Origin of the sequence: Streptomyces sp. ATexAB-D23 (assembly GCF_000373645.1) — a bacterium.
Classification (GTDB): Bacteria; Actinomycetota; Actinomycetes; order Streptomycetales; family Streptomycetaceae; genus Streptomyces; species Streptomyces castrisilvae.
This window is the reverse complement of the sequence record NZ_KB892004.1, coordinates 1-115,343: the sequence shown is the minus strand read 5'-3', so window position 1 is coordinate 115,343 and position 115,343 is coordinate 1. Positions and strand designations below refer to the sequence as shown.

87 protein-coding genes, 1 pseudogene and 3 riboswitches (1 of these 91 running past the window's edge) are annotated in these 115,343 nt (G+C 74.0%); of the genes and pseudogenes, 43 read left to right on the top strand and 45 right to left on the bottom strand.

Features of this window, described 5'->3' with window-relative positions; translation table 11 throughout:
* Nucleotides 1-1,266, bottom strand: partial view of a lysine N(6)-hydroxylase/L-ornithine N(5)-oxygenase family protein gene (locus B082_RS0106370; protein WP_026249486.1) — the 5' portion only. The gene continues 87 nt to the left of window position 1, outside the view; the window shows 1,266 of its 1,353 coding nt (coding positions 1-1,266); the start codon lies at nucleotides 1,264-1,266; its stop codon lies off the left edge, out of view.
* 248 nt (nucleotides 1,267-1,514) lie between these two features.
* Here B082_RS0106370 and B082_RS0106365 point away from each other — a divergent pair, with 248 nt between their 5' ends.
* Nucleotides 1,515-2,462 carry a methionyl-tRNA formyltransferase gene (locus B082_RS0106365; protein ID WP_018550974.1) on the top strand — a complete coding sequence of 316 codons (948 nt, stop codon included), beginning with the start codon at nucleotides 1,515-1,517 and terminating at the stop codon, nucleotides 2,460-2,462.
* A gap of 72 nt (nucleotides 2,463-2,534) precedes the next feature.
* Here the strand turns inward: B082_RS0106365 and B082_RS35740 are convergent, their stop codons facing one another.
* Nucleotides 2,535-3,977, bottom strand: a complete 1,443-nt coding sequence (locus tag B082_RS35740; RefSeq protein ID WP_051094588.1) for an MFS transporter — start codon at nucleotides 3,975-3,977, stop codon at nucleotides 2,535-2,537.
* A gap of 162 nt (nucleotides 3,978-4,139) precedes the next feature.
* Here B082_RS35740 and B082_RS0106355 point away from each other — a divergent pair, with 162 nt between their 5' ends.
* On the top strand, nucleotides 4,140-4,835 hold the full coding sequence (locus B082_RS0106355) for a TetR/AcrR family transcriptional regulator (protein WP_018550972.1): 696 nt from the start codon (nucleotides 4,140-4,142) through the stop codon (nucleotides 4,833-4,835).
* Between the two features lie 52 nt (nucleotides 4,836-4,887).
* Here B082_RS0106355 and B082_RS0106350 read toward each other — a convergent pair whose 3' ends face one another.
* The 8 genes from B082_RS0106350 to B082_RS0106315 all read right to left on the bottom strand — a co-directional run bounded on the left by B082_RS0106350 (nucleotide 4,888) and on the right by B082_RS0106315 (nucleotide 21,253).
* Nucleotides 4,888-6,288, bottom strand: coding sequence for an MDR family MFS transporter (locus tag B082_RS0106350; protein ID WP_018550971.1), 1,401 nt, complete (start codon nucleotides 6,286-6,288; stop codon nucleotides 4,888-4,890).
* Entirely contained in the window at nucleotides 6,285-16,253 is a 9,969-nt protein-coding gene (locus B082_RS0106345) for a non-ribosomal peptide synthetase (protein ID WP_018550970.1), read from the bottom strand. Before B082_RS0106345 ends, B082_RS0106350 begins: the two co-directional genes overlap by 4 nt.
* A gap of 1 nt (nucleotide 16,254) precedes the next feature.
* The gene (locus B082_RS0106340; RefSeq protein WP_018550969.1) at nucleotides 16,255-17,040 is read right to left on the bottom strand and encodes an ABC transporter ATP-binding protein; all 786 of its coding nucleotides are present in this window, start codon (nucleotides 17,038-17,040) and stop codon (nucleotides 16,255-16,257) included.
* Nucleotides 17,037-18,032, bottom strand: coding sequence for a FecCD family ABC transporter permease (locus tag B082_RS0106335; protein ID WP_018550968.1), 996 nt, complete (start codon nucleotides 18,030-18,032; stop codon nucleotides 17,037-17,039). The genes B082_RS0106340 and B082_RS0106335 overlap by 4 nt, the downstream gene beginning before the upstream one ends.
* Nucleotides 18,029-19,051 (bottom strand): FecCD family ABC transporter permease, encoded by a 1,023-nt coding sequence (locus tag B082_RS0106330; protein WP_018550967.1) that lies wholly within the window; start codon nucleotides 19,049-19,051, stop codon nucleotides 18,029-18,031. The genes B082_RS0106335 and B082_RS0106330 overlap by 4 nt, the downstream gene beginning before the upstream one ends.
* Complete coding sequence (locus B082_RS0106325; protein ID WP_018550966.1) at nucleotides 19,048-20,049, bottom strand: ABC transporter substrate-binding protein; 1,002 nt, start codon at nucleotides 20,047-20,049, stop codon at nucleotides 19,048-19,050. The genes B082_RS0106330 and B082_RS0106325 overlap by 4 nt, the downstream gene beginning before the upstream one ends.
* Nucleotides 20,050-20,147: 98 nt before the next feature.
* Entirely contained in the window at nucleotides 20,148-21,017 is an 870-nt protein-coding gene (locus tag B082_RS0106320) for a siderophore-interacting protein (RefSeq protein ID WP_018550965.1), read from the bottom strand.
* Nucleotides 21,014-21,253: a phosphopantetheine-binding protein gene (locus B082_RS0106315; protein ID WP_018550964.1), complete on the bottom strand. Its 240-nt coding sequence runs from the start codon at nucleotides 21,251-21,253 to the stop codon at nucleotides 21,014-21,016. Before B082_RS0106315 ends, B082_RS0106320 begins: the two co-directional genes overlap by 4 nt.
* Before the next feature lie 564 nt (nucleotides 21,254-21,817).
* A riboswitch (cobalamin riboswitch) is annotated at nucleotides 21,818-22,034 on the top strand.
* 160 nt (nucleotides 22,035-22,194) lie between these two features.
* On the opposite strand from B082_RS0106315, the gene metE reads away from it, so the two are divergent.
* The gene (gene metE, locus B082_RS0106305) at nucleotides 22,195-24,513 is read left to right on the top strand and encodes a 5-methyltetrahydropteroyltriglutamate--homocysteine S-methyltransferase (protein WP_018550962.1); all 2,319 of its coding nucleotides are present in this window, start codon (nucleotides 22,195-22,197) and stop codon (nucleotides 24,511-24,513) included.
* A 45-nt stretch (nucleotides 24,514-24,558) separates the two neighbouring features.
* On the opposite strand, the gene B082_RS35735 is transcribed toward metE, so the two are convergent.
* The 5 genes from B082_RS35735 to B082_RS0106280 are packed head-to-tail and all read right to left on the bottom strand — an operon-like array spanning nucleotide 24,559 to nucleotide 31,916.
* Nucleotides 24,559-25,389 carry an ECF transporter S component gene (locus tag B082_RS35735; protein ID WP_018550961.1) on the bottom strand — a complete coding sequence of 277 codons (831 nt, stop codon included), beginning with the start codon at nucleotides 25,387-25,389 and terminating at the stop codon, nucleotides 24,559-24,561.
* On the bottom strand, nucleotides 25,386-27,035 hold the full coding sequence (locus tag B082_RS0106295; RefSeq protein WP_018550960.1) for an ABC transporter ATP-binding protein: 1,650 nt from the start codon (nucleotides 27,033-27,035) through the stop codon (nucleotides 25,386-25,388). The genes B082_RS35735 and B082_RS0106295 overlap by 4 nt, the downstream gene beginning before the upstream one ends.
* Nucleotides 27,032-28,216 (bottom strand): energy-coupling factor transporter transmembrane component T, encoded by a 1,185-nt coding sequence (locus B082_RS0106290; protein ID WP_018550959.1) that lies wholly within the window; start codon nucleotides 28,214-28,216, stop codon nucleotides 27,032-27,034. The genes B082_RS0106295 and B082_RS0106290 overlap by 4 nt, the downstream gene beginning before the upstream one ends.
* A gap of 5 nt (nucleotides 28,217-28,221) precedes the next feature.
* Entirely contained in the window at nucleotides 28,222-29,133 is a 912-nt protein-coding gene (locus tag B082_RS0106285; protein WP_026249485.1) for a hypothetical protein, read from the bottom strand.
* Nucleotides 29,130-31,916, bottom strand: coding sequence for a prenyltransferase/squalene oxidase repeat-containing protein (locus tag B082_RS0106280; RefSeq protein WP_018550957.1), 2,787 nt, complete (start codon nucleotides 31,914-31,916; stop codon nucleotides 29,130-29,132). The genes B082_RS0106285 and B082_RS0106280 overlap by 4 nt, the downstream gene beginning before the upstream one ends.
* Before the next feature lie 120 nt (nucleotides 31,917-32,036).
* Nucleotides 32,037-32,165, bottom strand: a riboswitch (cobalamin riboswitch).
* Between the two features lie 100 nt (nucleotides 32,166-32,265).
* A riboswitch (cobalamin riboswitch) is annotated at nucleotides 32,266-32,340 on the top strand.
* 124 nt (nucleotides 32,341-32,464) lie between these two features.
* On the opposite strand from B082_RS0106280, the gene B082_RS0106275 reads away from it, so the two are divergent.
* Nucleotides 32,465-33,877 (top strand): hypothetical protein, encoded by a 1,413-nt coding sequence (locus B082_RS0106275; protein WP_018550956.1) that lies wholly within the window; start codon nucleotides 32,465-32,467, stop codon nucleotides 33,875-33,877.
* Here the strand turns inward: B082_RS0106275 and B082_RS35730 are convergent.
* On the bottom strand, nucleotides 33,837-35,138 hold the full coding sequence (locus B082_RS35730) for a cytochrome P450 (RefSeq protein WP_086023902.1): 1,302 nt from the start codon (nucleotides 35,136-35,138) through the stop codon (nucleotides 33,837-33,839). The genes B082_RS0106275 and B082_RS35730 overlap by 41 nt on opposite strands.
* Before the next feature lie 255 nt (nucleotides 35,139-35,393).
* Here B082_RS35730 and B082_RS0106265 point away from each other — a divergent pair, with 255 nt between their 5' ends.
* The 5 genes from B082_RS0106265 (at nucleotide 35,394) to B082_RS35720 (ending at nucleotide 41,571) form a co-directional block, all read left to right on the top strand.
* A complete protein-coding gene (locus tag B082_RS0106265; protein ID WP_018550954.1) occupies nucleotides 35,394-35,651 on the top strand; it encodes a hypothetical protein in 258 nt (85 codons plus the stop codon).
* Nucleotides 35,652-35,757: 106 nt separating this feature from the next.
* On the top strand, nucleotides 35,758-36,954 hold the full coding sequence (locus B082_RS0106260; protein ID WP_018550953.1) for a radical SAM protein: 1,197 nt from the start codon (nucleotides 35,758-35,760) through the stop codon (nucleotides 36,952-36,954).
* 8 nt (nucleotides 36,955-36,962) lie between these two features.
* Nucleotides 36,963-38,297: an MFS transporter gene (locus tag B082_RS37415; protein ID WP_018550952.1), complete on the top strand. Its 1,335-nt coding sequence runs from the start codon at nucleotides 36,963-36,965 to the stop codon at nucleotides 38,295-38,297.
* Between the two features lie 53 nt (nucleotides 38,298-38,350).
* Entirely contained in the window at nucleotides 38,351-40,462 is a 2,112-nt protein-coding gene (locus tag B082_RS0106250; protein ID WP_018550951.1) for a prolyl oligopeptidase family serine peptidase, read from the top strand.
* Entirely contained in the window at nucleotides 40,459-41,571 is a 1,113-nt protein-coding gene (locus B082_RS35720) for a glycosyltransferase (RefSeq protein ID WP_018550950.1), read from the top strand. Before B082_RS0106250 ends, B082_RS35720 begins: the two co-directional genes overlap by 4 nt.
* 10 nt (nucleotides 41,572-41,581) lie before the next feature.
* Here the strand turns inward: B082_RS35720 and B082_RS0106240 are convergent, their stop codons facing one another.
* The 6 genes from B082_RS0106240 to B082_RS0106215 are packed head-to-tail and all read right to left on the bottom strand — an operon-like array spanning nucleotide 41,582 to nucleotide 48,154.
* Complete coding sequence (locus B082_RS0106240; RefSeq protein ID WP_018550949.1) at nucleotides 41,582-42,193, bottom strand: GAF domain-containing protein; 612 nt, start codon at nucleotides 42,191-42,193, stop codon at nucleotides 41,582-41,584.
* Complete coding sequence (locus tag B082_RS0106235; RefSeq protein ID WP_018550948.1) at nucleotides 42,190-43,050, bottom strand: S8 family peptidase; 861 nt, start codon at nucleotides 43,048-43,050, stop codon at nucleotides 42,190-42,192. Before B082_RS0106235 ends, B082_RS0106240 begins: the two co-directional genes overlap by 4 nt.
* On the bottom strand, nucleotides 43,047-46,205 hold the full coding sequence (locus B082_RS0106230) for an AAA family ATPase (RefSeq protein WP_018550947.1): 3,159 nt from the start codon (nucleotides 46,203-46,205) through the stop codon (nucleotides 43,047-43,049). Before B082_RS0106230 ends, B082_RS0106235 begins: the two co-directional genes overlap by 4 nt.
* Complete coding sequence (locus B082_RS0106225) at nucleotides 46,205-46,414, bottom strand: aroma-sacti cluster domain-containing protein (RefSeq protein WP_018550946.1); 210 nt, start codon at nucleotides 46,412-46,414, stop codon at nucleotides 46,205-46,207. The genes B082_RS0106230 and B082_RS0106225 overlap by 1 nt, the downstream gene beginning before the upstream one ends.
* The gene (locus B082_RS35715; RefSeq protein WP_018550945.1) at nucleotides 46,407-47,114 is read right to left on the bottom strand and encodes an iron-containing redox enzyme family protein; all 708 of its coding nucleotides are present in this window, start codon (nucleotides 47,112-47,114) and stop codon (nucleotides 46,407-46,409) included. Before B082_RS35715 ends, B082_RS0106225 begins: the two co-directional genes overlap by 8 nt.
* Nucleotides 47,111-48,154, bottom strand: a complete 1,044-nt coding sequence (locus B082_RS0106215) for a radical SAM/SPASM domain-containing protein (protein WP_018550944.1) — start codon at nucleotides 48,152-48,154, stop codon at nucleotides 47,111-47,113. Before B082_RS0106215 ends, B082_RS35715 begins: the two co-directional genes overlap by 4 nt.
* Nucleotides 48,155-48,549: 395 nt before the next feature.
* Here B082_RS0106215 and B082_RS0106210 point away from each other — a divergent pair, with 395 nt between their 5' ends.
* Entirely contained in the window at nucleotides 48,550-50,418 is a 1,869-nt protein-coding gene (locus tag B082_RS0106210) for an AfsR/SARP family transcriptional regulator (RefSeq protein WP_018550943.1), read from the top strand.
* 230 nt (nucleotides 50,419-50,648) lie between these two features.
* Here the strand turns inward: B082_RS0106210 and B082_RS35710 are convergent, their stop codons facing one another.
* Complete coding sequence (locus B082_RS35710; protein ID WP_018550942.1) at nucleotides 50,649-51,713, bottom strand: LuxR C-terminal-related transcriptional regulator; 1,065 nt, start codon at nucleotides 51,711-51,713, stop codon at nucleotides 50,649-50,651.
* A gap of 101 nt (nucleotides 51,714-51,814) precedes the next feature.
* Here B082_RS35710 and B082_RS0106200 point away from each other — a divergent pair, with 101 nt between their 5' ends.
* Nucleotides 51,815-52,003, top strand: coding sequence for a hypothetical protein (locus B082_RS0106200; RefSeq protein ID WP_018550941.1), 189 nt, complete (start codon nucleotides 51,815-51,817; stop codon nucleotides 52,001-52,003).
* 29 nt (nucleotides 52,004-52,032) lie between these two features.
* Here the strand turns inward: B082_RS0106200 and B082_RS0106195 are convergent, their stop codons facing one another.
* Together B082_RS0106195 and B082_RS0106190 are read right to left on the bottom strand one after the other, a co-directional pair.
* On the bottom strand, nucleotides 52,033-53,994 hold the full coding sequence (locus B082_RS0106195; protein WP_018550940.1) for an acyl-CoA dehydrogenase: 1,962 nt from the start codon (nucleotides 53,992-53,994) through the stop codon (nucleotides 52,033-52,035).
* A 76-nt stretch (nucleotides 53,995-54,070) separates the two neighbouring features.
* The gene (locus B082_RS0106190) at nucleotides 54,071-54,802 is read right to left on the bottom strand and encodes an SDR family oxidoreductase (protein ID WP_026249483.1); all 732 of its coding nucleotides are present in this window, start codon (nucleotides 54,800-54,802) and stop codon (nucleotides 54,071-54,073) included.
* A gap of 95 nt (nucleotides 54,803-54,897) precedes the next feature.
* On the opposite strand from B082_RS0106190, the gene B082_RS0106185 reads away from it, so the two are divergent.
* On the top strand, nucleotides 54,898-55,746 hold the full coding sequence (locus B082_RS0106185) for a LysR family transcriptional regulator (protein WP_018550938.1): 849 nt from the start codon (nucleotides 54,898-54,900) through the stop codon (nucleotides 55,744-55,746).
* A 311-nt stretch (nucleotides 55,747-56,057) separates the two neighbouring features.
* Here the strand turns inward: B082_RS0106185 and B082_RS0106180 are convergent, their stop codons facing one another.
* Together B082_RS0106180 and lnt are read right to left on the bottom strand one after the other, a co-directional pair.
* Nucleotides 56,058-56,537 carry an NUDIX hydrolase gene (locus tag B082_RS0106180; RefSeq protein ID WP_018550937.1) on the bottom strand — a complete coding sequence of 160 codons (480 nt, stop codon included), beginning with the start codon at nucleotides 56,535-56,537 and terminating at the stop codon, nucleotides 56,058-56,060.
* Nucleotides 56,538-56,566: 29 nt separating this feature from the next.
* The gene (gene lnt, locus B082_RS0106175) at nucleotides 56,567-58,162 is read right to left on the bottom strand and encodes an apolipoprotein N-acyltransferase (RefSeq protein ID WP_018550936.1); all 1,596 of its coding nucleotides are present in this window, start codon (nucleotides 58,160-58,162) and stop codon (nucleotides 56,567-56,569) included.
* Between the two features lie 194 nt (nucleotides 58,163-58,356).
* Here lnt and B082_RS0106170 point away from each other — a divergent pair, with 194 nt between their 5' ends.
* Nucleotides 58,357-59,463: an O-antigen ligase family protein gene (locus B082_RS0106170; protein ID WP_018550935.1), complete on the top strand. Its 1,107-nt coding sequence runs from the start codon at nucleotides 58,357-58,359 to the stop codon at nucleotides 59,461-59,463.
* On the opposite strand, the gene B082_RS0106165 is transcribed toward B082_RS0106170, so the two are convergent.
* Complete coding sequence (locus tag B082_RS0106165; protein WP_018550934.1) at nucleotides 59,411-59,974, bottom strand: hypothetical protein; 564 nt, start codon at nucleotides 59,972-59,974, stop codon at nucleotides 59,411-59,413. The two genes, B082_RS0106170 and B082_RS0106165, sit on opposite strands and share 53 nt — an antisense overlap.
* A 68-nt stretch (nucleotides 59,975-60,042) precedes the next feature.
* A complete protein-coding gene (locus tag B082_RS0106160; RefSeq protein WP_018550933.1) occupies nucleotides 60,043-60,828 on the bottom strand; it encodes a glutamate racemase in 786 nt (261 codons plus the stop codon).
* Nucleotides 60,829-60,886: 58 nt separating this feature from the next.
* Between B082_RS0106160 and B082_RS0106155 the strand changes: the two genes are divergently transcribed.
* The gene (locus tag B082_RS0106155) at nucleotides 60,887-62,059 is read left to right on the top strand and encodes a glycosyltransferase (RefSeq protein ID WP_026249482.1); all 1,173 of its coding nucleotides are present in this window, start codon (nucleotides 60,887-60,889) and stop codon (nucleotides 62,057-62,059) included.
* Between the two features lie 22 nt (nucleotides 62,060-62,081).
* On the opposite strand, the gene B082_RS0106150 is transcribed toward B082_RS0106155, so the two are convergent.
* A complete protein-coding gene (locus tag B082_RS0106150; RefSeq protein WP_078622507.1) occupies nucleotides 62,082-63,416 on the bottom strand; it encodes a TerD family protein in 1,335 nt (444 codons plus the stop codon).
* A gap of 538 nt (nucleotides 63,417-63,954) precedes the next feature.
* On the opposite strand from B082_RS0106150, the gene B082_RS0106145 reads away from it, so the two are divergent.
* The 9 genes from B082_RS0106145 to B082_RS35705 all read left to right on the top strand — a co-directional run bounded on the left by B082_RS0106145 (nucleotide 63,955) and on the right by B082_RS35705 (nucleotide 82,057).
* Entirely contained in the window at nucleotides 63,955-67,215 is a 3,261-nt protein-coding gene (locus B082_RS0106145; RefSeq protein WP_018550930.1) for a non-ribosomal peptide synthetase, read from the top strand.
* Complete coding sequence (locus tag B082_RS0106140) at nucleotides 67,212-72,779, top strand: non-ribosomal peptide synthetase/MFS transporter (RefSeq protein ID WP_018550929.1); 5,568 nt, start codon at nucleotides 67,212-67,214, stop codon at nucleotides 72,777-72,779. The genes B082_RS0106145 and B082_RS0106140 overlap by 4 nt, the downstream gene beginning before the upstream one ends.
* Nucleotides 72,776-74,281: a class I adenylate-forming enzyme family protein gene (locus B082_RS0106135; RefSeq protein WP_018550928.1), complete on the top strand. Its 1,506-nt coding sequence runs from the start codon at nucleotides 72,776-72,778 to the stop codon at nucleotides 74,279-74,281. Before B082_RS0106140 ends, B082_RS0106135 begins: the two co-directional genes overlap by 4 nt.
* On the top strand, nucleotides 74,278-77,298 hold the full coding sequence (locus B082_RS0106130) for a non-ribosomal peptide synthetase (RefSeq protein ID WP_018550927.1): 3,021 nt from the start codon (nucleotides 74,278-74,280) through the stop codon (nucleotides 77,296-77,298). Before B082_RS0106135 ends, B082_RS0106130 begins: the two co-directional genes overlap by 4 nt.
* A 4-nt stretch (nucleotides 77,299-77,302) precedes the next feature.
* The gene (locus B082_RS0106125; protein WP_018550926.1) at nucleotides 77,303-77,527 is read left to right on the top strand and encodes an MbtH family protein; all 225 of its coding nucleotides are present in this window, start codon (nucleotides 77,303-77,305) and stop codon (nucleotides 77,525-77,527) included.
* On the top strand, nucleotides 77,524-77,790 hold the full coding sequence (locus tag B082_RS0106120) for an acyl carrier protein (protein WP_018550925.1): 267 nt from the start codon (nucleotides 77,524-77,526) through the stop codon (nucleotides 77,788-77,790). The genes B082_RS0106125 and B082_RS0106120 overlap by 4 nt, the downstream gene beginning before the upstream one ends.
* A complete protein-coding gene (locus B082_RS0106115) occupies nucleotides 77,787-79,232 on the top strand; it encodes a condensation domain-containing protein (protein ID WP_018550924.1) in 1,446 nt (481 codons plus the stop codon). Before B082_RS0106120 ends, B082_RS0106115 begins: the two co-directional genes overlap by 4 nt.
* 65 nt (nucleotides 79,233-79,297) lie before the next feature.
* Complete coding sequence (locus B082_RS0106110) at nucleotides 79,298-81,142, top strand: N,N-dimethylformamidase beta subunit family domain-containing protein (protein WP_026249480.1); 1,845 nt, start codon at nucleotides 79,298-79,300, stop codon at nucleotides 81,140-81,142.
* A 54-nt stretch (nucleotides 81,143-81,196) separates the two neighbouring features.
* Nucleotides 81,197-82,057 (top strand): hypothetical protein, encoded by an 861-nt coding sequence (locus B082_RS35705; protein ID WP_018550922.1) that lies wholly within the window; start codon nucleotides 81,197-81,199, stop codon nucleotides 82,055-82,057.
* On the opposite strand, the gene B082_RS0106100 is transcribed toward B082_RS35705, so the two are convergent.
* The gene (locus tag B082_RS0106100) at nucleotides 82,032-82,685 is read right to left on the bottom strand and encodes a hypothetical protein (protein WP_026249479.1); all 654 of its coding nucleotides are present in this window, start codon (nucleotides 82,683-82,685) and stop codon (nucleotides 82,032-82,034) included. The two genes, B082_RS35705 and B082_RS0106100, sit on opposite strands and share 26 nt — an antisense overlap.
* 271 nt (nucleotides 82,686-82,956) lie before the next feature.
* Between B082_RS0106100 and B082_RS0106095 the strand changes: the two genes are divergently transcribed.
* Entirely contained in the window at nucleotides 82,957-83,433 is a 477-nt protein-coding gene (locus tag B082_RS0106095; protein WP_018550920.1) for a DUF6643 family protein, read from the top strand.
* Nucleotides 83,434-83,449: 16 nt separating this feature from the next.
* On the opposite strand, the gene B082_RS0106090 is transcribed toward B082_RS0106095, so the two are convergent.
* Nucleotides 83,450-83,635, bottom strand: a complete 186-nt coding sequence (locus tag B082_RS0106090) for a hypothetical protein (RefSeq protein WP_018550919.1) — start codon at nucleotides 83,633-83,635, stop codon at nucleotides 83,450-83,452.
* Between the two features lie 237 nt (nucleotides 83,636-83,872).
* Between B082_RS0106090 and B082_RS0106085 the strand changes: the two genes are divergently transcribed.
* Together B082_RS0106085 and B082_RS0106080 are read left to right on the top strand one after the other, a co-directional pair.
* Complete coding sequence (locus B082_RS0106085; protein WP_018550918.1) at nucleotides 83,873-84,469, top strand: hypothetical protein; 597 nt, start codon at nucleotides 83,873-83,875, stop codon at nucleotides 84,467-84,469.
* Between the two features lie 187 nt (nucleotides 84,470-84,656).
* Complete coding sequence (locus B082_RS0106080) at nucleotides 84,657-87,077, top strand: right-handed parallel beta-helix repeat-containing protein (RefSeq protein ID WP_018550917.1); 2,421 nt, start codon at nucleotides 84,657-84,659, stop codon at nucleotides 87,075-87,077.
* On the opposite strand, the pseudogene B082_RS35700 reads toward B082_RS0106080, so the two are convergent.
* Nucleotides 87,050-89,316 (bottom strand): annotated as a pseudogene (locus B082_RS35700) (hypothetical protein); the annotation flags it as partial. The gene B082_RS0106080 and the pseudogene B082_RS35700 sit on opposite strands and share 28 nt — an antisense overlap.
* A 268-nt stretch (nucleotides 89,317-89,584) precedes the next feature.
* Here B082_RS35700 and B082_RS0106070 point away from each other — a divergent pair.
* The 3 genes from B082_RS0106070 to B082_RS0106060 all read left to right on the top strand — a co-directional run bounded on the left by B082_RS0106070 (nucleotide 89,585) and on the right by B082_RS0106060 (nucleotide 91,536).
* Nucleotides 89,585-90,427 carry a DeoR/GlpR family DNA-binding transcription regulator gene (locus B082_RS0106070; RefSeq protein WP_018550916.1) on the top strand — a complete coding sequence of 281 codons (843 nt, stop codon included), beginning with the start codon at nucleotides 89,585-89,587 and terminating at the stop codon, nucleotides 90,425-90,427.
* Nucleotides 90,428-90,482: 55 nt separating this feature from the next.
* Entirely contained in the window at nucleotides 90,483-90,935 is a 453-nt protein-coding gene (locus tag B082_RS0106065; RefSeq protein ID WP_018550915.1) for a hypothetical protein, read from the top strand.
* Nucleotides 90,936-91,056: 121 nt separating this feature from the next.
* Entirely contained in the window at nucleotides 91,057-91,536 is a 480-nt protein-coding gene (locus tag B082_RS0106060) for an SRPBCC family protein (RefSeq protein WP_018550914.1), read from the top strand.
* Nucleotides 91,537-91,546: 10 nt separating this feature from the next.
* Here B082_RS0106060 and B082_RS0106055 read toward each other — a convergent pair whose 3' ends face one another.
* A complete protein-coding gene (locus B082_RS0106055) occupies nucleotides 91,547-92,683 on the bottom strand; it encodes a PLP-dependent cysteine synthase family protein (RefSeq protein ID WP_018550913.1) in 1,137 nt (378 codons plus the stop codon).
* 228 nt (nucleotides 92,684-92,911) lie between these two features.
* Here B082_RS0106055 and B082_RS0106050 point away from each other — a divergent pair, with 228 nt between their 5' ends.
* Nucleotides 92,912-93,229 (top strand): hypothetical protein, encoded by a 318-nt coding sequence (locus B082_RS0106050; protein WP_018550912.1) that lies wholly within the window; start codon nucleotides 92,912-92,914, stop codon nucleotides 93,227-93,229.
* 219 nt (nucleotides 93,230-93,448) lie between these two features.
* On the top strand, nucleotides 93,449-93,967 hold the full coding sequence (locus B082_RS0106045; protein ID WP_199783763.1) for an ATP-binding protein: 519 nt from the start codon (nucleotides 93,449-93,451) through the stop codon (nucleotides 93,965-93,967).
* Nucleotides 93,968-94,027: 60 nt separating this feature from the next.
* On the opposite strand, the gene B082_RS0106040 is transcribed toward B082_RS0106045, so the two are convergent.
* Complete coding sequence (locus B082_RS0106040; protein WP_018550910.1) at nucleotides 94,028-94,315, bottom strand: SHOCT domain-containing protein; 288 nt, start codon at nucleotides 94,313-94,315, stop codon at nucleotides 94,028-94,030.
* Between the two features lie 167 nt (nucleotides 94,316-94,482).
* Between B082_RS0106040 and B082_RS0106035 the strand changes: the two genes are divergently transcribed.
* Nucleotides 94,483-95,061: a TetR/AcrR family transcriptional regulator gene (locus tag B082_RS0106035; RefSeq protein WP_018550909.1), complete on the top strand. Its 579-nt coding sequence runs from the start codon at nucleotides 94,483-94,485 to the stop codon at nucleotides 95,059-95,061.
* 10 nt (nucleotides 95,062-95,071) lie between these two features.
* Nucleotides 95,072-95,653: a DUF4865 family protein gene (locus B082_RS0106030; RefSeq protein WP_018550908.1), complete on the top strand. Its 582-nt coding sequence runs from the start codon at nucleotides 95,072-95,074 to the stop codon at nucleotides 95,651-95,653.
* A 3-nt stretch (nucleotides 95,654-95,656) separates the two neighbouring features.
* On the opposite strand, the gene B082_RS0106025 is transcribed toward B082_RS0106030, so the two are convergent.
* Nucleotides 95,657-96,871, bottom strand: coding sequence for an ROK family protein (locus B082_RS0106025; RefSeq protein WP_018550907.1), 1,215 nt, complete (start codon nucleotides 96,869-96,871; stop codon nucleotides 95,657-95,659).
* 155 nt (nucleotides 96,872-97,026) lie between these two features.
* On the opposite strand from B082_RS0106025, the gene B082_RS0106020 reads away from it, so the two are divergent.
* The 3 genes from B082_RS0106020 (at nucleotide 97,027) to B082_RS0106010 (ending at nucleotide 99,473) form a co-directional block, all read left to right on the top strand.
* Nucleotides 97,027-98,244 carry an MFS transporter gene (locus tag B082_RS0106020; protein WP_234018119.1) on the top strand — a complete coding sequence of 406 codons (1,218 nt, stop codon included), beginning with the start codon at nucleotides 97,027-97,029 and terminating at the stop codon, nucleotides 98,242-98,244.
* Between the two features lie 79 nt (nucleotides 98,245-98,323).
* Nucleotides 98,324-98,695: an SCO4225 family membrane protein gene (locus tag B082_RS0106015; protein ID WP_026249478.1), complete on the top strand. Its 372-nt coding sequence runs from the start codon at nucleotides 98,324-98,326 to the stop codon at nucleotides 98,693-98,695.
* Nucleotides 98,696-98,717: 22 nt separating this feature from the next.
* Nucleotides 98,718-99,473: a maleylpyruvate isomerase family mycothiol-dependent enzyme gene (locus B082_RS0106010; protein ID WP_018550904.1), complete on the top strand. Its 756-nt coding sequence runs from the start codon at nucleotides 98,718-98,720 to the stop codon at nucleotides 99,471-99,473.
* A 17-nt stretch (nucleotides 99,474-99,490) separates the two neighbouring features.
* On the opposite strand, the gene B082_RS0106005 is transcribed toward B082_RS0106010, so the two are convergent.
* The 3 genes from B082_RS0106005 to B082_RS0105995 form a co-directional block, all read right to left on the bottom strand.
* On the bottom strand, nucleotides 99,491-100,156 hold the full coding sequence (locus B082_RS0106005; RefSeq protein ID WP_026249477.1) for a response regulator: 666 nt from the start codon (nucleotides 100,154-100,156) through the stop codon (nucleotides 99,491-99,493).
* Nucleotides 100,153-101,442, bottom strand: a complete 1,290-nt coding sequence (locus tag B082_RS0106000; protein WP_018550902.1) for a sensor histidine kinase — start codon at nucleotides 101,440-101,442, stop codon at nucleotides 100,153-100,155. Before B082_RS0106000 ends, B082_RS0106005 begins: the two co-directional genes overlap by 4 nt.
* 110 nt (nucleotides 101,443-101,552) lie before the next feature.
* Entirely contained in the window at nucleotides 101,553-102,299 is a 747-nt protein-coding gene (locus tag B082_RS0105995) for a TetR/AcrR family transcriptional regulator (RefSeq protein ID WP_018550901.1), read from the bottom strand.
* 130 nt (nucleotides 102,300-102,429) lie between these two features.
* On the opposite strand from B082_RS0105995, the gene B082_RS0105990 reads away from it, so the two are divergent.
* A complete protein-coding gene (locus B082_RS0105990; RefSeq protein ID WP_026249475.1) occupies nucleotides 102,430-102,888 on the top strand; it encodes a nitroreductase/quinone reductase family protein in 459 nt (152 codons plus the stop codon).
* A gap of 33 nt (nucleotides 102,889-102,921) precedes the next feature.
* Here B082_RS0105990 and B082_RS0105985 read toward each other — a convergent pair whose 3' ends face one another.
* A complete protein-coding gene (locus tag B082_RS0105985) occupies nucleotides 102,922-104,136 on the bottom strand; it encodes a geranylgeranyl reductase family protein (protein WP_026249474.1) in 1,215 nt (404 codons plus the stop codon).
* Between the two features lie 184 nt (nucleotides 104,137-104,320).
* Between B082_RS0105985 and B082_RS0105980 the strand changes: the two genes are divergently transcribed.
* Together B082_RS0105980 and B082_RS0105975 are read left to right on the top strand one after the other, a co-directional pair.
* Complete coding sequence (locus tag B082_RS0105980) at nucleotides 104,321-105,685, top strand: dipeptidase (RefSeq protein ID WP_018550898.1); 1,365 nt, start codon at nucleotides 104,321-104,323, stop codon at nucleotides 105,683-105,685.
* An 87-nt stretch (nucleotides 105,686-105,772) separates the two neighbouring features.
* On the top strand, nucleotides 105,773-106,483 hold the full coding sequence (locus B082_RS0105975; protein WP_026249473.1) for an MBL fold metallo-hydrolase: 711 nt from the start codon (nucleotides 105,773-105,775) through the stop codon (nucleotides 106,481-106,483).
* Here the strand turns inward: B082_RS0105975 and B082_RS0105970 are convergent.
* Nucleotides 106,442-107,479, bottom strand: coding sequence for an NUDIX hydrolase (locus B082_RS0105970; protein WP_018550896.1), 1,038 nt, complete (start codon nucleotides 107,477-107,479; stop codon nucleotides 106,442-106,444). The two genes, B082_RS0105975 and B082_RS0105970, sit on opposite strands and share 42 nt — an antisense overlap.
* A gap of 183 nt (nucleotides 107,480-107,662) precedes the next feature.
* On the opposite strand from B082_RS0105970, the gene B082_RS39420 reads away from it, so the two are divergent.
* The gene (locus B082_RS39420; protein ID WP_018550895.1) at nucleotides 107,663-107,839 is read left to right on the top strand and encodes a hypothetical protein; all 177 of its coding nucleotides are present in this window, start codon (nucleotides 107,663-107,665) and stop codon (nucleotides 107,837-107,839) included.
* A 75-nt stretch (nucleotides 107,840-107,914) separates the two neighbouring features.
* On the opposite strand, the gene B082_RS0105960 is transcribed toward B082_RS39420, so the two are convergent.
* Nucleotides 107,915-108,181 carry a hypothetical protein gene (locus B082_RS0105960; RefSeq protein ID WP_018550894.1) on the bottom strand — a complete coding sequence of 89 codons (267 nt, stop codon included), beginning with the start codon at nucleotides 108,179-108,181 and terminating at the stop codon, nucleotides 107,915-107,917.
* A 319-nt stretch (nucleotides 108,182-108,500) separates the two neighbouring features.
* Here B082_RS0105960 and B082_RS0105955 point away from each other — a divergent pair, with 319 nt between their 5' ends.
* Both B082_RS0105955 and B082_RS0105950 read left to right on the top strand, forming a co-directional pair.
* On the top strand, nucleotides 108,501-108,875 hold the full coding sequence (locus B082_RS0105955; RefSeq protein ID WP_018550893.1) for an excalibur calcium-binding domain-containing protein: 375 nt from the start codon (nucleotides 108,501-108,503) through the stop codon (nucleotides 108,873-108,875).
* 374 nt (nucleotides 108,876-109,249) lie between these two features.
* Nucleotides 109,250-111,286 (top strand): NPCBM/NEW2 domain-containing protein, encoded by a 2,037-nt coding sequence (locus B082_RS0105950; RefSeq protein WP_199783762.1) that lies wholly within the window; start codon nucleotides 109,250-109,252, stop codon nucleotides 111,284-111,286.
* An 87-nt stretch (nucleotides 111,287-111,373) separates the two neighbouring features.
* Here the strand turns inward: B082_RS0105950 and B082_RS0105945 are convergent, their stop codons facing one another.
* Nucleotides 111,374-112,333 carry an ROK family protein gene (locus tag B082_RS0105945; protein ID WP_018550891.1) on the bottom strand — a complete coding sequence of 320 codons (960 nt, stop codon included), beginning with the start codon at nucleotides 112,331-112,333 and terminating at the stop codon, nucleotides 111,374-111,376.
* A 167-nt stretch (nucleotides 112,334-112,500) separates the two neighbouring features.
* On the opposite strand from B082_RS0105945, the gene B082_RS0105940 reads away from it, so the two are divergent.
* A complete protein-coding gene (locus tag B082_RS0105940; RefSeq protein WP_018550890.1) occupies nucleotides 112,501-113,529 on the top strand; it encodes a LacI family DNA-binding transcriptional regulator in 1,029 nt (342 codons plus the stop codon).
* 11 nt (nucleotides 113,530-113,540) lie between these two features.
* Here B082_RS0105940 and B082_RS0105935 read toward each other — a convergent pair whose 3' ends face one another.
* Together B082_RS0105935 and B082_RS0105930 are read right to left on the bottom strand one after the other, a co-directional pair.
* Complete coding sequence (locus tag B082_RS0105935; protein ID WP_026249470.1) at nucleotides 113,541-114,839, bottom strand: DUF6986 family protein; 1,299 nt, start codon at nucleotides 114,837-114,839, stop codon at nucleotides 113,541-113,543.
* A gap of 165 nt (nucleotides 114,840-115,004) precedes the next feature.
* The coding region (locus tag B082_RS0105930; protein WP_018550888.1) for an electron transfer flavoprotein subunit alpha/FixB family protein at nucleotides 115,005-115,343 on the bottom strand (339 nt) is incomplete at its 5' end.

Genomic DNA, 115,343 nt, shown 5'->3' with positions numbered 1-115,343 from the left:
CTCGCCGACCCTGATCGCGGTGTTGGACAGCAGGGCGGAGGTGATGCCGTGGGTGTGCTCCGTGCCGCCCTGGAGGTAGATCCCGCAGTCCAGCCCGGCATCGGTGGCGATGCGGTAGTCCCGTTCGACGCGGACCCGGCCCTCCTCGTCACGCAGGCAGTGCTCCCCGACCTCGCCCAGGAGGCCGAGGGGGTCGGCGGGGCTGTAGCCGGTGGCGAACACCACGACGTCGGCGTCCAGCAGGGTCTCCTCGTCCGTGACGAGGGACTTCACCGTGGCGCGGACCTTGTCCGGTGTCTCCTTGACCTCGGTGAGGCGGGACACGTTGAGGAAGCGCAGCCGCTCGGTGCCGAGCACCTTCTCCTGGTACATCTGCCGGTACAGGTCGTCGATCAGGTCGATGTCGACCACCGAGTAGTTGGTGTTGCCGTGGTAGTCCATCAGCTTGCGCTTGACGGGCTCCGGCGCCGCGTAGAACTCGTCCACCGCGTCCGGGTCGAAGATCTTGTTGGCGAAGCTGCTGTCGTCGGCGGGGCTGTAGCCGTAGCGGGAGAAGACCGCGCATATCTCGGCGCCGGGGAAACGGCGGTGCAGATAGGCGACGTTCTCGGCGGCGCTCTGCCCGGCGCCCACGACGACGAAGCGGGAGGGCGAGGTGCCGTCCAGTTCTCCGACCCGGGCGAGGAGTTCGGAGTTGTGCCAGACGCGGTCGCCGCGCTCCACACCCTCCGGGACGCGGGGGCGCAGCCCGGTGCCGATGACGAGGTTGCGGGCGCGGTGGACGGTGAGCCCCTCCCCCGAGCGGACCGTGACGTCCAGGAACTCCACGGCTCCGTCCCGGACGACCTGGGTGACGCCGACGACCTCGTGGTCGTAGGAGACCATGCCGGCGACCTGTGCGGCGGCCCACTCGAAGTACTCGTGGAACTCGACCCGCAGCGGGAAGAGGTTCTTGTGGTTGATGAAGTCGATCAGGCGTCCCTTGCTCTTCAGATAGCAGAGGAAGCTGAACTCACTGGAGGGGTTGCGGAGCGTCACCAGGTCCTTGAGGAAGGAAACCTGCATGGTGGCGTCGTCGATGAGCATGCCGCGGTGCCAGCCGAAGCGGGGCTGCTGCTCGAAGAATTGGGCGGTCACCGGCCTCTGCGTCCCGGAGCGCGCGTTGTGCTCACTGATCGCGATCGCCATGGCCACATTGGACGGGCCGAAGCCGATACCAATGAGGTCGTGGACCGCTGGTGCGTCGCCAGGACGAGCCTGTGACATGTCACTCCCATCGTGCGGGGAAGCCGCCTGTCGGATGTGGGGAACGGGCGTAGATACGGGCACGCCGACGGAGCGACCCGATGAACTTAGGTGAGCCTAAGCTAATCCGTCAACGCTGTCGACAGGCCGGATTCGGACAGCCCCGTCACCGAATCGCCCCAACTGGGGCACCTTATGCGCCTGTTGCGAGATAAGGTAAGCCTTGCTTTACTGGGCCCGCTCTGTTTCTACCTTGAGGAGGAACCCCCATGCGGGTCGTCATGTTCGGTTACCAGACCTGGGGGCACCGCACCCTGCAAGCCCTCCTGGACTCCGAGCACGACGTGGCGCTGGTCGTCACTCATCCCAGGAGTGAGCACGCCTACGAGAAGATCTGGAGCGACTCCGTAGCGGACCTCGCCGAGGAGCACGGCGTTCCGGTGCTCATCCGCAACCGGCCGGACGACGACGAGCTGTACGAGCGGCTCAAGGAGGCCGACCCGGACGTCATCGTGGCCAACAACTGGCGCACCTGGATTCCGCCGCGCATCTTCGCGCTGCCCCGCCGTGGCACCCTGAACGTCCACGACTCGCTGCTGCCGAAGTACGCCGGCTTCTCGCCGCTGATCTGGGCACTCATCAACGGCGAGACCGAGGTGGGCGTCACCGCGCACATGATGAACGACGAGCTGGACGCGGGCGACATCGTCCGCCAGGAGTCCGTCCCGGTCGGACCGGCGGACACCGCGACGGACCTGTTCCACAAGACCGTCGACCTGATCGCCCCGGTCACCACCAAGGCGCTCGCCAGGATCGCCGACGGGCAGACGGAGTTCACCCCGCAGGACCGCTCGCAGGCGACCTTCTTCCACAAGCGGTCCGAGGAGGACATCCGGATCGACTGGACCTGGCCCGCCGAGGACCTGGAACGCCTGGTGCGCGCCCAGTCGGCGCCGTACCCCAGCGCCTTCGCCTTCCACCGGGGCAAGCGGATCGAGGTCACCGCCGCGGTCGTGTCCGAGGGCCGCTACGGCGGCACACCCGGCCGGATCTTCTACCGCGAGGGCGAGGGCGTGGTGATCGTGGCCGGCGCCGACGCCCGCACCGGCCGCAACCACGGTCTGGCCATCACGCGGGTGAGGACCGAGGACGGCCGGGAGTTGCCCGCGACGGAGTACTTCACGTCCATGGGCGGCTATCTGACCAGCCGTCCCTGACCCGGGAGCGGTCACCACGCCTGCCGGGTCGGCCGCTCGTGCGGCCGACCCGGCGGTTTCGCGCGCGGGCCCTCAGTCCGCCGCGGGAACCAGTTCGCGGTCTTCCGTCCGCCCCTCCCCGGCCGGCGGGGCGGAGCGCCGCAGGACGGTGAGGGCGACGACGACCGCGACGAGCAGGAGCCCGGAACCGAGCGTCAGGCCCAGCCCGAACCCGTCGTTGAGGCTCCCCGGCGTGACGTCCCGGCCGGTGCGGTGGCCGGCGGCGGCGCCGAGCGCGGCGAGCCCGAGCGAGGCGCCGATCTGGCGTGAGCTGCTGAGCAGGCCGGACGCCGTTCCCGCCTCGTGCGGCGCGACGCCCGCCGTGGCGAGGGAGACGACCGGGCCGAGGCAGAGCCCGAAGCCGGTCCCGGTGACGAGCGACGGACCGAGGATGTCGGTGGCGAAGGCCCCGTCGACGCTGATCAGCCCGAACCAGGCGAGCCCGGTGGCGGTGACAAGCCCCCCGGCGGCCAGGAGGGTGCGGCCGGCGAACCGGTAGCCCAGCTTCACGGCGAGCACCGAACCGGCGACGATCGCGAGGGCGAACGGCAGGAACATGACGCCGGTCGCGGCGGGACCCTTGCCGAGGACCCGCTGGAGGTACAGCGAGGCGAAGTAGAAGGCCGAGGTCATGGCCGCGCCCGCCAGCAGGTTGTAGAGGTTCGCGCCGGCGACCGAGCGGTTGGCGAACAGGCCGAGCCGGACCAGCGGTTCGCGCGAGGTGGTCCGCTCGACCTGCACGAAGGCGGCCAGCAGGGCGACGGCCGCCGCCAGCGTGGTCAGGGTGGCCGCCGAGGTCCACGCGTACCGGTCGGTGCGGACCACGCCGAACACCAGCAGCGTCATGCCCGCCGTGACCAGGAGGCCGCCGAGCACGTCCGGCCGGCCTCCGCGAGCGGCGGGCGCACCCGCGGCGACGCCGCGCCACGCCAGTGCCAGGGCGCACGCGGCCATCGGCACGTTCACGAACATCACCCAGCGCCAGTTGGCGTACTCGGTGAGCAGGCCGCCGATCAGGACGCCGAGGGCGCCGCCCGCCGCGTTCGCCGCGCTCCACACCCCGAACGCCCGTATCCGGCCCCGCCCCGAGGGAAAGGAACGGGTGAGCAGGGCCAGCGCGGCCGGCGCCAGGGCCGCGGCCCCGATGCCCTGGGCGGCGCGGGCGGCGACGAGCTGGCCCGACTCCTGGGCGAAGCCGCCGGCGAGCGAGGCGAGGCCGAAGAGGGCGAGGCCGAGCAGCAGGACCCGCTTGCGGCCGTACCGGTCGGCCGCCTTGCCGCCCAGCAGGAGCAGCCCGCCGAAGGTGAGCGCGTAGGCGTGGATCACCCAGGTCAGACCGGCATCGCCGAAGCCGAGCCCGGTGGCGATCTGCGGGAGTCCGACGTTCACGACGGACAGGTCCAGCGACACCATGAACTGCACGACGGCCACCGCCGCGAGGGTCATCCCCGGCCGGACAGTGGGTTGTTGCGTCATCACGTACCCCGTTCCCCGATGTTTCCGCGCATGCTCGCGCCTGCCCCGGAAGGACTTTCCGAACGTGTTCCTAAAGTAGCACCGCGCGGCCCGGGGGAAGCGGGAGTGGCTGGAAACGTGCCCGTCGCGTGAGGGGCGGGGACGGGGCGGCATGATGGGGCGATGCCCCGAACGACCTCAGCCAACGGCCGCACCGGCCGGCCCCCCGTGACCTCGCGCGCGCAGATCCTGGCCGCCACCCGCACGCTCATCGACCAGGACGGGTGGGAGAAGCTGACCATCCGCGGGCTGGCCGCCGAACTCGGCGTCGGGGCGACGACCCTCTACCACCACATCCGCAACAAGGACGACCTGCTGATCCTGCTGCTCAACGACCACATCGACCGCATCGAGCGCCCGGAGCTGCCCGCCGGCCCGCGCGAGCGGATCCTCACGGCGGCCCTCGCGATGCACGAGGCGCTCAGCGCCTGGCCGTGGGCGGCCGAGGTCCTGACCGAGGACGGTTTCGTCGGACTCCTCGACGAGGGGGCGCTGTGGATGGTGGAGGCCATCGTGGCGGGGGCCGACGACCACGGATGCACACCGGAGCAGACCGTCGATCTCTTCCGGGGCGTCTGGTACTTCACCGTCGGCGAGGTCCTGGTCCGGGCACGCTCCGCGCACCGCCGGGCGGAGGCCGAGGCGGGGCGCGTGGTCTTCCGGGAGTCCTTCGACGCCTCCCGCGTCCCTCATCTGGCCGCCATCGGCGGCCGCTGGGCGGAGCTGGCCGCACGGGACGCCTACCCCGAGGGGCTGCGCATCCTCGTGGACGGGCTGCTCGCCCGTGCCGTGCCGGCGGCGGGAGGCACAACCGGCTGAGCGGGGGTGACCGCGTGGCCGCCCCCGCTCAACTCGACGACCGCAAGGGGCGTTACGCCTTCCTGGGCCGGGTGCGGGGCAGTCTCGTCGCCGCCACGGCGGCGAACAGGCAGAAGCCGAGCACCCACCAGAAGGTGGCTCCGAAGGCCGAGGACACGTCCGTACCATGGGCGGCGAGCCGGTTCTGGAGGATCACCGCCAGGGCCGCCGTCCCGAGCGAACCGCCCACGGTGTTCAGCAGATTGAGCGCCCCGGCCGCCCGCGGCAGGTGTTCGGGCTCGATGCGGCTGTAGACGATGTTCATCACGGGCGCGCCGACCATCGACATCCCGAAGCCGCGGACCACCAGAGCCGCGGCGATCACCGCGTCCGGGACCCCGTGGCCGAGCCAGGTGAACGGAGCCGTCCCGAGGAGGATCAGGACGATGCCGGACACCACCAGGCTCCTCGGCGCGACCTTGCTGATCGTCCGGTTGACGAGCACCGAACCGGCCGCCGCGCCCAGCCCCTGGGGAGCGAGCAGCAGCCCGGCCTCCCACGCCGACATGCCCCGGCCCGACTGGAAGTACAGCGGCAGCAGGAACATCGTGCCGAACACCGAGGCCCCGAGCACCACCAGCGCCAGGGCGGCGGCGCCGAAGGGCGGCCGGGTGAACAGCCGGGGGTCGACCAGCGGGGTGCCCCGGGTCCGCAGCCCGTGGACGGTGAACGCGGCGAGCATCACCAGGCCGGCCGCCACACCGATGGCGGCCGGCAGCGGGCGGCTGTGGGCGACCTCGGTCAGCCCGTACACCAGCACCGCGAGACCGGGTGAGAGCAGCAGGGCGCCGCGCAGGTCGAACGCCGTCCGGCGGGCGGCCGGCGCCACCACCGGCACGTAGCGGCGCGCGAGAAGCGCCGCCGCGCCGCCGATCGGCAGGTTGATCAGGAACAGCCAGGGCCACGGCGCCACGGCGAGGACGGAACCCCCGGCCAGTGGCCCGAACACCGGTGAGAGCAGCGGGACGACGGCGACGACGCTGATCACCCGCCCGGTGCGCCCCGGGCCCGCGACGCGGGCCAGCAGCGCCTGGCCGGTCGCGGGCAGCAGTCCCCCGCCCAGGCCCTGGACCACGCGGAACACGATGAGGCCGGTCACCGACCAGGCCGAGGCGCACAGCACCGAGCCGAGCAGGAACACGCCCACCGCCGCGAGCCAGGTCCGCCGGCCGCCGAACCGGTCGGCCAGCCATCCGGACGCGGGTACGGCGGCGACGATCGCCAGCAGGTAGGCGGTGGAGACCCACTGGATCTCGGCGACGGACGCGTCGAACTCCTCGGTCAGGCGGTCGAGTCCGACGCTGACGATGGTGGCGTCCAGCGAGGCCATGAACGTGCCGAGGACCAGGATGAACGCGATCCGCAGCAGGTCCTTGTCGACGCGGTCGGCGGGCGGGGCGCTCTGCTCGCTCATCGGTTCTCCAGCAGGCCGCGCACGTCGGCGTCGAGGTGCTCCTCCAGGGAGCGGAGCAGGTCGAGCAGTTGCCCGGCGAGTCCGTCGACGTCCGTGCCGGCCCGGTGGGCGAGCACGCCGGTCCAGCCGTCGCCGTCCGGCATGACGGTCAGGGTGGCGGGGTGGTGGGTGGACTCGCGGAAGCGGGTGGCGGTCACGGTCAGGCCGGGGGCGGGTTCGCGCAGGCGGTCCGGGTCGACGGGGTAGTTCTCGAACACCACCATGCTGTCGAACAGCCTGCGCCGTCCGGTGATCCGCTCCAGGTCGGACAGGGCCACGTGGTGGTGCTCGACCAGCGCCCGCTGGCGGCTCTGGAGGCCGGCGAGCACCTCGGCGAGCGTGCCCTCGAGCCTCGCCCGCACCGGCACGGTGTTGGCCAGCAGCCCGATGATCTCCTCGACGCCCTCCAGCTCCGGGGGACGGCTGGAGACCATGGCGCCGAAGCACACGTCCCGGTGGCCGGACCGCCGGGCGAGCAGCACCGACCACGCGCCCTGCACCAGGGTGTTCGGGGTCAGTCCGCGCCCGGCGGCGAGCCGGGTGAGCCGGTCCACGAGTGCCGCGTCGAAGGTGATGACCTCGGGCTCCTGCCAGGCGGGGCCGCTCTCGCCGCCGCCCAGGTAGTCGCCCTCGGGCAGGCCTTCGAGTTCGGCCGCCCAGGCGTCGAGGTCCGGCTCGTGCCCGGCCGACCAGCTCAGGTAGTCGGCGAAGGGGACGGGGGCCGGCAGCTCCGGTGCCGCGTTCCGCGTCCTCGCCGTGTACAGGGCGAAGAGTTCGCCGAGGATGCGCGGGGCCGACCAGCCGTCGGAGAGCGCGTGATGGCTGGTCAGGACAAGGTCGGCGCGCTCGGGGCCCAGCCGGATCACGGTGATCCGGTAGAGCGGGCCCCGCGCCAGGTCGAAGGGTTCGGCGAGGTCGGCGGCCAGCACCTCGTCGGCCGGTGCGCCGGTGACCCGGAACTCCGGCCGGGGCGCTTGCGGGATCACCGCGAGCGAGGCGGGGAACACCGCGCCCAGGTTCGGGTGCCGGGCCAGCAGGTCGTCGCCCGCCGCCCGCAGCGCGTCCGTGTCGAGCCGGCCCGCGAGCGAGAACACCGACTGCACGGTGTACGGGTCGGGGCGCTCGGTGCGCGAGTGCCGCAGCATCACCTCCTGCAAGGGGCTGAGCGGCTGGACGGCGGCGACCGGCCGGTCCCCGAGCGCACTGATCTCGGGGGCGGCGGCGACCCGCAGCAGCGCGGTCCGCAGCCGCTGGGCCAGGTCCTCGATCTCCGCTCCGGTGAACAGCGCGGCCGGCCAGGTGATCCGCACCCCGAGCGCGTCGTCGCGCACCAGGGCGTTGACCATCAGGCTGTACGGCAGGGGCATCGCTCCGGAGCCGTTGGAACCGAGCGGGTCGGCGTCCGGGGCCGGCTGCCAGGGCGTCTCGCCGTCCGGGGCGCCGGGGTACTGGCCGAGGTAGTTCCAGGCGATCTCCGGCCGGACCGGGTCGAGCAGTCCGGCCGCGGTGAGGATGCCGTGTCCGAGGCCGTCGCCCTGGGCGCGCAGCCGATCCCGGACCGCCGGCACGTCGTCGTCCGCGTCGAGGCGCACGGGGTGGATCGCGGTGAACCAGCCTACGGTCTGGGAGAGGTCGACCTCGCGCGGCCGGCCGTGGCTCTCCAGGGCGACCAGGAGTTGCGGTGTGCCGCGCCAGTCCCGTACCGCCTGGGCGAGCGCGGTCAGGAGCACGGCGTCCGGGGTGGTGCGGTGGGCGGCCGGCAGGGTCGTGATCAGGGCGCGGGTGGCGTCGGAGTCGAGCCGGATCTCGTGGTGCGCGGCGGTGTCCACGGTGTCCCGGGCGGGGTCGAGCGGGCGGGTGAGCGGCGCGGTGGCCGTCATCCGCCGCCAGTGCGGGAGTTCGTCCCGCCGGTCGGCGTCGCGCAGGGTCCGGGCCCAGCCGAGGAACGACTGGCCGTGCCGGGTCAGTTCGCCGCCGCCGTGGGCGTGTTCCAGGTCGTCCAGGACGATGCGCCAGGACACCCCGTCGACGGCCAGGTGGTGGGCGACCAGGACGAGGCGGCCCGGCCGGCCGGGGCCCGCGTCCACCCACACGGCGCGCAGCAGCGGTCCGGTGCGCGGGTCCATCGCCAGGCGGGCCGCGTCGATCGCGGCGTCGGCGGCGGCGCGCGGGTCGCCGCCGGCCGGGACGCGGGTCAGGACGTCCGCGCCGGTCACCTCGCCGGCCGGCGGGATGTGCAGCGTGTCGTCGCCGAGGCGGGCGCGCAGCACGTCGTGCCGGGCGAGCAGGGCGTCGAGGACGGTCCGCCAGGACGTCTCGTCGCCGCCGGGGGGTACGCAGACCTCCACCCACTGGCAGAAGCCGTCGGCGGCCTGCCCGGAGCGGCGCAGCAGGTCCCGCATGACCGGGGTCAGCGGGGCGTCCCCGACGGCCGGGGCGGCCTCGCCGGCCAGGGTGCGGGCGCGGGCCGCGATGCCCGCGACCGTCTCGCCGTCGAACACGTCCTTCGGGGTCAGTCCGAGCCCCTGACGGCGGACGCGGGAGACCAGCTGGAGGGAGACGATGCTGTCGCCGCCGATGTCGAAGAAGTTGTCGTCGGGGCCGATGTCGTCGCGCCCGAGGACGTCGCGGAACACCGCGAGCAGCAGCGCCTCGGCCTCGGTGGCCGGTTCGCGCCGGGTGGCGGACGCGACGGCCGGGGCGGGCAGCGCCGAGGCGTCGAGCTTGCCGCTGGGGCTCAGCGGCAGCCGGTCGAGCGGGACGAGCGCCGTCGGGACCATGTGATCGGGCAGCTGTCCGGCGAGGTACGCGCGGACCGCAGCGGTGTCCAGGTCGGCGTCGTCGGTCGGGATGACGTAGCCGACGAGCCGGCCCTCGCGCATGACGACGGCACTGGCCCGGACGTCGGGGTGGCCGGTGAGGGCGGTCTCGATCTCGCCCAGCTCGACGCGGAAGCCGCGCACCTTGATCTGGTGGTCGGCGCGGCCGAGGAACACCAGCTGTCCGTCCTGCCGCCACCGCACGAGGTCGCCCGTGCGGTACATGCGGGTGCCGGGCGGGCCGTACGGGTCGGCGACGAACGCGCCGGCGGTCAGGCCGGGGCGGCCGAGGTAGCCGCGGGCCAGGCTCCGCCCGCCGAGGTACAGCTCGCCGGTGACGCCGACGCCGACGGGCTGGAGTCCGGCGTCGAGCACGTAGGCGCGGACGTTGGGGTCGGGGCGGCCGATGGGCAGCGGTCCCTCGTCGTCCTGGTCGTAGTGCCAGGTGGTGGAGTTGATGGTGACCTCGGTGGGCCCGTAGGCGTTGAACAGCGCCCTGCGGCCCCGGCCCCAGCGGTGGGCGAGTTCCGGGTCGAGCCGTTCGGCTCCGACGACGAAGAAGACGTCGGGGTCGACGGTGCGGTCGTCGGGCATCGCGGCCAGGAACGACGGGAGCAGGTTCACCCCGGTCACCCGGTGCTCCACGATGTAGTCGAGGAGTTCGTCGCCGGGTACGCGCACCTCCTCGGGCGCGATGACGGACGTACCGCCGGACAGCAGCGGCACCATGGTCTGCCAGAACGCGACGTCGAATCCGGTCGAGGCGAAGTGCAGGTAGCGGTCGTGCTCGGTGACGCCGACGACCTCCTCCTGGAGGGCGATCAGGTCGGGCACGCCCCGGTGGGTGACGCCGACCCCCTTGGGCCGGCCGGTGGTTCCCGAGGTGTAGATGACGTAGGCGAGCGCGTCGTCGGTGAGCCGGGCCCTGGCGCCGGACGGGTCGGTGTCGGGCACGGAGGCGAGGGTGGCGGGGTCGTCGAGGCGCAGGACGGGGATGTCGCGGTCGACGGGGAGTTCGGCGCCGGTCGTGACGGCCGCCGCCGGGGCGATGTCGTCGAACATGTACGCCAGCCGCTCGCGCGGGTAGCTCGCGTCCATCGGGACGTACACCGCGCCCGCCTTGGCCACGCCGAACAGGGCCACGGTCATCTCGACGTCCCGGCCGATGAGGACCGCGACGGGGTCCTGCGGGCGTACGCCGTGCGCGATGAGGGCGTGGGCGAGCCGGTTGGCCCGCCGGTCCAGTTCGGCGTAGGAGAGGCTGCGGTCGCGGCAGACCAGGGCCTCGGCGTCGGGCTTGCGCCGCACCCAGGCGGCGAACTCCTCCAGCCAGTGGCCGCGTTCCCGGGCGGCGACGATCTCGGTGCCGGTGCGCAGCATCCGGGCGCGCTCGTCGGCGTCGAGTGCGGGCAGCGCGAGTGCGGGCCGGGCCGGGTCCTCGGTGATCTCGCGCAGCAGGTTGCGCAGCCAGCGGCCGTAGTCGCGTACGGTCTCCCGTTCGAAGGCGCGCGGCTGGTAGCCGAGGCCGATGGTGATCTCGTCGCCCGGGATCACGATGACGGTCAGCGCGTAGTGCGTGGCGTCGGTGATGTCGACGCCGGTGAGGTCGAGCCCGGGGGCGAGGGGGGTGCGGGTGCGGCTGGAGAGCGGGAAGTTCTCCATGACGAGCATGGTGTCGAAGAGTTCGCCGATGCCGGCCGCCCGCTGGATGCCGGGCAGCCCGACGTGGTGGTGTTCGCCCAGGGCGACGCTCTCGGCGTGCACCTCGGCCAGGAGGTCGCGCACCGTGCGGTCCTGGGTGTACCTGACGCGGACCGGGACGGTGGTGCCGAGCTGGCCGATCATCGACTCGACGCCGTCGACCTCGGCGGGCCGGCCGGAGACGGGGCAGCCGAAGACGACGTCGCGGCGTCCGGTGAGCCTGCCGAGCAGCAGGCCCCACGCCGTCTGGAGGACCGTGGTCAGGGTGACGCCCTGTTCGCGGGCGAAGGAGCGCAGCCGGTCGCTGAACTCGCGGTCCAGCGCGACGGTCTCGCGGCCGGGCCGCTCCACACCGGTTCCGGTGCTCGCGGGTGCCAGCCGGGTCGCGTCGTCCACTCCGGCGAGCGCCCGGCGCCAGGCGGTCAGCGACGCCTCCTCGTCCCGGCCGGCCAGCCAGCGGAAGTACTCCGACAGCGGCGGGGAAACGGGGGCGGCGGGCCCGCCGCCGAGCTCGGCGTAGAGGGCGAGCAGGGTACGGCCGACGATCGGCATCGACCAGCCGTCGAGGAGGGCGTGGTGATTGGTGATGACGAGCTTGTGCTCGGCGGGCCCGACGCGGGAGAGCAGGAAGCGGATCAGCGGCGGGCGGGCCGGGTCGAAGGGGCGCTCCAGATCGGCGCGGGCCGCTTCGGCGAAGTTGTCGTCCTGCCGCCAGTCCAGGGTGACTTCGGCGGGGATCACCTGGACCACGTCGTCCCCGGCGGTGGCGAGGTGGACGCGGAGGGCGGGGTGGCGGCGCAGCAGTTCACGGGCGGCGCGGGCCATCCGGTCCGGGTCCAGCTCGCCGGAGAGGGTGGTCACGGCCTGGACGACGTAGACGTCGGCGTCCTCGTCGTCGCGGACCAGGGTGTGGAAGGACAGTCCGACCTGGAGCGGGGTGGCGGGCAGTACGTCGCTGACCCGGCCGTCGCGCTCCAGCGCGTCGATGGCGTCCTGCCCGAGGCCGACCAGCGGCAGGTCGGAGGGGGTGAGCCCGCCCGTGGTGTGCAGGGCGTGCGCGGCCAGCGCGTCGAGCGCGGCGGCCCAGGCGTCCTGGAGGGCGGCCACGGCGTCGGGTCCGACGACCCCGGTCGCGGCGGTCCACTCGACGGCGAGCCGGGGCACCTCGCCCTCGTGGACGAAGCAGTTGAGGGCCAGCACCTGTTCCAGGGACTTGGCATCTGGTTCGGTCACCGAGAAGGCGTCGTGCGCGGGCAGCCGCCACTCGCCTGCGGGCAGCGCGGCGAACCGGCCCAGGTAGTTGAGCAGGACGTCCGGCGGCGGGGTCGCCGCGAGCGGGGCGCCCGCCTCCGGGTCGAGGTGGCGCAGCACGCCGTAGCCGACCCCGGCGTCGGGGACGGCGCGCCGGGCCTCCTTGGCCGCGCGCAGCGTCTCGCGTACGTCGTCGGAGGCGGGCACGCGTACCGGGTACTCGCTGGTGAACCAGCCGACCGTGCGCGACAGGTCGAGGTGTTCGCGGCCGTGGCCCTCCATCGACACGGTGAGCGCGTCGCCGCGCAGGCCCCAGCCGCGCAGGGCGAGGACGAGCGCGGCGAGCAGGACCTCGTCCACGCCGGCGCGGTAGGCGGCGGGCAGGGTGGTCAGCAGGGCCTCGGTGGCCTCGGGCGACGCGGTGGTGACCGACCGGTGGGCGGTGGCGACGGTGTCGCGTGCCGGGTCCAGGGGGCGGGCGCCCAGCCGGGTCGCGGACTCCAGCGCGGTGCGCCAGTGGCCGAGTTCGCCGCGCCGGGCACCGGACTCGCCCTGCTGGGCGAGGACCGTGGCGTGCCGCCGCCAGGACGTGCCGACGGGTTCCGGGGTGCCGCCCGCGCAGGCCGTGTACAGGTCGGGCAGCAGGACGCGCCAGGAGACGCCGTCCATGGCGAGGTGGTGCACGACGACGACCAGCCGGTCCGCCGCGTCGTCCCCGGTGCGCAGCAGGGCGGCGCGCACCAGGTCTCCGGTGCGCGGGTCGAGCTGCCCGGCGAGCCGCTGTGCCAGGGCGGACACCTCTTCGCCCGTCACCTCTTCCACGGCGGCCCGGACCGTGCCCCGGGGCAGCACCTCCAGTCCTTCGGCCACCCGCAGCCGCAGGGCGTCGTGGTGGTCGAGGAGGGTCTGCACTCCCCCGGCCAGGTCGTCCCGGGTGAGCGTGCCGATGTGCAGGGCGGTCCACTGGGCGTATCCGGCGACCGTGTCGATGTCCGGGTGCGGGTCGATCAGGCCGCGCACGATGGGCGGTGCGGGGACCGGGCCGACGGGCTCGTCGGCCGGTGCGGCGGCCTCGTCCAGCAGTTCGGCGGAGGCGGCGAGCGCGGCGAAGGTGCGGCGGGCCAGCAGGTCCCTGGGCCGCAGCCCGAGGCCGAGCGCGCGCAGCCTGCTGCTGACGGTGATCGCGGTGATGCTGTCGCCGCCGAGGGCGAAGAAGTCGTCGTCCACGCCGACGCGTTCGACGTCGAGCGCTTCGGCGAGGACGGTGCACAGCAGCCGTTCGCGCTCGGTGCTCGGCTCCCGGCCGCCGCCGGGCAGGGCGGGTGCGGGCAGGGCGGCGCGGTCGAGCTTGCCGTTGAGGGTGACGGGCAGGCGCTCCAGCACCACCACGGCGGCGGGCACCATGTGTTCGGGCAGCCGCTCGGCCAGCCGGTCGCGTGCCTCGTCCGCGGTGACGGAGGGGGACACGATGTAGCCGATGAGCCGGGACGAGAGGACCCGGGCGGCGGCCGCGGTGACGCCGGGCAGGGCGGCGAGCGCCTCCTCGACCTCCCCGGTCTCCACCCGGTGGCCGCGGATCTTGACCTGTCCGTCGCCCCGGCCGCCGTACTCCAGGCCGCGGCCGGGCACCCAGCGGGCCAGGTCCCCGGTGCGGTACATCCGCTCGCCGGGGGCGCCGAAGGGGTCGGCGACGAAGCGTTCGGCGCTCGCGTCAGGCCGGCCGAGGTAGCCGCGCGCCAGGTGGGGTCCCGCCAGGTACAGTTCGCCGGCCGTGCCGTGGGGCACCGGCCGCAGCGCGTTGTCCAGGACGTAGGTCCGGGTGCCGGCCAGCGGGTGGCCGATGGTCGGTTCGCCGGAGTCGATGGGTGCGGTGGTGCTGTCCACGGTCGCCTCGGTGGGCCCGTACATGTTGCGCGCGGTGATCCCCGATGCGGCGACGCGCCGCCACAGCGCGGGCGGGGTGGCCTCGCCGCCCAGGAGCAGCATCGCGGGCGGCAGGTCGAGCAGGCCGGCGTCGATGAGCGGGGTGGCCATGGAGGGGGTGGTGTCCACGATGTCGATGCCGTCGCGGGCGTACGCGGCGAGCAGGGCGTCGGCGTCGCGGGCGGTTTCGGTGTCGTAGACGTGCAGTTCGTGCCCGCACAGCAGCCAGACGAGGTGCTCGAAGGCGGAGTCGAAGGCGAAGGAGTAGGTGTGGGCGGCGCGCAGCCTGCGGCCCGTGGCCCGCTCGGCCTCCGCGACGACCGTGGCCCGCTGGTGATGCAGCAGGGCGGCGAGGCCGCCGGCGCGTCCCAGGACGCCCTTGGGGCGCCCGGTCGAGCCGGAGGTGTGGATGACGTAGGCGAGGTGTTCGGGGTGGCGGGGCCGGGAGAGTTCGGCGGCCGTCAGGGGTGCGCCGGACAGGTCGGCGGCCTCGTCCAGGAAGGTCTTCCAGGGCAGTCCGTCGACCGTGCCGTCGGTGAGGACGAGGGCGGGGCGGGTGTCCTCGATGAGTTCGCGCAGCCGCTCGGGCGGGTGTGCGGCGTCCAGCGGGAGGAACGCGGCGCCCGCGTCCAGCACCGCGAGCAGGGCGACCACGGCGTCGGCCGAGCGCGGCAGGGCGAGCGCCACGATGTCCTCGGCGCCGATGCCCCGGGCGCGCAGGGCGCGGGCCAGCCGGTGCACCCGGTCGGCCAGCGCGGCGGCGGTCAGGCGTTCGTCGCCGCAGACCAGAGCGGTGTTTCCGGGGCCCGCCGCGACCATCGCGTCGAACGCGGACGGCACGTCGGCCGGTGTGCCGGGCAGGGCGGGCGGGCTCCACTGTGCGAGCAGCCCGTCGACGTCGTCGGCCAGTGCGATCCGGCCGACGGGCAGGCCGTCGGTCAGCCCGGTCAGCAGGGCGCGCAGCCCGCTCATCAGGCTGTCGACAGCGGCCTGGTCCTTGGCGCGGGCGTCGACCTCGAAGCCGAGGAGGAGCCCGCCGTCCCGGGTGGGCAGGACGCTCAGACCCATGTCCTCGGGCGGCCCGCCCGCGACGTTGCGCATCACACCGGCCGACCCGGCGAAGTCGAGCGCCAGGTCGAACGCCTTGAGGTTGATGCCGCGTCCGTGCAGCAGCGCGCCCGCGCCGGGCACGCCGAGGTCGCGGGGCAGGTCCTCGCCCCGGTAGCGCTGGTGGTCGCGCATCTCGCGCATGGCGGTGGCGACCCGCCGGCTCAGCCCGCCGAGCCCGTCGCCGCCGCGCACGCTCACCCGCAGCGGCAGCACGTTGACCGCCATGGAGGGGGTGCGCAGCGCGGCCGATCCGGCCCGGCACATCAGGGGCAGGGCGAACACCACGTCGGTGCGGCCCAGCATGCGGTGCAGGAACGCCGCGTAGCCGGCGATCAGTGCCTCGCCCCAGGTGACGCCCTCACCATCGGCGAAGGCGCGCAGCCGGGCGGTCTCCTCGGGGGTGAGGACGGCGCGGGCGGTGAGGGTGCGGTCGGGCGCGCCGGCGGTGTCGGGGCCTTCGTGGTCGCCGACGTCGGGCAGCGGGGTGAACCGCTCGACCCAGTACGCGCGGTCCTCGGTGGCCCCCTCGCTCTCGCGGTAGGCCAGGTCGTCGGCGACGAGCCGGGCGAACGCGCCGAAGGTGGAGGGCGGCGGCTCGGTGCCGCGTACCAGGGCGGTGTAGCGGGCGGCGGTGCGGCGGGCGAGCAGGGCGGCGGTGTAGCCGTCGAAGACGAGGTGGTGGCCGAGCTGGGTGTACCAGACCTCGCGGTCGGAGAGCTTGATGACGGTACGTGAGCAGAGCGGGCGGTCCGTCATGCCCCGGCATGCCTCGGCGAGCCGGGCCCGTTCGGCGTCGACGAGTGCCTGGGCGGCAGCGGCGGGGTCGGCCTCGGCGCTGACGTCGGCCAGGGGCGGCAGCGGGACGGGGTCACCGCTGACCGTCTGGCGCGGCCCGTCCGGGGTGTCGTACACCCTGAGCCGAAGGCTCTCGGCCTCCTCGGTGGTGGCCCGGACCGCTTGTGCGAGGGCGTCCACGTCGACCGGTTCGCCGCCGGATATCTCCACCACGTCGCCGACGACGTAGTACGGCGAGTCGGGTTCGATGCGCTGGGCGTTCCAGATGCCCAACTGGGCGCCGGTCAGAGGCAGGAGGCCGTCCGAGGACACGCTCGCGGTGCTCAACTTACTCTCCTTGAAGTGTGGGGACGACCATGGGAGTGCCGGTCACCGGGTCCGGGACGACGACGCTGGGCAGGTCGAACACGTCCTTGATCAGCGTGGCGTCCACGATGTCCCCGGGGTCGCCCTCGGCGACCACGGTTCCGGCCTTCATGGCGACCAGGTGGTCGGCGAACCGGCACGCCTGGTTGATGTCGTGCAGGACCGCGACGACGGTGCGGCCCTCGTTGCGCAGCCTGGCGAGCAGGCCGAGCAGTTGGTACTGGTGGGTGATGTCGAGGAACGAGGTGGGTTCGTCCAGGAGCAGGTAGGGCGTCTCCTGGGCGAGCACCATGGCCATCCAGACCCGTTGGCGCTGTCCGCCGGACAGTTCCTGCACCGGTCGCTCGCCCAGGTCGGCGACGCCGGCGGCGGCCATCGCGCCGTCGACGGCCTTCTGGTCCTCGGGCGACCACAGGGCCAGCATCGACTGGTGGGGGAAGCGTCCCCGGCCGACGAGCTGGCGGACCTTGATGTCCTCGGGCGCCATCGGGTCCTGCGGCAGGAAGCCGAGGTGTTTGGCCAGCGCCTTGGTGGCGAAGCCGCCGACCTCGCGGCCGTCGAACTCCACCTGGCCGGCGTGCGGGCGCAGCAGCCGTACCAGCGCGCTCAGGAGGGTGGACTTCCCGCAGGCGTTCGGGCCGACGATGGCGGTGAACGCGCCGTCGGGGATGTCCAGGTTCAGCCGGGTGGACACGACCCGGTCTCCGTAGCGCAGGGTGATGTCCCGCGCTGTCAGGCGTGCGGTCACGCGCGCCTCACCTCCTTGGTCAGCAGCCAGATCAGGTAGCAACCGCCGATCGCGGTGCTCACGACGCCCACGGGCAGTGCGACGGGTGCCAGCAGCATCTGGGCCAGCAGGTCGGCGCCCTGGAGGAGCACCGCCCCGGTCAGTGCGGCGGGGAGCAGGGGTACTCCGGCGGCGCCCGCGAGCCGGCGGCCGATCTGCGGGGCGGCCAGGGCGATGAAGGCGATGGGTCCGGCCACGGCGGTCACCGTGGCGGTGCAGCCGACGCCGACCAGGACCATCAGCAGCCGCAGCCGGTCGAGTCCGACGCCGGTCGTGACGGCGATCGGGTCCCCGAGCGCCGCCTGGTGCATGGCGTGGGCCCGGGTGGTCATGAGGATCAGCAGGACGGCGATCACGGTGAACGGGATGCCGAGGTCGTCCCAGCCCACGCCGTTGAGCGAGCCCGCGCTCCAGCCGACGGCGGCGATCGCCACCTCCAGCTCGGCGCGCAGCACGATCCACGAGTTGATCGCGGTCACCATCGCGTTGATGGCGATACCGATGACGACCAGCCGAAGACCCGAGAAGCCGTGTTCGAGCGACAGCAGGTAGATGGCGGCCGCGACGATCAGGCCGCCGAGCACGGAGCCGACGGCGAGCTGTGCGGAGGTGCCCGACAGTACGGTGATGGCGACCAGGGCGCCCGTGTAGGCGCCGGCGTCCAGGCCGATGACGTCGGGGCTGCCCATGGGGTTGCGGGTGAGGTTCTGGAAGATGGCGCCCGCGACGCCGAGCGCGGCGCCGAAGACCAGGCCGGCCAGCACCCGCGGCAGCCGCCAGTCCCGGATCACCACGGAGTGCTCGGAGCCGGTGAGGACGGCGAACACCCGGCTGGGCGAGGACCATGACGCCCCGTAGCACAGTCCGAGCAGGCCGAGGCCGAGCATCAGGGCGACGAGTACGACGACGAGCACCGCCGTGCGGCGTTCCACGTGGAATTTCAGCACGTTCACAGTGACCCCGCCCCGTAGCGGCGGACCGCCCAGATCAGCATGGGGCCGCCGAGGAACGCGGTCACGATGGCCACCGGCACCTCGCCGGTGGGCAGCAGCACGCGGGAGGCCATGTCGGCGATGAGCAGCAGGACCGGGCCGAGCACCATGGTGTAGGCGATCAGCCAGGGCACCGATCCGGCGGCGGGTCTGCGTACCAGGTGCGGCACGATGAGCCCGACGAAGAGGATCGGCCCCGCCACCGCCGTCGCCGCACCGCTGAGCACGGTGATGAGGACGAGGGTGACGACGCGTACCCGGCCGACGTTGGCGCCGAGGGTGTGTGCCACGTTCTCGCCCAGCGTCAGGGCGTTGAGGGCCCGGCTCAGCAGCAGCGCACCGGCCAGCGAGACGGCTATCGCGGTCAGCGGAAGGGCCAGGGAGGCCTGTTCGCGTCCGGCGAGTGTTCCCACCGACCAGAACCGGTAGACGTCGAAGACGTCGGGGAGCATCAGCCGCATGCCGAGGGCGACGCCGTTCAGCACCGCGGTCAGCGCCACCCCCGTGAGCACGAGGCGCAGGGGCGAGCGGCGGCCGACCGCGGCGACCATGAGCGCCGCGATCACGGAACCGGTGATCGCGAAGCCCAGTTCGCCCGCCTGGCCGCCAGCCATGCCGAGCGCGGAGCCGATGGTGACGGCGAACCCGGCGCCCGCGGTGACCCCGAGGATGCCGGGCTCGGCCAGCGGGTTGCGGGCGAGCGTCTGGATGAGCGCGCCCGCGACGGCGAGCGCGGCACCGACGGCGACGGCGAGCATCGCACGCGGTGCCCGCACGTCGCGGACGATGACGTGGTCGTCGGTGCCCCGGTAGTCGAAGAGTGCGCGTACCACTTCGCCGGGGGCGACGTGGCGGGCCCCGACGCCCATGCTGAGTACGGCGAGAGCTGCCAGCAGTACCAGTCCGCCGACGAGCAGGGCGGTCTGCGGGACGGCCCGCCGGTTTCCCGCCGTCTTGGACGCGCGGCCCGCGACGGTCACCGGTTCAGCAGCGGAGCGAGCGACTTGTCGATCGCGTCCAGGGTCATCAGGGCCTCGCCGTAGGTGGCGGCCTCGGTGTAACGGAACGGGTAGGTCTTGCCGGCCTTGACGGCGGGCAGGTTCTTCCAGAGCTTGGAGTCCAGGACGTACTGGACGGACTTCGGGACGCTGCCGTCGGCGTCGACCGAGTAGGTCAGGGCGTCGGCCTCGCGGAAGGCGTCGGGAAGCTCCTCGATGGAGGGGTATTCGCTGACCGCGCTCGAACCGGAGCCGGCCTTCTTGACCTTGCCGTAGTACTTCGCGCCCAGGTCCTGGGCGATGTTGGTGCCCCACGAACCGCCGAACTCGCGCTGGAAGGTGCCCTTGGCGGCGTCACCGTACGCGCCGACGTGGCCGAGGTTGAGCTTCGGCAGCACGTCCTTGTACTTGGCGGCCAGTTCGGCGGCCTTGGTGTCGTAGGTCTTCTTCTGGGCGTCGAACTGCTTGAGCGCGCCCGCGGCGTCGGCCTGCTTGCGCGAGAGGTCGCGCCAGGCGGACGGCAGGCTCGGGCCGATCGCGACGACGGGGGCGATGGACTCCAGCCGCTTGATGTCGATGTCACCGAGGACGGGCGCCGGCACACCGATGACGATCAGGTCGGGCTCGGCCTCGGCGACGGCCTCGTAGTTGGTCTCGGCCGCCTGCTCGCCCGCGATCTTCGTGAGCTTGTTGTAGGTGGCGAGGTCCTCCTTGGTCATCATCGGTTCGCCGCGCTTCCACGAGGAGATGCCGACCAGCGGTGCGTCGGCCTCGATGAGGGCGGGTACGGCGTACCCGGTGGCCACCACACGCTTCGGGTTCACCGGGATGGTGATCTTGCCGTTGTCCGCGGTGAACACCCGGGTCTTGCTCTTCTCCGAGGCGGAGTCGGACCCGCCGTCGGAGGATGACCCGCATCCGGCCAGAACGAGGGCCAGCGCGAGGGCGCCGACCAGACCGGACGATCTGCGTATGGACATTCCGAACTCCTTGCTACTTAGGTAAGGCTCACCTTAGTTGATGGCCTTTCGGCAGGACAACTCGCGGGTGGCCCACCACCCGGTCCGGCCGGTTTCTTTCAGTGGTCGTGACCGTGGTCGTGGTCGTCCTCGTCGAAGTCCGCGACGCCGCGCTTCCAGTAGCCGGTGATGTCGTAGTCGGCCTTCTCCAGGCGCAGTTCGTCACGGACCCAGCGGCGCAGCGGCTTGATCTGCCCCGCCTCCCCCGCGACCCAGACATACGCCCGCTCACCCTCGGGCACGGTGACCGCCATCGCGGCACGCGCGAGCGCGTCACCGGAGCCGGCCGGGCGGCCGTCGCGGTGCAGCCAGTGCACCTCGACGCCCTCGGGCGCGGTCAGTTCGATCTCCTCGCCGGCGTCCGCGACTTCGATGAACGCCCAGCCCCTGGCGGCCCGGGGCAGTTCCTCCAGCCACCGCGCGATGGCGGGCAGCGCGGTGAGATCGCCGACGAGCAGGTAGCGGTCGTAGCTGTGCGGGACGATCAGCCCGCCGGGCGGCCCCGCGATGTGCATGGTGTCGCCGGGCTGCACCGTGCGGGCCCAGTCGGAGGCGAGGCCGCCCTCGTGTGCGGCGATGTCGATGTCGAGCTCGCCCGTGGCGGGGTCGTAGCGGCGCACGGTGTACTCGCGCGAGGTGGGCACCGGCCTCGGCCAGCGCAGCATCGCCCCGTTGCGCTCGGGCAGGCGCAGGGTGCCGTCCGCCTCCGGGAAGATCAGCTTGACGTGCTCGTCGGGCGCGTGGGCCTCGAACCCCTCGGTGCCCGCCCCGCCCAGGGTCACCCGCAGCAGCCCCGCGCCGACCGTGGACGTACGCACGACCTCGGCCTCCCGGATACCGATCGGGTAGCCGACCTTCTCGGCGTGCAGGCCGGCCCGCACCTCGGCGATCCGCTCCAGGTACCGGTCCCGCTGGTCGGTGCGGCTCATGCGCCCTCACCCGCCAGCAGCGTCTGCCAGTGGCCGAGTTCGGGCAGCTCGAAGAGGTCGGGGAACTCCAGCGTGGTCGCCCCTGCCGCCCGCCAGCGCTCGACCAGGACCATGATGCGCATCGAGTCGAGCCCGAGGTCGACAAGATTCTCCTCGGGCGTGATCTCGGCGGGCTCACAGCCCAGCAGTTCCGCGATGTCGGCCCGGACACGCTCGGGCGACAAGGTCTGGCTCATCGGACGACTCCTTCGGGGGGGTGGGCACCGACGGGTGGGTCGGAGCGGTGGTGCGGTGGACGGGCCCGGCGGCGGGCAACGCGAACGACCGGGCGGGGAAAGGATTTTCGCTGGCGGCGGGCGCGGCTCGTCCCGCCGGGAGCGCGGAGCGGCTCACGGCGGGCGGACGGCGACGTCGGGGCACACGCTTCGGGACCACGGGGTTCAGGGGCTGATGGCGTCACGATCAGCCGTGCGGACGGCCTCGGCCGCCGGGCCACCGCCCCTCACCTTCCACGCCCACACGAAGTCCCCCTAAAGCCCAGGCAAGGCTAACCTAACATCGACTTGCGCGGCACAGACACCTCTTCCGCCAACCGAACATCCTTCGCCCGGAGTTCAGGCAGTCGGGCACTGGGAACTTAGGCTACCCTCACTTAACCTAGCGCAGGAGGCCGGGCCGCGTGAAGGGCCACACCCCGGCCGCACCCCGGCCGCGCACCTCCCGCACCGCTCCCACACCCCTCCCGCGCGGTTTCCGTCCCGGTATATGAGCCGGAGCGCCACCCACGGTCCGCGACCCCGTAGGCTGGCGGCGCAGCTGGTTCGCCCTGTCCGCCAGACAGGCGCGTCGTAAGAGGGAACCCGGTGGGAATCCGGGACTGCCCCGCAGCGGTGAGTGGGAACGACCGCCGTCATACGCACTGGATCCGTCCGATCCGGGAAGCGACGGCCAGTAGGAATCCGTCCCTGGCGGATGTGCCCGCGAGTCCGAAGACCTGCCCGTTGCCCGCGCACGACCACTCGTACGCGGAAATCCCGGTGACCTCGTGGGCGGGTCGGCGTGCGTACCTGACGAAGAACCCGCACCGCGTGTGCCAGGGGCCCGTCCGGTCCGTCATCCCTTCGCGTCCGTGTCCCGTCCCGGGATGTTCAGGAGTCATCTCGCGAAGGAGATTTCCGTGACATCCAAGTCCGCAGCCGCGGCAGCGCAGGCCACCGTGTACGGCTACCCCCGGCAGGGCCCGGACCGGGAGCTGAAGAAGGCGATCGAGGGCTACTGGAAGGGCCGGGTCACCGCCGACGCCCTCCGGGAGACGGCGGCAGAGCTGCGCCGGTCCAACTGGCGGCAGCTGGCCGGCGCCGGCGTCCACGAGGTGCCGACCGGTGACTTCTCGTACTACGACCACGTCCTGGACACCAGCGTCATGGTCGGGGCCGTCCCGGACCGGCACCGCGAGGCCGTCGCGTCCGACGCTCTCGACGGATACTTCGCCATGGCGCGCGGGACCCAGGACGTGGCCCCGCTGGAGATGACCAAGTGGTTCGACACCAACTACCACTACCTGGTCCCCGAGCTCGGCCCCGACACCGTCTTCACCGCCGACTCCACCAAGCAGGTCATCGAGCTGACCGAGGCCCTCGCGCTCGGACACACCGCCCGGCCCGTGCTCGTCGGCCCCGTCACCTATCTCCTGCTGGCCAAGCCCGCCCCCGGGGTGGCCGCCGGCTTCGAACCGCTCACCCTGCTCGACCGGCTGCTCCCCGTGTACGCGGAGGTGCTCGCCGACCTGCGCGCCGCCGGAGCGCGGTGGGTGCAGCTGGACGAACCCGCCCTCGTCCAGGACCGCACCCCGGCCGAGCTCAACGCCGCCGCCCGCGCCTACCGCGGCCTCGGCGCCCTCACCGACCGGCCGCAGCTGCTCGTCGCCTCCTACTTCGACCGGCTCGGCGAGGCGCTCCCGGTCCTGGCGAAGGCCCCCGTCGAGGGCCTGGCGCTCGACTTCACCGGCGCGGCCGCGGCCAACCTGGAGGACCTCGCAGCCGTCGGCGGGCTCCCCGGCAAGCGGCTCGTCGCGGGCGTCGTCAACGGCCGCAACATCTGGATCAACGACTACGAGAAGTCCCTCGCGACCCTCGCCACGCTCCTCGGTCTCGCCGGCCGGGTCGACGTTGCCGCGTCCTGCTCCCTGCTGCACGTCCCGCTGGACACCGCGCCGGAGAAGGACATCGACCCGGAGGTCCTTCGCTGGCTCGCCTTCGCCCGGCAGAAGACCGACGAGGTGGTGACCCTGGCGAAGGGACTGGCCCTGGGCACCGAGGCGGTGGCCGCCGAGACCGCCGCCAACCGCGCCGCCCTCGCCTCCCGCGCCGGCTCCCCCCTCACCCGGGACCCGGCGGTGCGGGCCAGGACCGCCGCCGTCACCGAGGCGGACGTCCGCCGCTCCCAGCCGTACGCCGAACGCGCCGCCGCCCAGCGCGCCCACCTCGGGCTGCCGCTGCTGCCGACGACGACCATCGGCTCCTTCCCGCAGACCGGCGAACTGCGCACCGCCCGTGCCGACCTGCGCGCCGGACGCGTCGACACCGCCGGCTACGAGGAACGCATCCGGGCCGAGATCGGCGAGGTCATCGCCTTTCAGGAGAAGGCCGGCATCGACGTCCTGGTGCACGGCGAGCCCGAACGCAACGACATGGTGCAGTACTTCGCCGAGCAGCTGACCGGCTACCTGGCCACCCAGCACGGCTGGGTCCAGTCCTACGGCACCCGCTACGTCCGCCCGCCCGTTCTCGCCGGCGACATCTCGCGCCCCGCGCCCATGACGGTGCGCTGGACCTTCTACGCCCAGTCGCTCACCGACCGCCCGGTCAAGGGCATGCTCACCGGCCCGGTCACCATGCTCGCCTGGTCCTTCGTCCGCGACGACCAGCCGCTCGGCGACACCGCCCGCCAGGTCGCCCTCGCCCTGCGCGACGAGGTCAACGACCTGGAGGCGGGCGGCACCTCGGTCATCCAGGTGGACGAGCCCGCCCTGCGCGAGACCCTGCCGCTGCGGGCCGCCGGCCGCGCGGACTACCTGGCCTGGGCCACCGAGTCGTTCCGCCTCACCACGAGCGGGGTGAGGCCGGACACCCAGATCCACACCCACATGTGCTACGCCGAGTTCGGCGACATCGTCCGGGCCATCGACGACCTCGACGCCGACGTCATCAGCCTGGAGGCCGCCCGCTCCCACATGCAGGTCGCCCACGAACTCGCCGCACACGGCTACCCGCGCGAGGCAGGGCCCGGCGTCTACGACATCCACTCCCCGCGCGTGCCGAGCGCCGAGGAGGCCGCACAGCTCCTGCGCACCGGCCTGAAGGCCATCCCCGCCGAGCGGCTGTGGGTCAATCCCGACTGCGGCCTGAAGACCCGCGCCTGGCCCGAGACCCGCGCGTCGCTGGAGAACCTGGTGGCGGCGGCCCGTACCGTCCGCGGCGAACTCGCCTCCTCCTGACGCCCGGTTGAGCGGCCGGCCGGGACACCTGGGTACGAGCCGGACTCAGGTGTCCCGGCCGTCGGCGGAGCCGGGACCGGCGGGGGTGAAGCGGACCGGGGCCCGGAAGCGGGCCCGGCGGGCGGCGCGCCGGAAGGTGGTGAGCACGGCCGGGCCCGCCAGCATGACGCAGACGAAGTTGGTGACGGCCCGCCCGGTGTCCCAGCCCAGCGAGGTGGCGAGGTCGAACGCGAGGTAGCGGTGCCACTGCTCGGTGAACGGCAGTCCTGGCAGGTACGCGATGGAGCTGTCCGGGTCGAGGGAGAACGGCCAGAAGGACAGGTTGAGCAGGAAGCCGAAGAGGTAGCCGGAGAGCGATCCGTACCCGGCGAGCAGCAGCACCTCGCGGCGGCCGGTGGCGCGGGGCAGGAAGCCGGCGAGCATGCCCACGAAGGCGCAGCCGAACATCTGGTACGGCATCCACGGCCCGACGCCGCCCGTGATCAGCGCGGAGGTGAACAGCGAGGTGCAGCCGAGGGTGAAGCCGAAGCCGGGGCCGTAGACGCGCCCGGCGAGGACCAGGACGAAGAAGACCGTTTCGATTCCGGCCGTCCCGGCGCCGAGGGGGCGCAGGGCGGCGTTGACGGCGGACAGGACGCCGAGCATGGCCAGCGCCTTGGAGCTGATCCCGCCCTCGGCGATCTCGGAGAGCACCACGCACAGGACGAGGACGAGCAGCACGCCGAAGATGAGGGGCGGGGCGTAGTTCGATCCGAACTTTCCCGGCGCGACGACGAAGGGCCAGAAGAAGGCCACCACGCCGATGAAGGCGGCCAGGGCGATGACCAGCGAGACCCTGGGGGTGAGCCGGATGGCCGCGGTGGTGGCGGTGCTCATGTCCGGTCCCCGTCCTCGGACGCGTCCAGGGCCGCTGTCACCTGGTCGACGGTGAGGAAGGGCAGCGGGGCGAGGATCTTGGCGGTCTGCGGTGCGAACACCGGGGAGGCGACGATGACTTCGCGGGTGGGGCCGTCCGCGACGATGTCGCCCTCGGCCATGACGACCACCCGGTCGGCGGTGCGGGCGACGAACTCCACGTCGTGGGTGGAGATGACGACCGAGCGGCCCTCGGCCGCGAGAGCGGCGACGATCCGGGTGAGCTCCGCCTTGGCCCGGTAGTCCAGGCCGCGCGTCGGTTCGTCGAGCAGCAGGACACGCGGGGTGGCGGCGAGCTGGATGGCGAGGACGAGCGCCAGCTTCTGCCCCTCGGACAGGTCCCTGGGGTGGGTGGTGCCGGCGATGCCCGGGACCAGCCGGTCGAGGATCGTCCGTGCGCCGGGGCGCGTGTCCCCGTCGGCCGACTCGCTGTCGGCCTGGCCCAGTTCCTGCTCGACGCTCTCCAGGTAGAGCAGGTCGGCGGGGGTCTGCGGGACGAGCCCGACGAGGCGCCGCGCCTCGGCCGCCGGCAGGGTGTGCGGGTCGCGTGCCGTCCCGTCCGAAGTGACGCGTACGCTGCCGGCCCTGCGCGGTCCCGAGCCCTGGAGGGCCCACATCAGGGAGGACTTCCCGGAGCCGTTGCGGCCCATCAGTGCCGTGATCTCACCGGCGCGCAGGGCGAGGCCGGCCTCGCGGACGGCGGGGACGCCGTGGTAGGCGACGGTGACCCCACGTGCGGTCAGCAGGGCGGGGGCGCCGGCGGGCGGGGCCGGGCGGACGGGGGCGGGCTCGGCCGCGCCGAGCCGGGTGCGCAGCGGGACGGCGGCGCGGCGGGCGTCGCGCACGGACAGCGGCAGCGGGTCCCAGCCGGCTGCGCGGGCGAGGTCCACGATGGGCGGGGCGATGGACGACGTGCGCAGGATGTCGCCGGGGGCGCCGTGGACGGCGCGGCCGTCGCCGGGCAGGTGGATGACCCGGTCGGCGTACTGGACGACGCGTTCGAGGCGGTGCTCGGCCATGAGGACGGTGACGCCGAGGTCGTGGACGAGGCGGGTGACGGCGGCGAGGACCTCGTCGGCGGCGGTGGGGTCGAGGGCGGAGGTGGGTTCGTCCAGGACGAGGACGCGGGGGTGCGCGGTGAGGACGGAGCCGATCGCCACCCGCTGCTGCTGGCCGCCGGACAGCTCGTGCAGGGCTCGGTGACGCAGGTCGGCGAGGCCCAGCAGGTCGAGGGTCTCCTCCACACGTTTGCGCATGACGGCGGGCGGGGTCGCCAACTGCTCCATCGCGTAGGCGAGTTCTTCCTCGACGGTGTCTGTGACGAATCCGTCGAGCGGGTCCTGTCCGACCACACCGACCACATCGGCGAGTTCCCGGGGAGGGTGGTGGGCGGTGTCCCGGCCGTCGACGGTGACGCGGCCGTGCAGGGTGCCGCCGGTGAAGTGGGGCACCAGTCCGTTGACGGCTCCCAGGAGCGTGGACTTGCCGACTCCCGTGTGGCCGACGACGAGGCAGAGCTCGCCCTCCTCGATGGTGAGGTCGACCTCGCGCAGGGCGGGTTCGGCCGTGTCCTCGTATCTGACGGTGACCTGGTCGAAGGTGATCACGTGGCTCCGGCTTTCTCGGCGCGCGGCCGGGGTACGGCCGGGCGGGGCGCGGCCGGTGGTGGTGCGAGGAACCCGGCCGTCCCGGCGAGCAGGATCGCGCAGGCGGGCACCAGCGGCAGGGTGGGCCAGCTGAGGGGGTAGATGGAGGGGTTGAGCTCGGCGGCGTCGTAGCCCATGTTGCTGAACAGCAGCACGGCGGAGAGCGTCCCGGCCCCGGCGACGGCCCACTCGGGCAGCCGCCAGGGGTCGGGCCGGTAGGTGGTGCGCGAGACCCGGCGCCCGCCGATGCGCAGACCGGCCACGCACAGCACGGCTCCCGCCGCCATGGCCGGGAGGCCGAGGAAGCGGGGCGCGGTCGCGTCGAGGAGCCCGTAGGCCCCGGCGCACAGCCCGCACATGCCGAGGAGCATGAGGGTGCCGGTGACGCGCCGGGAGCGGCGGGTCGCGGTGCCGGCGCGGCCGTATCCCCGGGAGTCCATGCCGGCGGCCAGGCGCAGGGAGCGTTCGAGGGCGTCCTCCAGGACGGGGACAACGATGCCGCGCAGGGCCTTCAGCCCCTTGTTGCGGCCGGCGCGGAGCCGGCGGGCGCGGGCGACGCGCTGGACGCTCTGGACGAGTTGGGGGGCGACGCTGATGGCGACGGTGACGGCGACGCCGAGTTCGTGCAGGGCTCCGGGCAGGACGCGCAGGGCCCGTTTGGGGTTGGCGAGGGTGTTGGCGGCGCCGATGCAGCACAGCATGCAGGCGAGCCGCAGTCCGTCGGTGGCGGCCGACAGCAGCGCTTCGAGCGAGACGGGGCCGCCGAGCCGGATGCCGGCGTACCAGTCGGGGGTGGGGATGTGCGGGAGCGCGAAGAGGAAGTGGTCGTGCGGGGTGATGCCGGTGGCGAACACGGCCCGGAACAGGACCCGGATCGCGACGACGGTGCCGGCGAGAAAGAGGTAGTACTTGAATCCTCGTGCCCAGGGGGCCTCGGTGCGGCGCGCGGTGACGACGTAGCCGAGGACCGCGAGGACGAGGAGGAGCAGCAGCGGGTTGTTGGTGCGGCTGACCGCCGTGGCCAGGGCGAGCGCCCAGATCCACCAGGCGACCGGATGCAGGGTCCTGGGCAGGCGGCGGCCGCCGGTGTCCGGCAGGTTGCCGGAGACCGGTGCGGCCGCCTCGCGGGCCGTGTGGGTCACCCGGGTCACTCCGTGCGGCGGCGGCGCCCGGCCGCGTACACGGCCGCCCCGCCGACGAGCAGGATCAGGGCGCCGCCGGCCACCACCGGCAGGACGGAGCCCGCGTCCGTCCTGGCCTCGCTCGCGGGGGCCGCGTCGACCACGCGGGTCCCGGTCTCCGACGCGCTCGGCGACGGGCCGGGCGTCCCGGTCACCGAGGGGCTCGGTGACGCGGACCGCGACGGGCCGGGCGAGGTCTCCGGGGAGGCGGACGCGGTTGTGGAGGGCGGGGGCCTGCGGGTCGCGGTCGCCTTCGGACCGGTGCTGGTGCCGGGGGGCAGCTCCGGGGCCCGCTCGGTCGACTCGGGCTTGCCCGCGTCCCCCCGCGCCTCGGTGTTGTGGGCGCGCAGCTGGTCCGGGGTGAGGGTGGGGCGGCCCTCGGTGCCGCCGATGTCGGTGCCGCCGAAGATCCACAGGTCGACGCTGCCCGGCTTCGGCCGGTAGAGCATCGCGCCGAGCCGGCTGTACTCCCAGGTGCTCGCCCCCGGGTCGGCGTGCCAGTACGACCAGTAGGCGGAGGCGGGCGGGGTCAGGACGCAGTCGTCCTGCTGGGGCGTGGGGTACTGCTTGCCGCCCTGGTGGCCGCTGTAGCCGATCCGGCAGATGAAGGCCGGACCGTCGTGTCCGGTGCCGGTGGTGCGCCAGCCGCCCTGGTTGAGCAGTTCGTACCCGGTCGTCGGGGTGGTTCCGCAGGAGCGGTAGACGGGCCCGCCCCAGTGGCTGAAGTCGACCGCGAGCACGGCCCCGGACGTGGTGGTGCACCGGCCCATGGGCTGCGGGTCCGCCGCCGCCGACGGCGCGTTGGCCGTCAGCGCGGCGGTCCCGAGCAGGAGTGCGGTCACCGCCCGTACTGCCCTGCGCCATGGGGCGGTCGTCATATCCCGTCCCCCACCGCTGCCCTGCGGCGGGCGATCACGACGACCCGCCATCCGGCGGCGACGAGCAGGGCCGCCAGGCCGGCGAAGGCGCCGGCCCGCACACCGGTCGAGGCCAGCGCACCGCCACCGGAGCCGCCCCCGTCGGTGTCGATGATGCCGCCGGTGCCCCCGGCCGGGTCGTCGGGGGTGACGATCTGCGGGGTGGAGGGGCTGGGGGTGGGCTGGGGCGTGGTGCCGTCCAAGCTGCGTTCCAGCGTGCCGAAGGAGATGCCGGTCGCCCCGCCGACCGCCTGGGCGGAGGCCCGCAGGTTCGATTCGCGCCGGCCTTCCTTGGCGACGTCGAAGCCGCCGTCGCTGTTCTGCCGGCCCGCCAGGAACTTCTGGGCCCTGGCGATCCGGGAGGCGTAGCGCTCCTCGTCCAGCGAGAGCCCCTGGATGGCGAGGGCGGCCGAGTTGACCGAGTTGCCGGCCGCGCCGGGGAAGCCGCCGCCGTCGGACAGCTGCTGGTCCGCGAGCCAGGCCAGCGCCTTGGCGACGGCCTTCTCCGCCTTCTCGCCGCCGACGAGGTCCAGGGCCATGGCGGCGATGGCGGTCGAGTCGACGTCCGAGTCCCCGGTGGCGGGGATCAGGCTGGGCCATGCCCCGCTGTCGTGCTGGAGGCTTTCCAGGTACGCGATCGGTTCCTGGGCCGCCTTCTCCTCGCCGGCCCGCACCTGGGCCATGACCGCCAGTGCCTGGGAGAAGACGGAGGGGGCGTAGGTGTAGGCGCCCTTGGCGGCGCAGCTGCGGTCCGGGGCCGGGGTGGCCTTCTCGCACACGGCGGCGTTCAGTCCTGCGATGAGGTCCTGGCCGCCGAAAGCGCGGGGGTCGCGGCCCACGGCCTCGGCGAGGAGGGCTGCCTTGCCCATGGAGCCGCCGAGCGCGTACTTGGTGCCGGTCCCGGTCCAGTCCTGCAGGGTCTTGCCGTCGCCGTCCTTGCCGCCCTTGTCGAGGAAGTCGACGATGCCGCGCAGCTTGTCGTTGTCCAGGCCGGTGGCGGCGAGCGCGTAGGCGCCGTCGATGGTGAGGCCGAAGTCCGCGCGCGGGGATTCCGGACCGACCGGGTAGTACTGGCCCTGCCTCAGGTTGGCGGCGCTGGTGAGGTAGGCGACGCCCTTCTTCAGATCGGGACCTTCGCCCGCGGGGCGGGTCGGCTCCGCGGTGGGCGGTCCGGTCGTGGGCGGCCGGGTGGTGGGGGGCTCGGTGGCCGGCGGGTCGGTCGGGCCGGACCGCTTCGTCGTGAGGCGGGCGAGATCGGTGCCCGCCCCGGCCAGGACCGCGGGGCCCGTCGGGTAGAGAACCGGGTCGGTGGCGTCCTCCTCGAACCCGAAGCCGCCGCCGTCCAGTTGCTCCCGGGAGAGCCAGGAGACCGCGGCGTCGGCGTACGCGGGGGCGCCGAGCGCGCGCAGCGCCTGTGCGGCGAACCCGGTGGCGTGGACGCTGCCGGTGGTGGACCCGGTGTAGCCGGGGAACGCCCCGTCCTCGCGCTGCGCCTTCTTCAGGTACGCCACCGCCCGGGTGACCGCCGCTTCCTGGCCGCCCGCCTCGTGCAGGGCGAGGGCGGCGAGGCCGGTGGTGGCGGGGTCGCCGTCGCAGTACTCGCCGGGGCGGATCAGGATGCTCGTGATCCCGCCGTCCTCGCACTGGAGCCGGGCGAGCCTGGCGACCGCGTCGGCCGGGGGTGTGGCACCGGCTCGGACGAGGGCGAGCACGGCGAGCGCCTGGCCGTCCGCGTAACCGGCGTTGCGGAAGTCGCCCTTGGCGGTGCAGCCGGGCGCGGGGCTGCCGGCCTCGGGGCCCGCGGCGCAGACGCTGCCGGTGAGGGAGGCGGTCAGATCGTGTCCGCCGAAGTCCCCCGGATCGGCGTCCGTCGCCTCGGCGAGCAGGGCGAGCCGGGCGGCGGCGGCCGGGTCCGGGGCCCCGTCCTTGCCCGAGGGGTAGGCGTAGTCGTCGGTGTGGGCGGCGAGGAAGGCGGTGACCTTCGCGATGTCCGCGTGCTCGGGGTCCGCCGCCACGAGGGCGTAGGCGGCCTCGGTGGTCAGGAGGTAGTCGGGGGTGCCGGCGCCTTCGTCCACGACGCGTTCGCCGTCTTCGAGGACGCCCGACACCCAGGCCGCCGCCGCCGCGAGATCGACCTCGCCCGCCGGGGCCGTGGGAGTGCTGCCGGGGCCGGGGGTCCCGGTGGAGCCGCCCGCGCGTACGTCGTCGGGGGTGAACGCCGGCTTGCCGGTGGAGCCGCCGGCGTCGGTGCCTCCGAACACCCAGGCGTCGACGTCACCGTCCTTCAGCTTGCGGGACATGGCGCCGTACTGGCTGTACGTCCAGGTGTTGGTGCCCGGCGACGCGATCCAGTACGACCAGTAGGCGGTGGCCGGCGGTGTGAGGACGCAGGCTTCCTGCTCGGTGGTCGGGTACTGGGTGCCCGAGCCGAGGCCGATGCGGCAGATGAAGGCGGGGCCGTCGTGCTGGGTGCCCTCGGTGGTGAACCCGGCGTCGTGCAGGAGTTCGTAGCCGGTCGTCGGCGTCGTGTCGCAGCCCCGCTCGACCTTGCCGCCGAAGGGGCCGAAGTCGACGGCGACGACGGCCCCTTCGGTGGCCGTGCAGTCGCCGACCGGGCCTGCGGCGGCGGCCGGGCCGACCGTGACGAGTGTCACGCACATGGCAAGCAGCAGGAACGCCGCGGATATCAGGGCCAGCAGCGCACTGGCGCCCTTGTGCCGGTCTCTTCGCTGTGCGGTCCCCACCGCGGCCCCCTCGTTCCGTTCCCCTCGGGACGTGAACGTGGCAGAGGCGGCCACAGCCGCGCGCGGTCCGGCGCAGGGCAGGGCTGGTCGACCACGCCGTAGTCCGCGACGGCGCTTCTCGCTGCAGAATCAGCCCCAGGTAATCCGGCTCGCCCGGCGGTTGCCGGGCCTACGGTTGCGGGTCAGCGCCGGATTTCGACCGGCTTCCCCTGGAACTCAGTGCTTGTCGAGCGGATTGCAGCACGGTGGCTCCCGGATCGTCAAGACGCCGTCGTCCGCCTTCGGCCGGCGGCCGGAGGGTGTCTGGCGGGGCCGCCCGGCGTCCGGTAGCGTCCCGCCCTGCCACATGGGGGAACCCGGTGAGACTCCGGGGCTGACGCGCAGCGGTGTGGGACGGCGGGGGCCGTTCCGAGCCCGAATGCCCACGCGGCGAAGCACCACAGGAAGCCGGTCCACGCGTTCGGGCGGCGGCCCTGCCCGCTGCTGCCTCCCGCCCGGTTCGGCGAGGCCGCGGGGCCGGCCGGCGCCCCTCATCCCAGGAGCAGGCCATGTCCCGCCTTTCGTTCACGCGCCGTCTCGCGTTCACCGCGTCCGCCTCGCTCGGGGCGTTCTGTCTGACCGTTCTGCCGGCCGCCGCCACGGCCACCCCCGCCCAGATCGCCACCTCGAAGACCAATGGTGTGGCATATCTCAAGTCCCTCCAGGCAGCGGATGGTTCGTACGCCGGGCCGGGGCTGTCCAACGAGTGGGCGTTCAGCGCGCTCGCCGCCGCCGGCACCGCGGCCGTCGACGTCACGCCGGGCGGCGACGCCACGAAGAACGCGAGATCGGTCTACCGCGACCTGCTCGCCACGGCGGCCTGGCCGTCGGCGACTCCGGTGGTCACCGACTACGAACGCGCCGCCCTCAACGCGTACGCGGCCGGGATCGATCCCTCCCGCGTCTCCGCCTCCCGCAATCTGATCGGGGACATCTACAGCTACTGGCAGACGGCCGAGCCGGGCTACTTCGGCCCGTCGGGGAACTTCAACGGAACCGTCTTCGCGGCGCTCGCCCTGGGCGGCACGAAGACCCAGGCCGGTGCCCAGCGCATACCCCAGTCGCTGCGGGACGCCCTGATCACCCGTATCCGCGCCAACCAGCACGACGACGGCGGCTGGAACTACGGCAAGGCCGAAGGCGACGCGGGCGAGCTCGCCACCACGAGCGACGTCGACATGACGGGCGCGGCGATGGCCGCGCTGTGCGTCTCGGGCGTCCCGGACACCGATGCGGACGTCTCACGGGCCAAGGCGTTCCTCAAGGGCAAACTGGTGCCGTCCAGCGGCGCGTTCAACGCGATGTTCGGGGTCAACACCGACTCCAACGGCTGGGCCGTCTCCGGCCTCAACGCGTGCGGGATCAACCCGCAGACGGGCGACTTCCTCACCTCCGCCGGCAAGACCCCGGTGGATTTCCTCATCGCCCAGCAGTTCAACCCCGGCGGCGGCTTCAAGTACCTGCCGAGCGACACCGCCCCCTCCGCCTACGCGTCCGTGGACGGTCTGCGCGCTGTCGCGGGCGGCGGCTTCACCGCCGCTCCCCCGGCCCCGGTCACCGTCGGCGCGCCCCGGTGGGTGGCGCAGTCCGCGTTCACCCCGGGCACCGCCACGAAGCTGGCCCTGACCGTGGACGACGGCACGGGCGCCTTGAAGGTGTGCTCGGTCGCGTTCACGCCGACCGGGACGACGACCACGCTCGGCGCGGTGCTGGACGCGGCCACGACGTCGGCCACGCCCGCCGGCTGCGTGAGCGCGGTGACGCCCGCGTCGGGCACCGGCACCCTCACCGCGATCAACGGCAAGGCCAACAGCGGGTCCGGCACGTGGAAGGCCGGCATCGACGGATCGGCGTTCGCCGGGGCGGCCCGGGGCACGGTGATCAACGCGGGCGACACGGTGGCCCTGCGCTGGGGCAGCTGACCGGAAGCCGGCGCTGCACGGGCCCGTCCGGCAGGACGGGCAGCGCGGCCAGGCGGCGGTGCAGGTAGCCGCCGCCCCAGGCCAGCTGGGACAGCGGAACCGCCGGGGCCGGCCGGCGCCAGCGGCCGAGCAACTGGGTCAGGGCCACCGTCAGCTCCAGCCTGGCGAGCCCTGACCCGGGGCAGTAGTGCGGTCCCAGGCCGAAGCTCAGGTGGCGGCTCGCGGTGGAGCGGCCGGGGTCCAGCGTGCCGGGGTCGGCGTGGCAGCGGGGGTCGTGGTTGGCCGCCGCCACGGACAGCAGGACACCGCTGCCCGCCGGGATGACGGTGTCGCCGAACCGGATGTCCTCCAGCGCCACCCGCTTGGTGCCGAAGGAGCCCGGGGTGTCCCAGCGCAGCAGCTCGTCCACGGCGCGCGGGATGCGTCCCGGCTCCTCGCTCAGGCGCTGCCACACCTCCGGGTGGGCCAGCAGCGCCACCACGCTCATGCCCATCGCCTGCACCGTGCTGTCGAACCCGGCGAGCAGCAGCATCGCCAGCAGGGACGCCACTTCGTCCTCGCTCGCGCCGCCCTGTTCCCGCCAGGCGGCCAGGACGCGGGAGACCAGGTCGTCACCCGGGGCGGCGGACCTGCGGGCCATCTCACCGCGTACGAAGGCGTCGATCCGGGTGACGCTCGCGTCCACCTCGGCGGCGGTGCGTCCGGTCTTGTCCGCGAGGAGCGCCACCGGCCCGTACAGGGCGGCGCGCTCCTCCTCGGGGACGTCGAAGACCTCGCACAGCGAGCGGAAGGCGAAGGGGCGGGCGAAGGCGTCCATCAGCTCGACCGGGCCCCGGCCGCGCGCCGCGTCCGCCGCGTCGAGGAGTTCGGCGGCGGCCCGCTCGATCCGCCCGCGGTGGGCGGCCATGCGCGCCGGGGTCAGGGCGGGCGTCGCCAGGCGGCGGATGCGGGTGTGGTCCGGCGGGTCGTAGTTGACGAGGGTCAGGTCGAGTGCGCGGCGGCGCACCGCGGGGTCGGGTGTACGGCCGCCGCTCAGGGAGAGGCGCGGGTCCATGAATCCGGCCCGCACGTCCTCGGCCCGGGTCACCAGCCACGCCGGGCGCCCGGCCGGTGTCCTGACCCGGGTCACCGGGCAGGTCTCCCGGATCTCGGCCAGCACCTCGGCCGGCCGGTCCACGAACCCGGCCCCGAGCGGCTCCGGAAGTCGCGGCCGCCCTGCCGGCACTGGCGCGCCGGCCGTGACAGCGGGTTCGGTTTCCATACGGAGCCGTCCTCTCACGTCGCGGAGTGTGCGGCGCACACCGTAGGAACGGCGGGTTGCCCGCCGGTTCGGCCCGGGTGCGGTTCCGGTATGCCCGCTCCCCGTCCCGCCGGCGGCGCCGGGGCGCCGACCAGGAGGATTCACCGCCGCACAACCGGGGACGAACCGGTGCCGAACCCCGTGCTCCTAGCTTCCTGGCCGTCGGCGCAGTGCCGCCGTCCGTCGTCCCGATCGCCCGTCGTATGGAGGACCATCATGGCCGAGAACGTCGAGCCCAACGAGACCCCCGAGCAGGACGCCCCCGAGGTGGAGGCCCACTCCGACTCCGTCATCGGCTGGTGCGGGGTGCACCAGGAGGTGGCCGAGGAGCCCGAGGTCGTCGCCCACGTCGAGTCGCCCATCGGCTGGTGCGGGGTGCACCAGGAGGTGGCCGAGGAGCCCGAGGTGATCGCCCACTCCGAGGAGGGCGAGGACACCCCGTGGTGCGGCGTCCACCAGGAGCAGAACCTCTGATCCGGTCCTCAGGCCGGTCCTCCTCGGCCGCGGCGGCCTCGTCGCCGCGGCCGGGGGCCCGTCCCGGCCACCCCGCTCCCGCCCCCGCCCCGACCCGGAGGTCGCCGTGTCCGGTACGCAGTCCCTCGCCGTCCCCTCCGCCGGGGCCCGTCTGATCCGCGCCGACAGGGGGTGGTGGTTCCTCGGCGCCGGCGGGTACGCGCTGATGCGCCCCGCGCAGGTGGAGCCCGACGGCACCCTGCGGCCCTCGGCCGAACGCTATCTGCGCGACGCCGGTCTGTACGACCTGAAGCCCTACAGCTCGTACTCCCTGACCGTGCTGACCAGCACCGACTGCAACCTCGGCTGCGGCTACTGCTTCCAGAACACCTCGCAGGACCCCAAGGGCGGCAGCAGGCCGCCGCGCATCCGCCACGCCCGTCTGACGCCCGAGGCCGTCGGGCAGGTCCTGGACTTCACCCGGACGCGCATGGAGGCGGCGGGGCTCGACCGGCTGTCGCTGCTGCTGTTCGGCGGGGAGCCGCTGCTCAACCCGCGCGGCTGCCGCGACCTGCTCACCCGGGCCGGTGAACTGGGCCCGCTCACCGCGTCGATGACGTCCAACGGCACGCTGCTCACCCCGCTGATCGCGAAGGAGCTGAACGCGGCGGGTCTCGGCTCCGTCCAGGTGACCTTCGACGGCGACCGCGCCGACCACGACTCGATCCGGGTCAAGCGCTCCGGGGGCGGCACCTTCGACGTCATCGTCTCCAACATCGCGCGCGCCATCGAGCGCACCTCCCTGCGCTGGATGCTGCGGGTCAACGTCTCGCACCTGAACCGGCACGGCGTCGACGAGCTGGTGGAACGCCTCGGGTCACGCCTCGACCCGGCCCGTTGCGGCATCCACTTCGCCCGTGTCGGCGACGTCGGTGTCGGCTACGCCAACAACCTGCTCCACGAGGACGGCCTGGTCGAGGACTTCGTCCGCTGGCACGCCCGCGCGCTGGAGCTCGGCTTCACGGTGTCCCGGCCGCGCGCCCATGTCCCCTGCCAGGCCTGCTCCTTCGCCGACGGCCGGTACGGGGCGGTCATCAACGCCGATGGTGTGCTGGCCAGTTGCTGGGAGACCGCGGGGAAGCCCGGCATGGAGGTCGGCACCGTCGCCGACGGCTATCTGAGCGCGGAGCAGACGGAGGGCCGCTGGGTCAGCTGCCACGACCACTACCGCTACGACGAGGAGGCGGCGGTCCGCGCCGTCTTCCAGGACCGGGTGGACGCAGGGGTGCTGGACTGCCTGCACGGTGCCGGACGGCTGGGGTGAATTCCGGTATGAAGAGCGCGGGCATTCTGCGCACCAATGCCGACTTCCGCCGCTACTGGCTCAGTTCGACGCTCTCCACCCTCGGCTCCCAGCTGTCGCTGCTGGCCTTCCCGCTGCTCGTGCTGTCCATCGGCGGCAGCGCGGCCCAGGCGGGGACGGTCGCGACCTGCTCGATGGTGACGCGGACGCTGCTGAGGCTGCCCGCGGGCCATCTCGCCGACCGGCTCGACCGTCGGATGATCATGGTGGGCACCGATGTGGTGCGTCTGGTGGCGCTGGCCAGCATCCCGCTGGCGTCGGGGCTCGGAGGGCTCGGGCAGGCGCAGCTGCTCGGCGTGGCCGTGGTGGAGGGGGCGGCCACCGCGATGTTCTCGCCCGCGGCCACGATCGCGGTGCGCGACGTGGTGCCGGAGAAGGATCTCACCGACGCGCTGAGCCGCAGCCAGACGGCGATGGCGTCGAGTTCGCTGATCGGCCCGTTCCTGGGCGGCTGGCTGTTCACCCTGGACCCGATCCTGCCGTTCGCCGTCGATGCCGCCTCCTACGGGGTGTCGGCCGTGCTGCTGCTGCGGATCGGGATCAGGCCGACCGAACGGGTCGCGGACAGCGAGCGCGACAACCGGCTGACGGCCGGGCTGCGCTGGCTGACGCACCAGCGGGCGCTGCTGGCCGCCCTGATCTTCGCCGCGGGTATCAACATCGTCTCGGCGGCGGCTCAGGTGACGATGGTCGTCTCGCTGCGCCAGAGCGGTGCGGGCGGGACGGCGATCGGCGCGGTGATGGCCTGTGCCGGCATCGGGGGGCTGCTGGGCGCGGCTGCCGCGCCCTGGCTGATCAAGCGGAACCCGGCGGGGCGGCTCTTCCTGCTCATCGGCATGGTCTGGGCGCTGGGCCTGGCCATCTTCTCCCGGACGACGCTTCCCTGGGCGATCGGCCCGGTCCTGATCGTGGTCGTCTTCTTCAGCCCGCCCGCGGGCATCGTGGTGGGCCGTGCGGTGCTGGTGCTCGCGCCCCGCGATCTGCTGGGCCGGGTCAGCACCGCGACCGGTCTGATGATGGCCGGGCTGGCCTCCGCCGGGCCGATCGTGGCGGGCTCCTTCGTGGACTCCGTGGGGGCGAGCCGCACCTGGCTGGTGCTGGCGGGCACCGCGGCGGTGGTCACCCTGCTCTCCTCGGTGCCGCTGCTGCGCGAAACCAGTCTGGACGCCACCGAGGACGACCGGGGTGGTGCGCCGAAGGACGCGGACGAGCCGCTGCCCGCACCGGCCGGTGAGGACGACGCCGGGGCCGCCGGACTGGTCCCGGCGCCTCCCGGGCCGCGTCCCGGCAGCGGCGGCTCCTGACCGCACCCGCCTCCCGCCGTGTCCGATGCGACCGTTCTCCCTGGAGGGCCGCGATGACCGTGTCACCGCCCCGCGACGCCGGGCCGGTCTACCCGGCCGCTCCCCGCACCGGTCCGGTCGAGGTCCTCCACGGCCGGCCGGTGGCCGATCCGTACCGGTGGCTGGAGGACCCGGACGACCCCGCCACCGCGGTCTGGAGCGCCGCTCAGGACCGGCTCTACGCCGGGGAGCAGGCCCGCTGGCCCGGCCGGGAGGCGTTGCGCGGCCGGATGGCGGCGCTGCTCGCCGGGGGCGGCGCCTCGCCTCCGGTGGTGCGTGGCGGGCGGGAGTTCCATCTGCGCAGGGACCCCGGGCGGGAGTTCGCGGTGCTCGCCGTCCGCGAGGGCGGCCGGACCAGGGTGCTGCTCGACCCGCTGGACGCCGACCCGTCCGGTTCGACGGTGCTGGACGCCTGGGAGCCGTCGTGGGAGGGCGGTTCGGTGGCCGTGCAGCTGTCGTCGGGCGGTACGGAGCAGTCGGTGCTGCGGGTGCTCGACACGGTGACCGGGGCGGTGGTGGACGGGCCCGTGGACCGGGTCCGCCGCTCCCCCGTGGCCTGGCTGCCGGGCGGCCGGGCCTTCTACTACGTACGCCGGCTGCCGCCGGAGCGGACCGGGGGACGTCACCGCCGGGTGTACCTGCACCGGGTCGGCACCCCGGCGGACCTGGATACCGAGATCTTCGGCGCCGGGCGGTCCGAGACCCAGTACTACACCGTGGCCACCTCCCCCGACGGCCTGCTCCTGGTCGTCGGGGCCAGCGAGGGCACCGCGCCCCGCACCGATCTGTGGACGGCCGATCTGAGCGCGACCGGCCCGGACCGGCCGGTCCTGCGCCCCTTCCAGCGGGGGACCGACGCCCGCACCTCGGTCCGCGTCCGTTCCGGCGGCGGGCCGCTGCTCCTCAGGACGACGGCGGACGCGCCGCGCGGCAGGATCGCCGAGGCCCGCCCCGACGCCACGGGACCCGGCCGGTGGCGCACCCTGGTCGGCGAGGAACCGGGCACGGTGCTCGGGGACGTCGCGGTCCTGGACGGGCCGGCGCTGGAGCGGCCGCTGCTGGTGGTCGTACGGACCCGGCACGCGGTCGGTGAGATGACCCTGCACGATGCCCGGACCGGCACACGGACAGGGTCCGTTCCGCTGCCGGGGCGGGGCACGGTCACTCGCCTGACAATGCGTCAGGACGGCGGCCACGAGGTGTGGTTCACGTACACCGACCACATCACCCCCGCAACCGTCCTGCACTACGACGCGGTGACCGGACGCCTAGGTCCGTGGGCGGGCGGTCCGCCTGCCGCGCCGCCGGCCGAGGGGGTTCGGGTCAGCCAGGAGGTCGTCCTCTCCGGTGACGGCACCGAGGTGCGCATGTTCGTGATGTCCCCCGCCGGCGTTCCCGACCGGCCCCGCCCCGCCGTCCTCACCGGATACGGCGGCTTCGGCGCCTCGATGACGCCCGGCTTCACCCCGCAGGCGGTGCCCTGGGTGCGGGCGGGCGGCGTGTACGCGGTGGCCTGTGTGCGCGGGGGCGGCGAGGAGGGCGAGGAGTGGCACCAGGCCGGGCGCCGCGAGCACAAGCACCGCGTCTTCGAGGACTTCGACGCCGCCGCCGGCCACCTGCTCGCCGGGGGCTGGGCCGCACCGGGCCGGCTCGGGGTGCTCGGCAGCTCCAACGGCGGCCTGCTGGCGGGCGCCGCACTGACGCGCAGGCCGGAGCTGTACGGGGCGGTGGTGTGCGCGGCGCCGCTGCTGGACATGGTGCGCTACGAGCTGTCGGGGATGGGTGCGAGCTGGCGCGAGGAGTACGGGAGCGCCGGGGACCCCGCCGACTTCGCGCGGCTGCTGGCGTACTCCCCGTACCACCGGGTGCGCGAGGGCGTCCGCTACCCGGCCGTGCTGCTGGCCGTGTTCGACGGCGACAGCCGCGTCGACCCGGCGCACGCGCGGAAGATGTGCGCCGCGCTCCAGTGGGCCGGTTCGGGGGACGGGCCGGTGGTGCTGCGCACCGAGCGCGGTGTGGGGCACGGCACGCGCGGCGTCTCGCGCAGCGCCGGCCTGTACGCGGACGTCATGGCCTTCCTCGCCCACCACCTGGGCCTCGACCTGACGAAGGACGCCTCCGGATGAACGTACTGCTGTGCCCGCTGAGCGATCCCGGCTACCTCTACCCGGTCCTCGCGGCCGGCCGCGAGCTGCGCCGCCGCGGCCACACCGTCCAGGTCCTCGGCGGGCCGGACGCCGCGCCCGCCGTCACCGCCGCGGGACTTGAGCCGGCGGCCGTCGCCGGGCACGCCGCGCTGTCGGTGACCCACTGGACGGTCCGGGGCCCCGAGCAGTACGCCGCCGTGGCCGGGGCGGTCCGCGCGCTGCGCCCCGATGTGCTGGTCACCTCGGTGCTCAACCACGGCGCGCTGGTGGCCGCCGAGGCGGCCGGGCTGCCGGTGGTGGTCCTGGGGCTCGCGGCGCACCTGTGGCCCTACCGCACCGGCCCGGACGACGGCTGCGGCCGTGCCTGGCGGCTGGCCCGGACGCTGAAGCACTACACGGCGCTCCGGGAGGGCGCCGGGCTCGCCCCGCGCCGCGACCGCTTCCCGGACACCCCGCTCCTGGGCACCGCCTTCCTGCTGCGCGGCCACCCCGTCATGGAGGTCCCAGGCGCCGAACTGCCCCCGGCCGTACGCCATGTCGGCCCCTGCTGGTGGGAGCCGGCGCCCCCGGTGCCGGAGCCGCTGCCGGCCGCCGGGCCCATCGCGTACGTGCATCTGGGCCGCACCTTCGGCGGCAGCAGTCTCTGGCCGCGTCTGAACGCCGCGTTCGCCTCCGGCACGTACCGGGCCGTCGTCGAGCTGGGCCGGTCCGGTGCCCCCGAGGCCGCCCCCGGCGCCCGGCTGGCCATCGGGCGCCGCACCTGGATGGGGCCGCTCGTGGAGCGGGCCGACCTCGTGCTGACCAATGCCACGTCCGCCCCCGTGCTCGCGGCGCTCCTGCACGGCAAGCCGCTGCTCGTCGCCCCCAACGGGTCGGAGCAGCAGGTCCTCGCCGCCGCCTGTCTGCGCGCCGGAGTCGCCCGCAGGCTGCCGGAGGCCGGGGCGGACGCGGCCGAACTGCGCGGCGCCGTCGAGGACACGGGCCGCGATCCGGGGCTGTGCGCGCGGGTGCGGGAGGTCGGCGGTCTGCTGGCCGACGGCAAGAGCGAGGCGCGTGCCGCCGACGCCGTGGAGTCGGCGGCACGCTGACGCTCCCGGCTCAGCCCGCGTGCGGGGCCTGCGGCGGAAGACCGTCGAGCAGGACGTCGCGCAAGGCGGTCACCAGTTCCAGGCTTCGCGTCCGGACCGCCGTGGGTGTCTCCTCCTCGCGGCGCTCGGTGACGACGGCGAGGGCCGCCGCCGCCTGTCGGGCGAAGAGGGCGAGCAGGTCGAGTTCGGAGAGGCTGGAACGGGACTGCTCGACCGGGTCGAGGACTTCGAGCACGCCGAGCACCCGGTCGTGGTGGGCGAGCGGCGCGGCCATCAGCGCGTCCGGGACGTAGCCGGTCGACCGGGCGACATCGCGGGCGAACATGCCCTGCTGCTTCAGGTCGTCCGCGACCATCGGCTCGCCGGAGACGAGCACCCAGCCGGCGAGCCCCCGGCCGGCCGGGAACCGGGAGCCCACGAGGGCCTCCTCGCCCTCCCCGGCCACCGCCTGGAAGACCAGTTCGTCGGCGTCCCGGTCGTGCAGCAGGACGGAGCTGGCCGCGGCGCCGAAGATGGCGCGCGCGGTCTCGACGACGGACTGCAGCAGATCGCGTTCGGCGCTGCCCGCCCGTGTCGCGGGGCCCGCGCCGGTGGCGGGTACGAGGCCGTGGGACTGGCTCATGATTCACCTCGGGTTCCTGGATCGCCGATGCGTACGTTCGCGGCGGAGAGGTACAGCGCGTGTTTGATCTGGAACGGGGTCAGCTTGGGGCGGCTGCCGAGCAGCCGCGCGCACAGCCCGCTGATGAACGGGGTGGCGAAGCTGTTGCCCGTGGTGCGGATGGTCTTGCCGCCCGTCCAGGCCACCTGCACGTTCTGGCCGGGAGCGAAGAACTCGACGGGCGGTGCGGGGTTGTAGAGGAAGAGCCCGGGGTCGTCCTCGCGGTGCGTGCCGACCGAGATCACCGAGGAGAACCGCCAGGGGAAGCTCTCCACGGGCGTGTTGTGGGCCGATGCCACCAGCGTGGTGCCGGTGAAGAACGCCTGGTCGGCCAGGGAGCGCAGGGTCTCCAGGAATTGCGGGCGGGTCGTGGACAGGCTCAGGTTGACCACGTCGAAGCCCTGGTCGACCGCCCAGCGCAACCCGGTGAGCAGGGCGTCTCCGGTGCCGGTGAAGCCCTGGCCGAGCACGCGCACGCTGTACAGGGAGCATTCCGGGGCCACCCGCCGCACGATCCCGGCGCACGCCGTGCCGTGCCCGCATCCGTCGCCGGCTCCGTCGGGCAGCGGGCCGCTGTCGATGACCCGCGGGGTCCCGTCCGCGCCGGCCCTCACCTCGTACGAGCCGTCGACCGGGCCGACCCCGGGGTGCCCGCACTCCACCCCGGTGTCGACGACGCAGACGCGTACGCCTGCCCCGTCCGACCACTGCGAGGGGTCGGCCGAGAGGGCCGGCACCGTGTCGGCGAGCATCGCGAGGTCGTCGGGCGTGCGGTCGCGCAGGCTCCAGGTGAGCCCTTCCGCCGTTTTGGTGGTCATACGGTCCTGCCTTCCCGCCCGGCCGGGTCGGTGTCCCGGGCCGCGGCCGCGCTGTCGTCGGCGAACGCGGCCGCGCGGTCCGCGCCGAGCCGGTGTCCCTTGGCGGCGAAGTGCCGCAGCGCCGTACGCGCCTCCCGGGCCGCCTCGCCGGGCAGCGCCAGGGTGCGCAGGGTGTGCGCGAGGTCGAGGGCGGCCGTGCCGCGCACGACCGGTGAGTCGGTGTCACCCGCGGCGGCGGTCGCCCGCTGCGCGCAGGTGCGGGCGGCGGCCGGTTCCCCGGCGAGTGCCAGGGCGCGGGCCCGCAGCCCGAAGGCGTCGGCGGACTCCGCCGGGGGCAGCCCGGCCTCCAGCGGGTCGGGCAGGGCCAGCGCCTGGGCCGGCTCCCCGCGCTCCAGCAGCAGGCGGGCCCGTTCGCGGGCGATGCCGGGCAGCGCACCCGTGGCGCCGAGTTCCCGGCCGGCGCGGGCCGCCTCGTCCAGCAGGGCGAGTCTGCGCTCGGAGGTGCCCGTCAGCGCCTCGACCTCGGCGGCGAACAGCGGGACGAACAACGCGCTCTCCGCATAGCCGAGGCCGTGGGCGAGCCCCGCCGCCTCGGCCAGCAGGGCTCGGGCCTCGTCGGGGCGGCCGTGGAGGGCCAGGAGCACGGCCAGCGGGCAGGCCAGGGTGGCGCGCACCGTCGGCCGGCCGGCGCCGTGGGCGGCGAGGAGCTGTTCGCAGCGCTCGACGGCGCGGGCGACCGGGGTCGGGCCCCGCCACAGGGAGATCCCGAACGCGCCGAGTGCGAGGGCCCGTTCGGGTTCGGCGTCGGCGCGGTCCGCGTGGTCGAGTGCGCGGCTGAGCAGCGCCTCGGCCTGGGCGTGCCGGCCGCGCCGCTGGCGGTCCTGGGCCATCCGCACGCAGGCGCGGGCGATGCCCTGGTCGTCGCCCGCCGCCGTGAACGGGCCGAGCGCGGCCTCGGCGACGTCGGCGGCCGAACCGTGCCGGGGGTCGAGCGCGGTCAGCGCGAGCCGGGCGTGGGCGGCGCCCAGCGCGTCACCGGCCCGCTCGGCGGTGTCGAGCGCCCCGGCGAGGAGTTCCCGGCCGCGCACCGCGTCGCCGCGGGCCGCCTTCGTCTCGCCGAGGCGGCGGGCGGCCTCGGCGGCGACGGGTTCGCCGGGGGCGGCCAGGTCGAGGGCCTGGGTCAGCAGGTCGTCGGCCCAGGCCAGGTCGGAGCGGGCCAGGGCGGCCGCGCCGGCCCGGGTGAGCAGTCCGGCGGCGCGGGCCCGCAGTACGTCGGTGTCCTCGTCGTGCGTGCCGAGTTCGGTCAGGAGCCGGTGGGCGCGCGCCAGGTGGGTGCCGACGGCGGCGTCCCCCGCCTCCCGCCCGGTCAGGACCCTGGCGGCGTGCTCGTGCCGCCGGGCGCGCACCTTCTTGGCCATCCCCCGGTACGCGGTCTCCTGGACGAGGGCGCTGCCGAACCGGAGCACCGCGCTCGCGGCCCGGCTGCGGTCGCCGGTCTCGATGAGCCGCCGCCGCAGCAGTCCGCGCAGCAGGCCGGTGGCGGAGTCGGCGGTTCGCGCTTCCTCGGCGGCGGCCAGCCCGGTCAGGTCGGCGCGGCGGAACTCGCGGCCCAGGACGGCGGCGAGTTGCAGCAGGGTCCGCTCCTCGGGCGGCAGCGCGTCGATGCGGGCGCCGAGCAGGGCGTGCACGGTGAGCGGCAGGTCGTCGCACTCGGCGGCCACGGCCGTCAGGTGTTCCAGGTGGAGCGGGTTGCCCTCGGCGCGGTCGAGCGCGCTCTCCAGCACACCCTGGCGGTGGGCGGCGACCTCGACGAGTTCGCCGGCCAGGGCCGCGGCCTCCTGGCGCGTGAGCGGGGTGAGCATGAGGGAGGCGGAGCGCATCCGGCCGCTGCCCCACCCCGGATGGGTCTCCAGGAGTTCGGGGCGAGCGGCGCACACCAGGGCGACGGCGGAGCGGTCGAGTTCGTCCAGCAGCCGGTCCGCGAGGTCGAGCAGCGGCGCGGACGCCCAGTGGCAGTCGTCCAGGACGAGCACCACGGGCCGTTCCCGCGAGAGCGCGTCCAGCAGGCAGGCCAGGGCCATGAGCGTGTCGTCGGTGGAGGGGCTGGGGGTGCCGTCCGCGAGCAGTCCGCCGCGCAGGAGGCGCAGCGCCTGGTCCGCCTCGGTCCGCTCCGGGGCCGGCAGCCGGGCGAGCCCGGCGTCCTCCCCGACGGCCAAGAGCACCTGGCGCACCGCTTCGGCGAGCGGTGCGAGGGTCCCGGTCTCGCCGTACGGGCGGCATCTGCCTTCTCCGTACGCCGGGCGGTCCCGCAGCCATTCGCGCAGCAGCCGGGTCTTGCCGAGGCCCGCCTCGCCGTAGACGGTGACCAGGTGCGAGCGGGGGTCGGTGGCCAGTTTGCGGAGCAGCAGCCGGAGTTCGGCGAGTTCCTGTTCGCGGCCGATGAAGGGGGTGTCGAAGCGCCGGACCCGTTCCGGGTCGTCCTCGTGGAGTGCGACCAGGCGGTGGGCGGGTACGGGGGCAAGGACGCCCTTGAGGGAGAGCGCCCCGGCCGGTTCGGTGACCGCCGAGGGTCCGGCGGCGCGGAGGGTGGCGGGGCCGATGAGGATCTCGCCCGTGCCGGCGTGCTGTTCGAGGCGGGCGGCGATGTTGACGACTTCGCCGGAGACCAGTGCCTGTCGGGCTGCCGGGTCGGCGTTCACCACGACCTCGCCGGTGTTCACGCCGATGCGGACGGCGAGCCGTACTCCGTGCCCGCGGTCCAGGTCGGCGTTGAGCCCGTCGAGGCCGGTGACCATGGAGCGGGCGGCGGCCAGGGCCCGGTGGGCGTCGTCCTCGTGGCGGGCGGGGACGCCGAAGACCGCCATCACGGCGTCGCCGATGAACTTCTCCACCGTGCCGCCATGTTCCTCGATGCGGGTCCGCATCAGCGCGAAGTACCGCAGGGTCACGGTGCGCAGCGTCTCCGGGTCGAGCCGTCCGGACAGGGCCGTGGAGCCGACGAGGTCGCAGAAGACGACGGTGACCACCCGGCGTTCCTCGGCCGCGCCGGAACCGGCCGCCGGGACGCAGGCGGTCCCGCACCGGGGGCAGAAGGCTGCGCCGTCCGGCGGTGGTTCGGGGCAGTCGGGGCACTTCGTCCGTGTGGCGGTGGTCATCAGAACAGCGCTCCGCCGGCGATCTCGCTGTGCGCCTGTACCTCCGGCTCGGCCGCGTCCAGCCGCTCCTTGAGGCCCAGCAGCAGGGTCAGTTCCTCCGCGCTGAGGTCCCGGAGCACGTCCCGCTGCTCGGGCGAGAGGCTGTGCAGCGGGAACCCGGCGTCCTCCAGTGCGCGCAGGCGGTCGCGGTCGTCCGCAGGGTCAGTCATGGGTGCTCCCCGATGTGTGTGGTCCCGTGGCGATGCGGTCGAACAGCTCGGCGAGTGCGGTGACGGTGTGCAGCGCGCTGACGGCGATCAGGGAGCGCTGTTGCGGGCTCAGCGGCAGCCGGCCGATGAGCCGGTCCAGGTCCGCGCTGTGCCCGTCGTCGAGGTCCGCGTGCAGGCGTACGGTTTCGAAGGCGGCGGGCGGCAGCCCGGTCTCCCTCGCGAGCCGGGCGGCCAGGCCGGGGGCCGGTGCGTTGCCCTCCAGTACCGCGATGTAGCCGAGCAGGGCCACCGGGTGGCTGTGCTCGATCCAGTAGTACTGGGCCCCGACGAGGGAGGCGACCCGGGCGGGCGGGACGGCGGCGGTCAGTTCGCCGGGCGGCGCCCCGCAGACGGCGGCGTCCGTGAGCAGCCAGTCGTCGTGGCCCCGTTCCTCCTCGGCGTGCGCCCGCAGGTACCGGGCGAGCGGCGGTGCCACCGGGTCGTGCGGCCGCGCCTCGCAGTGCCCGGCGGCCCGTTCCATGAGGGGGACGGAGGCGCGGATCACCTGGTGCATGGTGTGCAGGTAGTGGCGGTAGCGGGCGGGGAGCCCGGGGCCGGAGCGCCACATGCGGGCGGCGGCCGATCGCAACACCGGCTGGACGAGGGAGAGTTCCAGCCGCAGCAGCGCGGCGGCCGGTGAGGTGGCGCCGGCGCTTCTCACGCGGGTGCCTCCTCGCCGTCCCGGCCGCCGAGCAGCACGAGCGGCGCGTACCGCCCGGTCCCGTACCGGCGCAGCAGCGTCTCGGCCCCCGCGTCGCGCTGGAGCCGGGCGCCGAGCACATCCATCGCGCCGGCGGCGGGGCTGGACCCGGCGGCCCGCGCCGCCCCCAGCGCTCCGGGCCGCCGCGCCAGGGCCCGGCAGTCCGCGCAGGACCCGGCGCCGGCGGTCCGCAGGGTGCGCAGCACGGGCGACTCCTGGCAGCGGCACCGTATGTCCGCCCAGTCGTCGACGGCGATGTGCCCGAGCCGCAGGTGCGGCGGCGCGGGGCGGACGTCCACCACGCGCTGGTTGCAGCAGGCGGTGACGGTCCCGTCGAAGGCCACGGTCGGCCAGGCCGCCATCGCGCACGGGGCGGGGCGCTGTCCGGCTCCGCCCGGCGGGCGCGCGGCCGCCCAGTGCGCGGCGCGTCCGGCCGGGCGTACGTGGTTGACGAGGACGGCCGCGCGGTCCCGGAACTCGGCCCGGATGGCGGCGGTGACGTCCGCGAGATAGGGGTCGTCGGGTGAAAGTCCCACGACATGGAAACTCGCGTCGATTCCTTTTTCCATGATGTGGTGCACCGCGCGGAATACCGCCGCGCGCGGCACCTCGCGTTCGTGGAATACGTCGATGCTGGCGGAGAAATGGTCGATGTGGCGCAGCGCGCGCATGATGCGGGCCGGTATCCGTCCGTCGGCCGCGAAGAACATGCCGCTGAGGACGGCCGTCCGGGTCCCGGCCCGCGCGGCGAGTCCGGCGAGCCCGTCCACGAGCCGGGGCCGCAGCAGGGGTTCACCGCCCGTGAGCATGAGGACCTGCGGGCGGTCGCCGGGGGTGAAGCCGCCGACGAACCGGCGCAGCGCGTCGGCGGGGGTGTCCTCGCCCCGGGGGCCGGACGAGGTGGAGCAGTGGGCGCAGCTCAGCGGGCAGCGTCTGGTGAGGGTGGCGAGCAGCCCGGCGGCGGGCACCGGACGCAGTTCGATGATCTCCGCCAGTCGCATCGCGTCACCTCCTCGGTCACCTGGGCATGCGGCGCCAGCGTGCGCGGCGCCGGTTCGGCAGTGGTTGGGGTCCGGTTCGGAGCCGGTACGGGAGCGGGGCCGTCCGCCCGTGCGGCCGGCCGGCCGTTTCACCCCGCTATGGGGCTTGTCCACCCTTCGTCCCGGCGGGTGTGTTGCTGCATGCACCTTGAGCCATCCTCAAGCCCATGGCCGCGCCCCCGGCTTGTGACCATGCTGTGAAGAACGGCGGGAATTCCATCGTATTCCCGCCGTATTCACGGCTCCTCGCGGATTCGCTCACCCCCCCGACCGCTCCCCGGAGGCTTTCGTGCACGCCATTGTTCTCTGCTCCCCGAACTCCGACGACACCGGCTGGGGAAGGGGTTGAGGAAAATATGACGGATACCTTTGCGGAAACCCGCCCCGGGGAGGCGGAGTCCGGGGCGGCGGGAGAACGCGCCGGCGCGCGTCTGCGGATCGACCTGCTCGGCCCGCTGCGCGCCACCCGTGACGGGCTTCCGCTGCCGCTCGGCCCGCTGAAGCAGCGTCTGGTCCTGGCGGTCCTGCTGACCCGGCCGAACGCGCCGGTCTCCCTGGAGGAACTGACCGACGCGGTCTGGCCGGACGACCCGCCGCGCACGGCCCGCAAGAACCTCCAGGTGTACGTGTCGACGCTGCGGCGGGTCCTGGACCCCGACGATCTGGGCCGGCTGCACCACGGTCCCGGCGGTTACGTCCTGCATCTGGGCGCCGACGAGTGCGACAGCCTGCGCTTCGAGGAACTGGCCCGCCGCGGTGACGCCGAGGTGCGTGCGGGCGCCCCGAGCCGCGCCGCCCGGTTCTACCGCCAGGCACTCGACCTGTGGCGGCATGAGCCCTTCAGCGATCTCGCGGGCCGCGCCGATGTGCTGCGCGCCGCCGTCGCACGCCGCCATGTGCGCCGGCTCGCGGTGTACGAGGCGTGGGCGGAGGCGCAGTTGGAGACGGGTGACGCGGCCGCGGTCGCCGACACCGTGGACGAGATGGTCGCCCGCCACCCGCTGCGGGAGCGGCTGCGCGCCGCCCAGATCACCGCGCTGCACCGGGTCGGCCGCCGCACGGAGGCGCTGGCCGCGTACGACGACTGCCGGCAGCAGCTCTCCCGCGAGCTGGGGCTGGAGCCCGGCACTGCGGTGCGGGGCGCCTACCGCGCCGTGCTCGCGGATGCCGCCCCGCCACGGCCGGGCGGCGGTGCCACCGGGCCCCGGCTGCTGCCGCCCGGCCTCGCCGACTTCACCGGGCGGGCGCGGGAGGCGGAGGCGGTCGCCGCGCGGCTGGGCGGCGAGGGCGGCCCGCCGGTACTGCTCACCGGACCGGCCGGCGTCGGCAAGACGGCTCTGGCGGTGCACGTGGCGCACCGCCTCGCCGCCCACTACCCGGACGGCGTGGTCGCCACCCGGCTCTGCGCCGAGGACGGTTCCGTACGCCCGTGGGCCTCGGTGCTGGCGGAGCTGGCCCGCGCCCTGGGCTGTACGGAGCGCCTGCCGGCCGGCCGGGAGGAGGCCGCGACCGCCTGGCGGTCCTGGCTGTCCGGGCGCCGGATCCTGCTGGTCCTGGACGACGCTCCGGACGCCGCCGCCCTCGGCCCGCTGCTGCCGCCCTCGGGTCCCACCGCCGCGCTGGTCACCTCCCGGAGCCGGTTGCCCGGTCTGGAGGCCGCGCACCGGACGGAACTCCCGCCGCTCTCCCCCGACGAGGCCCTGGGCCTGCTCGGCGGGATCATCGGCCGGACCCGGGTGGCCGCCGAACCGGCCGCCGCCGCACGTATCGTCGCCGCCACCGGGCTGCTTCCGTTCGCCCTGCGCGCGGCCGGCAACCGCCTCTGCGTGCTGCGCCACATGCCGCTCGGCCAGTACGCGGACCGGCTGGAGCACCCGGCGGAGGCCCTGGACGAGCTGGCGTCCGGCGGTGTCGGGGTCCGCACCCGGCTCGCGGGCACCTGGGCCCGGCTGCCCCTGCCCGCCCGCGACACCCTCGACGCCCTGGCGGCGCTGCCGGACCCGGCCTTCTCCCTCCCCACCGCGGCCCGCGCCCTGGGCATGGAGGGCCGGGCCGCGCAACGGGCCCTGGAGAACCTGATCGATGTCGGCGTCCTGCCCCCGCCGCCCTGCCCCGAGGTGACCGCGCACACCGAGGCGGCCGAGGAGTGTGTGCGGTACGAACTCCCCTGGCTGACCCTGCTGTTCGCCCGGGAGCAGGCGAGCGCGAGGGACACGCGGTGCTAGGGCCTGTCCGGCGGATCCTCGTGGATCAGCCCGCGGCGTCCGGTGCGTGCTATCTGCGTGCGCCCGAATCGCCCTCGTACTGGACGTACTTGGGTGATTCGGGCGTGCGGCGAGAGTGCGTGCCAGGCGTCGCGGGCCCGCGAAGATCCGCCGGACCGGCCCCGGGCCGTGTCCGGAAGATCCCGGGGCGGGATCCCTCCGGCGCGGCGCCGGGGGCGCCGCCGGGGCGCTCAGGCGGTTCCCGGGGCCGTGGCGGCCGGGCCGGAGGACTGCACGCGGGCGAGATATCCGGCCTGGAAGCGGCTGGCCGCGCCCAGTTGCTCCATGATCTCGGCTATGTGCTTGCGGCAGGTGCGCAGCGACATCCCCAGCCGCCGGGCCACCATCTCGTCCTTCATGCCCTCGGCCAGCAGGCGCACGATGGCCTGCTTCACCTCGTCGCGCGCCGAACTCTCCGTCCACGCCGGCTGGTAGGGCTCCGCGAGCGACCAGGCGTGGTCGAAGGTCGTGCACAGGTACGCCACCGTGGACGGGTCGTGGATGACGATGGCCGCGTCCAGGTCGTCCTGGTGCGGGATGAACACCGTCTCCCCGTCGAAGGCCACCATCCTGCCGAACAGTTCGCTCAGCGTCCGGATCTCGGCCCCCTCGGCGGTCATCCGCCGCGCGTACTCCTGGGTGGGCAGGTGGTAGCGGGCCGTGTGCTGGTACAGCGTGCGCATCCGCACTCCTCTGCGCAGCATGTCCCGGTCCCGAACGAAGGCCTGCTCCAGGAGAGCCGGGGAGCGGCCCCCGCCGGGGTGGCAGGTGCGCACTTCGCGGCGGCATCGCATGGTCGCCTCGGTGATCATGCCGACGACGGTCTTCAGGTCCGTGACCTCCGTCAGCGCCGGCCGCCCCTGCCATCTTCGCCGGCCCTCCGTGTAGAGCGGAGTCAGGAGCGCCAGCTCGCCGCGGAGCTGGTCGATCTCGGCGAGCTGCCGGCGCAGCCCCGCCTCCTTCGGTGCGATGAGCGCGGCGATGGCCGCGTCCGGGGCCACCGGCACCAGCCGGTCGGGGTCCTCGGGCACATGCCTCAGCAGCAGGAGGTCGGTCAGGGTCCGCACCGCCGATGCCGCGCAGTTCTCCGGCAGGCCCAGCATCGCGCCCACGGTGCGCACGTCGCACGAGCCCTGGTCGCTCACCCAGCGGAACACCCGGACGGCGTCCTCGGACAGCTGTGCCTTCGGCGCCGTCCCCGCCGTCTGCTCGCGCGGGCCCGTCGACCGGCCGTCACCCTCACCGATGCCGCCCACCCGACCCCCTCGTCAGCTTCCGATGGCTCCGCCCGGCCCGTACAGATGTCTATTGTTCAGATGCGCGGTGGATATTCCCAGACCCCCTGGAAGGAAACACCGTGGAACGGACCAAAGGGACACTCGCCCTGCTCCTCGGCCGCGCGGCCTTCCTTCTCGGCGGGCGGGCCCGTCGCCGCCGGCCCCCGCCCGGCGGCGACGGCAGTACGGCCCGCGACATCCTCAACCAGCCCCCGCGCCCACTGCGGGGCGACGACGGCCCTCCGGCGGTGCGCACCCCGCGCTGGTGAACGGCCGGCGGGCCACTGCCCGCTTCGGCTCAGCCCAACAGGTCCGGCGCGCGCAGCATCTCGGGCGGAATGCCCCAGGCGTCGACCAGGTCGACGGCGAGGGGCCTGACCTTGCGGCAGAGGTCGTTCACCTCGCGGCTGATCGCCTTGGAGCGCTGGACGGTCAGGCGGCCGTGTTCCATGAACCACGCGCGGTCCGCCTCGATCGTGGACAGGGCGAACAGGTCGCACAGCAGGCCCAGCGCCGTCCTGTTGCCGCCCTCGGGGAGTCCGCGCACCTTGTCGGTGAACGCCTCCAGCACCAGCCGCTCGACGTGCGCGCGGGCGAGTGCGATCACGTGGTCCTGCACCTGGGAGAAGACGGCGCCCGGGTCGCGCCGGTCGTCGATGCCGCGCTTGAGCCGGCGGGCGACACCGGCGAGCATGTGCTCCTCGCGGAAGCGGACCATCGCGAGCTGGTACTCCGGGTCGAGCAGACCGGCTTCGCGGTCCCACTCGTCGCCACCGGGCAGCAGGTCGCGTACCCGCTCGAACAGCTTGTGGGCCGACGTCTTCTCCAGCACCGTCTCGACGGCGAGCGAGGCGACATGACGGACCGTACCCAGCTGGTCCAGGTCCTCGAACTCGCTCGCGTAGTGGGTGAGCAGGCCCTTCGCCACGAGCTGGAGCAGGACGTGGTTGTCCCCCTCGAAGGTGGTGAAGATGTCGCTGTCGGCCTTGAGGGCGGCGAACCGGTTGACGCTGAGGTAGCCGGCCCCGCCGCACGCCTCGCGGCACTCCTGGACGACCCGGGTGGCGTGCCAGGTGGCGAGCGCCTTGGTGCCGGCGGCCCGTGACTCCAGCAGGCGCCGGGCGTGCGCGTCGTCCTCGGTGCCGGAGAAGACGTCGTGCAGCTGGGTGCGCACGACGTCCTGCGCGAAGTGCAGCGCGTACGTACGCGCGAGGAGGGGCAGCAGCCGGCGCTGGTGCAGTCCGTAGTCGAGGAGCAGTTGCTCGTCCGCGTCCGGGGCCGCGGCGAACTGCCGGCGCCGCACGGCGTACTTCGTGGCGATGGTCAGGGCCACCTTGGCGGCGCCGACCCCGGCCCCCGCGACACTGACGCGGCCCTGCACCAGCGTGCCGAGCATGGTGAAGAATCGCCGGCCGGGATTCTCGATCGGACTCTCGTAGGCGCCTTCGGGGGTGACGTCGGCGAACCGGTTGAGCAGCGCCTCACGCGGCACCCGCACACCGTCGAACCGGATGCGGCCGTTGTCCACCCCGTTGAGGCCCATCTTGCGGCCGTCGTCCTCGATCCGGACACCGGGCACCACCTCGCCCCCGTCCCGGACCGGCACGACGAACGCGTGCACCCCCTCGCCCTTCCCGCCCACCTCCAGCTGGGCGAAGACGACGGCCAGCTCCGCGTGGCGGGCCGCGTTGCCGATGTAGTCCTTGCCCGCCTCCTCACCCCGGGTGGTGATGACGAACTCCTGGGCGGCGGCGTCGTACGTCGCGACGGTGCCGAGCGCCTGCACGTTGGAGCCGTGCCCGGTCTCGGTCATCGCGAAGCAGCCCATCAGGCGGCCGGTGATCAGGTCCGGCAGATAGGCGTCGTGATGGCGCCGGGTCCCCAGGTGGAGGATGGCGCCGCCGAAGAGCCCGAACTGCACACCGACCTTCACCAGGACGGACAGGTCCCCGAAGGCCAGCGTCTCGAACGCGGCGATCGAGGCCCCGATGTCGCCGCCCCCGCCGTACTCGCCCGGGAAGCCCATCCCGGTCTGCCCGGTCGCGGCCATCTCGACCACGATGTCGCGCACCCGTTCGCGATACGCGTCGATGCCGAGCTCCTCGGCCTCCTCCAGGACGGAGGCGTACGCCGTCAGATTGGTCCGGACGAGGTCGCGGATCCCGGCGTACTCGCCGTCGAGCACCTCGGTCAGGGCCCGTACGTCGATCTCGGGCTGTACGTAACCGCTCTCGGCAGGGGATGCGTTGTCAGTGACCATGCCACTTCGCTACCCCGCACGAGGAAGGTCAAGCAGCCGGTGGTCCGGGCGGGTGAGGGCCGCCGGGCACCGCGCTTCACCAGGGCACGACGCCCGCGTCCTCGAAGAACCCCCCGGTCGGGCCGTCATCGGGCAGGGTCGCCAGCTCGATGGCGATCGCCGCGCCCTGTTCGGGGGTGCGCACCCCGCGGAAGCCGTTGAGGTCGGTCGCGACGAAGCCGGGGCAGCCCATGTTGATCAGGATGTTCGTGTCCCTCAGCTCCCGGGCGTACTGCACGGTGACCGCGTTCAGGAACGTCTTCGACGGCGCGTACGCGGCGGCCACCGGGCCCGTCGTCGTCTCGGTGGCGGTTCCCGACTGCCGGGTGAGTGAGCCGACGCTGCTGGACATGTTCACGATCCGGGGCGAGGCGGCGCGGCGCAGCAGGGGCAGCATCGCGTTGGTGACGCGGACGACTCCGATCACGTTGGTCTCCACGACGGTCCGGATGTTGGCGGGATCGATCCGGGTGGGCTCCTGCGGCAGCCGGCCGGTGATGCCGGCGTTGTTGACGAGCACGTCGAGGCGCCCGGCCCGTTCCTCGATGAGGTGGGCGGCGGCGGTCACGCTCGCGTCGTCCGTCACGTCCAGGGGTACGCCGAACGCGTCGGCCCCGGCCGCACGCAGCCGCTCCACCGCCGCCTCCCGGCGCCCGTCGTCCCGGGCGCCGACGCCGACGCTCCAGCCGAGGGCGCCCAGGCCCGCGGCGATCTCGTAGCCGATTCCCTTGTTCGCGCCGGTGACCAGCGCAGTCGTTCGTTCGCTCATGAGAACCATGCTGCCTCCGGACCGCGCCACGGGTCCAAGACCGATCCGATGGCCATCGATACCGGCAGGGTATCGATCCGGGGTAGCGTGGCCGCATGGAGACGCGGGAACTGCGGTACTTCGTGGCCGTCGCCGAGGAGTTGCACTTCGGGCGCGCGGCACAGCGGCTCGGGATCGCGCAGCCGCCCCTGTCGCGGGCCGTCCAGCAGCTCGAACGGCGGCTCGGCGCTGCGCTGCTGGACCGGACGAGCCGCACCGTCACGCTCACCGAGGCCGGTTCGGTGCTGCTGACCGAGGGCCGGGCGGCCCTCGACGCGATCGACGCCGCCGAGCGCCGGACTCGCCGTGCCGCCCCTTCCGCGACCGGCGGGGCCGGCCTGGTCCTGGTGACGAAGGCCAGCGCGTCCCGCGAGCTGCTGGCGAAACTGCTCGACGCGTACGCCGCCGAGGAGGGCGCGGTCCCCGTCGAAGTGATCCTGTGCGGTCCGGCCGAGCAGGAGCGGTTCCTGCGCGAGGGCCGGGCCGATGTGGCGCTCCTGCACCGGCCGTTCGACTCGACGGCCGGGTTCGACACCGAGGATCTCGGCACGGAGGGCCAGGTGGCGGTTCTGCCGGCCGGGCATCCGCTCACCGCCCGCGCCCAGGTGCGCCTGGCCGACATCACGGACCTGCCGGGCCTGCCGCTGCCGCGCTGGCCCGCCCCCGACGGCACGTACCCGCCCGGCCCCGGCCCACAGGTCCGCGACCACGCACAGCTGCTGCAACTCGTCGCGCTCGGCCGTGCCTGCGCGGTCTCACCGGGGTCGTGCCGGGCCCAGCTGCCCGACGACCTCGCCGCCGTGCCCGTGCTGGACGCCCCGGCGGTCACCACCGTCATCGCCTGGCCCCCGCACAGCCGGTCCAGGCCCGTCGCCGACCTCGTCCGGACCGCGACACGTCTCTAAGGGCTGTCCCGCAATTCCTGGCGGATCAGCGCGCGGCGTCAGATGCGGTGCATCGCAAGGCGGAGAGGCGCCCGCATACTGGATGTATTCGGGCGTTTCGACAACGCGGCGAGGTGCCGTAGCCGACGTCGTGCGCCCGCCAGGAATTGCGGGACAGCCCTTAGGGCCCGAGGCATGGCGCTGATCGGCACGCGCGGTTCCTGGCACCTGCCGCCGGCCGTCACGGCCGGGCTGTTCTCACGGGCCGTCCGACCGTCCGTGGGAAACCCGGAGCCGGGCGGACCGTACGCGGTCCGCCCGGCTCCTCGTGTTCACTGCGGGACGGTGGCCTCGAACCAGGTGGGTCCGTCGGTCAGCGCCTGCTTGATCCGCAGCAGCGAGAACTCGGCCAGCTCCGGCAGCGCGTCCACGTGGAACCAGCCGACGTCCAGCGACTCGTCGTCGTTGACCCGGGCCGTGCCGCCGGTGGCGCGGCAGCGGAAGGTGATGTCCAGGAACTGGCAGCGGTCCCCGTTCGCGTACTGAAGGGGCGGCAGTGCCTGGGTGAGGACGACCCGCTCCGCGACACAGTGCACGGCGGTCTCCTCGTGCACCTCGCGCTCCGCCGTCTGCGCGGGCTGCTCCCCGGGCTCCGAGATGCCGCCGATCACGGACCACTTGCCGGTGTCGGCGCGCCGCCCCAGCAGCACTCTTCCCTCGTCGTCGAAGACGACGGCGGTGACGCCGGGCAGCAGGAGCAGCTGCTGCCCGGCGGTGGCACGGATCTCGCGGATGAAGTCAGGAATTGCCATATACCGACCCTACGCGGCGCGCGGTCCGCTCAGCGCACGCGCCGGGCGCGCACCACCCGCGCCCCCGCCCAGCCGAGTCCGCCGAGCGCGAGGAGCACCAGCACGCCCTCGGGCAGCGGGCCCATCCGGGTCGCGGGGGTCAGCGAGGAGCGCAGCGGCACCTCCTCCACCAGGGCGTCCGGGGTGAACATCTTCGTCTTCCGCACGACCGTGCCGTCCGGGCGGATCACGGCACTGACCCCGCTGGTGACGGGGACGACGACGGACCGGCTGTGCTCGACCGCGCGCACCCGGGACATCGCCAGCTGCTGGTAGGTCATCTCGCTGCGGCCGAAGGTGGCGTTGTTGCTGGGGACGGCGATCAGCTGGGCGCCGTGCTCGACCGTGTCGCGTACGGCGTCGTCGAACGCGGCCTCGTAGCAGGTGACGAGCCCGGCGTAGGTGCCCGCCAGGTCGAAGACGCCCACCTTCTCGCCCGGTCCGAAGTCGCGCTGCACCCGGTCGACGTCCGAGCTGAACAGACGCACGAAGGAGCGCATCGGCATGTACTCGCCGAACGGCTGGATGTGCCGCTTGTCGTAGGTGTCGACCGGGCCCTTGTCCGGGTCCCACTGGATGAGGGTGTTGCGCAGGTTGCCCGTGTCGGGCTCGACGACCGCGCCGATCACGGTCGGCACCCCGATCGCCCTGACCGCGTCGTCGATGACGATCCGCGCGTCCGGGTTGCGGTAGGGGTCGAGGTCGGAGGAGTTCTCCGGCCACAGGACGAAGTCCGGCTGCGGGACCTTGCCGGCCTTCACGTCCCGGGCGAGCTGCTCCGTGCGGTTGGCGTGGTTGTCGAGCACGGCGCGGCGCTGGGAATTGAAGTCGAGGCCGAGCCGGGGCACGTTGCCCTGGATCGCGGCGACGGTGGCCGTGCCGTCCTCGGCCGCGTCGTCGACCAGCGGCAGCGCCGCGAAGGCACCGGCCAGCGGTACGAGGACGGTCGCGGCCGCCGCGGCGACGGCGAGGCGGGGCAGCTCCCCGGTGGCCCGGTGGCGGGCGAAGCGGCGTACCGCCTCGAACAGGCCGAAGCCGCAGAGCACCACGGCGAAGGAGAGCAGCGGGGTGCCGCCGAGCGCGGCGAGCGGCAGAAACACGCTGTCCGCCTGCCCGAAGGCGATCTTCCCCCAGGGGAAGCCGCCGAACGGCACCCGGGCGCGGACCGCCTCGTCCAGCGTCCAGACCGCGGCCGCCCACAGCGGGCCGCCGGGAAGCCGGGAGACGGCGGAGATCCCGAGGCAGCCGACCGCGATGAACAGCGCCTCGGCCGCGGCGAGCGCCAGCCACGGCACCGGGCCGACCTCCTCGCCGGTCCAGTGCAGCAGCGGCAGCATGAATCCGAGCCCGGCGAGCAGCCCGAGCCCGAACGCGGCGCGTGCCCCGCGCTCGAACAGGACCCAGCCGAGCAGCGCGAAGCCGGGCAGAACCAGCCACCACAGCGGCCGGGGCGGGAAGCTCGCGTAGAGCATCAGCCCGGAGAGCACGGCGGCCCCGGGCCGCACGAGGCGTGACAGCAGGCGGCCTGTTCGGGGGGCGGCGGCGGGCTTCTGCGGTTCGCCGACCTGGGCGATGGTGGTGCTCACCCGGCGGAGTCTACGGTGACGGACGGGCCACGGGGCAGTCCCGTCCCTATGGCGGAATCCCTACTACCGGATCGCGTCTCCGCATCTTCCGCCCATATGCCCGCCGTGGCCGTTAGCCTGTGCGCCAGTCCCCCGCCGACGGTCCGGTTCCGGCCCTCGCGTACGGGACGGTCACAGGCCGGGGGACGGACGTGATGACTGAATCAGCGGGGCGGGGGCCCGAGGGCGGCACCGCTTCCGATGCCGTCGGGGCCCTGATCCTCGCCACCTGCGCGATCTGGTCGCTGATCAGCGCGGCGGGGCGCGAGACCAGGCCCGAGGGGGTGCTGCTCGCCCTGCTCGCGGTCGCGGCGGGCTTCGCCTGCGGGCGCATCTGCGGCACGCTGCTGCCGGTGGCGACCGCGGCGGGCGCGGCGCTGGCCGCTCTGCTCATGGCGCTCGCCTGGCGGCACGGCATGCCGGGTGCGACGGCCACCGCGGACATCGCGCCGGGACAGACCGGGGCCGCCGCCGCGCTGCTGGTCCTCGCCACGGGGGCCGCCTGCTGCGCGGCCGCCGCCTCCCGGCGCGGTCCGCTGCGCGCCGCTCTGCGGCTGCTGGCTCTGGGGACGGCGGGTGCCGCGCTCGGGCTGGGTTCGGTGGCCGGATTCGCGGCGGGGCTCGGCGTGCTCCTGTGCTCGCTGGCCGCCGCCAGGACGCGGCGCCGGCTGCTCGGTCTCACCGGTCTGGCGCTGGCCACCGGGCTGATCGTCGCGACCTCGTGGGCCGTGGCCGAGGGGGCGCTGCCCGACGGCCTCACGGTTTCCCTGGAGGGCCAGCTCACCCGCAACCGGGTCGATCTCTGGCAGGACGCCGCACGGCTGGCCGGGCAGCACCCCGCGCTGGGCATCGGGCCGGGCCGCTTCGCCGAGCTGAGTCCGACCGCGCAGCAGAGCCTCGGTTCGGACGGGAAGCCGCACTCGGCCCCGTGGCAGCAGGCCGCCGAGCAGGGCGTGGTGGGGGTGGTGCTGCTGGGTGCCGCGTTCGGCTGGCTGCTGTACGTACTGTGGCGCTCGCCGCGCACCACGTCGGTGGCCCTGACGGCGGGCGCCGCGCTCACGGCTCTGGCCGCGCTGGCGAGCGTGGGCAACGCCCTGAGCTTCACGCCGGTCACGGCGGGGGCGGGGCTGCTGGCGGGGCTGGCGTCGGCCAGGCGGCCGATCGGGGCGGGCGAGCCGTGCGGCCCGGAAGCGGACCCCGGGCCGGAGGTCAGGCCCCGGCCGGGAAACCCGAGGACGGCAGGTGCAGGCGGTCGCGGATGAAGCGGACGCCCGCCTCGGCGTCGTCCACCGTGATGGTGAACGTGCGGCCGTCACCGAGCCGCAGCACCAGCCCCTCGCCCCGGCGCACGACCACCGCGGTGCCCTTCTCGGGCCGCCAGCGGTAGCCCCAGCCGCCCCACTGCCGGGGGGTCACCTGGGGCGCGAAGTCGGCGGCCACCACATGGGTGAGCAGGATGCGGCGGCGGGGCAGCCCCATGTGGCCGCAGCGCACCTCCAGCGCGTCGCCGTCGATGCGGACGTCGACGTTCACGAAGGCGAGGGTGCCGAAGAGCATGAGCAGTCCCGCGGCCACGCAGCCGATCACCGACATCAGCAGCGGGGCGATGCCGGAGGTCCAGGTGGAGCTGACGGCGAGCTGGATGCCCAGGGCCAGGCAGGCGGCGCCCAGGGCCGCGAGAACCCACTGAGTGCGGTTGGTGGCCCGGCCGACCCAGACCGCGGAGTGGGTTCCGGTTCCGGCGTGCTTCGGTTCTCCGGCGTGCTCCCTCATGCCGAGCAGCGTACTGAAGAATGTGCGCGCGGGAAGGGGTCCGAAAGTCCCGGCCGGGTCGCCGGAGGTCAGCGGACGGAGCCGACAGCGGCCAGCCCGCGCCCTTCGGAGTAGGTCAGGGCGGTCTGCGGCAGCTCGGCGACACGTCCGCTGAGGAGTACCGCGATGGCGGTGGAGGGTTCGGCCGACGGAGCGGGTTCGGCCCCGATCCGGCGCAGTGCCTGGGCGGCGACGGCCCCGGCGGAGCCGTGCAGGGCGACCGGGGGGCGGCCGGGCCCGCGGACGGCGTCGCGGATGCGTTCGGCGACCAGCTCGTAGTGGGTGCAGCCCAGGACGACGGCCCGCACGTCGGGCGGGGTGAGCGCGGCGGCGGCGGCGAGTGCCTTGTCGATCCCGGCCTCGTCGGCGTGCTCCACGGCGTCGGCCAGGCCCGGACAGGGCACCTCGGTGACGGCGGCGGACCCGGCGAAGTCGCGGATCAGCCGGCGCTGGTACGGGCTTCCGGTGGTCGCCGGGGTGGCCCAGATGGCGACGGAGCCGCCGCCCGCCGCGGCCGGTTTGATCGCGGGGACGGTGCCGATGACCGGCAGCCCGGGTTCCAGTTCGGCGCGCAGCGTCGCCAGCGCGTGCACGGAGGCGGTGTTGCAGGCGACGATCAGCGCGTCGGGCCGGTGGGCGGCGGCGGACCTGGCCACGGCGAGCGCGTGGGCCGTCACGTCCTCGGGTGTGCGGGGCCCCCAGGGCATGCCGTCCGGGTCGGACGAGAGCACCAGATCGGCGTCCGGACGCAGCCGGCGTACTGCGGCGGCGGCGGCGAGCAGGCCGATTCCGGAGTCCATGAGCGCGATCTTCACCCGGTCACCATAGTCGACCGCCCTTGCGGTCCCCGCTCAGTGGTGCAGACTTCGGCCAATGAGCGCCGTTGCCTGGATCGCCGTGGGTTCGCTTGCCGCATGGGTGTGGCTGCTGCTGTGCCAGGGGTTCTTCTGGCGCACCGACCAGCGGCTGCCGAGACGTGCGGACCCGGAGCGCTGGCCGTCGGTCGCCATTGTCGTGCCCGCCCGCGACGAGGCGGCCATGCTGCCGGTGAGCCTGCCGTCGCTGCTGGCGCAGGACTATCCGGGGACCGCGGAGATCTTCCTGGTCGACGACTGCAGCAAGGACGGCACCGGGGACGTCGCCCGCGCGCTGTCCGTGCGGTACGGGGGGCTTCCGGTGACGGTGGTCTCTCCGGGGGAGCCCGAGCCGGGCTGGACGGGCAAGCTCTGGGCCGTACGGCACGGGATGGCGCTGGCGCGCGCCCGGGACCCGGAGTACCTGCTGCTGACGGACGCGGACATCGCGCACGAGCCGGACAGTCTGCGGGAGCTGGTGGCCGCCGCGGGGGCGGGTGGTTTCGACCTGGTCTCGCAGATGGCGCGGCTGCGGGTGGCGAGCGTCTGGGAGCGGCTCGTGGTGCCGGCCTTCGTCTACTTCTTCTCCCAGCTCTATCCGTTCCGGTGGGTGAACCGGGCCACGGGGCGGACGGCGGCCGCGGCGGGCGGCTGTGTGCTGCTGCGGACGCAGACGGCGGTGCGGGCCGGGGTGCCCGATGTGATCCGGCAGGCGGTGATCGACGACGTGGCGCTGGCCCGCGCGGTACGGCGCGCGGGGGGCCGGATCTGGCTGGGGCTCGCGGAGCGGGTGGACAGTGTGCGCCCCTACCCGCGCCTGGCCGACCTGTGGCGGATGGTCTCGCGCAGCGCGTACGCCCAGCTGCGGCACCATCCCCTGGTGCTGCTCGGTACGGTGCTCGGGCTCGCGCTCGTCTATCTCGCGCCGCCCGTGACGCTGGTCGCCGGGGTGCTGGGCGCGGGTCCGGTGGCGGCGGCGGCCGGGGGCCTGGCGTGGGCCGTGATGGCCGGGACGTACATGCCGATGCTGGGGTACTACCGGCAGTCGCTGTGGCTCGCCCCGCTGCTGCCGGTCACGGCGCTGCTGTACCTGCTGATGACGGTCGATTCGGCGGTGCAGCACTACCGGGGGCGCGGCGCGGCCTGGAAGGGGCGTACGTACGCCCGTCCCGAGGCCGCGCCGGATCAGTGAGTCCCCCGGCGCCCGCGCGGGCTCACTTGCGGCCGGGGGTCCAGTTCATGCCCCAGCCGTAGGCCTGGTCGATGGTGCGCTGCGGGCTGACGCCGCGCTGCGGCACCAGGTAGCGGGCCTCGCGCTGCACGGTGAGGTCGCCCCCCGTGTTGGTGAGGAGCGCGAGGGCGCAGACCGTGGACGGCACCGTGCACTCGTCCAGCGAGAAGTCGATCGGCGCGCCGTTCTGGGGCTGGAGGGTGACGGTCGCGTGCAGGTCGGCGAAGCTCCGGGCCCCCTCGTAGATGGTGACGAAGATCAGGATCCGGCGGAGGGCGGCCTTCTGGTCGAGGTTGATCGTCAGGTTCTCGCCGGTGTCGACGGCTCCGGTGCGGTCGTCGCCGTCGAGGTGGATGAAGGGCGGCTGGTGGAGGGAGCCGAAGGCGTTTCCGAGCGCCTGCACGACTCCCTTGCGCCCGTCGGTCAGCTCGTAGAGCGCGCAGAGGTCCAGGTCGAGGTCGGAGTGGTTCGCGACGGCCCGGCCGAGCTTGCTGCCCCAGCCCTTGAACTGCTTGCGGGTCTCCCAGTTGAGATTCACCCGCATGGCCCCCGAGGTGCCGCCCTGCTTGGCGAGCGAGACGGACGGCGCTTCCTTCGTGAGCGTCACCTTGGTGAGCCGCACGGGCTGCGGGGCGGGCGGCGCCGGGGGCGCGGGCGGGATGGGCGGGGCCATCGGGGCGGCGAGGGTCGGCTGCGGCTGCTGGGGGGCCGGCGGGGGCGGCGGCGCGGCGGTGACCCGCGTGCCCGGGTGCGGCGGCTGGGGGGCCTGGGGCTGCTGGGGTTCGTCGACGGAGATCCCGAAGTCCGTGGCGAGCCCCTCGAGTCCGGAGTCGTAGCCCTGGCCGACGGCCCGGAACTTCCAGGCGCCCTGGCGGCGGTAGAGCTCGCCGAGGATGAAGGCCGTCTCCACCGTGGCGTCGGAAGTGTCGAAGCGCGCCAGTTCGGCGCCGTTGGACGCGTCCATGAGCCGTACGTACAGTCCGCTCACCCGGCCGAACGTGCCGCCGTCCGCCGAAGCGGCCAGCACCACGCGGTCGACGGCGGGCTCCACCCGGGCCAGGTCGACCGCCAGGGTGTCGGTCGCCGAACCGCCCGCGGTGCGCTTGCCCTCGTGGCGCACCGCGCCGGAGGCGTGGGCGGGCTGGTTGTAGAAGACGAAGTCCGCGTCGTCGCGCACCTTTCCCGAGCTGAGGAGAAGGAGCGCGGAGGCGTCCACGTCCGGCGTCCCCGGAGCGGTGTGCCACCCCAGTTCGACGCGCACGGCCTGGGCCGCCACTGGGACATTGGTTCCCTTTTGCATGGTCATGCTCGCCCCCATCGTGAGTCCGCTGCCGAGACCTTTCCGGGGTCAACCTAATGCCCGCGCGGCCCCGGCCCCAAAGAGGTGCCCGGACGGGGCGCACGGGCAGGTGAGCGGCCGGTGCCGCCGGACGAGCGCCACCGCGTCCGGAGTCCGCCGCGCCCATGCCTCGGAGCCCGGCTGATCGGCGGGCCGCTCGGCGGCGTGACGGCGGCCCGGGGCGGGGCAGGCGCTCACAAGGGGCGCCTCGGGCCGTGGAACCGACGGACCGTCCGGCCCGAGGGGGAGGGCCGGATCTCCGAAGAGGGCGGACACCCGGGAGCGGGTTTCGGCCGTTTTCCCCTGATCCGGAGCTGTGGAACGTTTGAGCGGGGCCCTCGATATTCTGGTCCAGACCATTGACCCGCCGTTCGGTCGCTCTCTAGCATCTGCGGCATCACGGCACCCTCTCGGGGCAGCTGTCCCCCTCCCTCACGCGTCACCCTCACAGGCCGTGCACGCATACGGATTCAGCCAGTTCGGCCGGACCGTCCACGACCCGGCCCTCAGGAGCGTCATGCCCGCATCGGACCAGCAGCCCCATCCCTCGGCGCCCGGAGTGTCCGGGCCGCAGGCCGGGACCCACGCGGCGGCTGTTCTCTCCGTCGGGCAGGAACGCCTCTGGTTCCTGGACCAGTTCGAGCCGGGGGACCCGGCGTACAACATTCCGCTCGTGCTCCGGCTCACCGGCCCCCTCTCACCGGAGGCCCTCCGGGCCGCGCTGGACACGGTGGCCGGCCGGCACGACGCGCTGCGCAGCCGGTTCCCCGCCACCGACGGCCGCCCGTACGTCGTGGTCGACCCGCCGGCCCCGGTGCCGTTCGACAGCCGTGATCTGCGGGGGTGTACGGACGCCGACGCCGCCGCGCTGACCGGCGAGTTCACCAACCGGCCGTTCGACCTGGCGCAAGGGCCGTTGCTGCGTGCCGCGCTGCTGCGCACCGGGGAGAGCGCGTACACGTTCTGTCTCGTCGTGCACCACATCGTCGCCGACGGCTGGTCGCTCGGCCTGCTGCGCTCCGAACTCGCCGCGCTCTACTCGGCGTACCGCTCGGGCGGCGGCGCGGAGCTGAGCGAGCCACCGTCCTACCTGGCGCACGCGGCCGCGGAACGCGCCTGGCTGGACAGCGCCGGGGCCACCGCCGCACTGGGCCACTGGCGCCAACTACTCGACGGTGCCGAGCCCTTGGCGCTCCCCCTCGAACGCCCCCGCCCCGTGGTACCGAGCAGCCGGGGCGCCTACCACACCCGGGTGCTGCGCGGCCTGGGCGGCGCGGTGGAAGCCTTCGCCCGCGCGCGGCGGCTCACCCCCTTCATGGTGATCGCCGCCGCCTATCAGACCCTTCTGCACCGCTGCACCGGCCAGGACGACTTCTGTGTGGGTGTCCCCACCGCCGCGCGGACGACGGTCGACAGCGAGCGGACCGTGGGCTATTTCTCCTCCACCCTCGTCCTGCGCGCCGACTTCTCCGGCACCCGGTCGTTCGACACCGTCCTGCGGCGGATCCGGGGCGACTGGCTCCGCGCCCTGACCCACGGCCGTGTCCCGTTCGAACGGCTCACCGAGGAGCTGCGGCAGGACCGGGACACCGGCCGCACGCCCGTCTTCCAGACCCTGCTGACCGTGCACACCCAGAGCGGCGGCGCCCTCGGTGAGCACCGCTTCGCGGATCTCGTCTGCGCCGAGGGGGACGGCGGCCACACCGCCGCCAAGTCCGAACTGAGTCTGGACGTCCGCCCGGACGGTGACGATCTGCACGCCGTCTTCGGCTACCGCACCGATCTCCTGGACGCGGAGCGGACCGCCCGGTTCGCCGCCCGCTTCGAGGTCCTGCTGCGCGCCGCCCTGGAGGCGCCCGGTACGCCCGTGCACCTGCTGCCCCTGCTCGACGAGCGGGAGTCGGCGCAGCGGCGGGACGAGGCGGCGGGACCCGTTCTCGCGCCGTACCCGCCGACGGTCCTCGCCGCGATCGACCGGGCAGCCCTGGCCGCCGGCGCCCCGGCCCTCGTCGGGCCCGGGGAAAGCCTCACCCGCGGGGAACTCGCGGACGCCTCCCGCGCGCTGGCCGCCCGGCTCCTGGCACACGGTGTCCGCCGCGGCGACCTCGTCGCGTTCTGCCTGCCGCGCGGCCCGCGGCCGGTCGTGGCCATGCTCGCCGCCTGGCGCGTCGGCGCGGGCTTCCTCGCGCTGGACCCGCAATACCCGCCCGCCCGGCTCGACTTCATGCTGCGGGACAGCGGGGCGGCGCTCCTGCTGACCGCCGACGGCGAGCCCGTCACGGGCCTCACCGCCGATGTCCCCGTCCTGTCCGCCGCCCCCGGGCCCGGGGCTCCGGCCGGGCCGCTCCCCGGGCCCGGCACCGAGGCGGGCCCGGACGATCCCGCGTACGTCATCTACACCTCGGGCTCCACCGGCACGCCCAAGGGCGTCCTCGTGCCGCACCGCGCGCTCGCCGCCAGGGTCGCCTGGATGCGCCAGGGGTACGGTCTCGGCGAGAGCGACCGGGTCCTGCACAGCGCCTCGCTCTCCTTCGACACCAGCGCCGAGGAGATCTTCCCGGCCCTGGCATCGGGCGCGGTCCTCGTCACCGCCCGGCCCGGGGCCGCCCTCGGCGACCAGCTGGCCGAACCGTACGCGGCCGGGATCACCGTCCTGGACCTGCCGACCCCGTACTGGCACCATCTCGTCGCCGACCTCGGTGAGACCCCGTGGCCGGACACCCTGCGCCTGGTCGTCCTGGGCGCCGACCAGGTGCGCGCCGAGGCGGTCGCCGCCTGGCGGGCCCGGTTCGGCGACGCCGTACGGCTGGTGAACTCCTACGGCCCGACGGAGACCGCGGTCATCGCCACCACGGCGGAGCTGGGCGCGGCGGACGGGCTGCGCAGGCCGCCCATCGGCCGCCCCATCGGCGCGACCACCCTGGCCGTGCTGGACCGCAACGGCGCGCCGGTGCCGCCCGGCACACCCGGCGAGCTGGTCATCGGCGGGGCCGGGGTCGGCGACGGATACCTGGGCCGCCCCGGGGCCACCGCCCGCGCCTTCGTGCCCGACCCGGACGGGCCGCCGGGAGCCCGCCGCTACCGGACCGGCGACCGGGTCCGGCGCCGGGAGGACGGGCAGCTGGAGTTCCTGGGCCGGCTCGACGGCCAGGTGAAGGTGCGCGGCTTCCGGGTCGAGCCGGGCGAGGTCGAGGCCGCGCTCACCGCCCTTCCCTCGGTGGCCGAGGCCGTGGTGTCCGCCCGCGAGGACCGGCTCGTCGCCCACGTCGTACCGGCCCCGGACACGGCCCCGCCGGACCCGGCCCGGCTGCGCGCGGAACTGGCCGCCGCGCTGCCGCCGCACCTGGTCCCCAGCGCCTGGGCCGTGCTCGACCGCCTGCCGCTCACCCCCAACGGCAAGGTGGACCGGGCGGCCCTGCCGGACCCCGGGGCCGCGTCGCCCGGCCGGGCCGCCTTCGTGCCGCCCGGGACCGAGGCGGAGGAACTTGTGGCGGACATCTGGCGCCAGGTGCTCGGCACGGGACCGGTCGGCGCGGACGACGACTTCTTCGACCTGGGCGGCCACTCGCTCCTCGCGACGCGGGTCATCGCCCGACTCCGCGCCTCCGTCGACCTCGCCGTCCCCCTGCGCACCCTGTTCACCCACCGCACCTGTGCCGCCTTCGCCGAGGCCGTGGAAGCCGCTCTGACCGCCGAGATCGACGCCCTGTCGGACACGGCCGCCGAAGAACTGCTGGCCGCGCAGGACGCACTGGAAGGAAGCCGGCCCCGCTCATGAGCGCCGACACCGCCCGCCCGGCAGAACCCGACACCGCCCACGCGGCAGAACCCGCCGCCGCCCGGCTCTCGGCCGCCAAGAAGGAACTGCTGCGCCGCCGCCTGGCCGCGCGCCCCGCCGCCCGCGCCACCATCCCCCGCCGGGACCCGGGCACGCCCGTCCCGCTGTCGTTCGCGCAGGAACGCCTGTGGTTCATGGAGCAGTTCGCCCCGGGCACCGCCGCGTACAACATCCCGGTGGTCCGGCGGCTGCGCGGCCCGCTGGACGCCGGCGCGCTCCGCGCCGCTCTGGACGCGTCCGTCGCCCGGCACGAGACGCTGCGCTCGCGCTACCCGGCCACCGACGACGGGCGCCCGCTGCTGGTCATCGACCCGCCCGGCCCGGCCGCCCTCACCGAGGCCGTGGCCGGCTCCCCGGACGAGGCCGAACGTCTGGTGGACGAGGCGTCGGCCGTGCCCTTCGACCTGGAGCGGGGCCCGCTGCTGCGGGCCCTGCTGATCCGGCTGGCCCCCGACGACCACGTCCTGCTCCTGGTGGTCCATCACAGCGTCAGCGACGGCTGGTCCAGCGAGGTCCTGCTCGGCGAGGTGCTGCGCGGCTACGCCGCCCGGGTCGCGGGCGAACCCGACCCGCTGCCGGAACTCGCCGTGCGGTACGGGGACTTCGCGCTGTGGCAGCGCGAGCAGCTGAGCGGTGAACGGCTGGCCGCCGAGGTCGCCCACTGGTCCCGTGAACTGGCCGGGGTCGAACCGCTGGAGCTCGCCTTCTCCCGTCCCCGGCCGCCCCGTCAGACCTTCGACGGCGCCGGGCACGCGTTCTTCGTCGACCGCGCCCTCCTGGACCGGCTCGCGGCGCTCGGCCGGCTCCACGACGCGACCGTCCACATGGTGCTCCTGGCCGCCTTCCAGATCCTTCTCGCCCGCTTCAGCGGCCGGCGCGACTTCGCGGTCGGCTCCCCCGTCGCAGGGCGCTCCGAACCGGAACTCGAAGCCCTGGTCGGCATGTTCGTGAACGTGATCGCGCTGCCGGCCCAGCTGGAGGGCGACCCGTCGTTCACGGAGCTTCTGCGCCGTACCCGCGAAACCTGCCTGGACGCCTACGCGCACCAGGAGCTGCCGTTCGCACAGCTGGTCAGCGAGCTGAAGGTGGCGCGGGACGTGTCGCGCCCGCCCGTCTTCCAGGCCGTCCTGGCCGTACAGAACTACGCCACCCAGCGCGACGCGGCATCGGACGGCCCGCTGACGGCCGAGCCGTTCGGGGTGCGGGCCAGCGGGACCCGCTTCGATCTCGAACTCTTCCTCCAGGAGTGGCCCGACGGGCTGCACGGCTCGTTCAACTTCAACACCGACCTCTTCGACGCGTCCGACATCGCGCGTCTCGCCGACCACCTCGGCAGACTCCTGCGCTCCGTGGCGGATGCCCCCGGGAAGCCGCTGTCGGACCTGGCCGGGCCCACCCCGGACGAACACGACACCGAGACGCGCCGGTTCAACGACACCGCCGTGGACCGCCCCGCCACCACCCTCACCGCCCTGGTGGCCGAGCAGATCGCCCGCACGCCCGACGCGGTCGCCGTGGCCTTCGACGGCCGGCCCGCCCTCACCTACCGGCAGCTCGACGAGCGGGCCGACCGGATCGCCGCCCGGCTGGCCGCCGAGGGCATCGGGCCGGGCGGCCTGGTCGCCATCTGCTCCGAACGCTCCCCCGACCTCGTGGCCGGCCTGCTCGGCATCCTGCGCACCGGCGCCGCCTACGCCCCGCTGGAACCGGGCTACCCCGCCGAACGCCTCGCCTTCCTCCTCGCCGACAGCGACGCACCCGTCCTGCTGACACAGCGCGGACTGCCCACGCCGCACGGCTGCACCGCGCAGATCATGCTGCTGGACGATCCCGTGGAGCCGCCCCGTTCGCGCCGCCGGCCGGCCGGCCCCTGCCCCGACGATCCCGCCTACCTCATCTACACCTCGGGCTCCACCGGCCGCCCGAAGGGTGTGCCCAACACCCACCGGGCCATCGCCAACCGCATCCAGTGGATGCAGGACGCCTACCGCCTGGGCCCGGACGACGCCGTCCTGCAGAAGACCCCCGTCGGCTTCGACGTGTCGGTCTGGGAGTTCTTCTGGCCCCTGGCGACCGGAGCGCGCATCGTCCTCGCCAGGCCCGGCGGCCAGAGGGACGCCGGCTATCTGCTCGACCTCATCGCCACGGCCGGTGTCACCGTCGCACACTTCGTCCCCGCCATGCTGACGGTCTTCCTCGCCGAGGAGGGCGTCGAGCGGTGCACGGCACTGCGCCGCGTGATCAGCAGCGGGGAGGCCCTGCCGCCCGACACGGCCCGCGAGCTGACCGGCCGGCTGCCGCACTGCGCCCTCGCCAACCTGTACGGGCCGACGGAGGCCGCCGTCGACGTCTCCTCCTGGGAGTGCGCCGGCCCCCTGGAGACGGTGCCGATCGGGCGGCCCATCGACAACACCCGGCTGTACGTGCTGGACGCCGCCCTGCGCCCGGTGCCGCCCGGTGCCCCCGGCGAACTGCACATCGGGGGCACCGCGGTGGCCCTCGGCTACCACCGCAGGCCGGGGCTGACCGCGGCCCGGTTCGTGCCCGACCCGTACGGCCCGCCCGGCTCCCGCCTGTACCGCACCGGGGACCTGGCCCGCCGCCTCCCGGACGGCACCCTCCAGCACCTGGGCCGCGTCGACCAGCAGATCAAGCTGCGCGGGCTGCGGATCGAACCCGGCGAGACCGAGGCCGCGCTGCGCGCCCAGCCCGGGGTCGCCGACGCCGCCGTCGTCCTGCGTGAGGACCGGCCGGGCGACAAGCGCCTCGTCGGGTACGTCGTGGCCGCCGCCGGATCGGACGGTCCCGAGCCGGCCCGGCTGCGTACGGCCCTGAAGCGGCTGCTCCCCGATCACCAGGTGCCTTCGGTGGTGGCCGTCGTCCCCGCCCTGCCGCTCACCCCCAACGGGAAGCTCGACCGCCGCGCCCTGCCCGCTCCCCAGCTGCGGCGCCCCTCCGGCGCCGCCCGGCCCGCCACCGAGGTCGAGCGCCTGCTCGCCGGCGTCTGGGGCGAGGTGCTCGGCCTGACGGAGGTCGGCGCGGACGAGGACTTCTTCGACATCGGCGGCCACTCGCTCCTCGCCACCCAGGTCGTCGCCAGGGCCCGCGCCCGGCTGACCGAGGCGGGCGCGCGGCCCGTCAGCGTCATGGACCTCTTCACCCACCGCACCGTCCGCGACCTGGCGGCCGTCGCCGCCCGGGACGAGCAGGACGACGCCCCGAGGCCGCTGCTGCACCGGCTCACCCCGCCCGTGTCCGCCGCCCACCGCGCCCGCACCTTCGTCTGCGTGCCCTACGGCGGCGGCAGCCCCGTCGTCTACCAGCCCGTCGCCGACGCGCTGCCCTCGGACGTCGAGCTGTGGGCGGTCGCCGTGCCGGGCCACGACGTCGGCGTCACCGAGGAGTCCGTGCCGTTCGACGAACTGGCCCGGCGCATCGCGGCCGAGGTGCGGGAGCGGACCGGGGGTCCCGTCGTGGTCTATGGCCACTGCGCGGTCGGCACGGCCCTGGCGATCGCCGTCTCCCGGCTGCTGGAAGCGGCCGGGCACCCCCTGGAGGCCGTCTACGCCGGCGCCCAGTTCCCCTTCGCCCGGCCGCGCAGCCGGGTGCTCAACGCGCTGAGCCGCGTCGCCTCCCTCGAACCGCTGCTCGGGGACCGGGTCTACGCGAACTGGCTGATCGGGCTCGGTGTGAACACCTCCGACCTCGACAAGGAGCAGGCCGCCTTCATCATCGGCAACATGCGCCGCGACACGCAGGCCGCCGAGGACTACTTCACCCGGGCCATCGCCGAAGTCGCGGCCGGTGCGCCTCGGTTGCGCGCCCCGCTCATCTGCCTGATCGGTGACCAGGACCCGGCGGCCGACTTCTACCAGGAGCGCTACCGCGAGTGGCTGCTGCTGGCCGAGCGCTCCGCCGTGGCCGTGCTCGACCAGGGCGGTCACTTCTTCCTCAAGTACCGGGCCGCCGAGGTCGCCGACGCGGTCACCACCGTGCACCTCGCGGTGCGCGACGGGGCGACGGGCGAGCTGCCAGCCCGCGATCCGCTGCACTCGTGGTGGTTCCACGGGGACACCGGGCCCGTCGCGGCCGCGGACGACGGGACCGGTGCCGAAACGCCCTCGGGGGGCACGGAATCCGACGCCGGACCCGAGCCCAGCATGCGCAGGTTCCTCGCGGTCGCGAGCGGCCAGCTGGTCTCCATCACCGGTTCGGCGCTGACCGAGTTCGCACTGCCCCTGTGGATCCTGCTGAACACCGGTTCCCTCACCCGGTACGCGCTCTACGCGGTCGTCGCCATGGTCCCCGGCATCCTCGTCGGCCCGCTCGCGGGGGCCCTCGTCGACCGGATGGACCGGCGCACCGTGCTCCTGGCCGGGGACATCACCGCCTGCACCACGCAGGCCGGGCTCCTGGCCCTGCTCCTCACCGGGAACCTGCACTCCTGGGAGGTGTATGTCCTGCTCGGCGTGCTCTCCCTCGCCCTGACCTTCCAGCGGCTCGCCTACGCCTCCGCGGTCCCGCAGCTCGTACCCAAGCAGTACCTCGGCCACGCCAACGGAATCGTCCAGCTCGCCTTCGGCACAGCTCAGTTCGTCGTCCCGCTGGTGGCCGTCGCGCTGATGGCGGCGATCGGTCTGCGCGGCATCCTCGTCATCGACGTGGCCAGCTACGTCCTGGCCATCGGTGTCCTGCTGGCGGTGAAGTTCCCCCGGACGCTGCCGTGGACCCGGCGCGAGTCCCTGGTCTCCGAGATCCGGCACGGCTTCGCCCATTCCTGGCGCAACCGGGGCTTCCGGGCGATGCTGCTGTGGTTCGCGGGGCTGAACGTCTTCCTCTCCCCGCTCTTCCTGCTCATCACCCCGATGGTCCTCGCCTTCGACGATCTCCAGGGCGCGGCGCGGGTCGCGGTGGCGGGCGGCGCGGGGGCGATCCTGGGCGGGATCGTCATGGGGTTCTGGGGTGGCCCCCGGCGCCACCGGCTGCGGGGCATGCTCGGCCTCGCGGCGCTCCTCGCGCTGGCCGGAGCGGTCACCGGGCTGCACGCGGGGCTCTGGGTGATCGCCGCCGGGGCGTTCGGCATGTCGTTCGCGCTCTCCCTCGTCAACGGCGTCTACTCCACGATCGTCCAGGTCAAGGTGCCACAGCGCTTCCACGGCCGCGTCTTCGCCCTGAACACCCTGGTCGCCTGGTCCACCCTGCCGTTGGGCCACGGCGTCATCGCCCCGCTGGGCTCCTCGGTGCTGGGGCCCCTGATGGAGCCGGGCGGGGCGCTCGCCCCCGTCTTCGGCCCTTTGATCGGCACCGGGCCGGGGCGCGGCATCGCCCTGATGTACGTGCTGTTCGGCTGCGCCATGCTCGGCCTGGTCGCGCTCGGCCTGCGCCTTCCGGTGCTGGCGCGCTTCGACCGGGACGTGCCCGAGGCGGAGCCGGACGATCTGGTCGGCCTGCGCGAGCGTGCCCGTATCGCCGCCGCCCGCCGCGCGAAGGAGATCCGGACATGACACCGACAGCGGTCGCCACGCTGCCCGCCCTCCTCGCCCACCGTGCCGCGGCACACGGGGAGCGCACGGCCCTGATCACCGGCCGTGACCGGCTCGACTTCGCGTCGTGGCAGGCCCGTTCGGGGGCGTACGCCTCCGCGCTGCGCTCCGCCGGGGTGCGGCCGGGGGACCGCGTGGTGCTCCACCACAGCACGGGACGGTGGACGGATTTCGCCGTCGCCTTCCTCGCGGTGCTGCGCGCGGGCGGGGTGGCCGTCCCGCTGTCCGACCGGTCCGCACCGGCCACCACTGCTTACGTGCTCGCGGATACGGGGGCCCGCTTCCTGCTGCACGGCGCGGGGGACCCCCTGCCCGCGCTGCCCGGCGGGACCGCCGTGCTGACGGAGTCCGACGCCGACGGCCACCCCTCCCGGCCGGACCTGCCCGAACCCGCGCCCGGTGACCTCGCCCAGATCCTCTACACCTCCGGCACCACCGGAACCCCGAAGGCGGTCGGCGCCCGCCACTCCAACCTGGCGTACGGGTGCACCTCGGACGAGCGCAGGCGGCCGCTGCGTCACTCGTCCGCCTTCCTGCACGCCTTCCCGGTCGGCACGAACGCCGGCCAGACCATGCTGGTCAACGCGCTGAACGCGTACGCCACCTGTGTCACCGCCCCTCAGTTCACCCCGGCCCGTTTCCTGCGCCTGCTGTCGGAGCACGACATCGGGAGCGTGTTCCTCGTCCCCGCGATGGCGATCGAACTGCTGGCGTCACCCGCCCTCGCCGACGCGGGTTCTCCGGGCGCGCGGGACGCCGTGCGCCTGGTCGGTTCCACGGCCGCCGCCCTGCCCCAGCCGGTCGCGCTCGGCCTCGGCCGGGCCTTCCCGAAGGCGCAGATCGTCAACTACTACACCTCGACCGAGGCGGCGCCCGCGCAGATCACCCTGCTGTTCGACCCGGCGCGCCCCGACTCGCCCGGCCGTCCCGCCTCGCTGGCCGATCTGCGGGTGACCACGCCCGGGGGCTCGCCGGTCCCGGCGGGGCAGCCGGGCGAGCTGTGGCTGCGTTCGGCCGCGGCCCCCCGGGCGTACGTGGGTGAGGTGGACGGCGAGGTCTTCCAGGGGCGCTGGATACGCATGGGCGACCTGGGCCGGGTGGACGAGGAGGGTTTCCTGCACCTGCTCGACCGGGAGCGCGACGTCGTCAAGTCGGGCGCCCACAAGGTCTCCACCCTCCAGGTGGAGGACGCCCTGCACGCCCATCCGCAGGTCCGCGACGCCGCCGCCTTCGGGGTGCCGCACCCGGTGCTGGGAAGCGTCGTCGCCGCCGTGGTCGTCGCCGACGACGACGGCCTGACCGCCGGCGCCCTGCGGGCCTTCCTGCTCGACCTGCTGGCCGTCCACGAACTGCCCGCCACCGTGCTGTTCCGCGACGCCCTGCCGCGCAATGAGGCCGGCAAGGTCCTCAAGCGCGAACTGCGCCGCATCCTCGCCCAAGACGACTCCGAGGCCATCCTGTGAACGCGACCCTCAGCTCCGCCCAGCACGGCGTCTGGCTCACCGAGCGCACCCTGGACACCGCTTCCGCCTATCACCTGACCCTGGCCGTACACCTCGACGGCCCGCTGGACGCCGACCGCCTGGTCCGGGCCTGCTCCGCCGTCGCCGCCCATCACCCGGCCCTCACCACGGTGTTCGCCTCCGACGGCACCCCGGGGCCCGGAACCGGGCCGTCGCACCCGCGCACCGCCGAGTGCGCCCCCGGTGAACTCGACGCGCTTCTCGCCCGGGAACGGGCCCTGCCCTTCGACCTCGTCCACGGTCCGCCGCACCGCTTCCTGCTCGTCCGGCTGTCCCCCGTACGGCATGTCCTGGTCCTGACCGCCCATCACCTCGTCTTCGACGGCGAGTCCAAGGACCGGCTGGTCGACGACCTGGCCACCGCCTACCGGGGCGGTCCGCTCGCCCCTGCCGTCCCGCTGCCGCAAGGCGCTCCCTCCCGCGAGGCCCTCGCGGACGCCGAGGCGTACTGGGCGGCCCGCTGGCACGACCCGGCCGCGCCTCCGCTGCCGGGGCTCGTGGTCTCCTCCGTGCCCGGCACCGCGCCCGCGCCCGGTGCGGAGACCGCGTGGAGCCTCGGGCCCGACCGGGCCGCGCGCCTGGGCGCGGCGGCCGAGCGGCTCGGGCTCACCCGTTTCGAACTCCTCACCGCGTCCTGGCACGCACTGCTCGCGCGCTACGGCGACCCCGCCCCCGTGACGGCCATCGAGCTGTCGCTGCGTCAGCCGGGCGCGGCTCGCGGCGTGGGGCCGGCCGTCAACGAGCTGCCCCTGTTCACCACGGCCGACCTCGACGCGCCGTTCGCGGCCTGGGCCCGGACGGTGCGCGCCGAGCTGCGCGCCCTGTACCGGCACCGGGCCGTCCCGCTGGGCCGTGCGGTGCGCGGGCTGACCCCGCGCACCGCGCTCACCCCGCTCTCGCTCAGCTACCGGCGCCTGGCTGCCTCCCGGCCGTGCCCCGATTTCGGTGCAGGGGTGCGCGCCGAGGTCCGCCTGCTCGGCTTCTGCGGCACCGCGCGCAACCTGGCGCACCTCCAGCTCGTCGACTCCGGTTTTGAGGTGGAGGCCAGTCTCCAGTTCCGCGCCGCCGCGCTCACCGCCGAGGGAGCACGGCGCGTCGCGGACCACTGGACGACTCTTCTCGACGGCGCGCTGGCCGAGCCGGGAACGCCGGTCGCCGGCCTGCCCCTGCTGGCGCCCCGGGAGCGGGCCGCGCAGCTGGCCGCGCCGGAGCCGCGCCCGGGACTCGCCCGGCGCACCGTGCCCGAGCTGTTCGCCGAGGCGGTGGCGGCCCGTCCGGACGCGATCGCCGTGGTCTGCGGCGACGAGACCCTGACCTACCGCGCGCTCTCCGCGCTCGTGGCGCACGCGGCCGACGCGCTGGGCCGCCACGGTGCGGGCCCCGGCACGCTCGTCGGGATCGAGCTGCCGCGCGGGCGCGACCAGTTGGTGGCCGTCCTCGCCTCGCTGGCCCTCGGGGCCGCCTATCTGCCGCTCGACCCCGGTTACCCGGCCGAGCGGCTGGCGTTCATCAGGTCCGACTCCCGCCTCGCGCTCCGCATCACGACGCGCCCCGAGGGCCCCGGCGACCTCGCCCCGGCCGCTCTCGCACCCGCCGGCCCGGACACCCCGGCGCTGCCGTCCGGCCCGGCGCCCGGCCATCCCGCCTATGTGCTCTACACCTCCGGATCGACCGGGCGGCCCAAGGGCGTGGAGGTGCCCCACTCCGCGCTCGCCAACGTCCTGGGCGCCCTGCGCGACCATCTGGGCTCCCGGCCCGATGACCGCTGGCTGGGGCTCACCTCGCTGTCCTTCGACATCTCCGCGGTCGAACTGCTCCTGCCCCTCATCAGCGCAGGCCGCGTCGTCCTCGTGCCGGAGGGCGGCCACCGCGACGGGCCGGCGCTCCTCGGGCTCATCGTCCGCGAGGAGGTCACGCACGTCCAGGCGACGCCCAGCGGGTGGCGGATGCTCCTCGACGCGGGGCTCGGCGGGCACGCGGCGGGGCTCACCGCGCTGACCGGCGGCGAGGCGCTGCCGCCCGCCCTGGCCACGGACCTGGGCGCCGTCAGCAAACGGCTGGTGAACGTCTACGGGCCGACCGAGACGACCATCTGGTCCACCCTGGCGGAGCCCGCCGTGAGCGACGACGGAGAGGTCCTCATCGGCGAACCGCTCGCCAACACCCGCGCCTACGTCCTGGACGAGCGGCTGCGCCCCGTTCCGTACGGGCTGCCGGGTGAGCTGTACCTCGGCGGCGCGGGCCTGGCCCATGGCTACCGGCACCGTCCGGGACTGACCGCCACACGTTTCGTCCCGGACCCGTACGGTCCGCCCGGGGCCCGCCTCTACCGCACGGGCGACCTCGTCCGGCGCCTGCCCGGCGGCGGCCTCGTCTGCCTCGGCCGCTCGGACACCCAGATCAAGCTGCGCGGCCACCGCGTCGAACTGGGCGAGATCGAGGCGCGGCTGACGTCGCATCCCTCGGTGGCGCGGGCCGCCGCCGCGGTCCACGGGGCGGACGGCGACCGCAGGCTGAGCGCCTATGTCGTCCCGGCCGGCCCGCCGCCCACGGCGGAGGAGCTGCGCGCCCATCTCGCCGCCGCGCTCCCCGCCGCCGCCGTGCCCGCCACCTACACGGTGCTGGAGGTCTTCCCGCTCACACCGAACGGCAAGCTGGACCGGGCCGCGCTCCCGGAGCCGGTCCCGGTGCGCGGGCCCACGGCCGGCGACGACGGGGGGCCCGGCTCCGGCCCCGCCGTCGACGCGGTGCTCGCCATCTGGCGGGAGGTCCTGGAGCTGGACGATCTGGGCCCCGACGAGGACCTGTTCGACCTCGGGGGCCATTCCCTGACCATCACCGCGATCGCCGCCCGTATCCACCGCACCCTGGGCGTGGACCTCCCGTTCGACGTCTTCTTCGACGCCCCCACCGTGCGCGGCGTCGCCGCCGCCGTCACCGCCCTGCGCAAGGAGTAACACCATGACGGATCAGATCCGCTACCTCGTGGCCGTCAACGACGAGGAGCAGCACGCCCTCTGGCCGGAAGGCACCGAACTGCCCGCGGGCTGGCGGGCCGAGGGCTTCAGCGGCACCGAGGAGGAGTGCGTCGCGCACGTCGACCGGGTCTGGCCGGACATCCGGCCTCTCAGCCTGCGCCGCCGTCTGGCCGACGAGGCGGCCCGGCAAGCGGGCGGTGCCAGGTGACCGCGCCCGCCCCGACCCCGTACGCAATCGCCCGGCTCGTCGAGCGGGCCACCGACGGCCGGATCGCCGCCGCCGGTCTCGTCGGCTCCACCGAACCCCTGGCCGCCCTCGGGGTCAGCTCGCTCTCCCTGCTGCGGCTCGCCGACAGCCTGGAGTCCGAGTACGGCGTGCTCATCGACCTCGGCGACCGGGCGCTGTACACCGAGGGTCTCGCCGGACTCACCGAACGGGTACGGAGTCTGGCCGCCGAGGGCACGCCGTGACGGCGGCGGCCGGGGACACGCTCGTCCCGGACCCGGCGGCCGCCGTGCCCTTCGCGGGCGGCCGGACCGGCGACGCCCCGCTCACCTGGGGCCAGCGCGCGATCTGGCACGCGATCGGGCGCACCGCGCCCAACGACCACTACTTCAACATCGGCCGGGTCCTCCCGCTCGCCGACCGGGGCGCTCCGGTGGACCTGCACCGGCTGACGGGCGCGCTCGCCGCGCTCGTCGTCCGCCACGAGGCGCTGCGCACCCGGATCGTGTCAGGCGACGGCGGGGAACCACGCCAGCGCCTGTACTCCCAGGGGCTGCTGGAGGTACGCGTCCACGACGTGCCCGAGCGGGCCGGGGCCCCGGGGGCGGCCGACGCCCTGCTGTCGTCCCTGGTCGCCCGCCGTTTCGACTACGCGGACGAGTGGCCCGTACGGTTCGGTGCCGTACGCCACGAGGGGCGGATCACGCACGTGGTGATGGCGCTGTGCCATCTGGCCGCCGACGGGCACGCCGCCGAGGTCCTGGTCCGTGATCTGCGGCTGCTGGCCCGACGCGGGTCGGCCGGTCCCGTCTGCGCCGGGAACCCTCTCGACCTCGCACACCATCAGGCGTCCCCGGCCGGCCGCCGCTCGGGCCGGGCGGCACTCGCGCACTGGGAGAGGGGGCTCCGTGCGGCGCCCCCGACGATGTTCCCCACCCCGGTCGCCGAGCCGCGCACCCCCCGTTTCTGGACGGGCCGGCTCGTCTCCGCCGCGCTCCCCCGGGCCGTCGACGCGCTGGCCGCCGCGCACCGGGTCAGCGGCTCGACGGTGCTCCTGACCGCCTCGGCCGCCCTGGTCGCCGCCGGTCAGGGGCACGCGGTCGCGGCGGTCATGCCGATCGCGGGCAACCGCGCGGCCGAGGGCCACCGCACCCTGGTCACCACGCTGTCGCAGGACGCGCTGTTCGTGCTGCGCATGGACGAGGTGGCGGGCCCGGACGCCGGCTTCACCGATCTGCTGGCGGGCGCCTGGCCGGCCGCGCTCGCCGGGTACCGGGCCGCCGCGTACGACCCCGCCGACTGGGACGCCCTGCTGGACGAGGCGGCCGTCGAGCGCGGCACCGAGGTGCATCCGTACTGCTGCTTCAACGACATGCGTCTGGTGGAACGCCCGGCGGCGCCCGGCCGGGCGCCGCTTCCGGACGAACTCGCCGCGCTCCGCCGCCGCAGCGTCCTCGACTTCCCCGCGACCCAGGACCGCGTCGCCTGCCGGTACTGCCTGCACGTGAGCGGGGACGACAGCGCGCTCACCGTCACCCTGACCGCCGACACCGCGTTCCTGCCGCCGGACACCATCCATGCCCATCTGCGCGCCATCGAGGAGGTCGTCGTGACCGCGTCGGCCGGAAACCCGCCCCTGTTGACGGAGCTGCCGGGGCTCCTCGCGGCCGAGGGAGCCGTCCGATGAGCGCGCCCCTCGTCCCGCGTCCGACGGCCCGCGCGGACGTGACGTCCTGTGTCCAGGGCGGGAGCATGCGTTTCGGGGTGACCGCGGGCGACGGCACCCCGCTGACCGGTCGTGTCGTCGTGACCGACGCCGTCACGGAGCGTCCGATGGCCCGCGCGGTGGTGCGCGGGACCGAGTGGACCCTCGACATCCCCCGGCACTGGCCCAGTTCGCTGTACGTGGCCCGCTTCCACGACGACCGCCCCGAGGCGCCGGAGCCCGAGCGGGACGCCGAACACGAGGTGTGGTTCGTCGTCCGCGCGGCGCGGCCCGCGGCCACCTCGTCGGTGCTCGTCTCCATCCCCTTCGCCACCTGGCGCGCCTACCACCGCGCGGGGCAGCCGGGCCGCAGCCTCTACTACGCCGAGGAGCCGGGCCGCGCCGCACGGGTGTCCTTCACCGATCCGGGGGGAGGTCCGCCGCCCGAGCGCTGGGAGGAACCGCTGCTGCGCTGGCTCCCCGGGGCGGGATACCCGGTCGAGTTCTGCTCGGGCCTCGATCTGGACGACGGCGGCGAACTCCTGTCCTCCTACCGGCTGCTGGTGGTCAACGGGCACGACGAGTACTGGTCGGCCGGGATGCGCGACAGCGTCGAGACCTTCGCCCGCAAGGGCGGCAACCTGGCCTTCTTCGCCGGCAATACGGCCTGGTGGCAGATGCGCCTGGAGGACGGGGGCCGCACGATGGTCTGCCACCGCGACGCCGCGGCCGACCCCGTCGGCGCCGTGGATCCGCGCCGCACCACCGTCGAGTGGTCCAGCTCGCCCGTCGACCGCCCCGAGAACTCCATGACCGGCGTCAGCTTCCGCAACGGCGCCGGTTCCTGGGGCGAGGGCATGGGCCTCATAGGCCGCGAGTCCTACACGGTGCGGTTCGCCGGTCACTGGGTCTTCGAAGGGACCGGGCTCCGCGACGGGGACACCTTCGCCCGGGGCGCCCTCGGGTACGAGACGGACGCCGCCGAACTCGACTGGTCGGCCGGTGTGCCCCGCGCCACGGGCCGCGACGGCACCCCGCGCTCCTTCGCCGTCCTCGCCACCGCCGACCTGCGTCACTGGCGTACGTACGGGCAGGGCGGCTGGGCCACCATGGGGGTCTTCCGGCTGGGCGCCGGCACGGTCTTCAACGCGGCCACCATCAACTGGGGGCGTGCGCTGGCCGATCCGGTCGTGGACCGGATCACCCGCAACGTGCTGGACCGGCTCGGCGGCAGGGCTCCGCGGCCCTCCTGGCACACCGTCGGGCAGGCGCCCCGGCTGCGGGCGCTCGCCGCCTGCGAGGGGCTGCTCTTCGCCGTGGCCGAGGACGGCAGGACCCTGCTCCACCGTGAGCCGTCCGACCAGAACCTGCCGTGGTCCGTCTGCCCTGCCGCTCCGGGGCCCGCGCCCGAGATCCGGTGCCTGGCCGCCCCGCGTGAGGCGTGCCACCCGACGCCGCTCGCCCTGCTGGCCGTCGGCGCCGACGACCGGCTGTTCGTACGCGCCCCGGTGTCCGGGCCGGCCCCCTGGACCCCGGCGGGGAGGGTCCCGGCCGGCACGACGGCCCTGGCGATGTGCGACAACACGCTGTTCGCGGTGACCTCGCACGACGACACCCTGCACCACCGTCCGGTGCTCCGCCCCGACGCGCGGTGGACGGCGCTGGGCCCCGCGGGCAAGGCGTCCTCGCTGACCGTGCTCAACGCACGCCTGTACGCCGCCGGTCCCGACGGGCTGCTCACCCGCCCGCCGGTCACCACCGACGCCCTCTTCACGCCGGCCGGTCCCTTCCCCTCCGCCAGGGCTCTCGCCTCGTACGCGGGGCGGCTGCTGGCGGCGACGCACGACGATCTCCTCGTCAGCCATCCGCCGGAGTCCGCGCCGGTGGTGTGAAAACGGGTGCGCGGGTTCCCCGGCCCCGGGGGCCCGGCTCCGTAGGGTCGGGGCATGGTCGCAAAGGAGCCGCACGTCCGCCGTACGTCGCTCGCCGGCGCCTTCGCCCCGCAACTGGCCTGGGACACACCGCGGCACGCCCGCAAGCGGGGCTTCGTCGTGGTCGGTGCCACGCGACAGGGGCAGCCCCTGCTGCACACGGGGCCGGAACACCTGCGCCGCCGGCTGCGTCTGCTGAACGTCGTGGTGTCGCTCTCCTTCACGGCGGGAGGCGCCCTCTTCATGGCCGGTGCGCTGCTCTCGCAGACGCACGCGCTCGCGCCCCTGACGTGCGGCGTGATCTACCTGCTCGGCGGCGTCGTGTTCGTGGCGGGAGGCTGGGCCTCGTTCCTGCAAGCCGTGAACGCCCGTGATCTCACCGGCGCATCCGCGCCGGGCGAAGCCGCCGTCCGTGCCTGGCGCTGGTGGTCCTACGATCCGCTCTCCATCGGGTGGCTGGCGACCTTCGCGCTGCTGGCCGGGACCGTGGTGTTCGGCGTCGGCCTGGCGGACGCCTTTCTGCGGCACCTGTCGTCGGCGCGGGCCGACCGGCTCGTCTGGGCGCCGGACGCGATCGGATGCACGCTCTTCCTGATCTCGGGGCACCTCTCACTGATCGAGGTCTGCCGGGGCAGGGCCCGCCTGCTGCCGCACGATCTGGGGTGGTGGATCGTCGTGGTCAACCAGACGGGCTCGGTGCTGTTCGCGGTGTCCGCCGCAGGCGCCTACGTCTGCCACGCGACGGACCGGGCGATCGACGCGGGGGTCGCCAACTGGGCGAGCGCGGTGGGCTCCGCCTGCTTCTGCGCCGCCGGGATCGCCCAGGCGTTCGAGCGCCCCGCGGCCCCGGTCAGGAACGGGCGCCGGACTCGCTGATGTCCCGGTAGAGGTGGTCCATGAGTTCGCCGACCTCGCGCAGTTCCGCGCCGGGGTTCTCGGTGTCCCGCACCGCACCGCGCAGCCAGTCGGCGGTCGCCAGGGCGAGTGCGGTGGCGTCGTCCTCGCGCCCGTCGCTGAGCAGGCCCTCGATCGCGGAGCCCAGTCCGGCCAGCGTCGCGTCCGTGGTGGCCGGCGTCAGGTGCTCGCGCAGGCCCTCCGGGTAGGGGGTCTGCGCCCTGGCCCGGCGTACCGCGTCAAGGACGGCGGGGTCGTCGCTGTACCGGTCCAGGTTGCCCATGAGTACGTAGATCCGCGCCATGTGCCGGGGCAGACCGGGATGGCGGTCGAGCCAGACCATCAGCTCTTTCTGGCCGCCCAGGTGATCGATGAGAGGGGTCAGCCTCTCCACGGTTTTGTTGGGCAGGTCCCAGCGGTGCGGCAGCAACTCGGCGACTTCGTCGGCGAGTCGTGCCTCTTCGTCCGGTGTGAGGGTGCCGGAGAGGAATCCGCCCACCAGTGGCATGTCCACTCCGAATCTGTCCGGCTCCTTCACAGATGTGCGGGAGGAGCCGTGTCGTCGGCGCAACAGTTCACCGGCACTCTTGAGGAGCGGCTTGTCGTGCACGGAACCTCCTGGTGGACGCCTTGGGGGGGGCGCTGCGGCAGTGGTGCGCCCCACTCTGCCGTCCACGTGTTGTCCTCGCGCGCCCGGTGGCCCGAATGAGTGCGATCTTCGGAGTCGGTATCGGGGCCGACCGGCGTTACCGCGGAAAGGGCTCCGACAAAGGAAGCCCGGCCGGGGTTTCAGCAGCTCAGACAGTCAAAAACTCAGTAAATCCGATGACCGGGAAATTGGGACTCCCCAATTGGCACATCGTGGGCTTAACTTAGGAGGCATGACCTCCCCCCGCTCCACCTACGGCGGCGGATACTACGCCGCGCCGTCGTTCCCCGATACTCCGATCTACGACTCTCTGGTCGCGGAGCGGGGCACCCCTCAGATCGCACCGATCCGAGTGCCTGCCGCGTACGACACCGGCAACAGCTACCTGCCGGCGCTTCCCGCGGCTCTCCCGGCGCTGCCCGCGGCGCCGTCCCAGCCCCAGCAGTCGTACGGCTACCCCCAGCCGGCGGCCCAGCAGGGCTACACCCCGATGCAGCCCGCGCAGCTTCAGCACGCGCCGGCGCCCTACATTCCGCAGCAGCCCGCCGGCGGCCGCGGGATGTACCAGGCGCCCCCGCCGCAGCAGCAGCGTCCGGCCCCGAACACGGGCTACGAGTCGATGCGCCCGGCGGCGCCGCGGCCCGCCCCCGCGCAGTCGCCGTACGAGGACCCGTACGGCCGCCCCTACCAGGGCGGCCGGGGCTACTAGGGCCTTTCCGTCCGGATCAGGCCGGGCTCGGGGACCCCTGCCGGAGGGGCGTTCGCACCGCCCCGTGCTGAGCACCGTCCGCGTCCACCCGGTCGAAGCGCCGGCCGGGTACGCGTACGGTGAGGCCGTCGTCGAGCCATGGGGACTCGACGGGGGCCGCCGCGGGATGCTGGTCGACGCCGGGGTCACGGTCGTCACGCACCGCGCGCCCCCGCCCCGTTGTCCGCCCGCCGGCCCCCTCGGCGCGCGGCCGTCCCGCCGCCGCACGGCGAACCGCTCCGCGCGCCCGGCCGATTACGTTCACGGAGCCGGGAACCCACGGCGGCCGGCGGCGCGTTGGTCGGAGTGGGGCCACGGGCCTCGCGCGGCCCGGCGTGTGGGCCGCACCGTATGGGGCAGGGCCGATACGGACGGAAGGGGGTGCGGGACCGTGCGAGCGATGACCGGTGTCTGGCGTTGGCGGCACAATCCGCTGCGCCGAGCCACGGACCGGTCCGAGGCGTGGCTGGCGCTGACGGCGTTTCTCCTGCTGGTGGTGGCGGCGCCGGCGCTCGGCTGGCTCTGCGGCGCGCGGACCGACGGCGCGCTCCAGGCGTCGGTGCGCGCCCAGCGGGCGGAGCGTCATCTCACCACCGCTGTCGTGGTGCGCCGGGTGGCCGCCTCCCGTCTCGGCGCCGACCCCGAGATATCCAGCGGCCGCGTCGCACAGACCGCCGTGGTCGCCGAGTGGCACGCACCGGACGGGACCACGCGCAGCACCGTGGTCTCGACCGCCTCGCGCAACGCGAAGCCGGGGGCGAAGGTCCGCGTCTGGACCGACCGCAAGGGCGGCCCCGCGCTGCGGCCGATGGACGCGCCGACGGCGCACACCCATGCCGTGCTGGCCGGTTTCGGCGCCGCGATGCTGGCCGCCCTGCTGATCGAGTGCGGCCGGCGACTGATCGTCCGGCACATGACCCGGCGGCGTCACGCGGAGCTCGACCGGGCCTGGGCAGCGGTCGGCCCCGACTGGGGAAGGACGGGCGCCGGGAGCTGAGGGCCCTCCCCCAATCCCTGGCGGGCGGGTGCCGGGACCTGCGGATCGGGTCAACTCCCGCCCGCCGCGCGCGCTACGGTGGACCGGCCCGCCCGTCGCTCTCCGGCTGGCGGACCCCGGCTGGTCGCTGCCGCGAGGCCGGTGACACGGGCAACACACACGCACGAGGCGGGGGCACGACAGCGCCATGGCACAGGGCACGGTCCAGGTGACGCACACCGGCACATCGCGGTGGCGGCGCCGCACGGGCGAATACGGCTCCCTCACGGCTGCGCTGGAAGCGGCGGCGGACGGTGATGTGCTCACCGTCGCCCCCGGCACGTACCGGGAGAATCTGGTCATCGCCCGCGCCGTGACGCTGCGCGGTCCCGAGGGCTCCGTCGGTTCGGTGCGCATCGCCCCCGTCGACGGGGTGCCGCTGACGCTGCGCGCCTCCGCCGTCGTCCAGGACCTCCATGTGGAGGGACAGGACTCCGCGGCCCCCGCCCTGCTGATCGAGGAGGGCGCCCCGGAGATAGCGGACGTGCGGATCGTGACCCGCTCGGCCGCCGGTATCGAGGTGCGGGGTGCCGCCCGGCCCTCCGTTCGCCGCTGCACGGTCGACAATCCGGCGGGCGTCGGCATCGCCGTACTCGACGGCGCCGGCGGGGTGTTCGAGGAGTGCGAGATCGTCTCGGCCGGTCAGTCCGGGTTCGCCGTGCGCGACGGCGGGCGCCCCCGGCTGGAGCGCTGCCGGGTCCACCACGCCTCGGGCGCGGGTCTGTCCGTCACCGGCGAGGGCAGCGCCCTGGAGGCCGTGGGCTGCGAGATGTACGAGATCAAGGGCAGCGGAATACAGGTGACCGCCCGCGGCTCCGCCCATCTCACCGACTGCACGGTGCACCGCACATCGGCGGACGGAGTCACGCTGGACACCGACGCGGTGCTCACGCTGGCCGACTGCGATATCCACGACATCCCGGAGAACGCGGTGGACCTGCGTTCGCGGGCGGTGCTCACGCTGACCCGCTCGACGGTGCGCCGCTTCGGCCGCAACGGGCTCTCCGTCTGGGACCCCGGCACCCGGGTCGACGCCAACCAGTGCGAGATCCACGACAGTACGGGCGACTACCCGGCGGTCTGGGTCAGCGACGGGGCGACGGTGATACTGGACTCCTGCCGCGTCCACGATGTGCCGGACGCCCTGTTCGTCCTCGACCGGGGTTCGCGCGCCGATGTCGTGGACAGCGATCTCTCCCAGGTCCGCAACACGGCGGTGTCGGTCAGCGACGGGGCGACCGCGCAGCTCGACGACTGCCGCATCCGGGAGGCGTCGACCGGCGCCTGGTTCCGGGACCACGGGAGCGGCGGCACGCTCAACAACTGCACCATCGACGCGGCGCAGACCGGCGTGATCGTCACCAAGGGCGCCGATCCGGTGATCGAACGCTGCACCGTGACCTCGCCCGCGGAGGCCGGCTTCTATGTCTCGGCCGAGGGCCGGGGCACGTTCAACGGCTGCCGGGTCACGGGCAGCGAAGGGTACGGCTTCCATGTGATGGAGGGCTGCCGGACGACGCTGACCCGGTGCCGCACCGAGCGCTGCGCCCGCGGCGGCTACGAGTTCCCCGAGAACACGGGGCAGGGGGGCGGTCCGGCCGTGGAGGACTGCACCAGCGACGAGAGCGGTCTGCGGACCGCCACTCCCCCGCCGGCCACCGTCCTGACGGCGACGCAGTCGACCCCGGGGCTGCTCGGATCGGTCCCCGCGCCGCGCCCCGTGGAACCGCCCGCGGTGGCGGCGCCGGCCGAGCCCTCGCGCACCTCCGGGGAGGTCCTGGGTGAGCTGGACGCGCTGGTCGGGCTCGACAGCGTCAAGCGCGAGGTGCGGGCCCTCACCGACATGATCGAGGTGGGGCGCAGGCGCCGGGAGGCGGGTCTGAAGGCGGCGTCGGTCCGCCGCCATCTCGTCTTCACCGGCTCCCCCGGTACCGGCAAGACCACGGTGGCCCGGCTGTACGGCGAGATCCTGGCCTCGCTCGGGGTGCTGGAGCGGGGACACCTGGTCGAGGTGTCCCGGGTCGACCTGGTCGGTGAGCACATCGGTTCCACCGCCATCCGCACCCAGGAGGCGTTCGACCGGGCGCGCGGCGGGGTGCTGTTCGTCGACGAGGCGTACGCGCTGTCCCCCGAGGACTCCGGCCGGGACTTCGGCCGGGAGGCCATCGACACGCTGGTGAAGCTGATGGAGGACCACCGGGAGGCGGTGGTCGTCATCGTCGCCGGGTACACCCACGAGATGGAGCGGTTCCTCACCGTCAACCCCGGGGTGGCGTCCCGCTTCTCGCGGACCATCACCTTCAGCGACTACGACCCCGCCGAGCTGCTGCGGATCGTCGAGCAGCAGACCCGGGAGCAGGAGTACAGCCTGGCGTCCGGGACCGGTGAGGCGCTGCTGAAGTACTTCTCCGAGCTGCCGAAGGGCCCGGCCTTCGGCAACGGGCGCACCGCTCGCCAGACCTTCGAGTCGATGGTCGAGCGGCACGCCGGCCGGGTCGCCCAGCTCGCCGATCCGAGCACGGACGATCTCACTCTGCTGTATCCGGAGGACCTCCCGGAGCTGCCCTGACGTCCTCGCGCGGCTGGTCCGCCTGGTGGGGCAGGACGGGGCCGAGCCGTTCCAGGAGCGCGGCGCGTTCCTCGGCGAAGACGGGGTCGGCCTGGTAGTCGCCGTGGCCGAGCACCGGCTCGGGCAGCGGGTGCTCGGGGGTCCGCCCGTAGACCAGCGGGTCCTTGAGCGGGCCGCGGTCCACCTCGGGGCCGGACTCCCGGCCGAGCCTGATCTCGCCGCCGATGGGGTCGGTGGCCCGCCACAGATTGCGCCAGCAGTGCACCGAGCGGTGCAGCCCGTGGAGCTGTCCGGGCCCGAAGTAGGCGGGGAACCATCGCGCGTAGAGGCGCTCGATCGGTGACCCGTAGGTGAGCAGGGCGACTTGGGCGCGGGTCCTGGCGGGGAGCTGCCAGACCGCCGACGCGGCGAGGACGCTGCCCTGGGAGTGGCCGGAGATGACGAGGCGGCCGCGGGTGCGGGCGGTCCAGCCGGACATGCGGGACGCCAGGTCGGGCACGGCGCGCTCCGCGTAGCAGGGCGGGGCGAAGGGGTGGGCGGCGCGCGGCCAGAAGGTGCCGACGTCCCAGAGGATGCCGATCGTGCGCCGGGCGGAGGCGTCGCGGTAGGCGCGCCGGCCGCAGGCGACGAAGACGAGGAAGCCGAAGCCCACGAGCCAGGAGCCGGTGGACTGGGCCGCCTCGGCCACCGATTCCACGAACGGGCCGTTGCCGTCCAGGGCGAGCCCCGGTACCTCCCCGGTGGCCCAGGCCCCGGCCACGGCCCCCGCGCCCAGCAGCAGGGTGGCGCCGGAGACCAGGCCCACCATGCCGGGCGCCGAGTCGGTGAGCGCGGCCGTGGCCCGGATGCGCGCGATCCGCCCGGTCCGTGAGGGATCGGGGCGTGTCTCGCCGTACTCCTCGTCGATCACCGGTCCCAGCCGGCGGGCGGCAAGCCAGGTCCGTACGCCGAGCACGAGGGCCGGCACCAGGAGCAGTACGAGGAGGACGGGGATGACGGAGGCCTGCCAGCTGAGCAGGACCGGTGGGCCCTCTATGAGGGCGCCGCGCCCCATGCCGGGGCTGCCGGGTCCGTCGAGCCAGTCGGCGACGCGCTGGGCGACTCCCCCGGTCATCACACCGCCGAGCGCGCACGCGAGCATCGCGACGGCGGGTCCGCCGAGGCCGCGCATCACGGTGCGGGGCTCGGGGCAGCGCCGGTACAGGTCGAGGGAGACCACGGCGAGCAGGACGACCAGTACGCCCTGGGCGAGAGTGACCGCGGGGAACGTGAAGTCGCCGGGGAGCGTGCCCGATGAGGTCCAGCCGGGGCGCGACCAGGCGGCGTGCACGGCGGCGAGCACGAGGAGCGCGAGGGCGGTGCCGGGGAGGCAGGTGATGACGGCCCGGTCGAGCCGGTTGTCGAGGCGCCGTTCGCTGCGGCCCCTGCGGCAGATCACCCAGAGCACGACGATCGCGCCGAGGACGAGCGCCGCCTCGATCAGCCGTCCGAACACGGCGGGTACGGGTCCGGTGACCGCGCGGTCGTGACGGGCGGCGGCGCCGGTGACGGAGGCGGTGACGGTCAGGAAGCCGGCGGCGGTGTGGGCGGCGCGCAGCCGGGCGACGAGCCTGCGGCCGTACCAGAATCCCGGCCGCCCCAGTGCGGGGCGCATGGGCTCCGGGGCGGGAGTCCCATCGTCGTCGGGGTCGGGCTCGGTCAGCGGCCGCTGGGACTCGTAGGCGCTCCAGGTCCGGTTGGACAGGAACCAGAGCAGCCCGACCAGTGCGGTGGGCACCAGCGCGGCCAGGGCGAGGCGGCGGCCGGGCTGGGACCACCAGCCGCCCTGCGCCGCGGAGAGGAAGCCCAGCCAGGACCGCCGACCGGAGCAGTCGGGGACGCCCGCGCACTGCCAGGCGGTGAGGTCGAGGGCGACTTCGCAGGCGGCGGCGGTCAGCAGCACGGTGAGGCTGAGCGCGATGAGCCGCACGAGGACCCCGTACAGCCGGATCGCGCGGGGGCGGCGCCGGGCGGTGGGGCGCATCCAGTGGGCGAGGTTGACCACCATGAACGGCAGGAGCAGCAGCCACAGCGCGCGGGAGCCGTTGCCCGAGGTGAGGTTGGACCAGCAGTAGGCCTCCGCGATGGGCTCCTCGCGGTACCGCTCGGGGTGCTGTTCGGCGTCGACGTCGGCGGAGCGCCGGTAGATGGCCGCGGTGGTGTCCCCGGTGACGCGGACCGTGCGCGGCTCGACGAGCATTTCCTGGGGGGTGGTGCCGCCCACGCCGTGTACCAGTAATTCGAGTGCGGGCCCGGGGGCGTGTGGGGGCTGGGTGGGAGGTGGCACGGCGACTCGCTCTCGCAGGGGGAAAGGCGGCTGATGCCCGGTCACCGCGCTCGCGGCGGGCCCGGGTGGCCGCGTCCTTCCTACCGAATCTCCCCCGTGCGCCGCCATGCGACACCGCGTGGCAGGATGACACCGTCGATACGGACTCCTGTACGGCCAGAGGGAAGGGCAAGGCCCGGCGTTGAGCGAGAATCAGAATCTGCTCGCGGAGCAGCGGCGTGCGCTGATCCTGGACGAGGTGCGCCGGCGGGGCGGGGTGCGGGTCAATGAGCTCACCCGGCGGCTGAACGTCTCCGACATGACCGTGCGCCGGGATCTGGACGCGCTGGCCCGGCAGGGTGTGATCGAGAAGGTGCACGGCGGTGCCGTCCCGGTCGTCGAGGCGAGCACGCACGAGCCCGGTTTCGAGGCGAAGTCGACGCTGGAGCTGACCGCCAAGGAGGACATCGCCCGCGCGGCGGCCGCGATGGCCGTGCCCGGGAGTGCGATCGCCCTGTCCGGCGGCACCACGACGTACGCGCTGGCGCAGCATCTGCTGGACGTGCCGGAGCTGACCGTGGTGACGAATTCGGTGCGGGTCGCCGATGTGTTCCACGCGGCGCAGCGGCCGGGCGGCCCGGGGGGCCGGCCGGGGGCGGCGACGGTCGTGCTCACGGGCGGGGTGCGTACGCCGTCCGATTCGCTGGTCGGCCCGGTCGCGGACCGGGCGATCGCCTCGCTCCACTTCGATGTGCTCTTCCTCGGCGTCCACGGGATCTCGGTGGAGGCGGGACTGTCCACGCCGAATCTCGCGGAGGCGGAGACGAACCGCCGGTTCGTGCAGTCGGCGCGGCGGGTGGTGGTGGTCGCCGACCACACGAAGTGGGGGACGGTGGGGCTCAGCTCGTTCGCCTCGCTGGACGAGGTGAGCACGCTGGTGACGGACGCGGGCCTGTCCGCGGGCGCCCGTGAGGAGATCGAGGAGCATCTGCCCGGTCTGCTGGTCGCGGGCCGGGGCGGGAGCGAAGAGCCCGCCGAAGGCTGAGGACGCGGGATTCCGCTCCGCTCGCGACGGACCTGTCACGGCCTAGGATCGTGGTGTGGCCGTCTTCCGGATCGAGCGTTTCTCCCCGTTGCCCGCAGCCGAGTCCTGGCGCCGGGTGACGGACTGGGAGAGGCATGCCGCGCTGGTGCCGCTGACGTCGATCACGGTGCCGACGGGGCTGCCGAACCGGGTCGGGACGGTGTTCGTGGCGCGTACCGGAGTGGGGCCGCTGGCGTTCGACGATCCGATGGAAGTGGTCCGCTGGTCGCCGCCGGCCGGGGGCCGGGCGGGCATGTGCCGGCTGGAGAAGCGTGGCCGGGTGGTGCTGGGCCGGGCGTCGATCGACGTGTATCCGAACCGGGCCGGCTCCCATGTGGTGTGGGTGGAGGAGATGAGCGTGCGGCTGCTGCCGCGCTGGGCCGACCCGGTGATCGCCGGTGCGGGCCGCCGGGTCTTCGGCCGGGTGCTCGACTCCGTACTGGACCAGCCGTCCGGGCGGTACGGCTGAGGGTGCGCGGCCGCCCCGGCAACGGCCCGGGGCCGGCACATGTCCGGTACGGGTACGGACATCTGACGGGTTGCCAGCTATGGTGTGCGCGTTGCCGTCGGCCGTTCGGGAGGTGCGATCCATGGCACATCGTCTTCGCTCCGAGAGCCTCGGTTTCGCCCGGGTCGCTCCGGTGCGGCTCGTCTTCACCGCCGAGGTGTCCGCTCCCCCTGATGTGGTGTACCGGGCGCTCGCCGACGATGTCGAGGGCTGGCCGGCCTGGTTCACCGCCGTGACGGCCGCCGTGCCCGTGGAGGCGGGGGCAGGACGCGAGGTACGGCTGCGGGGCGGGATCACGTTCCGCGAGACGGTCATCGCGACGGAGCCCGGCGAGCGGTACGCGTACCGGGTGGACACCACCAACGCCCCCGGGTTGAAGGCGCTGGTGGAGGAGTGGCGGCTGNCCCCCGCCGGTACCGGCACCCAGGTGCGGTGGACGTTCGCCGCCGACGGCTCGCCGCTGTTCCGGTTCGTCCTGCGGCGGGCCCGCCGCGCGGTGGGCCGCTCGTTCCGGGACGCGGTGCGCGACCTCGACCGGCGGCTGGCGGCGGCGCCCGCCTGACCGCCGGGGTTCAGGCCTCCGGCCAGCTTCCGGTGATCAGGAAGTCGTCGATGGTCCGGGTGTAGGGGGCGATGTCCAGGCCCTGCGCGGCCAGCCAGGAGTCGGAGTAGTACTTGTCGAGGTAGCGGTCGCCGGGGTCGCAGAACAGTGTGACCACGCTGCCTCCCTCGCCCCGGGCGACCATCTCGGCGACCAGTTTGAACGCGCTCCACAGCCCGGTGCCGGTGGAGCCGCCCGCCTTGCGCCCGATGGCCCGCTCCAGTGCGCGCACGGCCGCGACGCTCGCCGCGTCCGGGACCTTCATCATCCGGTCGATGGCGCCGGGAACGAAGCTCGGTTCCATGCGCGGCCGGCCGATGCCCTCGATGCGTGAGCCGCAGTCGCTGGTGGCGAGCGGGTCGTGGTGGGTCCAGCCGTCGAAGAAGCAGGAGTTCTCCGGGTCGGGCACACAGATCCTGGTGTCGTGCTGCATGTAGTGCACGTAGCGGGCGATGGTCGCCGATGTGCCGCCGGTGCCGGCGGTGGCCACGATCCAGGTGGGCTCCGGGTACCGTTCGAGCCTCAGCTGCTGGTAGATCGACTCCGCGATGTTGTTGTTGCCCCGCCAGTCGGTGGCCCGCTCGGCGTAGGTGAACTGGTCCATGTAGTGGCCGCCGCTCTGCGCGGCGAGTCGTGCGGACTCCTCGTAGATCAGGCGCGAGTCGTCGACGAAGTGGCAGCGCCCGCCGTGGAATTCGATGAGCCGGCACTTCTCCGGGCTGGTGGTCCGGGGCATCACGGCGATGAACGGCACCCCGATCAGTTTGGCGAAGTACGCCTCCGAGACGGCGGTGGAACCGCTCGATGCCTCGATGACCGGTTTGCCCGGCCGGATCCAGCCGTTGCAGAGCCCGTAGAGGAACAGCGAACGCGCCAGCCGGTGTTTGAGGCTGCCCGTGGGGTGGGTGGACTCGTCCTTGAGATAGAGGTCGATACCCCAGGTCTCGGGCAGCGGGAAACGCAGCAGATGGGTGTCGGCGGAGCGGTTGGCGTCGGCCTGGACCTTGCGGACGGCCTCCTTGAGCCAGGCGCGGTAGGCCGGGTCGGATCGGTCGATGTCGACGGTTGCCACGGCGTCGCCGCCGTGCCCGTGCTCGCTGGTGTCCATCTGCGCGCCTCTCCTCGTGCGACCCGGTCTGGGCGGGGCCCACGATATGCCCCCCACCTGCGCAAACGTTGACTTTGATGGTCCATAGGGCTGCCTTGGTGTCACGGGCGGGCGCAGGTGGTGCCACGCGGCGCGAATACGCCGTTTATCCACGGTCCCGCTCTGGTGCACCGGGGCCGAGATGGGCACACTTCGTCTCAGAGGCATGTTGAAGGGGGCGAAGGGGCCATGTCCGAAACGGAGTTCAGTGCCACGGGTGTACGTATCGACCGTTGGGCGCGCTCGGTCACCAGGGCCGGGCAGGTGACCGTCAAGGACGGCCGGGTGGCCCTTCTGACGAGCTACGGGCGGGAAATCGACAGTGCGCCGGTGGGGACGGTGAGCGCGGGCAGACCGTGGTTCGCGGGTGCGGACGCGACGGTGGCGCGGGTCAACGGGACGCGGTACCGGCTGACGATGCGGCGGCCCGACGGCAAACCCGGTGACGAGCCGCCCGCACACCGGTTCCTGGAAGCGTTGTACAGCGCGGGGGGCCGGCGGGGCTGACGGAGCGGGGACGGGGCGGAGCGGGGCGGGGCGGGGCGGGGCTGCGGGGAAATCGCGAGTTGCGGACCGGTATGCGCTGAGCGACATTGGAGTCACGTCACTCATGGTGTACCGGCGGTGACACTGTGATCCAGGCCGCCGGGCCCGGACTCAGCAGCGAGCCATGTGCTGGATCCGTTCCTTCGTCTTCTTCCGGACCTATTTCGGGGAGTCGCAGCCGTGATCAGCGAGCCAAGCAGGCACTGCACGGTGGAGCTCCAAGCCCTGCCGTCGCGGATCGGTCAGGTCCGCAGAATCATCTCGGCGCAGCTGCGCTACTGGCATCTCGATTCTCTCATCGACCAGACAGCGCTGGGTGTCACCGAACTCCTGACCAACGTCCACCGGCATGCGCAGCCGGACAAATCATGCACCGTCGAGATCGAGTTGCTGCTCGAACGGCTGACGGTGTCCGTCCATGACCACGACCCACGGATGCCCACCGTGCGCGAGGCCGACGACTCCAGTACGTCGGGGCGCGGACTCGCACTGATCGCCGCGGTCAGCGAGAGCTGGGGCGTCCGCCCCAGGGGCGGGGCGGGGAAGGCCGTCTGGTTCACGCTTCCCACGCCGTCCCGGCTCACCCAGCCGTCACATGTGCTGTACGGGGCGACGACCGACGGGCCGTTCGACCTGAGCGGCCTCACGATGCCGGACGGGGCACCACCCTCGACGGCACGGTCGGCCGTGATGGGCTGATACGACAGGAGCGGGGCGCCCCCACGAGGGTGCCCCGCTCCTGTCCGTCACGCCGTCCGGTCACCCGGCGCCGCCCACGCGGGGGCCGAACTGCTCGTCGAGCACGGACAGCCGCCGCCAGTACTCGTCCTCGTCGATCTCCCCGGCGGCGAAGCGCCGCCCGAGCACGGCGATCGGCGAGTGTCCGGCCGGCCCTTCCGGCACGGCCCGCGTCTGCCAGTGGCCGCGCCGGCCGCGCGGCAGTGTGCGGCGCAGGACCGTGACGACGGTGAGGACGACGGCCGCCCAGACGAGCGGGACGAATAGGATCCAGGGCCCGGGTCCGCCGTCGAAAGCCAGGGTGTTCATCTCGGTCAGCTCCTCGGTTCGCTCTCATATCTCTTCCGTCGCTCTCCAGCCTGTCGCGGCAGGGGCCGCGCGTCGTCGTACACCGGGCGGCGGTGCGCGTACCGCGCCGGGAGTACCGCCGCGGCCCCGCTCCAAGCGTTGTACCTACTAGTATGTACACTCCTTTTATGGGCACTCAGGACCGTCTGATCGAAGCCACTCGGGAGCTCCTGTGGGAGCGCGGTTACGTGGGGACGAGCCCCAAGGCCATCCAGCAGCACGCGGGCGCGGGCCAGGGCAGCATGTACCACCACTTCACCGGCAAGCCGGACCTGGCACTCGCCGCCATCGGCCGCACGGCCGAGGAGATGCGGGAGGCGGCGGCCCGGGTGCTCGACGCGCCCGGTTCGGCGTACGAACGGATCTCGGCCTATCTGCTGCGCGAGCGCGATGTCCTGCGCGGCTGCCCGGTGGGGCGGCTGACGATGGATCCGGAGGTGATCGCGAGCGACGAGCTGCGGGCTCCGGTGGACGAGACGATCGCCTGGCTGCGCGAACGGCTCGCCGCGATCGTCCGCGAGGGCCTGGACCGGGGCGAGTTCACCCCCGGCCTCAGGCCCGACGACCTCGCGGCGACGATCGTCGCGACGGTCCAGGGCGGCTATGTGCTGGCCCGTGCCTCGGGCTCGGCGGACGCCTTCGACGCGGGCGTCCGCGGCCTGCTCGCCCTCCTGGGACCGCCCATCGAACCCGTCCTGCACTTCTGAGGAGCCACCGATGCACGCGATGCAGTACGAGATCACCCTGCCCGCCGATTACGACATGGGCGTCATCCGGCACCGGGTGGCGACCAGGGGCCACCTCCTGGACGACTTCCCCGGGCTCGGCCTCAAGGCGTATCTGATGCGGGAGCGGGGCGAGGACTCGCCGGTCAACCAGTACGCCCCGTTCTATCTGTGGTCCCGGCCCGAGGGCATGAACGCCTTCCTCTGGGGACCCGGTTTCCAGGGCGTCGTCCAGGACTTCGGGCGCCCGGAGGTACAGCACTGGACGGGCCTGTCGTACGAGGAGGGCCCGGCCCCGGACGCACTCCCCCGCGCGGCCACCCGACACCGCTCCCCCATGCCGCCCTCGGAGTCCCCGGCGGACGCGGTCGAAGCCGCCCTGGCGGAGAGCCGGCGGCTCGCGAAGGCTACCGGCGCGGTCGCCACGGCCCTGGCCGCCGACCCCCGCCACTGGGAACTCCTCCACTTCACGCTCTGGGACCACCCCGCGCCCGACGCACCCGGCGACCGCTACCAGGTGCTGCACATCAGCCGGCCGGAAGCGGACCGGCTCGGAACGGGACGTCAGTGGTAGGTCTCAGGCCAGCGCGCCCAGCGGGTCGTCCAGGACCGGCTGCCACGCCAGCTCCGCCGCCCCGACCAGGCTGTTGTGGTCGAGGGTGCAGGGCAGGATCGGCACGCTCCCGCTGCGCCCCCACAGACTGCGGTCGGCCACCACGGCCCGCAGCCGCTCCGGGTCGGCGTCGAGCAGCGCGCGGTGCAGCCCGCCGAGGATGATCCGGTCCGGGTTGAGGATGTTGACGAGACCGGCAAGTCCCAGGCCGAGCCGGTCGATCAGTTCCTCGGCGGCGTTGCGCACCGCGGGGTCCTCGTACTCGTTGCGCAGCAGGTCGCCGGACTGCTTGAGGAGGGACTCCTCGGGGCCGGGGGTGCGCCCGGCCGCGGTGAGGAAGGCGAGCGGGTCGGTCTCGACGTCCAGGCAGCCGCGGCCACCGCAGTGACAGGGGCGGCCCTCGGCATTGACCGTGAGGTGGCCGACCTCCAGAGCGAGGCCCGAACTCCCGGTGTGGAGGCGGCCGTCCAGGACGAGCGCGCCGCCGACACCGCGGTGGCCGGTGGCGACACACAGCAGGTGCTGGGCCTCGCGCCCGGCTCCGTGGCGGTGTTCGGCGAGTGCGGCGAGGTTGACGTCGTTTCCGGTGAACGCCGGTCCCTCGATGCCCGCTTCACGGACGCATGTGGCGAAGATCTCGCTGACCGGGGCGCCGGCGGGCCAGGCGATGTGGAGCGGGTTGAGGGCGTTGCCCTCCGGTTCGGCGACGGCGGACGGCACCGCGAGTCCGGCCCCCACGCACCGCAGTCCGCTGTCCCGCAGCAGCCGCGCGCAGTCGTCCACGACCTCACCGATGACCTGGGCGGGGTCGGCGGTGATGGTGACGCTGCCGGGCGCGGTCGCGACGAGTCGGCCGCCGAGCCCGACGAGCGCGGCTCGGAAGCCGTCCGCGTGCACCTGGGCGGCGACGGCCACCGGCCCGGACTCCCGTACCGCCAGCCGGTGCGAGGGCCGGCCCTGGGAGCCCGCCGCCGAACCGGGGCTCGAATCGACCCGGATGAGGCCGAGTGCCTCCAGCTCCGCGGCGACCGCGCCCGCCGTGGCCCGGGTGACCCCCAGCTCGGAGGTGAGGACGGCGCGCGTGGGCGCGCGTCCGGTATGGACCAGTTCCAGGGCGGGCCCGAGCGCGCTGCGGCCCCTCTCCAACTTCGTCCGGGTGGTGGTCACCTTGCCGTTCATGGGGGCGAGTCTCCCATGATCCCGGGGTGGTTCCGACGCCGTGGTGGCCGACTTGCCCCGGGTGCGACGCCACGCCGCGCGGGGCGGCCGCATGGTTCGGGCCGGGCGGGACACCTGTCTTGCGCCGGCTGTCGGCGGGCCCCTATGCTGAGTTTGTGCCGCAACTAAACAAACTGCGGACGGCACTACCGGGGGGACCGGGCGGCAACACCGCTCCACTCCCGCCGGCCCGTCTCCGTACCGCGCTGACCGTGTTCTTCGCCCTCGACGGTTTCCTCTTCGCCGGCTGGGTGGTCCGCATCCCGGCCATCAAGCACCAGACCGGCGCTTCGGCCTCCACCCTCGGCCTCGCGCTCCTCGGCGTATCCGCAGGTGCGGTGATCACCATGATGCTCACCGGCCGGCTCTGCCGCCGGTACGGCAGCCATGCGGTGACCGTGGTCTGCGGTGTCCTGCTGTCCTTCAGCATCGCGCTGCCCGCCCAGACGCACTCCGCCCTCTCCCTCGGTCTGGTGCTGCTGGTCTTCGGTGCCGCGTACGGCGGCATGAACGTGGCGATGAACAGCGCGGCGGTGGACCTGGTCGCCGCCCTGCGCCGCCCCGTGATGCCCGGCTTCCACGCCGCGTTCAGCCTCGGCGGGATGATCGGCGCGGGGCTCGGCGGGCTCGTCGCGGGCGGCCTCTCGCCCGCCCTGCACCTCTTCTTCCTGACCGGAATCGGACTGGTCGTCACCGCGCTGGCGGGCCCGGTCCTGCTGCGACACCCCTCGCACAGCGCCGATCCGGCACCGGCCGGCGCCGGGAAGCCCGCCGAGCGCCTGACCGGGCGGGCCCGCAAGGTGGTGCTCCTGTTCGGCGTGATCGCGCTCTGCACCGCGTACGGCGAAGGCGCCCTGGCCGACTGGGGCGCGCTCCACCTGGAGCAGGACCTGCACGCCCGCCCCGGGGTGGCCGCCGCCGGCTACTCGCTGTTCGCGCTCGCCATGACGGCGGGCAGGCTCAGCGGCACCACCCTCCTCGAACGGCTCGGCCAGACCCGCACGCTGGTGGCGGGCGGCGTCACCGCGGGCGCCGGCATGCTCCTGGGCTCGCTCGCCCCGACCGCCTGGCTCGCGCTCCTCGGCTTCGCCGTCACCGGTCTCGGCCTCGCCAACATCTTCCCGGTGGCGGTCGGCAGGGCGGGCGAGCTGGCCGGCCCCAGCGGGGTCGCCGCCGCCTCGACGCTCGGCTACGGCGGCATGCTGCTCGGGCCGCCCGCGATCGGTTTCCTGGCCGACTGGTTCTCCCTGCCGGTGGCCCTGACCACGGTGGCCGTGCTGGCCGGTGCGGCGGCGGCCCTGGGTTACGGCGCCCGCAAGGCGGCGCACACCTGATCGAATGAGTAGCGGTACTCAGGCAGGCGCGGCTCCCCCGACGCACGATGGAGGCACAGTCGTCCACGGGGAGCACGCAATGAACAGGCCCACCATGAACCACCGCCGCCTCAGCACGCTCGCACGGCTCACCTTCAAGAACGCCGCCTCACTCGTCTACCTGGGCGTGGTCGCCGCGACGGCGGTGTTCGTCCTGGTGGACACCTTGTTCGTGGCCCACGAGGACGCCTCGTTCGCGGGCATCTGGCTGTTCCTCCTGGCGGCACCGACCATATTCGTCTTCCTCCTCGGCGGCTCGATGGCGGGGGCGGAGTCGTTCGGGCCCGCCTGGTTCATGTATCTGGCACTGGTGGTGTCCGTGCTGGTGCAGTCGCTCGCGGTGGGCTGGTTCGCGCGGCTCGTCCGCGGCGGCTCCGGCCGGAGCCGTACGGTCCACGCCCAGGGCGCCTGATCTGCTGGCACAATCCCGTGCCATGAAAATCACCGAGCACATCGAGGCCCTGGCCACCGAGGGCCGCCTGCTCGCGGACGCGGCCGAGGAAGCGGGTACGGAGGCGCCGGTGCCGACCTGTCCGGGCTGGCAGGTGCGCGATCTGCTCAGGCACACCGCGATGGTCCACGCCTGGGCCGCCGCCTTCGTCGCGCAGGGGCACACCTCGTACGTTCCCGACGCCGGGGAACCGGAGCTGGACGGAACGGAGTTGCTGGACCGCTTCCGCGACGGCCACCGGTTCCTCGTGGACACGTTGGCCGACGCGCCGCGGGACCTGGAGTGCTGGACGTTCCTCTCCGCCCCGTCCCCGCTCGCCTTCTGGGCCCGCCGCCAGGCGCACGAGACGACGATCCACCGGGTGGACGCCGAGTCCGCGCGCGGCGGCCCGCTCTCCCCCATCGCCCCCGCCCACGCGCTGGACGGCATCGACGAACTGCTGCTGGGCATGCACGCCCGCCCGAAGAGCAGGGTGCGCACCGAGACACCGCGCACCCTGCGGATCCGGGCGACGGACACGGACACCGTGTGGACGGTACGTCTCTCCCCCGGGCCGCCCTCGGCGGAGCGCGAGGAAGGGCCGGCCCCCTCGACGCCCGCGGACTGCGAGCTGAGCGCCCCGGCCGGGACGCTCTACCCGGCGCTCTGGAACCGGCTGCCGCTCACCCGGCTCACCGTCACGGGTGACGGTGAGCCGGCGCGGATCTGGCGCGACAACTCCTCGATCACCTGGTCCTGACGGCTGACGCCGCCCCGTCAGCCCAGCCAGCCCGGCCGGACCAGGCCCGACTCGTAGGCCAGCACCACCAGTTGGGCCCGGTCGCGGGCGCCGAGCTTCACCATGGTCCGGCTGACGTGTGTCTTCGCGGTGAGGGGGCTGACGAAGAGCCGGCGGGCGATCTCCTCGTTGGACAGGCCGATGCCGACCAGCGCCATCACCTCCCGCTCCCGTTCGGTGAGTTCGCCCAGCGCGGTCGCGGCGGCGGGCTCCTTGGACCGGGCGGCGAACTCGGCGATGAGCCGGCGCGTGACGCCCGGCGAGAGCAGGGCGTCACCCGCGGCCACCGCCCGCACGGCCCGCAGCAGTTCGTCCGGCTCGGCATCCTTGACCAGGAAGCCGGAAGCACCGGCCCGGATCGCCTCGAAGACGTACTCGTCCAGCTCGAAGGTGGTGAGGATGACCACCTTCACCAGGTCGAGCGCGGGGTCGCCGGTGATGGCGCGCGTGGCGGCGAGGCCGTCGAGGTGCGGCATGCGGATGTCCATCAGCACGGTGTCCGGCCGCAGTTCCCGCACCAGGCGGACGGCCTCGGCGCCGTCGGCGGCCTCGCCCACCACCTCGATGTCCGGCTGGGCGTCCAGCAGCGCCCGGAACCCCGCCCGGACCAGCAGCTGATCGTCGGCCAGCAGTACACGCATCACGATGTCCCCTCGTCGCTCCGGGCTCGCTCACCTGCCGCGGGCAGCGGCAGCTCGGCCCGTACCCGGAAACCCCCGTCGGGCCCGGCCCCCGCCTCCGCGGTGCCGCCCAGCGCGGCGGCCCGCTCCCGCATCCCGGCCAGGCCGTTGCCGCTGCCCCCGGCGTCCGTGCCGGTGGCCGGTCCTTCGTCGTCCACGCGGAGCACCAGGCGTCGGGGCTCGTAGACGATCCGTACGTGCGCGGTACGTGAGCCCGAGTGCCGCACCACGTTGGTCAGCGCCTCCTGGATGATCCGGAAGGCGGCCAGGCCGGCCCCCGGCGGTACGGCCCCGCGTGCGCCGTCGCTCTCCACGGTGACGGTGAGGCCGGCGCTCGCGGCCTGCTCGACCAGTTCCGGCAGCCGGTCGAGCCCGGGGGCCGGGGACCTGGGCGCGTCGCCGGGGGCGCGCAGGGTGTCCAGGACCTGCCGCACCTCGCCGAGCGCCTCCTTGCCGGCGGCCTTGATGGTGGTGAGCGCCGTGCGGGCCTGCTCCGGGTCGGTGTCGAGCAGGGCGAGCCCGACGCCCGCCTGGACGTTGATGACGGAGATGCTGTGCGCGAGCACGTCGTGCAGCTCCCGGGCCATGCGCAGGCGCTCCTCGTCGGCCCGCCGCTTCTCCGCGGCCTCGCGCTCCGCGCGCTGGGCGGCCCACTGTTCGCGGCGCACCCGGACGAACTCGGCGGCCGCGACGACGGCCACCACCCAGGCCGCGACGCCCACCTCCTGCCCCCACCGGGACGCGGTGTCGTCGCCGGGCGGCAGCCATCGGTAGAGCCAGTGCGCGACCAGGAGGTGCGCCACCCAGATCATGCCGACCGCGGTCCACGCCGCCTTGCGGTGCCCGGCGACCACGGCGCTGAAGCAGCCGACGGCGACCGTCAGGAAGACCGGTCCGTAGGGGTATCCGGCGGCGAGGTAGACCGTCGTGGCGGCCGAGGCCCCGAAGACGGCCACGACGGGATGGCGGTGACGCGGCAGCAGGACCGCGACGGCGGCGAGGAGGAGCAGCCGGCCGAGGAGGTCGAGCGGGACCTTGTCGTGGAGCTGGCCGCGGGACACGACGTTCGAGCCGATCATGACGACCAGCCCGGTCAGCAGCGTCGACGGCCAGGGCAGCCGGGCGGCGGACCGCCCGCGCCCGGCGGTGACCCAGCCCGGCGGCCCGCCCCGGTGGAACCGGCGCGGCGGGCCGCCCCGGTGCCTGAAGCCCCGGGGTCCGCCGCGTGTCCTGGGGCGCTGCTCTTCCATACCGTCCACGCTAGACGGCGGACCGCCGTGCGGGCGTCCGCCGGGCGTGGTGATCACCCGTACCCCCCGGGGAGTACGGCGAAGGGCGCGGTACGCCCGGGGCCGCGCCCTCAGCCGCGTCTGCCGAGCAGGCCGACCGTACGGGCGAGTTCCGTGACGGCGTGCCGGAAGAAGACCTCACGGGCCTCCACCACCCGGTTGAACTGGCCGAAGACCTCGAAGGAGATCAGCCCGAACAGCTGCGCCCAGGCCGCGACGAGCGGGGCGGCGACCGCGGGGGCCAGGCCCGAGGTCAGGTCGGGCGTCAGGTCGGCGGTCAGTTCGGCGGCCAGCCGTTCGGCCTCGGGGCGCAGCTCGTCGGCGAGCGGCGGGAGCGCGAGGCCCTCCGCGCGGTGGGCCTCCTCGACGACGGCGATGAGCACGAGGCCGACGCGGGCGGCGGGGGCGATGGTGTCCTGCGGCGCGGTGTAGCCGGGCACGGGCGAACCGTAGATCAGCGCGTACTCGTGGGGGTGGGCCAGCGCCCAGTCGCGTACGGCGCGGGCCACGGCGACCCAGCGGGCGAGGCCGGTGCCGGGTGATGCGGGGGTGTCCGTGGTGCCGGCGGTGGTGCGGTGTGCGCGTTCGGCGGCTTCGCCGATGGCGTCGTACGCGTCGACGATCAGGGCGGTCAGCAGGTCGTCGCGGCTGGGGAAGTAGCGGTAGAGGGCGGAGGAGACCATGCCCAGTTCGCGCGCGACGGCGCGCAGCGAGAGCTTTGCCGCGCCCTCGGCGGCGAGCTGCTTCCTCGCCTCGTCCTTGATGGCGGCGGTGACTTCGATGCGGGCCCGTTCCCTGGCTCCTCGGATAGCGCTCATGGGGATCAGTCTGCCATGCGATCAGAGCAGCGACCAATAACGAGAGCAGTGCCCTTGCTTTTGAGCACCACTTCCGTGCACACTGATCTCAAGCGAGAGCACCGCTCTCCAAACCGTGGGGGTCATCGTCATGACGCAGTCGCAGCCGTACTACCTGAAGGGCAGCCCGCTCAACGTCCGCCTCAACGGCGTCGTCGGCCGGCTCGCGCGGCACGGAATCAGCCTGCTCGGTTCACAGGAGCTGTCGGTGCGGGGCCGCAAGAGCGGCCGGATGCAGCGCATCCCGGTCAACCCGCACACCTACGAGGGCACGCGGTACCTGGTCTCCGCCCGGGGCCACTCGCAGTGGGTGCGCAACATGCGGGCGGCCGGCGGCGGCGAGCTGCGCGCCGGCCGCAAAACACACACCTTCACGGCCGTGGAGATCGCGGACGACGCGCACAAGGCGACCGTCATCCGCGCCTACCTGGAACGCTGGGGCTGGGAGGTCAACCAGTACTTCAAGGGCGTCACCGCGAAGTCCACGGACGCCGAGATCCTGGCGGCCTGCCCCGACCACCCCGTCTTCCGGATCACCGGGGCGGGCTGACGCACCGGCCGGCGCGTCAGCCCCCGGTGGCCGCTACCGGTCCAGCGCGGAAAGCGCCCGCTGGGCCAGCGGGTGCGAACGGACCAGCTCGGCCAGCGACGTCGTACCGCGAGTGATGCCGGCGAACGCGTTCCACGCCGGGCGGAAACCCGTCAGCACCGCGTGCAGCAGACCGGGGCGCCGCTCGAAGAGCTTCAGCATGCGCCGCCCCACACTCATCTCGACGCCGAGCCCGGCCTTGATGGCGAACGCGTAGTTGAGCGCCTGGCGGCGGGCGTCCACCGCGTCGTGCGACTCCGCGACGCGCACCGCCCACTCACCGGCGAGCCGGCCCGAGCGCAGCGCGAACGAGATGCCCTCCCGGGTCCACGGCTCCAGCAGGCCCGCCGCGTCACCGCACACCAGCACACGGCCGCGCGAGAGCGGCGAGTCGTCGCTGCGGCAGCGCGTCAGATGACCGGAGGAGATCTTCGGCTCGAAGCCGGCCAGGCCGAGCCGCGCGATGAAGTCCTCCAGATACCGCTTGGTGCCGGCGCCGTCGCCGCGGGCGGAGATCACACCGACCGTCAGCGTGTCGCCCTTGGGGAAGACCCAGCCGTAACTGCCCGGCATGGGGCCCCAGTCGATCAGGACGCGGCCGGCCCAGTCCTCGGCGACCGTCGGCGGGACCGGGATCTCCGCCTCCAGGCCGAGGTCGACCTGGTCGAGCTTCACCCCGACATGTGCTCCTATCCGCCCGGCACTGCCGTCCGCGCCGACCACCGCGCGGGCCAGGACGGTCTCGCCACCGGACAGCACGACCGCGACCGTGCGCCGGTCGGGCACCGCGGCGCCGTGCTGCTCGACACGGCTGACGGTCGCCCCGGTGCGCAGCTCCGCACCTGCCTTCTGCGCCTGCTCGACCAGTCCGGCGTCGAACTCGGGGCGGTTGATGAGCCCGAAGAGCATCCGCCGGGAGCGGCGCGTGCGTGCCAGCCTGCCGTTGAGCGAGAAGGTGACCGCGTGGATGCGGTCCCGCAGGGGCAGTTCGAATCCGGGCGGCAGCGAGTCGCGCGAATACCCGATGATGCCGCCGCCGCACGTTTTGTAGCGGGGCAGTTCCGCCTTCTCCAGGAGCAGTACCTTGCGGCCGGCTACCGCCGCCGCGTATGCCGCGGAGGCTCCCGCCGGTCCGGCGCCGACTACGACGACGTCCCACACGGACGACTCTTCGTGCTCATGTCCGGCGTCTGCGTTCTCGCTGCTCACGATGTGCTTCTGCTCCCGATCCCACCAGTGGCCCAAGCTGCTCACGGCATCCTACGGCGCGTTGCGGCCGAGCCCCGCTGTGGGAGGATCGCCCGAGTCTCCGACGTACCCGCAACGCCGCACTCCAGGCGGGCAAGTACCCGGAAACGTACACATAACGTCGCACCTACCAGGAGCGTGTCCCATGACCGGCCATCCGATTCCCGAGACCGTCGCCTCGCTGATGCCCCGCGCCAAGGCGGAGCTGACCGAGCTGGTGGCCTTCCAGTCGGTGGCGGATCCCGCGGTGTATCCGAAGAGCGAGTGCGAAGCGGCCGCCGCGTGGGTCGCGCGGGCCCTGCGCGCCGAGGGCTTCGAGGACGTCGCCCTGCTCGACACCCCCGACGGCACCCAGTCCGTCTACGGCTTCCTGCCGGGCCCGGCCGGTGCGCCGACCGTGCTGCTCTACGCGCACTACGACGTGCAGCCGCCGCTCGACGAGTCCGCCTGGCTCTCGCCGCCGTTCGAGCTGACGGAGCGTGACGGCCGCTGGTTCGGCCGGGGCACGGCCGACTGCAAGGGCGGCTTCATCATGCACCTGCTCGCGCTGCGCGCGCTCAAGGCGGACGGCGGGGTCCCCGTCTCGGTCAAGGTGATCGTCGAGGGCTCCGAGGAGCAGGGCACGGGCGGTCTGGAGCGGTACGCCGAGGCGCACCCCGGACTGCTCGCCGCCGACACCATCGTGATCGGTGACACCGGCAACTTCCGGGTGGGGCTGCCGACCGTCACCTCGACGCTGCGCGGTATGACGATGCTGCGGGTCCAACTCGACACCCTGGAGGGCAACCTCCACTCCGGGCAGTTCGGCGGCGCCGCCCCCGACGCGCTCGCCGCGATGATCCAGCTGCTCGCCTCCCTGCGCGCCGAGGACGGCTCGACCACGGTCGACGGCCTGAGCGCGGACACGGAGTGGGACGGTCTGCAGTACCCGGAGGAGGAGTTCCGCAAGGACGCCAAGATCCTCGACGGGGTCGGGCTGATCGGCACGGGCACGGTCGCCGACCGGATCTGGGCGCGGCCCGCCGTCACCGTGATCGGGATCGACTGCCCCGCCGTGGTCGGCGCGACGCCCTCCGTGCAGGCGAGCGCCCGCGCGCAGATCAGCCTGCGGGTGCCGCCCGGCCACAACGCGGACGAGGCGACGAAGCTGCTGACCGCCCACCTCCTGGCGCACGCTCCGTGGGGCGCGAGGGTCTCCGTCGAGCAAATCGGCCAGGGCCAGCCGTTCCGCGCCGACATAGCGAGCCCGGCGTACACGGCGATGGCGGACGCCATGCGGATCGCCTACCCGGGCCAGGAGATGCAGTCCTCCGGCATGGGCGGCTCGATCCCGCTCTGCAACACCCTGGCCGAGCTGTACCCGGACGCGGAGATCCTGCTCATCGGGCTGAGCGAGCCGGAGGCCCGGATCCACGCGGTGAACGAGAGCGTGTCGCCCGAGGAGCTGGAGCGGCTCTCGGTGACCGAGGCGCTGTTCCTGCGCAACTACGCGGCTTCCAAGGCCGTCTGACCCCCGGGCGGGGGCTACGCGCTGAGCGAAGCTCGCCGAGAGCGTAGATCCGTGCGGCGGCCGGACGCCGCCGCGTACGTTCGCCGCATGGATCTCGTCGAGGTGCTTCCCCAGCTGCACATGTTCCGCTTCCCGATCGGTCAGGCGTACCTCTGGCGCGACGGGGCGGAACTGACCCTGATCGACGCGGGCGACGTGAACGCGGCCCCGGCCATCGAGGAGGCGGTGCGCGGGCTCGGCCACGACCCCGGCCGCATCGCCCGCATCGTGATCACCCACGGCCATCGCGACCACTACGGCGCGGCCCAGGAGCTGGCCGGCCGCCACGGCGCCGAAATCCTGGCGCACCGGCTGGACGCACCGGTGATCCGGGGCGAGGAGGAGATCGGTGAACCGGTGCTCCTGGACTGGGAACGCCCTCTGTACGAGCGCGCGCTGACGGTGCCACCGGCTCCGCCGACCCGGGTCGGCACCGAGCTGTCCGACGGGGCGGTGCTGCCCTTCGCGGGCGGAGCCCGGGTGGTCCACTCCCCCGGCCACACCCCGGGGTCCATCGGTCTGCATCTGCCGCGGCACGGCGTGCTGTTCACGGGTGACTGCGTGGCCGGGGTGGGGCAGGTGATGCTCGGCGTCTTCAACATCGACCGGCAGCAGGCCGCGGCCTCGTTCCGGCGGCTGGCGGAGCTGGACGCGGCCACGGTCTGCTTCGGCCACGGCGATCCGCTCACCGAGGACGCCGCCGCCGTCATGCGGGCCTCAGCCGACCGGGACGCCCGCCTCCAGGTTGAGCACGGCTGAGCGCTCACGGGCCCTGAGCGCCCAGCACAGCCGTTCGTAACGGGTGGGCGGCAGCAGGGTCGCCGCCTCCGCCTCGGTGACGAACCGCCAGCCGCGCAGTTCGGAGCCGGGCAGCAGCAGCCGTGCGGCGTCCGCCTGCGGCAGCAGTCCGCCGTCGAAGAGCAGCCGCAGCCCTCCGTATCCGGGGGGATCGGGCGCTTCCCAGTCGATGACGAGCAGCTTGGGGACCCGTTCGAGGTGGATGCCTATCTCCTCGGCCACCTCCCTGATCCCGGCCTGGGCGGGGGCTTCGCCCGCCTCCACCACGCCGCCGGGGAACTCCCAGCCCGGCTTGTACGTGGGGTCGACGAGCAGGAACCGGTCGTGTTCGTCGAAGAGCAGCACCCCGGCCGCGACGGTCTCCGCGGTCGGGTCGGGGGTCTGCACGATGCCGCAGGCCGGGGCCGCCCCGGTGCGTACGGCCTCCGCGATGCGCTCCGCCGTCTCGCGGGGCGTGAGCGCGCTGTTGTCGATGGTGTGGGCGTCCCCGGTGATCCAGTCGAGGGCCGAGCGGTACGGCTCGATGCGGTCGTACGCCCAGCGGCCGGTCGGGTCCACGCCCTCCGCTTCGCCGGGGAATTCGGCCCGTTGAGCGATGCGCTGACGCAGGATCGTTTCAGCAGGTGAGAGCAGCACATGGCGGACCGCGATGCGCCGGGCGGCGAGCCCGCCGAATATCTCGTCGCGGTACTCCTGTCGCAGCAGCGTCATCGGCACCACCAGCACCCCGCCCATCTCGGCGAGCAGGGCGGCCGCCGTGTCCACCACGAGGCGCCGCCAGATCGGCAGGTCCTGGAAGTCGGTCACCTCGGCAAGCTTCTTCTGGGGCAGCAGATTCCGCAGCCCCGTCCCGGTCAGTTCCGGGTCGTACAAGGTGCTGTTCGGGATCAGATCGATCAGTTCACGCGCGGCGCCGGTCTTGCCCGCGCCGAACGCACCGTTGACCCAGATGATCACGGTTCCCCCTCTTCCGTAGCCCCCTGTGGCTTGCCCGCAACACCCCGCCGCGAAAACACCGTGGAGGCGATGCGTTGCGGAACCGGACACCGAACGGGACACCGGACCGCCTCCCCGGCCGTAACGGCGGGGGCCGCACGTCGTTGGAGCGGGCAGCAGAAATGGAACGACAGGGGGTGGACCATGCGTCGCACCGTGCTTGAGCAGTTCCCCGCCGGGGGTCCCCGGGGCAGCTGGCCCGCGGAGGAGTTCGCGGCTGCCCGCCGTGGCGAAGGGGTCGCGGCCGAGGTCGTGATGGACCTGGAGCAGGACGCGTTCCTCGTGGTCGTGCCGCAGCAGGCGTCGGACCGGGGCCGCTGAGGCCCGGGACGCACGGCGCCGTCGGCGCGCGCCCGGGAGCGGCGGGGCGCCCGGGAGCGGCGGGGCGGCCGGGACTCAGGGCGTGTCGCCGCGCCAGTCCCACTTGCCCGGCTCGTCGGCGCGCGGCCCGTACTCGGCGCGGCCGCCCGGCCCGTACGCGCCGATCTCGGTGACCAGGGCGGAGCCGTCGGCCAGCGCCACCGGCGTCCAGCCGGTCACGTCGAGGAGCAGGCCGTCGAGCGGCCCGCCCACCAGCTCCCGGTACTCCCGGCCGGGCCGGGGGCCGGGGTCGGGGTCGTCGTGGTCGGCGCCGTACACCCGCCGTCGCATGATCTCGTCCATGCATGCAGGATCGCACCCGCCACTGACATCGGCGGCGGCACGCGGGCCGTGGCGGCCCATGCGCTTCACCCTTCGGTCACAACTCCATCACTAGCGGATTATCTGCCTCCCATCCGTCCTGCGGCCTGGCTACGGTCGTCTCTCCACACATCTCCTGGGGGGACCCATGTCGCACAACCCGCCTCCGCAGCCGCCGCCTTGGGGGCAGCCGCCGCAGCCCGCGCCGTTAGGCCCGGCGCCCGCCGGCTCCGCGCCCCGCTGGGCACGGAAACGTATCGTCCTTCCGGCCGCCGCCGTCGTTTTCATCATCGGCATCGGCGTGGGCGGTGCCGCTCAGGGCTCCGGCTCGGACGCCGAGGCCGCGGCGAAGTCGTCGCCCGCACCGGCCGTCACCGCCACGGTGACGCACACCACCGCGCCCGAGCCCGCGGTGACCGAGACCGTCACGGCGAGCCCGAAGCCGGCGCCGACCGTCACGAAGACCAGGACCATCGAGGTCACCGTCGCACCCGAGGACCCCGCCGGCAGCGCGGACGACCCGGGCTCGGGCGGCTCCGGCTCGGGCGGCGGCAGTTCCCCGTACTACGCGAACTGCACCGCCGTACGCACGGCCGGCGCGGCCCCCATCCACCGGGGTGAGCCCGGTTACGGCCGCCACCTCGACCGCGACGGGGACGGCGTCGCCTGCGAATAGGCCAAGGACCAGCGTGTTCCGGGCGCCATCGCCTCCCGGTCCTGCCGCCGTCCGCCCGCCGGCGGCAGGACCGGGCACCCCGTCACCCCTTGCCGGCTCCGGCGGGACATCCGACGTCCCGCGAACCCGCCGGGCAGATCCGATCCGTCGTACGGGCACGCCGTGACGATCCCGGCCCCGAAACGGCAAGCGAACACAACCGAACGCGCGCTTGGATCCCGGCCTCATCAAGGGGCACGGTCAAGGGTTTTGACGAGATACAAGCCATCGGCACCCACCCCCTTCCAACAGACTTCAACACGCTCTAACGTAATCGCTCGCCTGGCATGTACATGTCGCCACATGATCCGGCACGAGTACGGAGGAACGTAACGATGCGTCATCTTCCAAGCCGTCCCACCCGCGCGAGCCGCCACAGAATCCTCGGAGCCCTCACCGCGGCCCTGTTGTGCACGGCCGGAGCCGTGGTGCCCGCCGCCGCGCACTCCCCCGCCCCCGAGGCGACGGCCGGCGCGCAGGCCGCGAACGGGCTCGCCCTCACCCCGCCCATGGGGTTCAACAACTGGAACTCCACGCATTGCCGCGCCGAGTTCGACGAGTCGATGGTCAAGGGCATCGCCGACATCTTCGTCGAGAAGGGGCTCAAGGACGCCGGATACGAGTACGTCAATCTGGACGACTGCTGGGCCCTACCGCAGCGCGATGCCGACGGCAAGCTGGAAGCCGATCCGGTGCGGTTCCCGAACGGCATCGAAGCCGTCGCCGACTACGTCCACTCGAAGGGGCTCAAGCTCGGGATCTACACCAGCGCCGGCACCAGGACCTGCGACAGCGTGGGTCTCCCCGGCGCACTCGGCCACGAGTTCAGTGACGCCCAGCAGTTCGCCGACTGGGGCGTCGACTATCTGAAGTACGACAACTGCAACAACCAGGGCGTGGACGCGAAGGAGCGCTATACGACGATGCGGGACGCGCTGGCCGCGACCGGCCGTCCGATCGTCTACAGCATCTGCGAATGGGGCCAGAACAAGCCCTGGGAGTGGGCCGCCGAACTGGGCAACCTCTGGCGCACCACGGGCGATATCAACGACAGCTGGGGCAGCATGCTGTCGATCATGAAGCAGAACCTCCCGCTCGCCGCCGCGGCCGGCCCCGGCCACTGGAACGACCCCGACATGCTGGAGGTCGGGAACGGCGGGATGACGGACACCGAGTACCGCACCCACTTCTCGATGTGGTCGGTGATGGCGGCCCCGCTGCTCATCGGCTCCGATCTGCGCACGGCCACGCGGGAGACGTTCGACATCCTCTCCAACGAGGAGGTCATCGCCGTCGACCAGGACCCGCTGGGCAAACAGGGCGAAGTGCTGTCCTCGGACGGCGGACGCTGGGTCGTCGCCAAGGAGATGCGGGACGGCAGCCGGGCGGTGGCGCTGTTCAACGAGACGGACAGCGCCCAGCGCGTCGCCACGACGGCCGCCGCGGTGGGCCTGCCGCAGGCCTCCGCCTACACCGTGCGCGACCTGTGGGAGCACACCACCCGCAACACGGCGGGCAGCCTCTCGGCGACCGTACCGGCCCATGGCACGGTGCTGCTGCGCGTGGCCGCCGACCACCGCTGGGCCGCCCATCCGCCCGCCGTGGAACTCGCCCTGGAGGGAAGCCCGTTGGTTCAGGCGGGCCGCACGGCCACGCTGACGACCGAGGTGACCGACCTGGGCCGCACGCCCGCGCTCACGGTGTCGGCCGCGCTCACCGGGCCGGCCGGCTGGCAGGTGGAGGCGGCTTCGGCGACCGGGACCGCGGCCCTGCCCACGGGCCGGGCGCTGACCACCCGCTGGCGGGTGACGCCTCCGGCCGACGCGCCGCCCGGCGGCTACGACCTCACGATCACCACGCGCTACCGCTCTCTCACCGGGAAGCGGGTGGCCTCCTCCGTTCCGGTCCGGGCCCATGTGGTGGTCGCGCCCCCGGCCGGCGGCGGCCACCTCAGCGATCTGCCACGGCTCAGCGCGTCCAACGGCTACGGGCCCGTCGAGAAGGACACCAGCAACGGGGAGAGCGCGGCGGGCGACGGCCACCCGCTGACCATCGGCGGCGAGGTGTTCGCCAAGGGGCTCGGGGTGCACGCGGCCAGCAGCGTCGAGTACTACGCGGGCGGCGCGTGCGCCACCGTGACGGCCCAGGTCGGGGTCGACGACGAGAAGGGGGCCGCGGGAACCGTGGCGTTCGAGATCTGGGCGGACGGCACGAAGGCCGCGTCCACCGGGGTACTGACCAACGCGATGGCGCCCCAGCCGCTCGCGGCGGACGTGAGCGGGGCACAGGTCGTCCGCCTGGTGGTCACAGACGGAGGTGACGGCGTCGACTCCGACCACGCGGACTGGGCGGACCTGCGCATCACCTGCTGAACCCGGCGGACGTGGGTGACGGCCGCGTCCGCCGCCCGGAGCGGAGCGCCCGGTCCGGCCGTGAGGGGCCGGCCGGGCGCCCCGCGCTCAGTGGGCCCTGACCGGTATGCCCGCGCCCGTGCGCGTGGCGAGGGCGGCCGCCGCCGCGCCGACCAGCCCCGCGTCGTTGCCCATGACTGCGGGCGCCACCGTCAGCTGCTGCACGAACGACAGCGTGGCGTACCGCCGCAGGGCGGTGCGCAGCGGCGCGAACAGCAGATCGCCGGCACCGGCCACGCCGCCGCCGATCACCGCGATGTCGACATCGACCAGGGTCGCCGTCGCGGCGATCCCGGCGGCCAGCGCCTGCGCGGCGCGCTCGAAGGAGGCCACGGCGACCGGGTCGCCCGCCCGTGCCGCAGCCGCGACGGCCACCGCGGACGCGTCGCCGTCCGGGCCGGGCCGCCAGCCGTTCTCCAGCGCGCGGCGGGCGATGTTGGGGCCGCTCGCTATGCGCTCGACGCAGCCGCGCGCCCCGCACGGGCACGGGTCGCCGTCGAGGTCCACGCTGATGTGCCCGATGTGGCCGGCGTTGCCGCTGGGGCCCGGGTGGAGGGCGCCGCCGAGGACGAGCCCCCCGCCGACGCCGGTCGAGACGACCATGCACAGCGCGTTGTCGTGGCCGCGGGCCGCGCCGAGCCAGTGCTCCGCGGCGGTGATGGCCACCCCGTCGCCGACCAGCGTGACCGGAAGGCCCCCCGTGGCGTCGCCGACCCGCTCCACCAGCGGGAAGCCCCGCCAGCCGGGCACGTTGACCGGGCTGACCGTACCGCCGGCCGCGTCCACCGGGCCCGCGCTGCCGATGCCGACAGCCGTGGCCTCGCCCCAGCGCGGCGAGGCGGCCAGCTCGGCCAGGACGCCGTTCACCGCCTCCATGACCCGCTCGCCGCTCTCCCGGGCGGGCGTCGGACGCTGCGCGCGTACGACGAGCGTGCCGTCCCTGTCCACCAACGCACCGGCGATCTTGGTGCCTCCGATATCGAGGGCGGCGACGAGGTCGGTATGCATCGGTGTGGCTCCGGGTGGTGAGGGCGGGACCTGCGGCTCAGGCAGACAGTCTGCCCAGTCTCCATTCCCTTGACAACGTTGTCCAGGGCCTATGCTCGACGCCACACCCTCCGGGACCCCTCCGCGGCCCCGCCGGACCGCCCGCACCGACGACAGGACAGCGCACCGTGGCCGAGACCGCCCGTCATCCCGAGCCCCGTTACGGCAACCGGCCCACCATGAAGGACGTGGCCGCCCGAGCCGGGGTGGGCCTCAAGACGGTCTCGCGGGTGGTCAACAGCGAGCCGGGCGTCACGCCCGACACCGAGCGCCGGGTCCAGGAGGCCATCGACGCGCTGGGCTTCCGCCGCAACGACAGCGCCCGCGTGCTGCGCAAGGGCCGCACCGCCTCGATCGGCCTGGTCCTGGAGGATCTGGCGGACCCCTTCTACGGGCCGCTGAGCCGCGCGGTGGAGGAGGTGGCCCGCGCGCACGGCGCCCTGCTGATCAACGGTTCGAGCGCCGAGGACCCGGAGCGGGAACAGGAGCTGGTCCTCGCCCTGTGCGCGCGCCGGGTCGACGGGCTGATCGTGATTCCGGCCGCCGACGACCACCGCTACCTGGAGCCGGAGATCAAGGCCGGGGTCGCGACGGTCTTCGTGGACCGCCCGGCCGGGCGGATCGAGGCGGACATGGTGCTCTCGGACAGCTTCGGCGGCGCCCGTGAGGGCGTCGCCCATCTGATCGCGCACGGCCACCGCCGGATCGGTTTCATCGGCGACCAGCCGCGCATCCACACCGCGACCGAGCGGCTGCGCGGCTACCACGCCGCGATGGCGGACGCCGGGATAACCGTCGAGGACTCCTGGGTGTCGCTGGGCTCCACGGAGCCGGACCGGGTCCGCGCGGCCGCCGAGAAGATGCTCGGCGGCCCGGAGCCCGTGACGGCCCTCTTCTCGGGCAACAACCGGGTGACGGTGACCGCGGTCCGCGTCCTGGCGGAGCGCGAGCGGCCGGCCGCCCTGGTCGGATTCGACGACATCGAGCTGGCCGACCTGCTCGGCATCACCGTGATCTCCCAGGACGCCGCGGCCGTGGGCCGCACCGCGGCCGAGCACCTCTTCCGGCGTCTCGACGGGGCGGACCACACGCCGGCGCGCGTGGAGCTACCGACCCGGCTGATCGCACGGGGTTCGGGCGAGCTGCCGCCGGCCTGAGCGGCGCTCCCTCAGGGCGCGGTGACCGTCAGGGTGCCGCGCCGGGGCGAGGCGAAGGCGTCGAGGTCCGCACGGGTCAGTCCGGTCAGGCGGGCCACCTCCGCGGTGTCCAGGGCGCCGCAGTCGATACCGCGCAGCAGATAGCCGCTGAGCGCCTTGGCGGTGGCGGGCTCGTCCATGACGTCACCGCCCGCCTTCGCCACGTACGCGGCGAGCCGGGAGGCGGCCTGTTCCAGGCCCTCGCGGTAGAACGTGTAGACGGCCGCGTAACGCGTGGGCAGGTGGGCCGGGTGCATGTCCCAGCCCTGGTAGTAGGCGCGGGCCAGGGCGCGCCGCGTGAGGCCGTAGTGCAGCCGCCACGCCTCGTGGACGCGGGGGGTGGGGCCGACGGGCAGGACGTTGGTCGAGCCGTCGCTGACGCGGACGCCGGTGCCCGCGGCGGCCACCTGCATGACGGCCTTGGCGTGGTCGGCCGCCGGGTGGTCGCTCGCCTGGTAGGCGGCGCTGACGCCGACGCACGCGCTGTAGTCGAAGGTTCCGTAGTGCAGCCCGGTCGCACGCCCCTGGGCCGCGTCGATCATCCGGGCCACGGCGGCGGTGCCGTCGGCGGCGAGGATGGACTGGCTGGTCTCGATCTGGATCTCGAAGCCGATGCGGCCGGACGGCAGCCCGTGCGCCTGCTCGAAGGCTTCGAGCAGCTGGACGAAGGCGGTGACCTGCTCGGGGTACGTCACCTTGGGCAGGGTGAGGACGAGCCCTTCGGGCAGGCCGCCCGCCCGCATCAGGCCGGTGAGGAAGACGTCCGTGGTACGGATGCCGCGATCGCGCACCGCGGCCTCCATGCACTTCATCCGGATGCCCGTGTACGGGGCCGCCGTGCCCCGCGCGTACGCCTCCGAGACCAGCCGGGCCGCGCGGGCCGCCGTCTCGTCCTCCTCGGCGTCGGAACGGGGCCCGTAGCCGTCCTCGAAGTCGATCCGGAGGTCCTCGACCGGCTCGCGCTCCAGCTTGGCGCGCACCCGGTCGTGGACCGGCCCGGCGAGCTCGTCCGGGATGCCGAGGACCGCGGCGAGGGCGGCCGCGTCGGGGGCGTGCTCGTCGAGCGCCTTCAGCGCTTCGTCGCCCCAGGTGCGCAGCGTGCCGGCCGTGAAGGTGTCGCCCGGTACGTAGACCGTGTGGACGGGCTGGCGGGTGCCGGGGTCGCCGGGGTAGCGGCGGGCGAGTTCGGTGTCCACCGCCGTGAGGGAGGCACTGATCCCGTCGCTGACCGCACCGGCGAGGCTCGTCGCCACCTTCTCCTGCTGACCCATGTCCGCACCCTCCACGTCTACAGTTTCCGCTTCCCGGAATCAACAATCCGTATAGTGAAGTTATAAGGACGGCGCACCGGCGTCAACGGTGACCGGGAACGGCGCGGGGCCGCACGGTGGTTCACCGTGCGGCCCCGGGCCGTCGTTCATGTGCTGTCCGGAGGGTCAGCCCTTGCGGGTGTTGATCTCCTCGGTCAGCTGGGGGACGACGTCGAAGAGGTCGCCGACGACGCCGTAGTCCACGAGGTCGAAGATCGGGGCCTCGGAGTCCTTGTTGACCGCGACGATCGTCTTCGAGGTCTGCATGCCCGCCCGGTGCTGGATCGCGCCGGAGATGCCCGAGGCGATGTACAGCTGCGGCGAGACGGACTTGCCGGTCTGGCCNACCTGGTTGGTGTGCGGGTACCAGCCCGCGTCCACCGCCGCGCGCGAGGCGCCGACGGCGGCACCGAGCGAGTCGGCGAGGGCCTCGATCACCGCGAAGTTCTCCGCGCCGTTGACACC

Coding starts and splice junctions, on each gene's coding strand:
- B082_RS0106365 (WP_018550974.1), top strand. CDS start 1,515: ATGCGGGTCGTCATGTTCGGTTACCAGACCTGGGGGCACCGCACCCTG.
- B082_RS0105935 (WP_026249470.1), bottom strand. CDS start 114,839: ATGGGTCAGCAGGAGAAGGTGGCGACGAGCCTCGCCGGTGCGGTCAGC.
- B082_RS0106190 (WP_026249483.1), bottom strand. CDS start 54,802: ATGAGCGAACGAACGACTGCGCTGGTCACCGGCGCGAACAAGGGAATC.
- B082_RS0106315 (WP_018550964.1), bottom strand. CDS start 21,253: ATGAGCCAGACCTTGTCGCCCGAGCGTGTCCGGGCCGACATCGCGGAA.
- B082_RS39420 (WP_018550895.1), top strand. CDS start 107,663: ATGCGTCGCACCGTGCTTGAGCAGTTCCCCGCCGGGGGTCCCCGGGGC.
- B082_RS0105980 (WP_018550898.1), top strand. CDS start 104,321: ATGACCGGCCATCCGATTCCCGAGACCGTCGCCTCGCTGATGCCCCGC.
- B082_RS0106230 (WP_018550947.1), bottom strand. CDS start 46,205: ATGACCACCGCCACACGGACGAAGTGCCCCGACTGCCCCGAACCACCG.
- B082_RS0105975 (WP_026249473.1), top strand. CDS start 105,773: ATGGATCTCGTCGAGGTGCTTCCCCAGCTGCACATGTTCCGCTTCCCG.
- B082_RS0106235 (WP_018550948.1), bottom strand. CDS start 43,050: ATGACCACCAAAACGGCGGAAGGGCTCACCTGGAGCCTGCGCGACCGC.
- B082_RS0106355 (WP_018550972.1), top strand. CDS start 4,140: ATGCCCCGAACGACCTCAGCCAACGGCCGCACCGGCCGGCCCCCCGTG.
- B082_RS0106275 (WP_018550956.1), top strand. CDS start 32,465: ATGTCCCGCCTTTCGTTCACGCGCCGTCTCGCGTTCACCGCGTCCGCC.
- B082_RS0106040 (WP_018550910.1), bottom strand. CDS start 94,315: ATGAACACCCTGGCTTTCGACGGCGGACCCGGGCCCTGGATCCTATTC.
- B082_RS0105960 (WP_018550894.1), bottom strand. CDS start 108,181: ATGGACGAGATCATGCGACGGCGGGTGTACGGCGCCGACCACGACGAC.
- B082_RS0106165 (WP_018550934.1), bottom strand. CDS start 59,974: ATGAGGGAGCACGCCGGAGAACCGAAGCACGCCGGAACCGGAACCCAC.
- B082_RS0106195 (WP_018550940.1), bottom strand. CDS start 53,994: ATGGTCACTGACAACGCATCCCCTGCCGAGAGCGGTTACGTACAGCCC.
- B082_RS0106095 (WP_018550920.1), top strand. CDS start 82,957: ATGACCTCCCCCCGCTCCACCTACGGCGGCGGATACTACGCCGCGCCG.
- B082_RS0105995 (WP_018550901.1), bottom strand. CDS start 102,299: ATGAGCGCTATCCGAGGAGCCAGGGAACGGGCCCGCATCGAAGTCACC.
- B082_RS0106030 (WP_018550908.1), top strand. CDS start 95,072: ATGCACGCGATGCAGTACGAGATCACCCTGCCCGCCGATTACGACATG.
- B082_RS0106135 (WP_018550928.1), top strand. CDS start 72,776: ATGACACCGACAGCGGTCGCCACGCTGCCCGCCCTCCTCGCCCACCGT.
- B082_RS0106180 (WP_018550937.1), bottom strand. CDS start 56,537: ATGGCAATTCCTGACTTCATCCGCGAGATCCGTGCCACCGCCGGGCAG.
- B082_RS0106225 (WP_018550946.1), bottom strand. CDS start 46,414: ATGACTGACCCTGCGGACGACCGCGACCGCCTGCGCGCACTGGAGGAC.
- B082_RS0106350 (WP_018550971.1), bottom strand. CDS start 6,288: ATGAGCGAGCAGAGCGCCCCGCCCGCCGACCGCGTCGACAAGGACCTG.
- B082_RS0106285 (WP_026249485.1), bottom strand. CDS start 29,133: ATGACGACCGCCCCATGGCGCAGGGCAGTACGGGCGGTGACCGCACTC.
- B082_RS0106155 (WP_026249482.1), top strand. CDS start 60,887: ATGAGCGCCGTTGCCTGGATCGCCGTGGGTTCGCTTGCCGCATGGGTG.
- B082_RS0105950 (WP_199783762.1), top strand. CDS start 109,250: ATGCGTCATCTTCCAAGCCGTCCCACCCGCGCGAGCCGCCACAGAATC.
- B082_RS0105990 (WP_026249475.1), top strand. CDS start 102,430: ATGACGCAGTCGCAGCCGTACTACCTGAAGGGCAGCCCGCTCAACGTC.
- B082_RS0106085 (WP_018550918.1), top strand. CDS start 83,873: ATGACCGGTGTCTGGCGTTGGCGGCACAATCCGCTGCGCCGAGCCACG.
- B082_RS0106140 (WP_018550929.1), top strand. CDS start 67,212: ATGAGCGCCGACACCGCCCGCCCGGCAGAACCCGACACCGCCCACGCG.
- B082_RS0106170 (WP_018550935.1), top strand. CDS start 58,357: ATGACTGAATCAGCGGGGCGGGGGCCCGAGGGCGGCACCGCTTCCGAT.
- B082_RS0106210 (WP_018550943.1), top strand. CDS start 48,550: ATGACGGATACCTTTGCGGAAACCCGCCCCGGGGAGGCGGAGTCCGGG.
- B082_RS0106015 (WP_026249478.1), top strand. CDS start 98,324: ATGAACAGGCCCACCATGAACCACCGCCGCCTCAGCACGCTCGCACGG.
- B082_RS0106150 (WP_078622507.1), bottom strand. CDS start 63,416: ATGGGGGCGAGCATGACCATGCAAAAGGGAACCAATGTCCCAGTGGCG.
- B082_RS0106110 (WP_026249480.1), top strand. CDS start 79,298: ATGCGTTTCGGGGTGACCGCGGGCGACGGCACCCCGCTGACCGGTCGT.
- B082_RS0106240 (WP_018550949.1), bottom strand. CDS start 42,193: ATGAGCCAGTCCCACGGCCTCGTACCCGCCACCGGCGCGGGCCCCGCG.
- B082_RS35705 (WP_018550922.1), top strand. CDS start 81,197: ATGGTCGCAAAGGAGCCGCACGTCCGCCGTACGTCGCTCGCCGGCGCC.
- B082_RS35740 (WP_051094588.1), bottom strand. CDS start 3,977: ATGACGCAACAACCCACTGTCCGGCCGGGGATGACCCTCGCGGCGGTG.
- B082_RS35720 (WP_018550950.1), top strand. CDS start 40,459: ATGAACGTACTGCTGTGCCCGCTGAGCGATCCCGGCTACCTCTACCCG.
- B082_RS0106025 (WP_018550907.1), bottom strand. CDS start 96,871: ATGAACGGCAAGGTGACCACCACCCGGACGAAGTTGGAGAGGGGCCGC.
- B082_RS0106325 (WP_018550966.1), bottom strand. CDS start 20,049: ATGTCCATACGCAGATCGTCCGGTCTGGTCGGCGCCCTCGCGCTGGCC.
- B082_RS0106250 (WP_018550951.1), top strand. CDS start 38,351: ATGACCGTGTCACCGCCCCGCGACGCCGGGCCGGTCTACCCGGCCGCT.
- B082_RS0106000 (WP_018550902.1), bottom strand. CDS start 101,442: ATGGAAGAGCAGCGCCCCAGGACACGCGGCGGACCCCGGGGCTTCAGG.
- B082_RS0106265 (WP_018550954.1), top strand. CDS start 35,394: ATGGCCGAGAACGTCGAGCCCAACGAGACCCCCGAGCAGGACGCCCCC.
- B082_RS0106010 (WP_018550904.1), top strand. CDS start 98,718: ATGAAAATCACCGAGCACATCGAGGCCCTGGCCACCGAGGGCCGCCTG.
- B082_RS0106215 (WP_018550944.1), bottom strand. CDS start 48,154: ATGCGACTGGCGGAGATCATCGAACTGCGTCCGGTGCCCGCCGCCGGG.
- B082_RS0106050 (WP_018550912.1), top strand. CDS start 92,912: ATGTCCGAAACGGAGTTCAGTGCCACGGGTGTACGTATCGACCGTTGG.
- B082_RS0106145 (WP_018550930.1), top strand. CDS start 63,955: ATGCCCGCATCGGACCAGCAGCCCCATCCCTCGGCGCCCGGAGTGTCC.
- B082_RS0106185 (WP_018550938.1), top strand. CDS start 54,898: ATGGAGACGCGGGAACTGCGGTACTTCGTGGCCGTCGCCGAGGAGTTG.
- B082_RS35730 (WP_086023902.1), bottom strand. CDS start 35,138: ATGGAAACCGAACCCGCTGTCACGGCCGGCGCGCCAGTGCCGGCAGGG.
- B082_RS0105945 (WP_018550891.1), bottom strand. CDS start 112,333: ATGCATACCGACCTCGTCGCCGCCCTCGATATCGGAGGCACCAAGATC.
- B082_RS35735 (WP_018550961.1), bottom strand. CDS start 25,389: ATGAGCACCGCCACCACCGCGGCCATCCGGCTCACCCCCAGGGTCTCG.
- B082_RS0106320 (WP_018550965.1), bottom strand. CDS start 21,017: ATGAGCCGCACCGACCAGCGGGACCGGTACCTGGAGCGGATCGCCGAG.
- B082_RS0106035 (WP_018550909.1), top strand. CDS start 94,483: ATGGGCACTCAGGACCGTCTGATCGAAGCCACTCGGGAGCTCCTGTGG.
- B082_RS37415 (WP_018550952.1), top strand. CDS start 36,963: ATGAAGAGCGCGGGCATTCTGCGCACCAATGCCGACTTCCGCCGCTAC.
- B082_RS0106125 (WP_018550926.1), top strand. CDS start 77,303: ATGACGGATCAGATCCGCTACCTCGTGGCCGTCAACGACGAGGAGCAG.
- B082_RS0106055 (WP_018550913.1), bottom strand. CDS start 92,683: ATGGACACCAGCGAGCACGGGCACGGCGGCGACGCCGTGGCAACCGTC.
- B082_RS0106080 (WP_018550917.1), top strand. CDS start 84,657: ATGGCACAGGGCACGGTCCAGGTGACGCACACCGGCACATCGCGGTGG.